The 111,789-nt window shown below is 69.8% G+C and carries 120 protein-coding genes, 3 tRNA genes and 1 pseudogene; 66 read left to right on the forward strand and 58 right to left on the reverse strand.

What is annotated here, in order from left to right; genetic code table 11:
- Positions 1–237: 237 nt before the first annotated feature.
- The 3 genes from ACTJJP_RS06260 to ACTJJP_RS06270 all read right to left on the reverse strand — a co-directional run bounded on the left by ACTJJP_RS06260 (position 238) and on the right by ACTJJP_RS06270 (position 1,782).
- Complete coding sequence (locus ACTJJP_RS06260; RefSeq protein WP_440774167.1) at positions 238–576, reverse strand: histone-like nucleoid-structuring protein Lsr2; 339 nt, start codon at positions 574–576, stop codon at positions 238–240.
- 95 nt (positions 577–671) lie between these two features.
- A complete protein-coding gene (locus ACTJJP_RS06265) occupies positions 672–1,412 on the reverse strand; it encodes an acetolactate decarboxylase (RefSeq protein ID WP_440774168.1) in 741 nt (246 codons plus the stop codon).
- A gap of 28 nt (positions 1,413–1,440) precedes the next feature.
- Positions 1,441–1,782, reverse strand: a complete 342-nt coding sequence (locus ACTJJP_RS06270) for a histone-like nucleoid-structuring protein Lsr2 (protein WP_440774169.1) — start codon at positions 1,780–1,782, stop codon at positions 1,441–1,443.
- A gap of 173 nt (positions 1,783–1,955) precedes the next feature.
- On the opposite strand from ACTJJP_RS06270, the gene ACTJJP_RS06275 reads away from it, so the two are divergent.
- From ACTJJP_RS06275 to ACTJJP_RS06295, 5 genes are all read left to right on the forward strand, one after another.
- Positions 1,956–3,446 (forward strand): amino acid permease, encoded by a 1,491-nt coding sequence (locus ACTJJP_RS06275; RefSeq protein WP_440774170.1) that lies wholly within the window; start codon positions 1,956–1,958, stop codon positions 3,444–3,446.
- Positions 3,447–3,696: 250 nt separating this feature from the next.
- Positions 3,697–4,755, forward strand: a complete 1,059-nt coding sequence (locus ACTJJP_RS06280) for a hypothetical protein (protein ID WP_440774171.1) — start codon at positions 3,697–3,699, stop codon at positions 4,753–4,755.
- Positions 4,752–5,612, forward strand: a complete 861-nt coding sequence (locus ACTJJP_RS06285) for an ABC transporter ATP-binding protein (RefSeq protein ID WP_440774172.1) — start codon at positions 4,752–4,754, stop codon at positions 5,610–5,612. The genes ACTJJP_RS06280 and ACTJJP_RS06285 overlap by 4 nt, the downstream gene beginning before the upstream one ends.
- Positions 5,612–6,910 (forward strand): FtsX-like permease family protein, encoded by a 1,299-nt coding sequence (locus ACTJJP_RS06290; RefSeq protein WP_440774173.1) that lies wholly within the window; start codon positions 5,612–5,614, stop codon positions 6,908–6,910. The genes ACTJJP_RS06285 and ACTJJP_RS06290 overlap by 1 nt, the downstream gene beginning before the upstream one ends.
- A gap of 119 nt (positions 6,911–7,029) precedes the next feature.
- Positions 7,030–7,458, forward strand: a complete 429-nt coding sequence (locus ACTJJP_RS06295) for a VOC family protein (RefSeq protein WP_440774174.1) — start codon at positions 7,030–7,032, stop codon at positions 7,456–7,458.
- Between the two features lie 75 nt (positions 7,459–7,533).
- Here ACTJJP_RS06295 and ACTJJP_RS06300 read toward each other — a convergent pair.
- The 4 genes from ACTJJP_RS06300 to galU form a co-directional block, all read right to left on the reverse strand.
- Positions 7,534–7,609 (reverse strand) — tRNA-Ala (locus tag ACTJJP_RS06300).
- A gap of 137 nt (positions 7,610–7,746) precedes the next feature.
- Positions 7,747–8,835, reverse strand: a complete 1,089-nt coding sequence (locus ACTJJP_RS06305; protein WP_440774175.1) for a large exoprotein — start codon at positions 8,833–8,835, stop codon at positions 7,747–7,749.
- An 88-nt stretch (positions 8,836–8,923) separates the two neighbouring features.
- Positions 8,924–9,547 carry a GNAT family N-acetyltransferase gene (locus ACTJJP_RS06310; RefSeq protein WP_440774176.1) on the reverse strand — a complete coding sequence of 208 codons (624 nt, stop codon included), beginning with the start codon at positions 9,545–9,547 and terminating at the stop codon, positions 8,924–8,926.
- Between the two features lie 14 nt (positions 9,548–9,561).
- Positions 9,562–10,452: a UTP--glucose-1-phosphate uridylyltransferase GalU gene (galU, locus tag ACTJJP_RS06315; RefSeq protein WP_440774177.1), complete on the reverse strand. Its 891-nt coding sequence runs from the start codon at positions 10,450–10,452 to the stop codon at positions 9,562–9,564.
- A 62-nt stretch (positions 10,453–10,514) separates the two neighbouring features.
- On the opposite strand from galU, the gene ACTJJP_RS06320 reads away from it, so the two are divergent.
- Genes ACTJJP_RS06320 through mscL form a run of 3 tightly spaced genes read left to right on the forward strand, consistent with a single transcriptional unit; the run spans position 10,515 to position 11,867 of the window.
- A complete protein-coding gene (locus ACTJJP_RS06320) occupies positions 10,515–11,111 on the forward strand; it encodes a 5-formyltetrahydrofolate cyclo-ligase (protein ID WP_440774178.1) in 597 nt (198 codons plus the stop codon).
- Between the two features lie 17 nt (positions 11,112–11,128).
- Complete coding sequence (locus tag ACTJJP_RS06325) at positions 11,129–11,410, forward strand: FmdB family zinc ribbon protein (RefSeq protein WP_440774179.1); 282 nt, start codon at positions 11,129–11,131, stop codon at positions 11,408–11,410.
- Between the two features lie 34 nt (positions 11,411–11,444).
- Positions 11,445–11,867: a large conductance mechanosensitive channel protein MscL gene (mscL, locus tag ACTJJP_RS06330; RefSeq protein WP_440774180.1), complete on the forward strand. Its 423-nt coding sequence runs from the start codon at positions 11,445–11,447 to the stop codon at positions 11,865–11,867.
- A gap of 59 nt (positions 11,868–11,926) precedes the next feature.
- Here mscL and ACTJJP_RS06335 read toward each other — a convergent pair whose 3' ends face one another.
- Positions 11,927–12,082 (reverse strand): hypothetical protein, encoded by a 156-nt coding sequence (locus tag ACTJJP_RS06335; RefSeq protein ID WP_440774181.1) that lies wholly within the window; start codon positions 12,080–12,082, stop codon positions 11,927–11,929.
- A 199-nt stretch (positions 12,083–12,281) separates the two neighbouring features.
- Positions 12,282–15,989: an AAA family ATPase gene (locus ACTJJP_RS06340; RefSeq protein WP_440774182.1), complete on the reverse strand. Its 3,708-nt coding sequence runs from the start codon at positions 15,987–15,989 to the stop codon at positions 12,282–12,284.
- A 200-nt stretch (positions 15,990–16,189) separates the two neighbouring features.
- Between ACTJJP_RS06340 and ACTJJP_RS06345 the strand changes: the two genes are divergently transcribed.
- Positions 16,190–16,723, forward strand: a complete 534-nt coding sequence (locus tag ACTJJP_RS06345) for a methylated-DNA--[protein]-cysteine S-methyltransferase (protein WP_440774183.1) — start codon at positions 16,190–16,192, stop codon at positions 16,721–16,723.
- 305 nt (positions 16,724–17,028) lie between these two features.
- Here the strand turns inward: ACTJJP_RS06345 and ACTJJP_RS06350 are convergent, their stop codons facing one another.
- Positions 17,029–18,645: a solute symporter family protein gene (locus tag ACTJJP_RS06350; RefSeq protein WP_440774184.1), complete on the reverse strand. Its 1,617-nt coding sequence runs from the start codon at positions 18,643–18,645 to the stop codon at positions 17,029–17,031.
- Complete coding sequence (locus ACTJJP_RS06355; protein WP_440774185.1) at positions 18,642–18,995, reverse strand: DUF485 domain-containing protein; 354 nt, start codon at positions 18,993–18,995, stop codon at positions 18,642–18,644. The genes ACTJJP_RS06350 and ACTJJP_RS06355 overlap by 4 nt, the downstream gene beginning before the upstream one ends.
- 179 nt (positions 18,996–19,174) lie before the next feature.
- On the opposite strand from ACTJJP_RS06355, the gene ACTJJP_RS06360 reads away from it, so the two are divergent.
- Both ACTJJP_RS06360 and ACTJJP_RS06365 read left to right on the forward strand, forming a co-directional pair.
- Positions 19,175–19,987, forward strand: a complete 813-nt coding sequence (locus ACTJJP_RS06360) for a response regulator transcription factor (RefSeq protein ID WP_440774186.1) — start codon at positions 19,175–19,177, stop codon at positions 19,985–19,987.
- 113 nt (positions 19,988–20,100) lie between these two features.
- The gene (locus ACTJJP_RS06365) at positions 20,101–20,385 is read left to right on the forward strand and encodes a Fe-S cluster assembly protein HesB (RefSeq protein ID WP_440774187.1); all 285 of its coding nucleotides are present in this window, start codon (positions 20,101–20,103) and stop codon (positions 20,383–20,385) included.
- 171 nt (positions 20,386–20,556) lie between these two features.
- Here the strand turns inward: ACTJJP_RS06365 and ACTJJP_RS06370 are convergent, their stop codons facing one another.
- The 12 genes and pseudogenes from ACTJJP_RS06370 to ACTJJP_RS06425 form a co-directional block, all read right to left on the reverse strand.
- Positions 20,557–21,309 (reverse strand): hypothetical protein, encoded by a 753-nt coding sequence (locus ACTJJP_RS06370; RefSeq protein WP_440774188.1) that lies wholly within the window; start codon positions 21,307–21,309, stop codon positions 20,557–20,559.
- Positions 21,310–21,409: 100 nt separating this feature from the next.
- Entirely contained in the window at positions 21,410–22,180 is a 771-nt protein-coding gene (locus tag ACTJJP_RS06375) for an enoyl-CoA hydratase/isomerase family protein (protein ID WP_440774189.1), read from the reverse strand.
- A gap of 8 nt (positions 22,181–22,188) precedes the next feature.
- Positions 22,189–23,328: a 1,2-phenylacetyl-CoA epoxidase subunit PaaE gene (gene paaE / locus ACTJJP_RS06380; RefSeq protein WP_440774190.1), complete on the reverse strand. Its 1,140-nt coding sequence runs from the start codon at positions 23,326–23,328 to the stop codon at positions 22,189–22,191.
- Positions 23,328–23,813 (reverse strand): 1,2-phenylacetyl-CoA epoxidase subunit PaaD, encoded by a 486-nt coding sequence (gene paaD / locus ACTJJP_RS06385; RefSeq protein WP_440774191.1) that lies wholly within the window; start codon positions 23,811–23,813, stop codon positions 23,328–23,330. The genes paaE and paaD overlap by 1 nt, the downstream gene beginning before the upstream one ends.
- Positions 23,807–24,664, reverse strand: a complete 858-nt coding sequence (paaC, locus tag ACTJJP_RS06390; RefSeq protein WP_440774192.1) for a 1,2-phenylacetyl-CoA epoxidase subunit PaaC — start codon at positions 24,662–24,664, stop codon at positions 23,807–23,809. Before paaC ends, paaD begins: the two co-directional genes overlap by 7 nt.
- A 65-nt stretch (positions 24,665–24,729) precedes the next feature.
- Positions 24,730–25,035, reverse strand: a complete 306-nt coding sequence (paaB, locus tag ACTJJP_RS06395; protein ID WP_440774193.1) for a 1,2-phenylacetyl-CoA epoxidase subunit PaaB — start codon at positions 25,033–25,035, stop codon at positions 24,730–24,732.
- Entirely contained in the window at positions 25,035–26,006 is a 972-nt protein-coding gene (gene paaA, locus ACTJJP_RS06400; protein WP_440774194.1) for a 1,2-phenylacetyl-CoA epoxidase subunit PaaA, read from the reverse strand. Before paaA ends, paaB begins: the two co-directional genes overlap by 1 nt.
- A 282-nt stretch (positions 26,007–26,288) precedes the next feature.
- Positions 26,289–28,324: pseudogene (gene paaZ / locus ACTJJP_RS06405) on the reverse strand (phenylacetic acid degradation bifunctional protein PaaZ).
- On the reverse strand, positions 28,321–29,298 hold the full coding sequence (locus tag ACTJJP_RS06410; RefSeq protein ID WP_440774195.1) for a 3-hydroxyacyl-CoA dehydrogenase family protein: 978 nt from the start codon (positions 29,296–29,298) through the stop codon (positions 28,321–28,323). Before ACTJJP_RS06410 ends, paaZ begins: the two are co-directional and overlap by 4 nt.
- Entirely contained in the window at positions 29,295–30,080 is a 786-nt protein-coding gene (locus tag ACTJJP_RS06415; RefSeq protein ID WP_440774196.1) for an enoyl-CoA hydratase/isomerase family protein, read from the reverse strand. The genes ACTJJP_RS06410 and ACTJJP_RS06415 overlap by 4 nt, the downstream gene beginning before the upstream one ends.
- A gap of 241 nt (positions 30,081–30,321) precedes the next feature.
- Positions 30,322–30,394: transfer RNA gene (locus tag ACTJJP_RS06420), tRNA-Arg, on the reverse strand.
- Between the two features lie 94 nt (positions 30,395–30,488).
- Entirely contained in the window at positions 30,489–31,229 is a 741-nt protein-coding gene (locus ACTJJP_RS06425; protein ID WP_440774197.1) for an NRDE family protein, read from the reverse strand.
- A 203-nt stretch (positions 31,230–31,432) separates the two neighbouring features.
- Here ACTJJP_RS06425 and coaBC point away from each other — a divergent pair, with 203 nt between their 5' ends.
- Positions 31,433–32,644 carry a bifunctional phosphopantothenoylcysteine decarboxylase/phosphopantothenate--cysteine ligase CoaBC gene (coaBC, locus tag ACTJJP_RS06430; RefSeq protein ID WP_440774198.1) on the forward strand — a complete coding sequence of 404 codons (1,212 nt, stop codon included), beginning with the start codon at positions 31,433–31,435 and terminating at the stop codon, positions 32,642–32,644.
- 60 nt (positions 32,645–32,704) lie between these two features.
- Here coaBC and ACTJJP_RS06435 read toward each other — a convergent pair whose 3' ends face one another.
- The 9 genes from ACTJJP_RS06435 to ACTJJP_RS06475 all read right to left on the reverse strand — a co-directional run bounded on the left by ACTJJP_RS06435 (position 32,705) and on the right by ACTJJP_RS06475 (position 45,678).
- Entirely contained in the window at positions 32,705–33,370 is a 666-nt protein-coding gene (locus tag ACTJJP_RS06435) for a peroxiredoxin-like family protein (RefSeq protein ID WP_440774199.1), read from the reverse strand.
- Between the two features lie 361 nt (positions 33,371–33,731).
- Entirely contained in the window at positions 33,732–35,129 is a 1,398-nt protein-coding gene (locus ACTJJP_RS06440; RefSeq protein WP_440774200.1) for a DUF2510 domain-containing protein, read from the reverse strand.
- Positions 35,130–35,216: 87 nt separating this feature from the next.
- Complete coding sequence (locus ACTJJP_RS06445; protein WP_440774201.1) at positions 35,217–36,788, reverse strand: LamG-like jellyroll fold domain-containing protein; 1,572 nt, start codon at positions 36,786–36,788, stop codon at positions 35,217–35,219.
- 142 nt (positions 36,789–36,930) lie between these two features.
- Complete coding sequence (locus ACTJJP_RS06450; protein ID WP_440774202.1) at positions 36,931–40,404, reverse strand: error-prone DNA polymerase; 3,474 nt, start codon at positions 40,402–40,404, stop codon at positions 36,931–36,933.
- A gap of 66 nt (positions 40,405–40,470) precedes the next feature.
- Complete coding sequence (locus ACTJJP_RS06455) at positions 40,471–42,015, reverse strand: DNA polymerase Y family protein (protein ID WP_440774203.1); 1,545 nt, start codon at positions 42,013–42,015, stop codon at positions 40,471–40,473.
- Entirely contained in the window at positions 42,015–42,758 is a 744-nt protein-coding gene (locus ACTJJP_RS06460) for a hypothetical protein (RefSeq protein ID WP_440774204.1), read from the reverse strand. Before ACTJJP_RS06460 ends, ACTJJP_RS06455 begins: the two co-directional genes overlap by 1 nt.
- A 213-nt stretch (positions 42,759–42,971) precedes the next feature.
- The gene (locus ACTJJP_RS06465) at positions 42,972–43,469 is read right to left on the reverse strand and encodes an HNH endonuclease (RefSeq protein WP_440774205.1); all 498 of its coding nucleotides are present in this window, start codon (positions 43,467–43,469) and stop codon (positions 42,972–42,974) included.
- A 340-nt stretch (positions 43,470–43,809) separates the two neighbouring features.
- Positions 43,810–44,745, reverse strand: a complete 936-nt coding sequence (locus ACTJJP_RS06470; RefSeq protein WP_440774206.1) for a M23 family metallopeptidase — start codon at positions 44,743–44,745, stop codon at positions 43,810–43,812.
- A gap of 234 nt (positions 44,746–44,979) precedes the next feature.
- Entirely contained in the window at positions 44,980–45,678 is a 699-nt protein-coding gene (locus tag ACTJJP_RS06475; protein ID WP_440774207.1) for a metal-dependent transcriptional regulator, read from the reverse strand.
- Between the two features lie 97 nt (positions 45,679–45,775).
- Here ACTJJP_RS06475 and serC point away from each other — a divergent pair, with 97 nt between their 5' ends.
- A complete protein-coding gene (serC, locus tag ACTJJP_RS06480) occupies positions 45,776–46,897 on the forward strand; it encodes a phosphoserine transaminase (RefSeq protein ID WP_440774208.1) in 1,122 nt (373 codons plus the stop codon).
- 61 nt (positions 46,898–46,958) lie between these two features.
- Here the strand turns inward: serC and ACTJJP_RS06485 are convergent, their stop codons facing one another.
- A complete protein-coding gene (locus ACTJJP_RS06485) occupies positions 46,959–47,642 on the reverse strand; it encodes a DUF3027 domain-containing protein (protein ID WP_440774209.1) in 684 nt (227 codons plus the stop codon).
- Complete coding sequence (locus ACTJJP_RS06490; protein ID WP_055957202.1) at positions 47,626–48,009, reverse strand: cold-shock protein; 384 nt, start codon at positions 48,007–48,009, stop codon at positions 47,626–47,628. Before ACTJJP_RS06490 ends, ACTJJP_RS06485 begins: the two co-directional genes overlap by 17 nt.
- Before the next feature lie 106 nt (positions 48,010–48,115).
- Here ACTJJP_RS06490 and ACTJJP_RS06495 point away from each other — a divergent pair, with 106 nt between their 5' ends.
- From ACTJJP_RS06495 to ACTJJP_RS06520, 6 genes are all read left to right on the forward strand, one after another.
- The gene (locus ACTJJP_RS06495; protein WP_055956660.1) at positions 48,116–48,397 is read left to right on the forward strand and encodes a hypothetical protein; all 282 of its coding nucleotides are present in this window, start codon (positions 48,116–48,118) and stop codon (positions 48,395–48,397) included.
- A 1-nt stretch (position 48,398) separates the two neighbouring features.
- The gene (locus ACTJJP_RS06500) at positions 48,399–50,126 is read left to right on the forward strand and encodes a helicase-associated domain-containing protein (RefSeq protein ID WP_440774210.1); all 1,728 of its coding nucleotides are present in this window, start codon (positions 48,399–48,401) and stop codon (positions 50,124–50,126) included.
- A gap of 57 nt (positions 50,127–50,183) precedes the next feature.
- Positions 50,184–51,833 (forward strand): DNA repair helicase XPB, encoded by a 1,650-nt coding sequence (locus tag ACTJJP_RS06505; RefSeq protein WP_440774211.1) that lies wholly within the window; start codon positions 50,184–50,186, stop codon positions 51,831–51,833.
- A 69-nt stretch (positions 51,834–51,902) separates the two neighbouring features.
- The gene (locus tag ACTJJP_RS06510; RefSeq protein ID WP_440774212.1) at positions 51,903–52,595 is read left to right on the forward strand and encodes a response regulator transcription factor; all 693 of its coding nucleotides are present in this window, start codon (positions 51,903–51,905) and stop codon (positions 52,593–52,595) included.
- A gap of 94 nt (positions 52,596–52,689) precedes the next feature.
- Positions 52,690–54,411 carry a sensor histidine kinase gene (locus ACTJJP_RS06515; protein ID WP_440774213.1) on the forward strand — a complete coding sequence of 574 codons (1,722 nt, stop codon included), beginning with the start codon at positions 52,690–52,692 and terminating at the stop codon, positions 54,409–54,411.
- Between the two features lie 53 nt (positions 54,412–54,464).
- Positions 54,465–55,292 carry a MerR family transcriptional regulator gene (locus ACTJJP_RS06520; protein WP_440774214.1) on the forward strand — a complete coding sequence of 276 codons (828 nt, stop codon included), beginning with the start codon at positions 54,465–54,467 and terminating at the stop codon, positions 55,290–55,292.
- A 70-nt stretch (positions 55,293–55,362) separates the two neighbouring features.
- Here the strand turns inward: ACTJJP_RS06520 and groL are convergent, their stop codons facing one another.
- From groL to ACTJJP_RS06545, 5 genes are all read right to left on the reverse strand, one after another.
- Positions 55,363–56,982, reverse strand: coding sequence for a chaperonin GroEL (gene groL / locus ACTJJP_RS06525; protein ID WP_055956647.1), 1,620 nt, complete (start codon positions 56,980–56,982; stop codon positions 55,363–55,365).
- 169 nt (positions 56,983–57,151) lie between these two features.
- A complete protein-coding gene (locus tag ACTJJP_RS06530) occupies positions 57,152–57,352 on the reverse strand; it encodes a cold-shock protein (RefSeq protein ID WP_440774215.1) in 201 nt (66 codons plus the stop codon).
- A gap of 129 nt (positions 57,353–57,481) precedes the next feature.
- Positions 57,482–58,084 (reverse strand): LytR C-terminal domain-containing protein, encoded by a 603-nt coding sequence (locus ACTJJP_RS06535; protein ID WP_440774216.1) that lies wholly within the window; start codon positions 58,082–58,084, stop codon positions 57,482–57,484.
- A 35-nt stretch (positions 58,085–58,119) separates the two neighbouring features.
- Complete coding sequence (locus ACTJJP_RS06540; RefSeq protein ID WP_314452624.1) at positions 58,120–58,374, reverse strand: DUF3263 domain-containing protein; 255 nt, start codon at positions 58,372–58,374, stop codon at positions 58,120–58,122.
- Positions 58,375–58,383: 9 nt separating this feature from the next.
- On the reverse strand, positions 58,384–59,373 hold the full coding sequence (locus ACTJJP_RS06545) for a DUF2332 family protein (protein WP_440774217.1): 990 nt from the start codon (positions 59,371–59,373) through the stop codon (positions 58,384–58,386).
- A gap of 73 nt (positions 59,374–59,446) precedes the next feature.
- Here ACTJJP_RS06545 and msrB point away from each other — a divergent pair, with 73 nt between their 5' ends.
- Entirely contained in the window at positions 59,447–59,854 is a 408-nt protein-coding gene (gene msrB, locus ACTJJP_RS06550) for a peptide-methionine (R)-S-oxide reductase MsrB (RefSeq protein WP_440774218.1), read from the forward strand.
- A 14-nt stretch (positions 59,855–59,868) separates the two neighbouring features.
- Entirely contained in the window at positions 59,869–60,420 is a 552-nt protein-coding gene (locus tag ACTJJP_RS06555; protein WP_440774704.1) for a nitroreductase family protein, read from the forward strand.
- Positions 60,421–60,489: 69 nt separating this feature from the next.
- Here ACTJJP_RS06555 and ACTJJP_RS06560 read toward each other — a convergent pair whose 3' ends face one another.
- From ACTJJP_RS06560 to ACTJJP_RS06575, 4 genes are all read right to left on the reverse strand, one after another.
- The gene (locus ACTJJP_RS06560) at positions 60,490–61,434 is read right to left on the reverse strand and encodes a DMT family transporter (protein WP_440774219.1); all 945 of its coding nucleotides are present in this window, start codon (positions 61,432–61,434) and stop codon (positions 60,490–60,492) included.
- Positions 61,435–61,547: 113 nt separating this feature from the next.
- Positions 61,548–61,913, reverse strand: a complete 366-nt coding sequence (locus ACTJJP_RS06565; RefSeq protein WP_440774220.1) for a GntR family transcriptional regulator — start codon at positions 61,911–61,913, stop codon at positions 61,548–61,550.
- Positions 61,910–62,911 (reverse strand): hypothetical protein, encoded by a 1,002-nt coding sequence (locus tag ACTJJP_RS06570; protein WP_440774221.1) that lies wholly within the window; start codon positions 62,909–62,911, stop codon positions 61,910–61,912. The genes ACTJJP_RS06565 and ACTJJP_RS06570 overlap by 4 nt, the downstream gene beginning before the upstream one ends.
- Before the next feature lie 24 nt (positions 62,912–62,935).
- Positions 62,936–63,235 carry a hypothetical protein gene (locus tag ACTJJP_RS06575; protein WP_440774222.1) on the reverse strand — a complete coding sequence of 100 codons (300 nt, stop codon included), beginning with the start codon at positions 63,233–63,235 and terminating at the stop codon, positions 62,936–62,938.
- Positions 63,236–63,378: 143 nt separating this feature from the next.
- Between ACTJJP_RS06575 and ACTJJP_RS06580 the strand changes: the two genes are divergently transcribed.
- Entirely contained in the window at positions 63,379–65,217 is a 1,839-nt protein-coding gene (locus ACTJJP_RS06580; RefSeq protein ID WP_440774705.1) for an alpha-amylase family glycosyl hydrolase, read from the forward strand.
- 81 nt (positions 65,218–65,298) lie between these two features.
- Here the strand turns inward: ACTJJP_RS06580 and ACTJJP_RS06585 are convergent, their stop codons facing one another.
- The 5 genes from ACTJJP_RS06585 to ACTJJP_RS06605 form a co-directional block, all read right to left on the reverse strand.
- Positions 65,299–66,276, reverse strand: coding sequence for a glycosyltransferase (locus ACTJJP_RS06585; protein ID WP_440774223.1), 978 nt, complete (start codon positions 66,274–66,276; stop codon positions 65,299–65,301).
- A gap of 316 nt (positions 66,277–66,592) precedes the next feature.
- Positions 66,593–68,611, reverse strand: coding sequence for a glycosyltransferase (locus ACTJJP_RS06590; RefSeq protein ID WP_440774224.1), 2,019 nt, complete (start codon positions 68,609–68,611; stop codon positions 66,593–66,595).
- Complete coding sequence (locus ACTJJP_RS06595) at positions 68,608–69,174, reverse strand: acyltransferase (RefSeq protein WP_440774225.1); 567 nt, start codon at positions 69,172–69,174, stop codon at positions 68,608–68,610. Before ACTJJP_RS06595 ends, ACTJJP_RS06590 begins: the two co-directional genes overlap by 4 nt.
- A complete protein-coding gene (locus ACTJJP_RS06600; RefSeq protein ID WP_440774226.1) occupies positions 69,171–71,369 on the reverse strand; it encodes a glycosyltransferase in 2,199 nt (732 codons plus the stop codon). The genes ACTJJP_RS06595 and ACTJJP_RS06600 overlap by 4 nt, the downstream gene beginning before the upstream one ends.
- A complete protein-coding gene (locus ACTJJP_RS06605) occupies positions 71,353–72,528 on the reverse strand; it encodes a glycosyltransferase family 4 protein (protein WP_440774227.1) in 1,176 nt (391 codons plus the stop codon). The genes ACTJJP_RS06600 and ACTJJP_RS06605 overlap by 17 nt, the downstream gene beginning before the upstream one ends.
- A 290-nt stretch (positions 72,529–72,818) precedes the next feature.
- Between ACTJJP_RS06605 and ACTJJP_RS06610 the strand changes: the two genes are divergently transcribed.
- The 5 genes from ACTJJP_RS06610 (at position 72,819) to ACTJJP_RS06630 (ending at position 78,671) form a co-directional block, all read left to right on the forward strand.
- Complete coding sequence (locus ACTJJP_RS06610) at positions 72,819–73,703, forward strand: hypothetical protein (RefSeq protein ID WP_440774228.1); 885 nt, start codon at positions 72,819–72,821, stop codon at positions 73,701–73,703.
- A gap of 99 nt (positions 73,704–73,802) precedes the next feature.
- Positions 73,803–75,329 carry a hypothetical protein gene (locus ACTJJP_RS06615; RefSeq protein ID WP_440774229.1) on the forward strand — a complete coding sequence of 509 codons (1,527 nt, stop codon included), beginning with the start codon at positions 73,803–73,805 and terminating at the stop codon, positions 75,327–75,329.
- Positions 75,330–75,337: 8 nt separating this feature from the next.
- A complete protein-coding gene (locus tag ACTJJP_RS06620) occupies positions 75,338–76,162 on the forward strand; it encodes a glycosyltransferase (protein WP_440774230.1) in 825 nt (274 codons plus the stop codon).
- Positions 76,159–77,823: a lipopolysaccharide biosynthesis protein gene (locus ACTJJP_RS06625; RefSeq protein WP_440774231.1), complete on the forward strand. Its 1,665-nt coding sequence runs from the start codon at positions 76,159–76,161 to the stop codon at positions 77,821–77,823. The genes ACTJJP_RS06620 and ACTJJP_RS06625 overlap by 4 nt, the downstream gene beginning before the upstream one ends.
- Positions 77,820–78,671, forward strand: a complete 852-nt coding sequence (locus ACTJJP_RS06630) for a GDSL-type esterase/lipase family protein (RefSeq protein WP_440774232.1) — start codon at positions 77,820–77,822, stop codon at positions 78,669–78,671. The genes ACTJJP_RS06625 and ACTJJP_RS06630 overlap by 4 nt, the downstream gene beginning before the upstream one ends.
- 62 nt (positions 78,672–78,733) lie before the next feature.
- On the opposite strand, the gene ACTJJP_RS06635 is transcribed toward ACTJJP_RS06630, so the two are convergent.
- The 8 genes from ACTJJP_RS06635 to ACTJJP_RS06670 all read right to left on the reverse strand — a co-directional run bounded on the left by ACTJJP_RS06635 (position 78,734) and on the right by ACTJJP_RS06670 (position 86,829).
- Complete coding sequence (locus ACTJJP_RS06635) at positions 78,734–79,909, reverse strand: glycosyltransferase (RefSeq protein ID WP_440774233.1); 1,176 nt, start codon at positions 79,907–79,909, stop codon at positions 78,734–78,736.
- A complete protein-coding gene (locus ACTJJP_RS06640; RefSeq protein WP_440774706.1) occupies positions 79,906–80,457 on the reverse strand; it encodes an acyltransferase in 552 nt (183 codons plus the stop codon). The genes ACTJJP_RS06635 and ACTJJP_RS06640 overlap by 4 nt, the downstream gene beginning before the upstream one ends.
- Before the next feature lie 20 nt (positions 80,458–80,477).
- Positions 80,478–81,674, reverse strand: coding sequence for a polysaccharide pyruvyl transferase family protein (locus ACTJJP_RS06645; protein WP_440774234.1), 1,197 nt, complete (start codon positions 81,672–81,674; stop codon positions 80,478–80,480).
- 52 nt (positions 81,675–81,726) lie between these two features.
- Positions 81,727–82,890, reverse strand: a complete 1,164-nt coding sequence (locus ACTJJP_RS06650) for a hypothetical protein (RefSeq protein ID WP_440774235.1) — start codon at positions 82,888–82,890, stop codon at positions 81,727–81,729.
- Between the two features lie 176 nt (positions 82,891–83,066).
- Positions 83,067–84,320 carry a hypothetical protein gene (locus ACTJJP_RS06655; protein WP_440774236.1) on the reverse strand — a complete coding sequence of 418 codons (1,254 nt, stop codon included), beginning with the start codon at positions 84,318–84,320 and terminating at the stop codon, positions 83,067–83,069.
- Positions 84,321–84,759: 439 nt separating this feature from the next.
- Positions 84,760–85,905 (reverse strand): site-specific integrase, encoded by a 1,146-nt coding sequence (locus ACTJJP_RS06660; protein WP_440774237.1) that lies wholly within the window; start codon positions 85,903–85,905, stop codon positions 84,760–84,762.
- 1 nt (position 85,906) lies between these two features.
- Entirely contained in the window at positions 85,907–86,365 is a 459-nt protein-coding gene (locus tag ACTJJP_RS06665) for an ImmA/IrrE family metallo-endopeptidase (RefSeq protein WP_440774238.1), read from the reverse strand.
- Complete coding sequence (locus ACTJJP_RS06670; protein ID WP_440774239.1) at positions 86,362–86,829, reverse strand: helix-turn-helix transcriptional regulator; 468 nt, start codon at positions 86,827–86,829, stop codon at positions 86,362–86,364. The genes ACTJJP_RS06665 and ACTJJP_RS06670 overlap by 4 nt, the downstream gene beginning before the upstream one ends.
- A gap of 114 nt (positions 86,830–86,943) precedes the next feature.
- On the opposite strand from ACTJJP_RS06670, the gene ACTJJP_RS06675 reads away from it, so the two are divergent.
- The 22 genes from ACTJJP_RS06675 to ACTJJP_RS06780 all read left to right on the forward strand — a co-directional run bounded on the left by ACTJJP_RS06675 (position 86,944) and on the right by ACTJJP_RS06780 (position 99,047).
- On the forward strand, positions 86,944–87,168 hold the full coding sequence (locus tag ACTJJP_RS06675) for a helix-turn-helix domain-containing protein (RefSeq protein WP_440774240.1): 225 nt from the start codon (positions 86,944–86,946) through the stop codon (positions 87,166–87,168).
- Complete coding sequence (locus ACTJJP_RS06680; RefSeq protein WP_440774241.1) at positions 87,165–87,377, forward strand: helix-turn-helix transcriptional regulator; 213 nt, start codon at positions 87,165–87,167, stop codon at positions 87,375–87,377. The genes ACTJJP_RS06675 and ACTJJP_RS06680 overlap by 4 nt, the downstream gene beginning before the upstream one ends.
- A gap of 65 nt (positions 87,378–87,442) precedes the next feature.
- Entirely contained in the window at positions 87,443–87,757 is a 315-nt protein-coding gene (locus ACTJJP_RS06685; protein ID WP_440774242.1) for a hypothetical protein, read from the forward strand.
- Positions 87,758–87,774: 17 nt separating this feature from the next.
- Positions 87,775–88,326, forward strand: coding sequence for a hypothetical protein (locus ACTJJP_RS06690; protein ID WP_440774243.1), 552 nt, complete (start codon positions 87,775–87,777; stop codon positions 88,324–88,326).
- A complete protein-coding gene (locus tag ACTJJP_RS06695) occupies positions 88,326–89,273 on the forward strand; it encodes a YqaJ viral recombinase family protein (RefSeq protein WP_440774244.1) in 948 nt (315 codons plus the stop codon). The genes ACTJJP_RS06690 and ACTJJP_RS06695 overlap by 1 nt, the downstream gene beginning before the upstream one ends.
- Positions 89,270–90,073 carry a recombinase RecT gene (locus tag ACTJJP_RS06700; protein ID WP_440774245.1) on the forward strand — a complete coding sequence of 268 codons (804 nt, stop codon included), beginning with the start codon at positions 89,270–89,272 and terminating at the stop codon, positions 90,071–90,073. The genes ACTJJP_RS06695 and ACTJJP_RS06700 overlap by 4 nt, the downstream gene beginning before the upstream one ends.
- On the forward strand, positions 90,070–90,477 hold the full coding sequence (locus tag ACTJJP_RS06705; RefSeq protein ID WP_440774246.1) for a hypothetical protein: 408 nt from the start codon (positions 90,070–90,072) through the stop codon (positions 90,475–90,477). Before ACTJJP_RS06700 ends, ACTJJP_RS06705 begins: the two co-directional genes overlap by 4 nt.
- A complete protein-coding gene (locus ACTJJP_RS06710) occupies positions 90,474–90,860 on the forward strand; it encodes a hypothetical protein (protein WP_440774247.1) in 387 nt (128 codons plus the stop codon). Before ACTJJP_RS06705 ends, ACTJJP_RS06710 begins: the two co-directional genes overlap by 4 nt.
- Positions 90,857–93,448 carry a DNA methyltransferase gene (locus ACTJJP_RS06715; protein WP_440774248.1) on the forward strand — a complete coding sequence of 864 codons (2,592 nt, stop codon included), beginning with the start codon at positions 90,857–90,859 and terminating at the stop codon, positions 93,446–93,448. Before ACTJJP_RS06710 ends, ACTJJP_RS06715 begins: the two co-directional genes overlap by 4 nt.
- A 131-nt stretch (positions 93,449–93,579) precedes the next feature.
- Complete coding sequence (locus tag ACTJJP_RS06720; protein ID WP_440774249.1) at positions 93,580–94,035, forward strand: hypothetical protein; 456 nt, start codon at positions 93,580–93,582, stop codon at positions 94,033–94,035.
- On the forward strand, positions 94,035–94,511 hold the full coding sequence (locus ACTJJP_RS06725; RefSeq protein ID WP_440774250.1) for a hypothetical protein: 477 nt from the start codon (positions 94,035–94,037) through the stop codon (positions 94,509–94,511). The genes ACTJJP_RS06720 and ACTJJP_RS06725 overlap by 1 nt, the downstream gene beginning before the upstream one ends.
- On the forward strand, positions 94,508–94,861 hold the full coding sequence (locus ACTJJP_RS06730) for a hypothetical protein (protein WP_440774251.1): 354 nt from the start codon (positions 94,508–94,510) through the stop codon (positions 94,859–94,861). The genes ACTJJP_RS06725 and ACTJJP_RS06730 overlap by 4 nt, the downstream gene beginning before the upstream one ends.
- Positions 94,858–95,259, forward strand: coding sequence for a hypothetical protein (locus tag ACTJJP_RS06735; protein WP_440774252.1), 402 nt, complete (start codon positions 94,858–94,860; stop codon positions 95,257–95,259). The genes ACTJJP_RS06730 and ACTJJP_RS06735 overlap by 4 nt, the downstream gene beginning before the upstream one ends.
- Positions 95,256–95,630, forward strand: coding sequence for a helix-turn-helix domain-containing protein (locus tag ACTJJP_RS06740; protein ID WP_440774253.1), 375 nt, complete (start codon positions 95,256–95,258; stop codon positions 95,628–95,630). Before ACTJJP_RS06735 ends, ACTJJP_RS06740 begins: the two co-directional genes overlap by 4 nt.
- Positions 95,627–95,926 (forward strand): hypothetical protein, encoded by a 300-nt coding sequence (locus tag ACTJJP_RS06745; protein ID WP_440774254.1) that lies wholly within the window; start codon positions 95,627–95,629, stop codon positions 95,924–95,926. The genes ACTJJP_RS06740 and ACTJJP_RS06745 overlap by 4 nt, the downstream gene beginning before the upstream one ends.
- Positions 95,926–96,423 (forward strand): single-stranded DNA-binding protein, encoded by a 498-nt coding sequence (locus tag ACTJJP_RS06750; protein WP_440774255.1) that lies wholly within the window; start codon positions 95,926–95,928, stop codon positions 96,421–96,423. Before ACTJJP_RS06745 ends, ACTJJP_RS06750 begins: the two co-directional genes overlap by 1 nt.
- Positions 96,401–96,625: a hypothetical protein gene (locus ACTJJP_RS06755; protein WP_440774256.1), complete on the forward strand. Its 225-nt coding sequence runs from the start codon at positions 96,401–96,403 to the stop codon at positions 96,623–96,625. Before ACTJJP_RS06750 ends, ACTJJP_RS06755 begins: the two co-directional genes overlap by 23 nt.
- Complete coding sequence (locus ACTJJP_RS06760) at positions 96,616–96,984, forward strand: hypothetical protein (protein ID WP_440774257.1); 369 nt, start codon at positions 96,616–96,618, stop codon at positions 96,982–96,984. Before ACTJJP_RS06755 ends, ACTJJP_RS06760 begins: the two co-directional genes overlap by 10 nt.
- A complete protein-coding gene (locus ACTJJP_RS06765) occupies positions 96,981–97,838 on the forward strand; it encodes a hypothetical protein (protein ID WP_440774258.1) in 858 nt (285 codons plus the stop codon). The genes ACTJJP_RS06760 and ACTJJP_RS06765 overlap by 4 nt, the downstream gene beginning before the upstream one ends.
- Complete coding sequence (locus ACTJJP_RS06770) at positions 97,835–98,182, forward strand: hypothetical protein (RefSeq protein WP_440774259.1); 348 nt, start codon at positions 97,835–97,837, stop codon at positions 98,180–98,182. Before ACTJJP_RS06765 ends, ACTJJP_RS06770 begins: the two co-directional genes overlap by 4 nt.
- 8 nt (positions 98,183–98,190) lie before the next feature.
- Positions 98,191–98,541 carry a hypothetical protein gene (locus tag ACTJJP_RS06775; protein ID WP_440774260.1) on the forward strand — a complete coding sequence of 117 codons (351 nt, stop codon included), beginning with the start codon at positions 98,191–98,193 and terminating at the stop codon, positions 98,539–98,541.
- Between the two features lie 290 nt (positions 98,542–98,831).
- Complete coding sequence (locus ACTJJP_RS06780; protein WP_440774261.1) at positions 98,832–99,047, forward strand: helix-turn-helix domain-containing protein; 216 nt, start codon at positions 98,832–98,834, stop codon at positions 99,045–99,047.
- Positions 99,048–99,174: 127 nt separating this feature from the next.
- On the opposite strand, the gene ACTJJP_RS06785 is transcribed toward ACTJJP_RS06780, so the two are convergent.
- Positions 99,175–99,864, reverse strand: coding sequence for a hypothetical protein (locus ACTJJP_RS06785; protein ID WP_440774262.1), 690 nt, complete (start codon positions 99,862–99,864; stop codon positions 99,175–99,177).
- Between the two features lie 71 nt (positions 99,865–99,935).
- Between ACTJJP_RS06785 and ACTJJP_RS06790 the strand changes: the two genes are divergently transcribed.
- The 5 genes from ACTJJP_RS06790 (at position 99,936) to ACTJJP_RS06810 (ending at position 104,932) form a co-directional block, all read left to right on the forward strand.
- Positions 99,936–100,448, forward strand: a complete 513-nt coding sequence (locus tag ACTJJP_RS06790; RefSeq protein ID WP_440774263.1) for a helix-turn-helix domain-containing protein — start codon at positions 99,936–99,938, stop codon at positions 100,446–100,448.
- Between the two features lie 96 nt (positions 100,449–100,544).
- The gene (locus ACTJJP_RS06795) at positions 100,545–101,831 is read left to right on the forward strand and encodes a PBSX family phage terminase large subunit (protein WP_440774264.1); all 1,287 of its coding nucleotides are present in this window, start codon (positions 100,545–100,547) and stop codon (positions 101,829–101,831) included.
- Positions 101,832–101,842: 11 nt separating this feature from the next.
- Positions 101,843–101,989 (forward strand): hypothetical protein, encoded by a 147-nt coding sequence (locus ACTJJP_RS06800; RefSeq protein WP_440774265.1) that lies wholly within the window; start codon positions 101,843–101,845, stop codon positions 101,987–101,989.
- A 26-nt stretch (positions 101,990–102,015) separates the two neighbouring features.
- Positions 102,016–103,593 (forward strand): hypothetical protein, encoded by a 1,578-nt coding sequence (locus ACTJJP_RS06805; protein WP_440774266.1) that lies wholly within the window; start codon positions 102,016–102,018, stop codon positions 103,591–103,593.
- 136 nt (positions 103,594–103,729) lie between these two features.
- Positions 103,730–104,932: a phage minor capsid protein gene (locus ACTJJP_RS06810; RefSeq protein ID WP_440774267.1), complete on the forward strand. Its 1,203-nt coding sequence runs from the start codon at positions 103,730–103,732 to the stop codon at positions 104,930–104,932.
- Here the strand turns inward: ACTJJP_RS06810 and ACTJJP_RS06815 are convergent.
- Complete coding sequence (locus ACTJJP_RS06815) at positions 104,914–105,387, reverse strand: hypothetical protein (protein ID WP_440774268.1); 474 nt, start codon at positions 105,385–105,387, stop codon at positions 104,914–104,916. The genes ACTJJP_RS06810 and ACTJJP_RS06815 overlap by 19 nt on opposite strands.
- A gap of 355 nt (positions 105,388–105,742) precedes the next feature.
- On the opposite strand from ACTJJP_RS06815, the gene ACTJJP_RS06820 reads away from it, so the two are divergent.
- From ACTJJP_RS06820 to ACTJJP_RS06875, 12 genes are all read left to right on the forward strand, one after another.
- On the forward strand, positions 105,743–106,003 hold the full coding sequence (locus ACTJJP_RS06820) for a hypothetical protein (protein WP_440774269.1): 261 nt from the start codon (positions 105,743–105,745) through the stop codon (positions 106,001–106,003).
- On the forward strand, positions 106,000–106,644 hold the full coding sequence (locus tag ACTJJP_RS06825; RefSeq protein ID WP_440774270.1) for a hypothetical protein: 645 nt from the start codon (positions 106,000–106,002) through the stop codon (positions 106,642–106,644). Before ACTJJP_RS06820 ends, ACTJJP_RS06825 begins: the two co-directional genes overlap by 4 nt.
- Before the next feature lie 20 nt (positions 106,645–106,664).
- A complete protein-coding gene (locus ACTJJP_RS06830) occupies positions 106,665–107,669 on the forward strand; it encodes a major capsid protein (protein WP_440774271.1) in 1,005 nt (334 codons plus the stop codon).
- Positions 107,670–107,674: 5 nt separating this feature from the next.
- Positions 107,675–108,082 (forward strand): hypothetical protein, encoded by a 408-nt coding sequence (locus ACTJJP_RS06835; RefSeq protein WP_440774272.1) that lies wholly within the window; start codon positions 107,675–107,677, stop codon positions 108,080–108,082.
- 53 nt (positions 108,083–108,135) lie between these two features.
- Positions 108,136–108,196 (forward strand) — tRNA-OTHER (locus ACTJJP_RS06840).
- A 15-nt stretch (positions 108,197–108,211) separates the two neighbouring features.
- On the forward strand, positions 108,212–108,664 hold the full coding sequence (locus ACTJJP_RS06845) for a hypothetical protein (protein ID WP_440774273.1): 453 nt from the start codon (positions 108,212–108,214) through the stop codon (positions 108,662–108,664).
- 1 nt (position 108,665) lies between these two features.
- Positions 108,666–109,082, forward strand: a complete 417-nt coding sequence (locus ACTJJP_RS06850) for a hypothetical protein (RefSeq protein ID WP_440774274.1) — start codon at positions 108,666–108,668, stop codon at positions 109,080–109,082.
- 9 nt (positions 109,083–109,091) lie between these two features.
- Complete coding sequence (locus ACTJJP_RS06855) at positions 109,092–109,436, forward strand: hypothetical protein (protein ID WP_440774275.1); 345 nt, start codon at positions 109,092–109,094, stop codon at positions 109,434–109,436.
- A gap of 9 nt (positions 109,437–109,445) precedes the next feature.
- Positions 109,446–109,811 (forward strand): hypothetical protein, encoded by a 366-nt coding sequence (locus ACTJJP_RS06860; protein WP_440774276.1) that lies wholly within the window; start codon positions 109,446–109,448, stop codon positions 109,809–109,811.
- Entirely contained in the window at positions 109,804–110,217 is a 414-nt protein-coding gene (locus ACTJJP_RS06865; protein ID WP_440774277.1) for a hypothetical protein, read from the forward strand. The genes ACTJJP_RS06860 and ACTJJP_RS06865 overlap by 8 nt, the downstream gene beginning before the upstream one ends.
- 47 nt (positions 110,218–110,264) lie before the next feature.
- On the forward strand, positions 110,265–111,017 hold the full coding sequence (locus tag ACTJJP_RS06870) for an IPT/TIG domain-containing protein (protein WP_440774278.1): 753 nt from the start codon (positions 110,265–110,267) through the stop codon (positions 111,015–111,017).
- A gap of 21 nt (positions 111,018–111,038) precedes the next feature.
- On the forward strand, positions 111,039–111,506 hold the full coding sequence (locus ACTJJP_RS06875; protein WP_440774279.1) for a hypothetical protein: 468 nt from the start codon (positions 111,039–111,041) through the stop codon (positions 111,504–111,506).
- Positions 111,507–111,789 lie beyond the last annotated feature (283 nt).

Genomic DNA, 111,789 nt, shown 5'->3' on the forward strand with positions numbered 1-111,789 from the left:
GACACGATCCGCCGCGTCTTCGACGAAGCGGCCGCGCGGGGCGTCACGCCTCTCGCCGCGGCCGAAGGATTGGCCGCGGAGCGGCTGGCGGTCGGCGCGCGAAGCTCCGCCCTCGTCTGACCCGCTCCGTCGCCAAGGCCGGACGACCCTGAGCCCCTCGGCTGGTCGCCCCCTGCCCTCGAGTGCGAAAAGAACCGGATGCCACGAGTTCGTGGCATCCGGTTCTGTCGGCAGGTGTCAGTGAGCGGCGTCGTAGGCGTCGAGGACGGAGGAGGAGATGCGTCCGCGCGTGTTGATCGCGTGACCGTTCCTCACGGCCCAGGACCGCACGTCGGCGAGGTCTCTCGTGGGGATCGCCCGACCGCGGGGGGTTCGCCGCGGCGCGGAGTGGGCGGAATTCGTCGCGCGACCCGCGGAAATGTAGGGCCGGAGCGCATCCCGCATCTTCTCGGCATTGTGGGGCGACAGATCGATCTCGTACGCCCGTCCTTCGAAGGAGAACTGCACGGTCGTCCCATCGTCGATCACCGAGCCGTCGAGATCGTCGATCACCTGTGTGATGTGCTTTTTCGCCATGCGCCGACCCTAAACCGCTGATCTTCCTCGTTTCAGCGAATGCATTACGAATTCACCCGCACGTTCGCCCCGATTGCGACCAATCGCCGCTTCTTTCACGATGCCGAAGTGGAGGAGCCGCGACTCTCGACGGCGACGATTCGATGGTCGTCGTCATGCGTGAGCTCGGTCGAGAGGAATTGTCCGTCACGGGGAAGCCGCAGGCTGAAGTCGGCGAATGCCGACATACGCAGTCGCCCCTCGCACAGCCGCGCGTCCAGCACATGGCCCCCGACCGACCGATCGTCGCTGAGGAAATGCAGGTGGAGGCCGGCCACAGTGATGCCCTGATAGATGCGGGGCATCCAGAAACCCACGAGCGTACCCGGACATTCGCGCGTGGTGGTCTCGATCTGCTCCGCCGCGACCTCGGCGAGGGGGCGGAACGGCGGATCCTGCCGACGCGTGACGCGGGTGAGGACGTGCGCGAGAATCCCGTCGATGCGCACCGCGTGGAAGAGGTTCCTGCTCAGCAACCGGTCCTCCACCGCCGACTGCACGCCCGTCAGATCGAGGTCGACGAGCGTCGACGGGTGCGACTCCCCCAGGGGGCAGACATCGACGAACGGGAGGCGTTCGTCGTCCCTCATCACCCGCGGGGGACCGTCGGCGGTGCACTCGAAGAGCTCGCCGTCGAGGATGACGACCTCGCCGCCCAGCCCCTCGCAGCACCCCACTCCGGTGTCGCCCGCGGCGCGCACGGCGTCGACCGACGCACCCTGCGAATACACGCCCGCCAGGAGTGCGTCGAGGACGGCGAACTGCGTCACCGCCCCCGGTGCCAGCCCCGCGGTCACGTCTGAGCTTCGCCGCCTCGACGGGGGATCAGGACGTCGCTTCGGTGTAGGCGTCGAGGATCGTCGCGGGCACGCGCCCGCGGTCGCTCACGGTGTGCCCGTTGGCGCGCGCCCATTCGCGCACGGCGCCGAGGTCGACGTCGTTCGACCGGCGTGCCGGACGCCCGCGACGCGCTGCCGTGTTGCCGCGCGACACCGAGCGGGCGGCATCAACGAAGGGGGCGATCGCCGAATAGAATTTGTCGGCATTGCGGTCGGAAAGATCGATCTCGTACGCTCGACCTTCGACCGAGAAAGTGATCTGCTTTCCCTGTCCGTCTTCGAGGACGGTACCGTCGAGATCATCGACGAGGTGCGTGATGTGCTTCATAGCCATAATGCGTAAAGATTACACCCACATGAATTGATTTACCTGACATGACAATTCCGTGTCAGCACGCTCGTCGGACGTCGGTGGACGAATAGTCAGTGGGCGCGGATGGGACTATCCTCCGTGGGTGGTGTCCGCTCCCTGGGCATCTCCTGAGACAGAGGAAGCACAGCGTGAGCCTTTTCCGAACGAAGACGGTGGAGCAGTCCATCGCCGACACCGATGAACCGGAGTTCCGACTCAAGAAGTCCCTGACCGCCGTCGACTTGACGGTGTTCGGCGTCGGTGTCGTGATCGGGGCCGGTATCTTCACGTTGACCGGCCGCGCCGCCCACGACGTCGCCGGACCCGCCGTCGTCATCAGCTTCATCATCGCGGCCATCGCGTGCGGTCTCGCCGCGATGTGTTACGCCGAATTCGCCTCGACCGTGCCCGTTTCCGGTTCGGCCTACACGTTCTCGTACGCCTCGCTCGGCGAGCTGTTCGCATGGATCATCGGATGGGACCTCATCCTCGAGATGTTCCTCGGCGCCAGCGTCGTCGCACAGGGGTGGAGCGCCTACCTCGGCACCTTCCTGCAGCAGATCGGCATCGTGCTCCCGGAGGCGATCTCGTACGGCGGCGTGGTCGACCTGCCCGCGATCCTGCTCGTCCTCGTCCTCGGCGGTCTGATGACCCTCGGCATCAAGGAATCCCTGCGCGTGAACCTGGTGCTCGTGGCGGTGAAACTCTTCATCGTCCTGTTCGTGATCATCGCCGGCATCCTGTTCATCAACCCGGCCAACTACAGCCCGTTCGTGCCCGAGTCGGTGCCGACCGAGTCGGCGTCGGGTCTCACCCAGCCGCTGCTGCAGTTCCTCTCGGGTCTCGAACCCGCCACCTTCGGCGTCGGCGGAATCCTCGCGGGCGCGGCGCTGGTGTTCTTCGCGTACATCGGCTTCGATGTCGTCGCCACCACCGCGGAGGAGACGAAGAACCCGCAGCGCGACCTGCCGATCGGCATCATCGCCTCGCTCGTGATCTGCACGATCCTCTACTGCGCCGTCGCGATCGTCGTCACCGGCATGGTCCCCTACGGCGAGCTGAACCCCTCGGCGGCCCTGGCGAACGCCTTCGCCTTCCACGGCCAGACCTGGATGGCGACCGTCATCGCCGCCGGTGCGGTCGCGGGTCTCACCACGGTGGTGCTCACCCTCATGATCGGTGCGACCCGCATCATCTTCGCGATGTCGCGCGACCGGCTGCTGCCGGGGGCCCTCGCCAAGGTGCACCCGCGACTGCGCACCCCCTGGGTCATCTCGATCCTCGTCACCGCGATCGTCGCCGTCGTCGCCGGGTTCACCCCCATCGGGGTGCTCGAAGAGATGGTCAACATCGGCACCCTCTCGGCGTTCGTGCTCGTCTCGGTGGGCGTGCTCGTGCTGCGGCGCAAGCGCCCCGACCTCAAGCGCGGCTTCCGCGTGCCGTGGAGCCCCGTGCTCCCGGTCCTCTCGGCGCTGATCTGCACCTACCTCATGCTCAACCTGTCGGTGGAGACGTGGCTGCGCTTCCTCATCTGGCTGGCCCTCGGGTTCGCGATCTACTTCGCGTACTCGCGGCGTCACTCGCGTGTCGGCACGGGTGAGTTCATCGCCCCGCGCGTGGTCGGCCCCCCGAAGGAGTAATTGCGGACACCGGATGCCACGACCCCATCGCCGCTGCGGCCGGGGCCGTGGCATCCGTCGTTCCGCACCGCCGTCACTCTCTCGCTGGCCACCGCGCGCCGGCCGCTCGAAACGGATGACTCAGCCTGTCGCGTCGGGCGAAAGACGCCGCGGGGTCGGCGATGCGGGACCACCGCGTTCGGGGACGTCGCGTGCTCCCCCCTAGGGTGGTGATCGTTCGATGACGACGATTTCCGTTCCGGGGGGTTTCATGGGGATCGCACGCACGTGGGTCTTTCCGATTCTGCGTATCCTTCTGGTCGCCCTGGTGGCGGCCGCACTCATCAAGCTGGCGTTCTTCCCTGACCGCCCGGTCGACGCCTCGCCGGCCGTGCCCACGGGCGCGATCGTCGAGCCGCGCACGGTCGCCGCTCTGGGCACCATCACCAACGACGTCGTGCTGAAGGCCACCGTCTCCGCCGACGCCGCCGTTGCGATGAAGTCGACGGCAGCGGGCACGGTGAACAAGATCTTCGTGGCCCAGGGCGCCACGGTCGACCAGGGCGACGTGGTCTTCGACGTGAAGGTGCCGATCGAGCGGGACCCCGCCGACAGCGTCGACGCCGAGGGCAAGCCCAAGCCGGCGATCTTCCGCTACGTCGAGGTCACCGCACCCGCCGCGGGCACGCTCAGCTCGCTCTCGGTGATCGCGGGTCAGGACGTCACGATCGGCGCGACCACCGGCACCGTGGCGCCGCCCACCTTCTCGGTGACGGGGACGCTCGAGCCGTCGCAGCAGTACCGTCTGCTCGATCGGCCCACCGAGGCGACGGTGACCATCACCGGCGGACCCGCCGCCTTCACGTGCGGCAACCTCCGCATCACCACGCCGCTGGCCGGCAGTACCGGCGGCGACAGCTCGGGTACCGGCGCGGCCGCCGGTTCCGGGAGCGGCACGTCCACCGGGGCGTCCGGGTCGGGCACGACCGCCACCTGCGCGGTCCCGGGCGATGTCACCGTCTTCGCCGGCCTCGCGGCCGAGATGACGATCGCCGGCGGACGCGCCGAGAACGTGCTGGTGGTCCCGACGACCGCCGTGCGCGGGGCGGCGCAGAGCGGCACCGTATGGGTCACGGCCGCCGACGGCTCCACCGAGGAGCGTGCCGTCGCCCTCGGTCTGACCGACGGCACGCAGGTACAGGTCACCGAGGGTCTCGACGACGGCGAGGAGATCCTGCAGTTCGCCCCGGGCGCGATGTCGACGCCCGACGACGGCTGCACCGTCTATCCCGATGGCTCGATGTACTGCGAACAGGCCCCCGCGTCGTGAGCCTGCTCACCCTCAGCGAGGTCACCCGCACGGTGATCCCGCCGGACCAGCCCGCCCTGACGATCCTCTCGGGCGTCGACCTCGCGATCGAGCCGGGCGACCACGTGTCGATCGTGGGCCGGTCGGGCTCGGGCAAGTCGACGCTGCTCAACATGCTGGGTCTGCTCGATCTGCCCACGAGCGGCGAGATCACCTTCGACGGTCGTCCGGTGAAGGCGTACTCCGCGGCCAAGCGCGACCGCCTGCGCGGTGCCGCCATCGGCTTCGTCTTCCAACAGTTCAACCTGCTGCCCGGGCGCACGGCCCTCGAGAACGTCACCATGCCGCTGCTGTACTCGACGGGGCGCACCTTCTGGCGCCGCAAGCGGATCGCCGCCGAGATGCTCGAACTGGTGGGTCTCGAACACCGCCTGAGCAGCATGCCCGACCGCCTGTCCGGCGGTGAGCAGCAGCGCGTCGCCATCGCGCGCTCGCTCGTGCGCGGTCCACGTCTGATCCTCGCCGACGAACCCACCGGCGCCCTCGACCTCGACACCGGTCAGAGCGTCATGGAACTCATCGACGAGGTGGCGGCCCGCACGGGGGCAGCGCAGGTGACGATCACGCACGACCCCACGATCGCCCGGCGGGCACGCCGTCACTTCCGGCTCGATCGCGGCGTGCTGACGCCCGTCGACGACCCGAGCCTCGAACCGCTCACGCGTCGCGACCGCCGCGAGATGGCCCCGGACGCCGGAGCGGTGGCCGCCCCCGACGACTCCGGGACCGACGAGACCCTCGCGCGCCTCGGCCTGCTCGACGCGACGACCGCCGCCGGATCCGCGACCCCGGCGAACACCGAGCGGACGGAATCCTGATGCGCGCCCTCACCGCCTTCGTCGGCGCCCTGCTCGAAGCCGGGCAGGAGGTCCGGGTACACCGCACCCGTGTGCTCCTGTCCCTCGTCGGCGTCGCCGTCGCCGTGTGTTCGCTCACCACGGTCGTCGCCCTGGGTGCGATCGTGCAGCAGGCCAATCAGGAACTCAGCGAGCGCAGCTCCGGGCGCCCCGCCACGTTGTTCGTTTCCGCGTTCCCCACCGGTGGCGACACCCTGGATCCCGAGCGGATGGATGCCGCGTGGGCCGAGGTCGTGACGCGGTACGACGTGACCTACGCGAGCCGCGTGCAGAACACGACGCAGCTCGTGCCGTTCCCCGACGGGGCCGTGCAGGTGGGCACGCAGGCCGTCGATCAGCCCTACGGCGAGATGCACCGTGTGCAGATGCAGGAGGGCGAGTGGTTCACGGAACTCGACACCCGGCAGCTTGCCCCGCAGCTCATCGTGAACGAGATCTTCTGGGACAGGATGGGCCGCCCGCCGCTGTCGAGCCACCCGGTCGTCGCGCTCGGCGGTCAGGGCGTGCCGAACTCGGCATCCGGGATCCCCTCCGGCGGCGTGCGCGCGGTCGTGGTGGGCGTCACCCCGTCGCCCACGTGGGATACGACACCGTCGATGTTCATGCTCGCCGATCACCTGACCGCCATGCAGGACGCGGCCGCCGGCGAGCGCGGGGCGAGCGCGGCGATCGCGACCGATCCGTACGGCGGCGGGGGCGCTCCCCAGACGCAGTACGAGATGTGGGTTCCACCGGAGCTGTCCGAGCAGCTGACCACGCTCGTCAAGCGCGACCTCGCCGGCGCCCTCGGCGATGGCGTCGAGATCAGCATCAACCGGCAGGACTGGGCCACCTACGGCGACGATCCGTTCGCGGTCACCCGGACGGTCGTCGTCGGCATCGCCGTGCTCGTGCTGCTGCTCGGAGCCCTGGGACTCGTGAACATCGCCCTCGTGACGGTCAAGCAGCGTGTGCGCGAGATCGGCATCCGCCGGAGCTTCGGTGCGACGGCGAGTCGGGTGTTCTTCGCGGTGATGATGGAGAGCGTCGTCGCCACGGTCGTCGCGGGTGTTGTGGGCGTGATCGTCTCGGTCCTCGTGGTGCAGTCTCCCGCTGTGCGCGACCTCGTCGGGCAGGGCATGATCGACGACTTCCCGCCCTTCCCCGTGGATGCCGCCATCACCGGTCTCATCGCCGCGACCGCCGTCGGCGCCGTCGCGGGCCTGCTGCCCGCGCTCGTGGCCGTGCGGGTGAAGGTCATCGACGCGATCCGCTACTGAGGTCCCCGCGCGGCCGCAAGATCGCGGAGGTCATCGAACCCGTCGGCGCCGCTCCTGTTCCCCGGAGCGGCGCCGAGGTCTATGGTGAGGTCCACGTTCTCCCGTCGAAGGATGCCTCGATGCCCACGTCACTCGTCGTGTACCTGTCGTTCGCCGGCGCCGCCCGCGAGGCGATGACGTTCTATCAGACGGTGTTCGGGGGCAAGCTCGCCCTGCACACCTTCGCCGACTTCGGCATCGCCGACGCCCCCGCGGAGGGTGTGATGCACTCCGAGCTGCGCGCCGACGGCTTCACGGTCATGGGTGCCGACGCCTTCAACGAGCCCACCGAGGGGTGGGGCACGAACCGCGTCCACGCCGCGTTCATGAGCGACGAGTTCGACCGGGTGCGAGGATTCTACGACCGGTTCGTCGAGAACGGAGCCAAGGTGGTCGCCCCTCTCGAGAAGCAGGTGTGGGACGACTTCTATGGCGAACTCGTCGACCCGTGGGGCATCGCGTGGATGTTCAACATCGCCGCCCCGGGAGGATGGGCCGAAAGCGGCTGAGCCGGCCCCCGCTTCCCCGGAGGCAGGACGTGGAATGTGCGAATGCCCCGCGACACGTGTCGCGGGGCATTTCTCTGGTGGACCTGAGGGGATTCGAACCCCTGACCTCCTCGATGCGAACGAGGCGCGCTACCAACTGCGCCACAGGCCCAGAAACCTCGTAAACACTATCACGTCACACAGCCCTCGCCGGACGCCCGCCACCCGTGGGAAGCGCGAGCGACCGCCGTATGCCGAAAACCGCATGCAGCGCGGCGGCGAGCGCCGATGAGGCCGAAGCGAGAGCGCTTACTGACCCGACGCGCGACGCTCCAGCAGGTGGCGCACGTGGTTCTCGATCTCGGTGTCGTCGACGTAGCCCATCGCCGCGTAGGGCGAGGGGGCCGCCACCGCGGCGGGACGCACCGATTCGATCGGGGTCGGGGCCTGCTCGGCGGCGAGCTCACGAGCGGCTTCCTCACGGGCGGCCGCGCGCAGCGCCTCGCGGGCGAGCTGCTCGTCGACGACGGCGGCGGCACGCGAGCCGGCCGATGCGACGAGGGGCCGGGGCAGCTCGCGCGGGGTCCAGGTGGGGCGCGGCGTGGGCGCGAGCGGCACGTCTTGCAGTTCGGGGACGACGGCCCGGGTGCCGGAGGTCTGCACGGGGTGCGCCGTACCGCGAGCGGCGATGACCGCGGCCCTCCGGAGGACGACGACGGATGCCACGACGACCGTCGCGCCCGTCACGAGCAGCAGCGGAGCAGCTCCCCCCAGGACCTGCACGGTGCCCACGGCGACCGCGATGAGTCCGGCGAGGGCGACGAGGACGGCGGCGAGGCGGAAGCGGCGGCGCGCGCGGGCGCGACGGACCTCGGGCCGAACCTCGACGGCCTGTCGTTCCGCGTGAGCGCGTTCGAGCGCGGCGACTTTCTGAGCCCGCGTCTTCTCGAGCGCGGCGGCCTGTTCGGCGCGGGCGACCTCGAGGGCAGCGGCACGTTCCGCGCGTGCGATCTCGACCGCGGCGGCACGCTCGGCGCGAGCCACCTCGACCGCCGCAGCACGTTGCTCCTTGACGAGGTCGCGCTCGCGAGCGCCCTCGAGCCGCGCGACCTCGAGACGCGCCTTCGCCGCCGCGAGTTCCGTGCGGGCCTTGTCGGCTTGCACCTGGCGGGCGAGCTTCTGCTGCTGGTGGGCGGTGCGTGCGGTCAGCTCGAGCCGCACCTCCCGCGGCGTCTCAGCGGTTTCGGCGAGCACGCGCAGAGCCTGGTTCAGGCGGACGGCGTTGCGCTCGGCGGAGGTGAAACGGTGCCGGCTCTGCCAGGACGGCAGCAGATACACCAACCACAGCGCGACCGCGACGAAGACGATCACTCCACCGCTCAGAACCTGCCCACCCATGGGTCAAAGGTAGGTCACCGACAGATCACGGAGCGGTATCCCTCCGCGTGTCGTCGGGACCATCCGGCTATAGATGCGCAAAGAACCGTCAGATGCGGTCGGAGGGAGGCACGCGCGCCGCGTCGGGGGGCACCTGGCCGCGATTCCACCGGTCGAGCACCCCATACGGCACTTCTTCGCGTACGAGCGCGAAGGAGTAGTGGTCGCGCCAGTCCCCGTCGATGTGGATGTAGCGCCGACGCAGACCCTCGTAGCGGAAGCCGAGCTTCTCGACCACGCGAAGACTCGCGTGGTTCTCGGGGCGGATGCAGATCTCGACCCGGTGCAGATTGAGGGCGGTGAAGCAGACGTCCGTCGCCATCGCGACGGAGACGGTGGTGATCCCCCGCCCGGCGTACGCCTCGGCCACCCAGTAACCGATGGTGGCCGAGGCGAGCGATCCGCGCGAGACGCCCCAGACGTTCAGCTGACCGGCGACCTCGTCTTCCCACTCCATCACGAAGGGGACGCCGAGTCCGTCCCGGTACTGCTGCAGCAGACGACGGATGCCCAGGCGCATGTCGAAGGACACCGGGCCGTCGGGGCTCGTCGCCTCCCAGCGGCGCAACCACGAGCGGTTGTCGACCAGCTGCTGCTGGAGGACACGCGCGTCGCGATTGCGGATGAGGCGTATCGACACCTCACCGTGCCGCCGTGGGACGGAGAGATCCATGGAAGCCGGCGGGGTCACAGACCCTGCGCGAACTCCTTGAACCACGGACGCAGGGCCGGACCCAGGTCGTCACGGTCGGCCGCGAGCTGGACGATCGCCTTGATGTAGTCGACGCGGTCCCCCGTGTCGTAGCGACGACCACGGAACACGACGCCGTACACGCCGCCGCCGTCACCGCCGCCCGTCGCGAGCTCTTCGAGTGCGTCGGTCAGCTGGATCTCGCCGCCCTTGCCGGGCTCCGTGTGCTCGAGCACGCCGAACACGTCGGGACCGAGCACGTATCGACCGATGATCGCGAGATTGGAGGGGGCGTCTTCGGCCTTCGGCTTCTCGACGAGCTGGGTGACCTTGACGACACCGTCTTCATCGGTGGGCTCGACCGCGGCCACACCGTAGAGGTGGATGTGCTCGGGGTCGACTTCCATGAGCGCGATCACGGTGGCGCCGCGCTTGTCGTACTCCTCCATCATCTTGGTGAGGAGGGGATCGCGTTCGTCGATGAGATCGTCGCCGAGCAGGACGGCGAACGGGTGGTCTCCCACGTGGGCGCGGGCACGGAGCACGGCGTGGCCGAGACCGCGCGGCTCGCCCTGGCGGACCAGGTGGATGTCGGCCAGATCGGACGAGTGCTCGACCTTGGCGAGCTTGTCGTCGTCGCCCTTCTCGCGCAGCTTCGCCTCGAGCTCGGGCATGGAGTCGAAGTGGTTGGCGATGTTGTTCTTGTTGCGGCCGATGATGATCAGAACGTCATCGATGCCGGCGCCGGTGGCCTCTTCGACGACGTACTGGATGGCGGGCTTGTCGACGACCGGCAGCATCTCCTTGGGCATTGCCTTCGTGGCGGGGAGGAAGCGAGTACCGAGACCGGCGGCCGGGATGACGGCCTTGAAGGGCTTATGAGGCATGGGCATACCTTAGCGGGCACCGATGACGCTGCTGTAACACGCGCGCACGTAGACTGGCGGGCATGCCGGATCGCATCGAGCAGGCCAAGCGCGCGCTGCGCGCCGACCTGCGCGAACGCCGTCAGACGATCTCCGCCCACGCGCGCGAAACGGCGGAAGCCGGCGTGAAAGCGCAGCTCGACGCCCTCGTCGACCGTCTCGGCGCCCGAAGCATCTCGTGCTTCCTCTCGACGCCGACCGAACCCGGCACGCACGCCTTCGTCGCGGGCGCGGTCGCCCGTGGCATCCGGGTCCTTCTGCCCATCACGCGCGAAGACGGTCTGCTCGACTGGAGCGTGGCCACCCCCGACACCGAGATCGCCGAAGGCCTGTTCGGTCTGCCCGAGCCCGTCGGCGACGTGCTCGGGCCCATCGCGGTCAACGACGTCGATCTGCTGGTCATCCCCGCCGCCGCCGTGGACCAGCGCGGGATGCGACTGGGCTGGGGCCGCGGCTATTTCGACAAGACCCTCGGCTCGATGGAGAAATGCCCGCCGGTCTACGCCGTGATCTTCGACTCCGAGTACATCGACGACGTGCCCCGCGACGTGCACGACCAGCCCGTGACGGGTGTGGTCACCCCCACGCGGACGCTGGCGATCGCCGCCCCCACCGCCTGAACACCCGAAGGAACCCGATGCCCACCTACTCCTACGCCTGCAAACAGTGCGGTCATCGTTTCGACACCGTGCAGTCCTTCTCGGATGCCGCGCTGACCGAGTGCCCGGAGTGCGGCGGCGAGGTGCGCAAACAATACGGATCGATCGGGGTGACCTTCAACGGGTCGGGCTTCTACCGCACCGACTCGCGCACATCGTCATCGTCGAGCTCGTCGGGCGCAAGCAGTGGCGACTCGTCGTCATCCACGACATCATCGAAGTCGGAAACGAAGACGTCCGCTCCGTCCTCGGCCTCCTGAGCCCCGGTCGGCGCGGCAGAAGGGGAGCCAGCGCATGATCAAAGGATTCAAGGAGTTCATCCTCCGCGGAAACGTCATCGACCTCGCGGTCGCGGTCGTCATCGGGGCGGCGTTCACCGCGGTGGTCAACGCGATTGTCACGGCGCTGATCAACCCGTTGATCGAGATCTTCTACGTGCCGAACGAGAACGGCGAGTTCGGACCGAGCTTCACCGGCATCTACGGCCAAGAGGTGGTGTTCCCGCTCGGCGGTCTGCTCACCGCCGTCATCAGCTTCCTCGCCGTCGCGGTGGTGGTCTACTTCGTGTTCGTCTACCCGATGAACCACTGGAAGGCCCGCGCCGCCGCACGCGCCGGTGTCGCCGCCGCCGCGGCATCCGAGGAGCCGAAGCTGCCGACCGAGCAGGAACTGCTCGTGCAGATCCGCGACCTGCTGGAGCGCCAGAACAAGGCCTGACGTTCGACGGCGTCCGCGGCCGGAGTCTCTCCGACCCGGGCGCCGTAGGTCTTGGCTGCTCAGTAGTGGGGCGGGACGTCGCCGAACATGCGCTCGTCGTTGGGGCCGGATGCCAGGGGCTTCGACCCTCGACCCCGTTCGAGGTCATCGGCGGGGGCCGGCTCGGCCGTCGTGCCCGGCGCCGGGAGCAACCGCGCGCGCCGAGAGCCGCTCACGCGGACGACGGGCTGACGCGCGGGTGAGGTCTCAGCCTCGGACGCAGCAGAGGTGCCGGAGGCTTCGACGGGCTCAGCCTCCTCTGGCGCGGCGGAGGCCACCCCTGACGCGGAAGAGGTCCCTGAGCCTGTCGAAGGGACCGGGGCGACACGTTCGACGCCGCCCCCGACGGCATCCGGAGCATCGGTCATCGCGCGCTCAGCCGGGCAGGTCGAGCGACTCGGTCGTGGCATCGGGCGCGGCGGAGTCATCGGGCGCGACGCCGAGCAGCTCGGCGATCCGCGCGGCCACTCCCGCGGGGTCGCTGTACAGGTCGAACGCGTGCACGCGGACGTAATGCCAGCCCAGGCGGCGCAGGATCTGCGGCCGCAGCCGGAGCGTCTCGCGCAGCGATTCCCCGATCGTCTCGGGATCGCTCTCAGCCACGACGGCCTTGCCCTTGTAGCGCGCGACGAGCGGCAGCAGACCGCGATAGTCGACGTCGACCTCGACGCCGAGACGACGAAGCTCGCGCGCGAGGGCGCGGGTGAGCGGGTCGGCGAGGTCTTCGAGACGGCTCTCACGACCGCGCGAGGCGACGTTGCCGAGGATGCCCATGAGGGTGGCCGCGCCGTGCTCGAGGCGGCCGTCGTCGAACGCCGACGGGCGGATCGACGACACGATCACCATCGAGCGGCGCGCGCGGGTCATGCCGACCGTGAGCAGGCGCTCTCCATCGGGGGTCGACAGGTCGCCGAAGTCGCTGAGCACGCGCCCGTGGCGGGTGAGGCCGAAGCCGAGCGAGAACACCACGCGATCACGGCTCTCGGCCACCGACTCCTCGAGGGTGAGCACGGCGAAGGGCTCGGCGGCATCCCTCGAAACGAACTCCGCGACGTCGGAGCGGCCGGCCAGCGCCGCCACGACCGAGGCGCGGACGCGCTCGGCGTGCTTGCGACTCGCGGTGACCACCATGAGCGATTCGGAGGCGCGGTTGACGGCGTGCTCGACCACGAGGGTCACCACGCGGGCGACCTCGGCGTCGGGGCTCTCGACCGCGCCGCTGATGGGGTCGGGGGCGCCGACTCCCCCCTCGACGTAGTCGACGCTCAGGCTGCCGCGGCCCAGGTACGAACCGGCCCAGGGCAGCGAGACGATCTCGCCGCCGTAGAACGCGTCGTTGACCAGCTGCGAGAGGTCCTCTCCCCCGGCGCGGTAGCTGCGGGTGAGCGTCTCGACCGGCAGCAGCTCCGCGATGCGCTCGAAGACCGAGGTCTCATCGAACGGCACCTCGTCGGCGTCATCGGGCGCGGCGGCGATGGCGGCGCTCACACGGAAGGGCGTGGGCTTCTGCACGACAGGGTCGCCGAACAGCACGACCTGACGGGCCCGGCGCAGTGCCGGCGCCGCCTCGGCGAGGCAGAGGGCCGCGGCATCCGCGATGATCACGACATCGAAAGCCAGATCCTGCGGCACGTCGGGGACTTCGTAGGGCGAGGCGAGCCACACCGGCGCGAGGGTGCGCAGCAGGATGGGCGCGGCATCCGAGATCTCCTGCGCGGTGTGCAGTCCGTCCTTGAGGGCGCGCTTGAGGGCGACGGCCTCGTCGGCGTGGTCGACGATGCCGATGCGCCACTGCGTCGCCAGCTGCGCGGCGAGGAGCGGCCCCGCGGCCGCGGCGTGCGCCTCGTCGACCAGCCGGAAATCGCGTTCGAGACGGTCGACGACACTGGTGTTCGCGCCCAGCAGCGCTCGATCGGTGCGCAGCAGGTGCTCGAGCGCCGACTGCCACCACGCGAACTCCAGCTCCGCGCCGACCCGCTCCTCGGGCACGTGCCGCACCGAGAGCTCGACGAGCAACTGCTCGAGACCGAGGCGGGCCAGCTCCGAGCGCAGCTGCGCGCGCTCGACGAGGTTGTCGAAGAACGTCGACTCGGCGGCGAGCCCCGCGAGCGTGCGCACGAGGCGCTGCACCGGCAGCGTCGTCAGGCGCTCGGAGCCCTGACGGCCGAGGATCTGATCGAGTTCGCCGAGAAGGGCGTCGGTGCGCTGCCAGGCGACGTGGACGTCGGCCAATCCCAGGGGCACCTCGGGCGCGACACCGGCTTCGACCACGCGCTGCCACTCGGTTCGCTGCTGCTGAATGCGCACGAGCGCCTCGTACATGTCGGGAACGTGCACGCCCGGGCGCACGTACTCCTTGGACAGGCGCTTGAGGCGACGGCGGTTGGGCCCGCTCATCGGCGACGCGTCACGGCGCGGAGAATGCGCGTCGATCAGCTCGCCGAGCGGACGCTCGAACACCGTGGGGCTGAAGCGGTCGAGCGACTCGCGGATGCCCTGGAGCAGTTTGAGGTAGGCGCCCAGCTCCGACACGGTCTGGAAAGGACGCATCCGCGTCTTGGCGATCAGCTCGTACCCGCGCTCGAGCAGACGCGGCACCTCGTGGGCGTGCAGCTTCCCCGCGAGGTCGTGCGCCGCGCGCGCGTCCTCTGTGCGCGTGAAGCTGACGCCGTACCAGGGCGAATCGTCGGGTCCGAACCGGAACTCCCCCAGACGGGCCGCCATCGCGAGGGCCCGGGCCGCGGCATCCCGTCGTCCGGCGAGCTTCTCGAGCGTGGCGAGATCGAACCGCGCCTCGGTCGAGGGGGCGGGAGAGACGGATGCCAGCGACGTGAGCGCGCGCAGGACCTCGAGCGCCGAGACGCCCAGGGCCAGGTGCGGTTCGGTCACGGCGGAGCGGTAATCGCGCAGGACCGTGCGCAACCGCACCAGCGCGTCGTCGATCTCGGCGACCTTCGGCGGCTCGGCCTTCTCGTTGCGGCTGATGGCGCGGATGAGATCGCGGCGCACGTGGCCCGGCGAGACGGCGAGACCGGTGAGGCCGACCCCGGCGAGGCGGTGGCGGATGCCGTCGAGCGTCGAGCGTCGAGCGCTGACGACGAGCACGCGCTTGTTGTCGCGGACCAGCTGGCCGACGGCGTTGATGACGGTCTGGGTGCCGCCCGTGCCGGGCAGGGTGTGCACGGCGAGGGAGTGGCCGGCGCCGATGCGGGCGAGCACGCGCTCCTGCTCGGCGTCGGCGTCGAGCAGCAGGGTGTCGGCCGCGGGGGTCCGCTCGTCCGGGCTCACGATCGCGGGGTCGTCGCGGCGCACCGTGATCCGAGCCCGGTCGTCGTGGTGCCCGGCGAGCGCGTTCAGCAGTGTGTCGTCGAGGTGCTGGGTGTCGCGGGCCATGCCCGACGCGACATCGGCGAAGGACGAGATGACCAGACGCGGGTGCACGACGAAGGTCGGCACGTGGGTGGTCAGACGGCGGATGTGGTCGATGACCGGCTGCGGCTTGAAAACGCCCTGGTCGTAGGCGAGGCCGGCCAGCGCCGCGCTGTCGATCTGGATGCCGAGGTGCGTGCGGAAGGCGCGCGCGAGCTCGGGGTTCATCACGAACGCGCCGTGGAGTTTCACCTCGAAGTCGCCGTGGTGGCGGCGGATGGCGAGCGGACGCAGCAGCACGGGGGCCGACCACTCCACTCCCCCGATCTTCCAGGCCGACAGGCCCACAGCCAGATGCACCGGTTCGAGACCGCGCGCGGTGCGCAGCTCGACGTTCTTCGCGGTGATGCGCTCGGCGGCCAGACGCGCCGTACGCAGCGCCACCTCATCGCGGAAGAGGTTGGACAGCATGGTTGCGCGACCCGTGATGAACTGCGGGAGGGAGCCCGGGTGCGCCTTGGTGATGTCGATCCCGGCGTCGCGCGCGTCGTCGAAACGCAGAAGGGTCGATCGTCCGCCCAGGGCCGCCGCCTCCGCGCGGATGCGGTCGCGCTCGGGGTCGGCGACGTGGCGGACCACGATGCCGGGCTCCGACAATCGCAGCTCGCCCGGATCGACGGACGAACCCGTCTCGTCTCCGTCGGTACCGCTCACGGCACCGTCCTCAGCTCGCCACACACCTGCCAGACTAAGCCGGGCACCTGTGGATCGCTTGCAGTGGGGGCGAGTTTCGCGGTAATCGGCGACACGCCGCCCCACCGGCGATTCCTCCCCAGCGGGCAGGTCAGCGGCATCCTCCACCGATCGCCCGTACACCCCGGGCGTCGGAGTTCGCGCCTCGTGAAGATGGGCCCATGAACAGAGTCACCAGCACCGAATACGACAGTCCCGTCGGACCGGTCCTCCTCACCTTCGTCGACGACGCCCTGGTGCGCCTGCACGTCGCCCACGAGGGCATCGACAGCGCCCGCGCACAGATCGCGCAGCGACTCGGGGTGCTGCCCGACCCCGACCCCTCCTGCGGCGACCATCTCGCCCGTCAACTCGACGAGTACTTCGCCGGCGCGCGTCGGTCGTTCGAGGTGCCACTCGACTGGCGTCTGGTGCGCGGGTTCACCCGGAGCGCACTCGAGGCGTCGCAGCAGATCCCCTACGGCGAGGTGGCCTCGTACGGCGAGGTCGCCGCGCTCGCCGGGGCACCTCGCGCGGCACGAGCCGTGGGCACCGCGTGCGCGTCGAGCCCGTTCTCGATCGTCGTGCCGGTGCACCGGGTCGTGCGCGCCGACGGGTCCATCGGCGAGTACGGGGGCCACCCCGAGGTGAAGGAGTACCTGCTCTCGCTCGAAGACGAAGCGGCGCGCGCGGACGGTCTGCGCGCGCGAGCGTGATCGCGGGGAGCGGGTGCGGCCGGCTCGGGTGGCGAATCAGCGCGAGCGTGATCGCGGGGAGCGGGCGCAGCCGGCTCGGGTGGCGAATCCGCGCGATAAGAAGCGCCACGGACCGCGCATCGTGAAGACGGATGCCGTCGCCCGGCGCCGCCGGGGCTGGGCGACGGCATGGCGGGCGGCACGACCACGCCCGGCCGTATGGCGGGCGGCACGACCACGCACGGCGGCATGGCGGGCGGCACGACCACGCCCGGCCGTCGCGTGCTGCGAGGGCCGGGCGTCGTCGGGGGTGCGACCGCGTCTGCTCAGTGGTTGGACGCCTTCTCGGCACCGAAGCCGGTGAGCGAGCGCACGTCCATCTCCGCGGCTTTGCGCCGGTCCTCGGCGGTGCGTGAGGTGACCGATCCCAGCCAGCCGAGGAAGAACCCGAGCGGGATCGACACGATCCCAGGGTTGTTCAACGGCCAGATCGCCACTCCCGTGTCGACGAACACGCTGGTCGGCGTTCCCCAGAACACGGGCGAGAGGAAGATCAGCACGAGGGCCGAACCGAGGCCGCCGTACATGCTCCACACCGCGCCGCGCGTGGTGAACCTGCGCCAGAAGAGCGAGAACAGGATGGTCGGCAGGTTCGCCGACGCGGCGACCGCGAAGGCGAGTGCGACCAGGAACGCCACGTTCTGCCCCTGCACGCCGATGCCGCCGAGGATCGCGAGCACGCCGATGACGATCACCGTGCGGCGGGCGACCTTGACCTCGCCGTCGGGCGGGACGTCACCCTTCTTCACCACGTTGGCGTAGATGTCGTGCGCGAACGAGGCCGCGGCCGTGATGGTGAGACCGGCGACCACCGCCAGGATGGTCGCGAAGGCCACGGCCGAGATGAATCCGAGCAGGAGCGGACCGCCCAGGGCGAAGGCGAGCAGCGGAGCGGCGGCGTTGACCCCGCCGGGGGCGGCGAGGATCGCCTCCGACCCGACGAGCGCACCGGCGCCGTAACCGAGCACGAGCGTGAGGATGTAGAACAGCCCGATCAGCCAGATCGCCCAGACGACCGAGCGACGTGCCTCCTTGGCGGTCGGCACCGTGTAGAAGCGCATGAGCACGTGCGGAAGGCCCGCGGTGCCCAGCACGAGAGCCAGCGCGAGCGAGATGAAGTCCCACGGGTTCTTGCCGTACTGCAGTCCCGGCGCGAGCACCGCGTCGCCCTTCGGCGAGGCCGCGACGGCGCTCTCGAGCAGGGTGTTCAGGCTGAAGCCGTTGATGGCGAGAACCCACACCGTCATCACGACCGCGCCGCCGATGAGCAGGAACGCCTTGACGATCTGCACCCAGGTGGTGCCTTTCATCCCGCCGATGAGCACGTAGACGATCATCAGGATGCCGACCACGGCGACGACGATCGACTGCCCGACGCGCTCGGTGATACCCAACAGCAGCGACACGAGCCCGCCGGCACCGGCCATCTGCGCGAGGAGGTAGAAGAAGCACACCGCCAGCGTCGTGATCGCGGCCGCCATGCGAACAGGTCGCTCCTTCAGACGGAACGACAGCACGTCGGCCATCGTGAACTTCCCGGTGTTGCGCATGAGCTCGGCCACCAGCAGCAGCGCGACCAGCCACGCCACGAGGAACCCGATGGAGTAGAGGAAGCCGTCGTAGCCGTTGATCGCGATCGCGCCGACGATGCCGAGGAACGATGCGGCCGAGAGGTAGTCGCCGGCGATGGCGAATCCGTTCTGGGGGCCGGTGAACGAGCGCCCGGCGGCGTAGTAGTCGGCGGCGGTCTTGCTGTTGCGGCTGGCGCGGATGACGATGAACAGCGTCACGGCGACGAACGCACCGAAGATCGAGATGTTCAGCACCGGGTTGTTCTCGACCGTCTGCGCGGCCGCGTCGAGCTGGGCGAGGACGACGTTCACGACCGACCTCCCTCGGCGCGCTCGAGCTCGGCGCGCAGGGCTTCGGCCCCGGGGTCGAGGCGGCGGTTCGCGTAGGCGACGTACCCCATGGTGATGGCGAACGTGGTCACGAACTGTCCGAGGCCGAACAGCAGCCCCACGGTGATCGCGCCCGACACCGGCTGCGCCATGAAACCCGGGGCGAAGGACGACAGCAGGACGTAGACGAAGTACCAGACGAGGAATGCCACGGCCAACGGGAAGACGAAGCTGCGCTGCCGCCTCTTCAACTCCTGGAACGGGGCGGACTCCTCGACCGCGATGTAGTCGACGCCGTCCTTGTGGATGTCGTCGAGGGGACGATCCGTCATGTGGCCTCCTTGCCTCATGAATCCGGCGCAGCACTGCGCCGGCGGGGGGTGTGTGACCGGGTTCTGAGAACGCTCCCGGTGGTAGGGTCGACGCTACGAAACGCGGCGACGAGGCCGTCACCCCCGGAAGTAGGTAGTGCGTGGGAGCACCATCCTCTCTTCGAGACGACGCGAGCCTGATGACGCACGCCGTCGCCGAACTCGCCCGTCGCACGCACTTCCCCGTCGCCTTCGGCGGTCTGGAGCACGACGGCGCGGTGCACGTCAGCTCCATCGTCGGGGCCCGCACCCGCAGCATCGAGGGTCTCGTCGTGCACGCCTCGCGCGGCCTCGGTGGCCGGGCGCTCATCGAGCGGCGTCCGCGGATGACCCTCGACTACCGCACGTCCCGGACCATCACGCACGACTACGACCGGGCGATCCTCGGCGAGGGCATCGCGACGCTGTTCGCGGTGCCCGTGCTCGTCGGCGGGTCGGCGCGGGGGGTGCTGTACTGCGGATCGTGGGCGCAGACGCCGATCGCCGAGCTGCAGGCACGTCCGGCCCTCGACGTCGCCGGGGAACTCGGCACCGAACTGCGCGTCCGCGCGGAGGTGCAGCGTCGACTCGCCACCGCCCCCGCGCCCGAGGGGGGCCTCGGCGCCGGGGCACGCGAGGAGATCCGCGAGAGCTACGCGCAGTTGCGCAGCATCGCCGCCACCGTCGGCGACACCGAGGTGCGACGCCGTCTGGAAGACATCGAGGCGCGACTCGCGGCTCTCACCGGCGACGCCCCCGCCGCGGCCGTCGACTCCGACCTGCACCTGTCGCGGCGCGAGATCGACGTGCTGGCGTGCGCGGCGGTAGGCTCCACCAACGGTGAGATCGCGGCATCCCTGGGTCTTCGCGAGACCACCGTGAAGTCGTATCTCGCCTCGGCGATGTCGAAGCTCGACGCCTCCACCCGGCACGCCGCCGTGACGCGGGCGCGCCGCGCGGGGCTGCTTCCCTGACGCCTGAACGGCCGGTGGGAGAACCCTGGCAATGGCGGCGAGAGGTTGAGGATGCCGCCGATTCTCGGCATCGTGGCTGGCTCCTGTCGTCGATCAGAGAAGGAGAGTCACCCATGCTGACGCTCACCGAAGAGGCCACGACCGCCGTCAAGACCATCACCGCGCAGTTCCCCGACGCCGCCCAGGGCGGCGTACGGATCGCCGGGGCCGGGTCGCCCGAGTCGCAGTTCGCGCTCTCGGTCGTCGGGGCCCCCGAGCCCGCCGACACGGTCGTGGAGAACGCGGGTGCGCGGGTCTTCCTCGACACCGACGCCGCCGCCGTCCTCGATGACCGCGTGCTGGACGCGCAGATCGACCCCCAGGGCTCCGTGCAGTTCGCCGTGACCAACGCCGCCTGACGCCCTCCCCGCGTGAACGATGCCCCGGCCGCGTGCCGGGGCATCGTCATGTCCCGGAAAGCGTGCGGGCCGAGGTCGTCGCGTGCCCTTCAGGTCGGAGAGACGCGGGCGGCAGCGCTGCCGCGTAGACGACGAGCTCAGCCGCGCAACCGGCGGTCGAGCCGCATCCGGTCAGCCGCGGAAGACGACGATCTCGTCGTTGGCGACGTCGTAGACGAACTGCAGCGCCGTACCCGCGGGGAAGTCGGTCTGCGCGCGCTCGGGCGAATCCTCTCGCAGGAACATCGTGGAGCTCGGCGGGAAGACCCCCGCACCGCAGATGCTCATCAAGAACGAGTCCCCGCTGTAGGAGAACCCTCCGCTCTCCGCGGATTCGAGGAGGACGGGCTGCCAGATCGTCATGCAACGGGAGGTGTTCTCCGCGCTCTGATACGGGGGCAGGGTGATCACCCGGTACCCCTCGAACTCCTCGTAGGCGGTGATCTCACCGGTGATCCCCTGCGTCAGCGCGCTCGGAACCCGGAACGACGGGTCCGGTGACAGCCGCGCGATCTGCGCCGCCCCGGTCTGCAGCGGATCCGTCTGGACGCGCTGGACGACGGTCACGACCGTGGCGAGGGTAGCGAGGACGAGGCCCGCCGCGGCCAGCAGGATCACCGTCGAACGGCGCAGGCGCGGCAGGGTGAACCGTGGCGAGGAGGGTGCGGCATCCGGGATCCGGTCCTCTGCGGGAAGGACGGCGTCCTCACCGCCCACCTCCCTGGCGGTCGAGTCCTGCTCGAGCGCTCTCGCCTCGACCGTGACCGCGCGCTCTTCGAGCTCGATCAGCCGACGCATGGCGGCGGGGTCGGCCGAGATGTCCGCCGCGGGCGAGTAGGCCCGGCGGCGCAGGTGAGCGAGTTCGGCGTCTTCGTCGATCGACATGAGGCGATTCAATCAACACCGGCGACGCGCGTCGCGCGCCGGACCGGATCGGACGCCGGAAAAACCCGGTCCGTCGACCGACATCGTGACGGTCGCGGACTCATCGGCCGGTGAAGCGCGGGGGGCGCTTGGCCTGGAACGCCGCGAAACCCTCGCGGTAGTCGGGGGTACGGGCGAGGACTGCCTGTGCACGGTTCTCGAGCGACATCGCCGCCCACAACCCGAGCTTCTCGTCGCGGATGGCCGCGACTAGGTGCTTGCTCGCGCGGAACGCCTCGGTCGGTCCCGCCGCCGCGCGACGGGCGGCGAGCGCGGTGGCATCCTGCACCTCGGATGCCGGCACCACCCGAGAGAAGAGTCCGGCGCGCACAGCTTCCTCACCGGTCAGCAGACGGCCGGTGTAGATGAGATCCAGCGTGGCGTGCGAGCCGAGGCGCTCGACGAACAGGCTGTGTCCCCCGGAGTCGAGGACCGCCCCCAGCGCGGCGAAGGGCGAACCGATCTTCGCGGTGTCGGCGACGAAGACGACGTCGGTGGCGATGAGCAGGCCGAGCCCGACGCCCAGGCACGCGCCGTGGGCGACCGCGAACGTCGGCGCCGGAAAGGCCGCCATCCGGCGCAGCAGCGGGGTGAGGGTGCCGTCGAGGTATCCGGCGACGTCGTCGGTGGCCGGGTCGACGCCCGAGATGTCGCGCCCGGCGCAGAACGACGGGCCCTCGCCGCGCAGCAGCACGGCGCGCGCCTCGTCGGCCTCGGCACGGTCGTATGCGTCGGCGAGCGCGTGCAGGTCGTCGAGACCCAGCGCGTTGCGGCGCGCGGGGGCGTCGAGGGTCACGGTGGCGAGCCCGTCGGCGAAGGCGTAGTCGATCACGGCATCCCTCAGCCGTCGTAGTCGACGCGTACAGCGTCGGACGTCGGATGGGACTGACAGGTGAGGACGAACCCGCGCTCGATCTCGTCGGGTTCGAGGGCGTAGTTCTCGGTCATCGCCACGGAGCCCTCGATCACGCGCGCGCGGCAGGTGCCGCACACGCCTCCGGCGCACGCGAACGGCACGTCGGGGCGGACGCGGAGGGCGGCGGCCAGGATCGTCTCGTTCGCCGCGACCGGGCTGTCCACGTGCGCCGCCTGCCCGTCGAGGGTGAAGAAGATCGAGCGGACGGGCTCGTCGGCGCGCACCCGCACGGCACGCGCTCCCCCCGTCTGCGCGGGAGAGTCGGCGTCACCGGCGGTGAACAGCTCGAAGCGCACGCGCTCCCCCGGCACCCCGGACTCGGCGAGCACCTGACGGCAGAGCTCGACGAGAGCGAAGGGTCCGCAGAGCAACCACTCGTCGACGGATGCCGGATCGATCAGCCGCGACAGGATCAGGCGGAGGCGCTCGTGGTCGAGACGACCCGAGAAGACGGGAGCGACGCGCTGCTCCCGCGAGAGCACGTGGTGCAACGTCACGCGCGCGGGATGCTGATCCTTGAGGTCGGCGAGCTCGTCGACGAACATCACGTCGGTCGAGGAACGGTTGACGAAGACGATCGTCACGCGCGCATCGGCGGAACTCTCGAGCACACTGGCGGCGAGCGCCATGATCGGGGTGATGCCGGACCCCGCGGCGATCGCGACGACGTGACCGCCGGCCGGCGCCCGCGAGACGAAGGTGCCCCGGGGGCTCATGACCTCGATCTCATCTCCGGGCCGGAGACTCTCGTGGACCCACCGGGAGAATCGCCCGTCGGGGTCGCGTTTGACGCCGACGCTGATGGTCCCGCGGGTGGGCGGCCGGCACAGCGAGTACGAGCGGCGGAGGTCGTGGCCGTCGACGGTGGCGCGGAGGGCGACGTACTGCCCGGGCGCGTAGGCGAAGGCGTCCGCGAGGGCGTCGGGGACCGCGAGGGTCACCTCCACGGACGTCGCGGTCAGCGGGCGCACCTCGGCGACGCGCAGGGGGTGGAAGCGGGCGCGGGAACGCGGGACGGGGTCGGCCACCGCGGGACCGGGGGTCGTGGCATCCGTGAGGCTCATCACAGGGCCTTGAAGTGGTCGAAGGGTTCGAGGCACGCGCGGCATTCCCAGAGGGACTTGCACGAAGTGGAGCCGAAGCGCGACACCTCTCGGGTGTCGAGGGAGCCGCACCGGGGGCACGCGACGCTGAGCGCGAGGCGGATGGGGCCGGCGGGGGCGCGTCCGGTGGGCGGGGCGATGCCGTACGCGGTGAGCTTGCGGCGGCCGGCTTCGCTCATCCAGTCGGTGGTCCAGGCCGGGGTCAGCGTCGTGCGCACCACGACGTGGTCGTATCCGGCCGAGGTCAGGGCGAGGAGGATGTCGTCGCGGATGGCCTCGACCGCGGGGCATCCGGAGTAGGTGGGCGTGATGGTGACGGTCACGCTGTCGTCGTCGAGGCGCACCTCGCGCAGGACGCCGAGGTCGTCGATGGTGAGCACGGGCACCTCGGGATCGACGACGGCGGCGACAATCGCCCGTGCGTGCTCGACGGTCGCGGTCACCACGTCGCCCCCGGGTGTCGGCGTGCCAGCACCTGCATCTCGGCGAGCAGCGGACCGAAGGCGGGGTGATGGATGCCGCGGCGCCCCCCGGCCGAGGAGGCGGCCACGTCGGGATGGGGCACGTCCTCCTCGGCGAGCACGGCGTCGATCACGGCATCCGCTCGCGCGCGGAGGGTCGAGGGGCGCACCGCCACGCCCTCGAGACGGTCGTGCAGAGCGTCGTCGCGGAACAGCTCGTCGAGGAAGGGCCAGGTGTCGTCGAGGGCGACGAGCAGACGCCGACGCGACTCGTCCGTGCCTCCGGCGAGGCGCAGCATCCACTGCACGGCGTGGTCGCGGTGGTAGTCGACCTCTTTCTCGGCCTTGGCGGCGACGGCTGCCAGGACCGGGTCGGCGGATGCCGTGAGGTCGCGGTACAGCTCGAGGAGGTACGTCGACGCCAGCAGCTGCCGCACGATCGTGTGCGCGAAGTCGCCGTTGGGAAGCTCGAACAGCCAGGCGCTGCGGAACTCCGCTTCGTCGCGGCCGTAGGCGAGATCGTCTTCGGAGCGGCCGTCGTGGCTGCCGGCGTACCGCAACAGGGAACGCGCGTGGCCGAGGAGGTCGAGCGCGATGTTGCCCAGGGCGACGTCCTCCTCGAGCTCGGGGGCGCGGGCGATCCACCCGCACAGGTTCTGCGCGAGGATCAGCGCGTCGTCGCCGAGGCGCAGCGCGTACGCGGCGACGTCGGGGTCGCTCGCCCGCTCGTCGCCGCCCAGCAGCTCGGCGGAGAGTTCGCGCGCGTCGACCGAGACGTCGCCGTGGGGGGCGTCGCCGCGGGGTGCGGGCCCGGGGGCTTCGACGGGCTCAGCCACCGGCGCGGCAGGCGCTCCAGGTCCCTGAGCCTGTCGATGGGACCGGGACCCGTGGACCGAGGTGCTCACAGGTGCGGCACCCCCTCGGACGCGGTGTACGAGACCGCGTGCCGGTAGTTCTTTCCCGCCGCCGATTCGAAGAAGGCGCCCTTGGCTCCCGGGTCGCTGGTGGTCACGGCATCCGAGGGGACGACCCAGATCGACACGCCCTCTCCGCGGCGCGTGTAGAGGTCGCGGGCGTTGCGCACGGCGAGCTCGGCGTCGGGCGCGTGGAGCGAGCCGACGTGCACGTGGCTCAGGCCGCGGCTCGCGCGCACGAAGACCTCCCAGAGCGCCCAGGTCTCGGCGGGGCTGCCGCCCGGCGTGGCCATCAGGCGGCCACCGTCTCAGCGCGGGCGGCGTTCTTCTTCGCCGCATAGGCGGCCGCGGCCTCGCGCACCCACGCGCCCTCCTCATGCGCGTCGCGGCGGTGCTGCAAGCGGGCCGTGTTGAGCGGTCCCCGGCCGGCGAGCACCTCGTGAAACTCGGTCCAGTCGATCTCGCCCATCTCGTAGCGCCCCGTCTCGTCGTCGAAACGCAGATCGGGATCGGGCAGCGTCACCCCCAGCACGGCCGCCTGCGGTACGAGCATCGACACGAAGCGCTGCCGGAGGTCGTCGTTGCTGAAGCGCTTGATGTTCCACGCCATCGACTGCGCCGAGTTGGGCGAGTCGTCGTCGGGCGGTCCGAACATCATCAGGCTCGGCCAGTACCAGCGGTTCACGGCGTCCTGCGCCATCTCCCGCTGGGCGTCGGTGCCCCGCATCAGCGTGAGCAGGATCTCGAACCCCTGACGTTGGTGGAACGACTCCTCCTTGCAGATGCGCACCATCGCCCGGGCGTACGGGCCGTAGGAGGCGCGGCACAGGGGCACCTGGTTGCAGATCGCGGCGCCGTCCACGAGCCAGCCGATGGCGCCGACGTCGGCCCAGGTCGGGGTGGGGTAGGTGAAGATCGACGAGTAGCGTGCCTTTCCGTCGACCAGCTGCTGCGTCATCTCGTCGCGCGTGATGCCGAGGGTCTGGGCGGCGGAGTAGAGGTAGAGGCCGTGCCCCGCCTCGTCCTGCACCTTGGCGAGCAGGATCGCTTTGCGCTGCAGGCTCGGGGCACGGGTGATCCACGCCCCCTCGGGCTGCATGCCGATGATCTCGGAGTGCGCATGCTGCGAGATCTGCCGGATGAGCGTGCGGCGGTACGCCTCCGGCATCCAGTCGCGGGGCTCGATACGGCCATCGGCCTCGATGAGGGCGTCGAACAGCGCCTCGCCGTCGTGCACATCGGGGGCGGGTGCGGTCATCGTCATCGTCGACTCCTTTTACAGACCGATCGTTCGGTAAAAGTCTAGCGGGGGCCGCTTCGACCCGCTACGTGGCGTGCGCGTGCCCTGGCTGCGCGGGACCGGCCCCGCAATCGAGGTCCCTGAGCCTGTCGAAGGGACCGGCGCCCGCGCACGCGCCGGAGGCTTCGACGAGCTCAGCCACCGGCGTCGAAGGGACCGGCACCCGCGCACGCGCCGGAGGCTTCGACGAGCTCAGCCACCGGCGTCGAAGGGACCGGCACCCGCTACACGCCGGAGGTCGCCGGATCACGCGAGCACCGCCGCCGGCTGCCACGTCTTTGCCACGAGCGTCAGCACGTCGTACTGNCGTCGCGCTGGTTGCGGATCACGGCATCCCACCGCACCTCGCCGTACTCGTCGGTCTCGCGCGGGGTGATCTGCTTCGCCGTCAGCGCGACGCGGATGCGGTCTCCCGGCGACACGGGGGTGACGAAACGCAGGTTCTCCAGGCCGGAGTTGGCCAGCACCGGCCCCGGCGCGGGGTCGACGAACAGCCCCGCCGCCCACGACACGAGCAGGTAGCCGTGCGCGACGCGCCCCGGGAAGAAAGGGTTCGCCGCGGCCGACTCCTCGTCCATGTGCGCATAGAAGGTGTCGCCGGTGAACCGCGCGAACACCTCGATGTCGTCGAGGGTGACCTCGCGCTCGGCCGACTCCACGGCATCCCCGATCCGAAGATCCGACAGAGACTTCCGGAAGGGGTGGATGCCGGTGGTGTCTGTGTCGGCTCCCGGATGCCACACCCCGGTCAACGCGGTCAGCATGCGCGGCGAGCCCTGGATCGCGGTCCGCTGCATGTGGTGGAGCACCGAGCGGATGCCGCCGAGCTCCTCGCCGCCGCCCGCGCGGCCGGGGCCGCCGTGCACGAGGTGGGGAACCGGTGCGCCGTGGCCGGTGGAGGTGCGGGCGTCGTCGCGGTCGAGGAAGAGCACGCGACCGTTCATCGCGCCCATGCGGGTGAGCAGTTCGATCGCGACGTCGGGGTCGTGGGTGGCGACGCTGGTGACGAGCGACCCGCCGCCCCGGCTGACGATGGTCGCGGCATCGGCGACGGCGGTGTATTCGACGATGCTGGCGACCGGCCCGAACGCTTCGACGTCGTTGACGGCCGGGGTCGCGGCATCCGAGAAGGCCAGCAGCATGGGCTGGAGGAAGGCGCCGTCGGCGGGCGTGCCCTCGGGCGCCTCGGCGGATCCCACCACGAAGCGCCCACCGGCGTCGGTCAGAACGCGAACCTGCCGGAGCACCTCATCGCGCTGGTCCATCGAGACCACTGGCCCCATCGTCACCCCCTCGACCCGCGGGTCGCCGATGACCACGCGCTCGGCGATCTTCGCGCGCAGGGCTGCGGCCACGGCATCCGTCATCCCCGTCGGCACGATCGCGCGACGGATCGCGGTGCACTTCTGCCCCGCTTTGGTGGTCAGCTCCACCAGCAGCTGCTTCACGTACGCGTCGAACTCCGGGGTGCCGGGCACCGCGTCGGGGCCGAGGATGGAGGCGTTGATCGAGTCGGTCTCACTCGTGAAGCGCACGCCGGGCTTCGCCTGGGCGCGCAGGCGCTCGGCAGTGGACGCACTCCCGGTGAACCCCACGGTGTCGCCGACGTCGAGCAGATCGAACAGGCCCGGGACCCCGCCGCTCACCAGCTGCAGCGCCCCCTCGGGCAGCAGCCCCGTCTCGACGACCATGCGCACCCACGCCTCGGCGATGTAGGCCGTCGGGGTCGCGGGCTTGACGATCGTGGGAAGACCCGCGAGGAAGGCCGGTGCGAACTTCTCGAGCGCGCCCCACATGGGGAAGTTGAAGGCGTTGATCTGCACCGCGATGCCCGATAGCCGCGTGTACACGTGCCGGCCCAGGAACGACCCGTCCTTCGACAGCGGCTCGACCGGACCGTCGAGCACCACCCCACTCGCGGGCAGCTCGCGACGCGCCTTCGACGAGAGGGTGAAGAGCACGCCGATGCCGCCGTCGATGTCGCTGAGCGAGTCGCGACGGGTGGAGCCGGAGCGCATCGACAGCGCGTACAGCTCCTCGCGGCGTTCGTTCAGCGCGATCGCGAGGTTCTTCAACACCATGGCGCGCTGGGGGAAGGTCAACGACCCGAGGCTTCTCCGGCCCTCGCGGCGGGCGTAGGCGACCGCGCCGACCAGATCGAGACCGCGAGTACTGACCCGCACGATCTCCTCGCCCGTGGAGGCGTCGCGCACTCCGGCGGCGTCGGGATCCTCCGCGGGCGTCCACCACGCTCCACTCACGTAGCTGGGGAGAAACGTCATCCTTCACTCCATTCGTAGAAACCTCGGCCGGTCTTGCGGCCCAGGTGCCCCTGGGCGACGAGCTCTCGCAGCAGCGCGGGCGGGGTGAAGCGCGCACCGAACGCGCGCTCGAGTTCTTCGGCGATCCCCAGCCGCACGTCGAGACCGACCACGTCGGTCGTGCGCAGGGGGCCCATCGGATGCCGATAGCCCAGCTCCATCGCCGTGTCGATGTCGCGCGCCGAGGCGACACCCTCCTCGAGCATGCGGATGGCCTCGAGGCCCAGGGCGACGCCGAGGCGGCTGGAGGCGAAGCCCGGCGTGTCGCGCACGACGACGGCGGTCTTGCCGATGGCCTCGACCCACTGCGTCGCTCGCTCGATCACCCCCGGGTGCGTGCGCGCGCCGGTCACGACCTCGACCAGCGCCGAGGACGGCACGGGGTTGAAGAAGTGCAGACCGAGGAACCGCTCGGGGTGCGCGAGCGATGCGGCGAGCGCGTCGATCGAGATCGAGGAGGTGTTGGATGCCACGACCGCGGCCTCGTCGACGACCTCCGCTATCCGCCGGAGGGCGTCGAGCTTGAGGGTTCGATCCTCGGGGACGGCCTCGACGACGAGCCCGGCACCGGCCAGCGCGGCGAGATCGGTGCCGAGGGTGAGGGTGTCGGCATCCGGAACCGTCCTCCCCCGCGCCGCGGAGCGGTCGAGAGCCGTCTCGACGCGGGAGCGCGCTTGGGCGGCGGCCGCGGCGTCGCGCTCCACGACGTGCACGCGGGCACCGGCGAGCAGGAAGGCGTGGGCGATGCCGGCTCCCATGCGACCTCCGCCGAGCACGCCGACGGTGGCGGGGAGGGATGCCGCAGCCGCGGCGCCCGTAGCCTCGCGAGCCGCGCAGGAGTCGGGAGGGCCGCTAGCCGCGGCGGAGTCGAGGCGACCGCGAGCCGCGGCGGACTCAGGACGGGGAGGGAGAGCCGGGGCGCCGTGGAGGGTCATCGCTTCTTCCTCTCGAGGAACGCGGTCATGCGGGCGCGTTTGTCGGCGGTGTCGAACAGCTCGGCCTGCAGCTCGCCGTCGATCGCAGGGTGCGCGGCTCTCGGTGCGAGCAGGGCGCGCTTGGTGAGGATGGTGGCGCGGGCGGAGTTCTGCGCGATCCGGTCGACGGTCCCGTGGGCGGCATCGAGCAGGGCGTCGGGTTCGTGCACGCTCGACAGCAGCCCCCAGGCCAGGGCCTCGTCGGCGTCGATCACGCGCGTCGTCAGCAGCAGTTCGCTCGCTCGGGCGTGGCCCACGATCTCGGGCAGACGCCAGGCGGCACCCGCGGCGGCGATGATGCCGAGACCGGGTTCGGGGTTGCCGAAGCGCGCGCGCGGCGTACCGAGACGGATGTCGGCGGCGTACGCGAGCTCCGCTCCCCCGCCCAGGGCGAACCCGTCGACGGCGGCGATCACGGGCATCGGCAGGCGGCGGATGCGGTCGAAAGCGGTGGCGTTGATGCCCCGGCGCGCGTCGTCGGCCGTGCGCTCGCGCAACTCGGCGATATCGGCGCCGGAAGCGAAGATCCCGCCCGCACCGGTGAGGATCAGCGTGCGCGGATGCCGCTCGAGCTCCGCGCAGAGCGCGTGCAGCTCGTCGATCATGGCCCGGTCGATCGCATTGCGGCGGTCGGGGCGGTCGAGGGTGGCGACGACGCGGTCGTCCGCCAGCGCGACCCGCAGACGCGGTGTTCCCTGCTCGACAGGGGTGCGCGCACCGCCGGTGCGAACCGCGTCCGACATCGCCCCTCTCTTCCCCGCCGACGTCGGCGGATCGCACGACCTCGACGTCGAGTTTCAGACCGATCGTTCAGTAATCATGCCAGGTCAAGGCGCCGGCAGCAACGCGCACCACGGCATCCCCGACCCTCCCGAGCGCACGCCGCTCGCACGCGGCGGATCACCGGCCTCATCGGACGAGCGATTCCGAGTGCGGTGAGGGGGACGACCGCTCGTCGCGACCCGACGATGATCGAAGAAACGGTGCCCCCGACAGGATTCGAACCTGCGACGCCCGCGTTAGGAGTGCGGCGCTCTATCCCCTGAGCTACGAAGGCGGGATGCGACCAGTTTAGTGCGCGGCGGTCGGCGGGTCGGGTGCGCGTTCATGGACCACTTCGGCGGGTGTGCGATGCGGGGCGGGTGAGTGTCTCAGTCGGCGGTATCCCGGGCGCCCACGCGATGACGCAGCCCCTCGATGAGCCCGTCGTCCCAGCGGCCGGGCTCGGCCGGCGTCGCCTGGCGCACGTCGACACCGTCGGGACCGACGGTCGCCACGCACAGCAACAGCGACTCCAGCACGTGACCGTCGTGCGCGTCGCGCCGCAGCACCGATGCCGACGGGTCGCTCGTCGCGTGCGCCACGACGTCGAGCCACGGCATCCACCAGTCGTCACCGTTCCCGATGCCCGCGCGACGGAACTCGTCGAGCCAGCGCCCGATCCGCGGGGTCGCCGGGTCGTCGACCGCGTGGTGGGCGACCATGTGGGTGCCGGGCGCGATCCGCGTGCGGCGGGCCTCGAGGCCGTCCCACTCCACGAGGTGGGCGCCGTCGGCATCCACCTCGACGAGGTTGAACCCCCGCGTGTCCGGACGCTCCGGGATGCCGGCTCCCACCGCATCGAGTGGGATGCTGCCGCGGCTGACGACCTCGTCATCGGAACGAGAAGACAGGTCCTGCCGGTTGAGCAGCACCGCCAGTCGTCCCGCGTCGGGGTCGACGGTCAGCCAGGCACCGCCCGCGCGGTCGTCGCGAACGCCCAGGATGCCGCCGCGCTCCGGCCACCACGGTCCGAGACCGCGCCATGGCCGGTCGCGCTCCTCATCGCGGACGGCGAGCAGGCGAACGGGCTCGCCCGCGGTCTCCGGAACGTCGATCACGACCGTGCACATTCCGTCCACGCTACCCGCGCGCGGGCGCCGCGGGCTCCCCCGACCATCGCACCCGCCACCCCGTCGGGCGGCCAGGCTTGCGACCCGAAGCACCCCGTTTCCGGCGGTGATGCACGGCGCGCTCTCGTGACACGCCCGTGCGCGTGACACGGCGCGTGCGCCGGGTCGCCCCGCCGCGACAGCCGACCTGGAAGACTGGGCCCATGTTCGTCGTGGTGGGAGTGACCGGCGGCATCGCCGCGTACAAGACCGTCAGCCTCGTGCGGTTGCTCGTGAAGGCGGGGCACGACGTGCACGTCGTCCCCACCGCCGACGCGCTCCGGTTCGTCGGTCTGCCGACGTGGGAGTCGCTCAGCCGCAACCCCGTCACGACGTCGGTGCACGACGACGTCGCGAGCGTGCGCCACGTCGCCCTCGGGCAGTCGGCCGATCTCGTCATCGTCGCCCCCGCCACCGCCAACACCCTCGCCGCGATGGCCGCGGGACTGGCATCCGATCTGCTCGGCACGACGCTGCTCGCCACGACCGCTCCGGTGGTCGTCGCCCCGGCGATGCACACCGAGATGTGGCGGCACCCGGCGACCACGCACAACATGGAAGTGCTCCGCGCCCGCGGCGTGCACGTGGTCGGTCCCGCCGACGGCGTCCTGACGGGCGGAGACTCCGGGCCCGGGCGCATGTCGGAGCCAGAGGAGATCGTCGCTGCGGCCCTCGCCCTCGTCGAGCGTCCGCGTGACCTGGCCGGCCTGTCGATCGTCGTCAGCGCCGGCGGCACACGGGAGCCGATCGATCCGGTGCGCTTCATCGGCAACCGCTCGAGCGGACGCCAGGGCGTCGCCATCGCACGCGCCGCCGCCGACCGCGGCGCCGACGTCACGCTCGTCGCCGCGCACCTCGACGCCGACGTCCGACCGGACCCGCGGGTCGAGGTGATCGTCGCGGGAACCGCAGACGATCTCGGAAGGACGATGGATGCCGTGGCCCCCGGCGCCGACGTGATCGTCATGGCCGCGGCCGTCGCCGATTACTCCGTGGCTGCGGTCGCCGACCACAAGCTCCGCAAGCAGGACTCCCCCGGCGGGCTGACACTCGAGCTCGTCGAGAACCGCGACATCGTGGCGGGCTTGGTGGCCCACCGCCGCGACGGTCAGACCATCGTCGCCTTCGCCGCCGAGACGGTGGCCGACGAGGACGAGCTGCGCGAGCGCGCCCGTGCGAAGGCCGCACGGAAGGGCGTCGACCTGCTCGCGGCGAATGCGGTCGGCTGGGCGCAGGGTTTCGAGACCGCCGACAACGCCCTCACGATCGTCGGACGCGACGGAGACGTCGTCGCCACGGCATCCGGGTCGAAGGACGACACGGCGCACGCGTTGCTCGATGCGATCGTCGCGAGCCGCCGGACGACGGCGAGCTGACGGCCGCACACACCGACCGCCGACGCGTGTTCGCCGCCGTCCGCGCACCCGTGGTGGGGCCTACCTCACCGGCAGCCGGTCCAGGGCAGCGACGATCTCCTCGGGCTCGGTGCGCGTGGTGTAGTCGACGTGCACGTCGGCGAAGCGCACGACGCCCGTCTCGTCGATGACGTAGACCGACGGGAACGGCACCCGCGCGGTGTCGTCGGCGTTGCTGTCGGCCACGTCGAAGCCGAGCTCCGTGTGCGCGGCCCGCGCGGCGGCGCTGGGTTCGGTGACGATGCCGAACTTCCCCGCGAGGACGTTGCCGGGGTCCGACAGCACCGCGAAGGAGAGGGATCCATTCGTCGCGCTCTGCGCCGACCCATCGGGCGTCTGCGGCGACACGGCGATCAGCCCCACGCCACGCTCGCCCAGAGCCGGAACCAGAGTCTCCTGGTAGGAGCGCAGAGTGATGTTGCAGTACGGGCACCACGCGCCGCGATAGAACACCACCACGGTGACGGCCCCACCACGCGCTGTCGAGAACGTCGTCGTCGACCCGTCGACCTCGATCAGGTCGGCATCGGGAGCCGGATCGCCGACGCCGAGCGCCGCGTCGGGCACGCCGGCGCTGCGCAGATCGGTCTGCTCACCGGCGAAGACCCCGGCCAGGCGGTCCCCGATCTGCGCGTCGAACCCCGTTGTGAAGTCGTCGATCTGCTGAGCGATGGACGGTACGGACATGAGCGGCCTCCCCGGCGTCGTCGGCGTCTGGCGCCGGTTCCCGCAGCGTGTGCGGGCCGGCGAGGGGCGCGGCCTATTTCGTCACGCGGCGAGATACGACGTCATCGGACGTCACCGGCACACACGGGGCGTAGCCCGTGCACCGGCTACGCCCCGCGGGCGCCCGAGCGACGTGCATCGGCTACGCCCCGCGGGCGCCGAGCGACGTGCGCCGGAGCCGCAGCGCAGCCGAAGCCGACACGGAGCCGGAGCCGGAGCCGGAGCCGGAGCGCAACTGCAGCCGAAGCCACAACGCGATCGACCGGGTCGTCACCCCGGTGTCGCGACGGGTGCGCCGCGCGACCCCCGGGGCGCCCCGACCTCAATACCCGTAGCTGTACTGCAACTCCTGAATCACCGAGAACACTTGCGTGAGCAGGATGACGAGCCAGATGCCCGCGATGATCCAGGTCAGGACGGTGACACCGATCGCTGCCCAAAGAGGAGCGAGGCCCTTCCCCGTGTGGCGGCGCACGATGACGCTGCGCCCGATGATGTAGACGAGGCCGCTGCCGATCGCGAGCACGAAGAGGCTCCACGCCCAGTGGAAGGGCCGCTCGATGCCGCGGGAGCGCAGCTGCCGCCAGTCCAGGAAGGCGAACAGCACGGTGACGCCCGCCAGCACGAGACTCAGGATCGACGACACCACCGTGAGCAGCGTGCCGGCCATCGACGGGCCCGCCAGGGACTCGGAGTACAGATCGTTGTACACCGACTCCCGCACGAACGAACCCCAGTCGAACGCGAACAGACTCAGCACGCCCACCAGCGGCAGGGCGACGAGGAGCCAGATCCACACGGTGTTCGTGTTGAGGTCACGCTGAGGGGCGGTGCCGTGGTGTACCGGCGGCGCGGACCCGTACGCCGGGGCGCCCGCGGTGGGTGCTCCGGGATACACCGGCGCGCCGGTGGAGGCTGCTCCCGGGTACGCGGGGGCACCGGTCGAGGCGGCTCCCGGGTACGCGGGGGCACCGGTCGAGGCGGCTCCCGGGTACGCGGGGGCACCGGTCGACGTCGCCGAGGCGGGGGCACCCGGATACGCCGACGGCGAGGGCGACACCGGGGCGACGGGAGGGGTGACCGACGATGCCGCGGGAGCAGCCGCGGCGGCGGCCGCTGCCACGGAGCCGGCGCCTGCTGCGGCGGCGGGAGCGATCTGCGGGTCGTGGGCGGCGGGCGAGTCCTGGGCGGCGCGCGAGTCCTGGGCGGCGCGCGAGTCCTGGGCGGCGGACGGGTCCTGAGCGGCGAACGGATCCTGAGCGGCGGACGGCTCCTGCGCAGCGGGCGAACCGAGGGTCGCGGCCGACTCACCCGGCGTCGACGAGGTGACCGCGGGGGTGTCGTCGTGCCCGAGGGGATCGTCGTCGTTCGCGCGATGACCTTCGTGCGCGGCGGAGGCGTCGGCAGCAGACGCTGACGATCCGCCCTCTCCACCGAAGGATTGGTTCGTCATCTCATCCTCGGCACGGTGGTCGTCAGACGGCTCGGTCACCGAGGTGACCGCGTCGCGGTCGGTGGCATCGATCCGCGAGGCGTCGACCCGCGAGGCGTCGTCATCGGTCGACACCGTGACATCGTCCTCCTCGCGAGAGGAGAACGGTGCGCTCCCGTCCGTCGCGCGCACCTCGTCGGTCCACGACGTGCCGTTCCATCGGCGGAGGCCACCACCCCCGGCGGGATCGGGGTACCAGCCATCGGGCGGAGTGGGTGTGTCGGTCATGGCGCTCCCTGTCTGATGCGGAACGGGCGGGATGGGCCCGAGTCTAGTGAGGGCACGACGACGCCGTCGGACGCGCGGACGTCACCGTCAGGGCACGACGGGGCGCTCTTCCTCGTAGAGGGCTCTGACCTGTTCGGCCGTGAGAGCGCGGTCCCACACACGAACGCGGGCGAAGGTGCCTTCGGCGTAGTTGCCGACGGTCGAGGCCATCTGCACCGCGCCGACCGTGAACTCGGCGGGGCTCGGGTTCAGACCGTCGGGGTAGGGGTACGGGTTCTTCATGGAGATGTTGCCGAACTTGTCCTTCAGCGGCCCCAGGGGAACCGAGAGTCCATCGAGATACGAAACGGCTTCCCGACCGTCGTACGTGCCGACGTGCAGTTGCCAGACGCGGCGGGTGAAGGTCTGTCCGGACGCCGAATAGTCGATCGAGAACGGGTGACCAGCCGTGGGCCCTCCCGTCCGCGATACGTGGAAGTTTCCGCGTTCGTCTCCGCCATACGTGGAGAGGTCGTAGAAGAGTCCGTACGACCTGCGCGGATCGCCACTCGACTCCGACCACATGCCGGCGATGAACCCGGCGTTGTCGTCGGTCATCAGCACCCAGGCCGCGACGGTGACCGCTCCCCCACCCGCTCCGACGTTCAAGCGCCCGACGGAGTCCCGGTGCAGTCGCAGGAAGCTCTTGCCGGGCAGGTTCACTCCCCGCCCGAACGGCGTCGCGACGGTGGTCGCGCGCACGTTGCCCGCGTGTTGAAGCGGAAGGTCTCCGGCGGTCGTGCGGAACGGAGCGGCGGCCTCCTCGAACCGCCATTCGGCGATCGGGGCGGGCACGTCGACGGGACCGGACGTTGTCGGAGTCGGTGCGGGCGTCGGACTCGAAGTGGGTGCAAGGCTCGCCGTCGGTGCCGCGGTCGGCGTCGGGCTCGGGCTCGATGTGGGTGTCGGGGTCGGGGTGGGGGTCGCCGTCGGAGTCGATGAGGGTGCCGCGGTCGCGGTCGGCGAGGGGCTCGGCGAGGGCGCTTCGGTGTCGCTCGGAGTCGGCCCGGGCGTCGGCACCACGGTCGGCGAGGGCGAGGCGCTCGGTGTGGGCGTCGGCGCCACGGTCGGGCTCGGCGTCGACGTGACGGAAGGACTCGGCGTCGGGCCTGCGTCGGCACCGGCGGAGGTCACGGTGAGGGCGTCCAATGTCACGTTCGAGTTCTGCGCCGCGGCGGACTTCTGGCCCGTCGCGGTCACGGTGAGCGTGTGCGCGCCGGGAGCGAGGTCGGCTCGCTCGTACAGAACCGTGTTGAACACGTTCGACGGCGCGTAGGCGTCGATGCGGGCGGAGAGAACCCCGTCGATTCGGACCTCGCTGATACCGCTCAGGGGAGTCTTGCGCCCGTGGATGCGGATGCCCGTGCCCTCGAAGTCGTACGAGTAAGAGGCGGCCGCGGCGTTCGCGTATTGCACGGAGCCGTTGTGATCGGCTTTGTTCGAGGTCTTACGCCACGAACCGCTGTAGGCGATGGTCGCGTCGAGCCCGTCGATGATGCGCACGGTCGGTGTGGAGGTCGCCGCGAACGACGGCGCACTGGCGGCCAGGGCGGGTGCGATGATCGCCAGGGCGGTGAGGACCGCCAGTCCGCGCGGCCGAGACCTCGTCGTGGGTGACATCGAGCGACTCCTTCGGCGCTGGTGAGGCAGGACCGAAGGTCGCCGAAGGCGCCCCCGTGCCCTGTCGCCCATCATGCCCCACCGTGTCATCGGAGGCGAGGAGTGATCGCCGACCGCCGCTCGCGCCGAGGTCGAGACGCCCTCACCGGAAATCCCGCGACGCGTGGGCGACACCGACGCGCAGATCGGTGAAGCCGTCGGCGACGACGTTCGTCACGCCCTCGATCGAACGCTCGAGCATGCCGCGCACGATCAACGCGGGCGATTCGCGGGCGACCCGGCGATATCTGTTCCACACCCCGACGGAGCAGATGATGTTCATGAGCCCGTGCTCGTCTTCGAGATTGAGGAACGTGATGCCGGATGCCGTGGCCGGTCGCTGCCGGTGGGTGACGAGCCCCGCCACCTCGATGCGCCGGTCGGTCTCGAACGTGCGGAGCTCGCGCGAGGTGATGACGCCGCGCGCATCGAGCGCCGACCGGAAGTGGGTGAGCGGGTGGTCGTCGGCCGAGAGACCCGTCGCCCAGAGGTCGGATGCGAGGATCTCGTAGCTCGAGGGGTCGGTGAACAACGGCGGCTGCACGGCGACGAGCGAGTCGGGAAGGAACTCGGCGCGATCCAGCGCCGCCGAACCCGACAACCAGATCGCCTCGCGCCGCGTGTGCCCGAAGCACTCGAATGCCCCCGCGGTCGCGAGCGCCTCGAGCTGCGCCGTGACCAGTCCGGTGCGGCGTACGAGGTCGCGGAGGTCGCGGTAGGCGCCGCCGCGCTCACGTTCGGAGATGATGCGCGCAGCCACTTTCGCACCGATACCGGTGACCCCGGCGAGGCCGAGGCGCACGGCGAACCCGCCGTCACGACGGTGTGCCAGGGTCTCGTCGGGCTCCGACGGGTCGAAGTCGCCGGTCGGAGGCTGCCGTGCGTGCGCGCACGCGTCGAGCCCGGTCGGCGCCCCCTTGCCTCGTCGCTGCTCCGCTGCGGGCGTGGCCCCGCCGGCATCCGTCCGTCCCCCCTCGGGCGCCCCCGCGTCGACCGCCTCGAGCGTGGCCTCGACCCCCGACCGCGACAGGTCGGGCCGGCGCACCACCACGCCGTGCCGGCGCGCGTCGGCGGTCAGGGTCGCGGGCGAGTAGAACCCCATGGGCTGTGCGCGCAGCAACCCTGCGAGGAACGCCGCCGGATAGTGCAGCTTGATCCACGAGCTCGCGTAGACCAGCAGCGCGAACGACAGCGAGTGCGACTCGGCGAAACCGAAGTTCGCGAACGCCTGGATCTTGGCGTACAGCTCGTCGGCGACCTGGCCGACGAGACCGTTCTCGGCCATGCCGGCGTACAGCGTCTCGCGGAGTGAGTCGATGCGCTCCAGGCCCCTCTTGGACCCCATCGCCCGGCGCAGCAGGTCGGCGTCTTCGGCGGAGCAGTTGCCGATGGCGACGGCCATCTGCATGAGCTGCTCCTGGAACACCGGCACCCCCATCGTCCGCGCCAGGACCGGCTCGAGCTTGGGGTGCACGTAGGTCACCTTCTCTTGCCCGAGCTTGCGGCGGACGAACGGATGCACCGCCCCGCCCTGGATCGGTCCCGGACGGATGAGCGCGATCTGCACCACGAGGTCGTAGAACTTCCGCGGCTGCAGCCGGGGCAGCAGTCCCATCTGCGCGCGCGACTCCACCTGGAAAACCCCGATCGAGTCGGCCCGGCACAGCATGTCGTACACGGCCTTCTCTTCTTTCGGCAGGGTCGACAGCTCCCACTCCTCGCCCGTGGCATCCCGGATCAGGTCGAAGCAGTACTGCAGCGCGGCCAGCATGCCGAGTCCCAGCAGATCGAACTTCACCAGCCCCATCCACGCGGCGTCGTCTTTGTCCCACTGGATGACCGTGCGGTCCTCCATGCGCGCGTGCTCGATGGGAACGACCTCGCCCACCGGCCGATCGGTGAGCACCATCCCCCCGGAATGGATGCCGAGGTGCCGCGGCGCCTTCAGCAGCTCCGACGCGAACTCGATGACCTGATCGGGGATGTCGTGATCGCCCCCGGTCTCGAGCGTGGCCCCCCAGCGCTCGACCTGCTTCGACCAGGCATCTTGCTGACCGGGCGAATGTCCGAGCGCCCGTGCCATGTCGCGCACGGCGTTCTTGGGACGGTACTGGATGACGTTGGCCACCTGCGCCGCCCGCTCGCGCCCGTACTCCTGGTAGACCCACTGGATGATCTCTTCACGGCGGTCGGAGTCGAAATCGACGTCGATGTCGGGCTCCTCGTCGCGCAGGCTCGACAGGAACCGCTCGAACGGCAGCTTGTAGAAGATGGAGTCGACCGCAGTGATGTCGAGCAGGTAGCAGACCGCACTGTTGGCGGCCGAGCCGCGCCCCTGGCACAGGATGCCACGACGGCGGGCCTCCGCCACGATGCCGTAGACGATGAGGAAGTACCCCGGGAAGTCCTTCATCTCGATGACGCCGAGCTCGCGTTCGATGCGGCGGCGGTCGTCGTCGGAGAGATCCGGGTACTTGCGGGGCACGGCCTCCCAGACCAGGTGTCGGAGCCACGACATGGGCGTGTGCCCCTCGGGGACCTTCTGCTTCGGAAGGGCGGGCTTGGCGCGACGCAGCGGAAAGGCGATCTCGTCGGCCAGCGTCACGGTGCGCGCGACTGCGCCCGGATAACGCGCGAACCGGGCCGACATCTCGACGCCCGAGCGCAGGTGCGCGCCGGCATGGGCGGGCAGCCACCCGTCGAGCTCGTCGAGACCCCGGTTCGCCCGCACCGCGGCCACAGCGGCCGCGAGCAGTTCCTTCTGCGGAGCGGCGTAGTGCACGTTGTTGGTGGCGAGGGTCGGCAGCCCCCGCTCTGCGGCGAGAGCCGCCAGCACGTCGTTGCGACGGGAATCGAGCGGGTCACCCTGATCCATCAGCTCGACGTAGACGGCCTCGGCACCGAACAGGTCGACGAGGGTGTCGAGTTCACGGGCGGCGCCCGCCGGTCCCTCGGATGCCAGCGCCTGCCGCACCGCTCCTTTGCGGCATCCGGTGAGCACGGCCCAGTGCGGATCGCGGGGACCGCCCGCTCGCGCGGCGAGGTCGGCGAGGTCGTAGACGGGGCGCCCCTTCTCGGCGCCGGTGAGCTGTGCGTGGGTGATCGCGGCGGCGAGACGGTGGTATCCCTCTTCTCGCCGCGCGAGGACGAGCAGGTGCGAACCCTCGGGGTCGGCCGCGCCGTTCTGCGGACCGCTGAGCCCCAGTGACAACTCCGCGCCGAACACGGTCTTCACCGTGCGGGCCTCGGCCGCCTCGGCGAAACGCACGATTCCGTAGAAGCCGTCGTGGTCGGTGAGGGCGAGGGCGTGAAGGCCCAGGCGTTCGGCTTCTTCGACGAGCTCTTCGGGAGAGGAGGCGCCGTCGAGGAACGAGTACGACGAGTGCGCGTGCAGTTCGGCGTACGGGATCGTGTCGTCGGGGCGCTCGATCGACGGCGGCACATATGCGCCGCGCTTGTGCGACCAGGCCGGGCTGTCGCCGCCGTCGCCGTTGGGCGGTGTGCCGGTCGGCCGACGCGCGTCGCTGAGCAGACGCTCCAGCTCGGACCACTTCACCGGGGGGTTGGTCCATCCCATCAGCGCACCCCCGACGCGCTGCGGGGCTCACGCATCGGCAGACGCCCCGCCACCGGCACCGCGCACTCAGTCATACCGACCCTCCGCACGCCACTCGCCCTCTTCGACCAGCAGCAGCCACGCGCCGCCGTCGGCGTCGATCACCTGGAATCGGTGCGCCCGGCGTGCCCGCAACGGGTCCCAGCCGCGCTCGCTGATCGGCCAGGGTCCCGCCCACTCGTGGATGCGACGACGCTGCCCCGCCGTCTCGAGCACGGCGGGTGGGGCGCTCAGCACGTCGCGCTCCCCCACCGTCACGGGGGCGCCCGCGATGTCGGTCACGCCGACCAGGCGTGGTTCGGGGTAGACCGTGGCCGGCAGGGGGTCGGGAAGGCTGCCGGGCCAGGGACGCGCCCGATCTTTCGCCGTGACGGCTCGATCGCCCCACGGCACGTTGACCTGGCGTTCGGCGAGCCATCGCCCGCCGCCGACGACCGGCGTCACCACGGCGCGGTGACCGAGCATGGCCTGCACACGCGATAACGCGTGGTGCACGCGTTCGTCGGGGCCGGCGCCGAAGAGCCCCTTGGCGTGATGGGCGGCGGCATCGACCGCTTCTGGTTCGATGTGCACGCCGGCCACTCCGCTGCCGAAGATGCCCTGCGCGTCTTCGGCGAGTTGCCACCGCACCCGGTCGACCACGGCAGCGGCGTCGAAAGACCCCGGATGCAACCAGACGCGCTCACTGCGTTCGGCTCGTTCGCCGGTGAGGACGACGCGCAGTTCGGTGCACACGAGGTCGTGCGCGCCCAACCCGGCGATGAACTCCTCGGCCGCCACGCGCATGCCGAAAGCGATCTGATCGGCGAGTTCGAGCGGGGGTTCGAAGGCGACGTCGCGGTGCAGTTCGGGCGGAGGCGTCCGCGGCTGCACCGGCTGCGAGTCGAGCCCTCCCGACAGGGCGTGCAGCCGCACCCCGCGTCCGCCGAAGCGCTCCCGGACCCGCTCGACCGGGAGGGCGGCCAGATCACCGAGCGTGTGCACGCCCAGGCGCGAGAGCAGGCTGCCGAACTCGTCGTCGTCGAGCGTCGCCACGGACAGGGGTGCCAGGAACACGCCGGCCTCTCCCGGTGCGACGATCCGGACCGGGTCGTCGACGCGCGCTGATCGCGCCGCCTGCTCGGCGGTGAAGACGCCGTCGGCGACACTCGCCCGCACGTCGCGGAAACCGATGTCGTCGAGCAGCCGGATGAGCGTGCGTGCCGCCTCGTGTTCGCCGCCGTAGTACCGGGACGGTCCTCGTGCTTTCAGCGCGCACAGCCCGGGTCGCACGACCTGAACTCCGGGGGCGTGCTCCTCGACGCGCGCGACGACGGGGGTGAAGGCGCGCGCGTCGCGCACGGGGTCGGCGGGCACGACCTGCAGCGCCGGACACAGGGCCTGCGCATCGCGGCGCTTCTGGCCCCGACGCACTCCCTGCGCCCGGGCCGCCCACGAGCACGCCACGACGATGTTGTTCGCGAACACCGCGACGGCGGCGTCCGGCTTCGGGGGCGAGACGGCCTCGTGAGCGAACGCCGTGATCGGCCAGTCGGGGAACCACAGCACGAGGCTGCGCGTAGGCGCCTGCATCAGCCCACCGCCCGTACGGGGTAAGCCGGCGCCGAGTGAGCGTCGTGACCGCGCGGCACGAGGCGTTCGGCGGGTGCGCCCAACAGCTCGATCGATCCGTCGGCGGCCGGCAGCAGCATGCGCGCACGGCGGGCGTTCGGCGAACGCCGGCTGCTGACCGAGACCGTCAGTTCACGACCGGCGAGATATCCGTCGCCCTGACCGAGCCCCGACCACTGCGGATCGGCTATGTCGATCACCGCTTCGGCCTGCGGCCAGGCGCCCTGCACGAGCAGCACCGACCCGCGATCGCGCAAGCGGGCCGCCAGGCGCGTGATCTCGGCTCCCCCGCGGGCCGCCGTGGAACCCACGGGCGGGCGAACGGCCACGACCGGCAGCACCTCGGTGATCGTCGCCGTCACCGCGAGCCACCGCGGTCCCGGATCGGGAATGAAGACGAGCCGGTCGAGATCGAGACCGTACTTCTCCGCGGCCTCGGCGCCCAGTTCGGGCATGCCGATCACTCCGCACCACGCCCCGTCCTGCGAGGGGCGGGCCATGAGGGCCAGCAGCAGCGAGGACGAGCGGGCGAGAGCGTAGGCCGAGCCCGGGCGCAAACCCCCTCCGGGCAGCAACGGCGAGAATGCGGGATGCGTCGGGAGCACCGGGGCCTCCATCCGACGCCCCTGCATGCGCTCGAGACGATCGCGCAGGGCGTGGATGTCGGGCACGGCCTGTACCTGGTCTCGCATGATCGCCCTCACTCCCACAGGTTAGAACATCTGTTCTATTCCCTCAATCCCTGTGGGTCGAAGATACGATCGACCTCCGACATCGGCGGCGGAGGCCGGCGGCGGCGCCCCGAGACACCACGTCGTTGCCCCGAACAGACCTCGGCAGGGCGCGACGACGAGCCCGGCGAACCGGGCAGGCGGAGCTGCGTCAGCTCCCCGCGAACCGGGGCCTGCGGAGCAGCGTCACGCCGCGAGCGCCAGGTACGGCTCCCACCGCGGGTCGCTCTTGTCGACGCCGCGGACCGTCCAGGACGAGCCGTGCGGCGGCGCGGGAACGATCCGCAGCTCCCACCGCATCTCCTGCGGCGTGCGGTCGCCCTTGATGTTGTTGCACGCGAGACAGCACGCCACGAGGTTCTCCCACGTATCCTTGCCGCCACGCGAACGCGGCATCACGTGGTCGATCGTCGAAGCCGCCTTGCCGCAGTACCCGCAGCGGTGGCCGTCGCGGCGGAGGACGCCGCGACGCGTCACCGGCACCCGCCGGGCGCCCGGCACGCGCACGTAGCGGGTCAGGATGATCACCGCCGGGCGATCGTACGCGCCGACGGAGGCCCAGACGGGATCCTCCTCGACGCGTTCGATGACCACGGCCTTCTCGTTCATCACGAGCACGAGCGCCCGCTTGAACGACACGACGGCGAGGGGCTCGTAGCCCGCGTTGAGCACCAGTGTGCGCATGTACGTCTCCTCTCGAATGGCCGAGACGGCTTCTCGGATGTTCGACTCGCGACGACGGCAGGCGCGGGTGGGTATGAAAAAGGCGCTGTCTAGACAGACAGCGCCTTCGGACGCGCGGCGAAGCCGCGGCATCCGAACTCACGATGCCGAAGAACGAGCAGCCCGAGCGCATCCATGGTGCGGATGTGCGGACTGATGTTCATCGGCGTTCCCTCCGGTTCTTCCGACGTCGAGGAAAGGCTAACCCACCACGACACGCCCGGGGTCGGGCGGGAGGGCAAACGGAAGACGGCGTGTCGGAGAACGATGGTCTCCGGCACGCCGTCTGGCGGAGGAAGGATCAGCCGGCGTTCTGCTGCAGCCAGGCGTAGGGGTCGACCACCGAGTTGTTGATGTGCACCTCGAAGTGCAGGTGGTTGGCGGTCGAGCTGCCGGTCGAACCGACGAGGCCGATGAGCTGACCGGCGGCGACCGAATCGCCCGCCTGCACCTGACGGCTGCCGTAGGTCATGTGGCCGTAGGTGGTGCGCACCTTCTGGCCGTTGATGACGTGCTCGATCTCGATACCGACGCCGTACCCGCCGTAGCTCTCCTGCGAGACGCTCACGACACCGGCGGCTGCGGCGAAGATCGGCTGCCCGCCGGGGGCGAGGAGATCGACGCCCTGGTGGTATCCGGAGTCCCACAGGCCGCGTCCGAGGACGTAGCTGGTGAGCGGCCACCGAACCTCGCCCGATCCGGGCGCGGTCATCGACAGGTCGACCGACGAGACGGAGGCGTTCGCGGTGGATGCCGTCAGACGGGCGCGCTCGGCCGCGGCCGCGGCAGCAGCGGCGGCCGCCTCTTCGTCCTTCTTCTTCTTGATCTCGTCCGCTGTCGTGGCGGAGTAGCTGCTGCGGTCGAGCGACTCGGCCGTGGCGTCGGAGGCGACGACCAGCGACTGGTTGTCGGGCGCCGACATCTGCTGCAGCGTCATCGTCTCGGCCGCGGGCATGGTGGCCGCGTACGCCGGGATCGCGACCGTGGCGACGAGGCCCGCCACCATCGACAGGATGACCGCGCTGCGCAACGGCTTGCCGATGGCGCGCGTCGACGAGGGACGGGGAGCGGGAAGGGCGCGCACGGCCGGTGCGGCCGCGGCGCGGGCGACCGGGACGGCCGCGATGCGAGCGGGACGCTTCGTCGTTCGGGCGACGGCTGCGCGTGTGCTCTTTCGGGTGGGGCCCGTTACGGGGACCTCGGGTAGGTCCGCAGCGGGATCGTTGTGTTCAGCCAAAGTTCCTCCGGCGCCTCTGCGTCTTCGGGGACGCTGGCTCGTCAGCACTCGATCATTGGGGGCACGATGTGCGGGCTTAGCCCTCTGCAGACGACGAACCGATGAGGCAAACTGCGAGGGGTCCGACGGCGGGCTTCCAGCCTGTGGACCCTCTGAGGCTACCTGAAGATAACGAACAAGTCACGCTTCGGTCGGACAGCCCCGGCGAATGCCCGGGTGTCGTGGCGCCGACGCTCAGTCGCCGGCGACCAGGAAGATGTGCGAAGCCACCTCGACGGGCAGCTCCAGCCCCTCGTCGACGCCCTCCATCTGCAGCAGGACGTAGCCCTCGTTGAAGCGGTAGTCGCCGCGCTTGCCGGGCAGGACGCCGGCGGCCTTGAGCTGCTGGAGAAGTTCCGGATCGACCTGCGCGGGTTCGGCGAGGCGCCGGATCGTGCCGGTGATGGGGGCCCCGGCATCGGTCAGCTTTCGCACGAGACCCACCACGCCGTCGTCGAAGGTGGCGCTGGCGGCGTCGCCGAGCTGGTCGAGACCGGGGATCGGGTTGCCGTACGGGGACTCGGTCGGGTGCCCGAGCAGCTCGACCAGACGTCGCTCGACCTGCTCGCTCATGACGTGCTCCCACCGGCACGCCTCGTCGTGCACGTAGGCCCAATCGAGCCCGATGACGTCGCTCAGCAGGCGCTCGGCGAGACGGTGCTTGCGCATCACGTCGACGGCCTTCTGTCGTCCGTCGTCGGTCAGCTCGAGGCGGCGGTCCTCCGAGACGACGACGAGACCGTCGCGTTCCATGCGGCCCACGGTCTGCGAGACCGTCGGACCCGAGTGGCCGAGGCGCTCGGAGATACGCGCGCGCAGCGGCACGATCTTCTCCTCTTCGAGCTCGAGGATCGTGCGCAGGTACATCTCGGTGGTGTCGATCAGGTCGGTCATTCAGGGTCCTCGATGTCTCGCGGCAAGTCCTCCCAGCCTACCGACCCCCTCCGACATGAGCGCGGGCGGGGCGAGGCGAGGACTCTAGAATCGGTCCATGCCGCACGTGGAACTCCCCAGCGAACTCCTGCCCGCCGACGGCCGCTTCGGGTGCGGCCCCTCGAAGGTGCGCGGCGCGCAGCTCGAGGCCCTCGTCACCCGCGGAGCGTCGATCCTCGGCACCTCCCACCGCCAGGCCCCCGTCAAGAACCTCGTCGCCAGCACCCGCGAGCGTCTGTCGCAGCTGCTGCGCCTCCCCGAGGGCTACGAGATCATCCTGGGCAACGGCGGATCGACCGCCTTCTGGGATGCCGCGGCCTTCGGCCTCATCGACACCCGCAGCCAGAACCTGGTCTTCGGAGAGTTCGGCGGCAAGTTCGCGTCCGCGGCCGCAGCTCCCTGGCTTCAGGCGCCCGACGTGCGCAAGGCCGCACCGGGCACGCGCACCGTGGCCGAGGCCGTGGAGGGCGTCGACGTCTACGCCTGGCCGCACAACGAGACCTCCACCGGCGTGTCCGCTCCGATCGAGCGCGTCCGTGCGGATGCCGGTGCGCTCACCGTCATCGACGCGACCAGCGCCGCGGGTGGCATCGACTTCGATGTCGCGCAGGCCGACGTGTACTACTTCGCGCCGCAGAAGAACCTCGGCTCCGACGGTGGGCTCTGGTACGCCGCCGTATCGCCGGCCGCCATCGAGCGCATCGAGCGGATCGCTGCATCCGACCGGTACATCCCCGAGTTCCTGAGCCTCAAGAACGCCCTCGACAACTCCCGCCTGCAGCAGACCCTCAACACCCCCGCCTTGGCGACCCTGCTGCTGCTCGACGAGCAGCTCGGCTGGATCCTCGACAACGGCGGTCTGTCGTGGGCCGCCGCCCGCACGGCCGAATCGTCGTCGGCGTTGTACGAGTGGGCCGACGCGAGCGCCGTGGCGACCCCCTTCGTGGCCGACCCCGCCGACCGCTCCCCCGTCGTCGTCACCATCGACTTCGACGACAGCATCGATGCGGCCGCGATCGCGCAGAGCCTGCGCGCGAACGGCATCGTCGACACCGAGCCCTATCGCAAGCTCGGGCGCAACCAGCTGCGGGTCGCGACGTTCGTCTCGATCGAGCCTGCCGACGTCCGTCGCCTCATCGGCGCGATCGACTACACGATCGAGAACCTGCCCCGCGCCTGACGCCCCATCGAACGACGAAGGCCGTCCCGCATCGCGCGGGACGGCCTTCGTCGTGTCGTGCTCAGTAGCTTCGATCGCCCTCGTCGTCGTCCTCGTCGAAGCGGTCGGACTCGTCGTCGTCCTCGTCGGAGCGGTCGGACTCGTCGTCGTCCGTCTCGCCGAGGTCGCCGTCGGTCCCGTCGGGGTCGTCGTCCGCCTCGTCGGGGTCGTCGTCCGCCTCGTCGGGGTGGTCGGCGTCGAGTTCGTCGATGTCCACGCCGTCGAGATCACCGGCGTGGAAGCGCGCCTTCGGCTCGTCTTCGTCGTCGTCCACCTCGTCGTCGTCGACATCGTCGGTGTCGTCTTCGTCATCGTCGTCGTCGTCGTCGTCGTCGTCGTCGTCGTCGAGATCTTCGTCGTCGTCGATCGTGGCGGCGGCCACCTGCGCCGCCTGGTACTCGGCCAGGCGCGTCGCCCACGGCACCCAGTCGGGTGCGAGGAGGGCTCCCTCCCCCGGCAGCAGTTCGACCTCGAGCACCGTGGGATCGGATCCGTCGACCACGGCGACGCTCACCGTCCAGAACCAGCCCGGGTACCCGGACAGTCGCGTGTGGAATCGAAGCGACACCGCCCCGTCGTCTTCCGCCGTGTATCCGGCCGCGGGACCGACGGTGTCGGCGGACGTGATCTCGTGCAGGGCGGCGAGCGCCAGATCGCGGGCGCCGGTCAGACGCTCGTCGACCGATTGCTCAGGCTTCGAAGTCATCGGCGACCTTGCGCAGCACGGCCGCGATCTTCTGCGCGTGGGGCCCGTTGGGGTACCGGCCACGGCGCAGGTCGCCGCCGATGCCGTCGAGGAGCTTGACGAGGTCTTCGACGATGATCGCCATGTCGTCGGCGGGCTTGCGGGAGCGCTTGGACAAGCTCACCGGGGCGTCGAGGACGCGCACGGACAGAGCCTGGGGGCCGCGTTTGCCGTCGGCGACGCCGAACTCCAGTCGAGTCCCGGCCTTGGGCCCGGGGGTTCCGGCGGGCAGAGCCGTGGCGTGCAGGAACACGTCCTGGCCGTCATCGGTGCTGATGAAGCCGAAGCCCTTCTCGTCGTCGTAGAACCTGACCTTGCCGGTGGGCATGGACACCTCGCTGAGTATGTGCGCGATCGCGCGGCGGAACGCGGGAGCCGATCGGATCCCGGTCTTCCAGCCTACGGCACCGCTGCCAGGCAGTAGGCTGAGGCCGATGAGCACCCGCACCTCCGGCGGCAGCACGCCGGGCGACGACGTTCCCGTCCGCCGCATCGACCGCATTCTGGCGTTCATGTCGCTCGGGTTGCTCGTGCTGGCGCTCGTGTGCTTCTTCGCCATCATCATCGGTTCCACCGCCGGCGCCGATCTGGCCTCGGGAGTCTGGCCTGTGGTGAGCCTGCTCGTCCTCGTCACACCCCCGATCGCGTTCGGATGCCTGCTGGCCGTGCTCATCATGAGCTTCGTCCGAAGGGCCCGGGCCAACAAGGCTCGTTGACGTGGCCGAGACCTCCGCTCAACGCGCACTGGCGGTCTCTTTGGGCGCGCGCTCCGATGACGAGCTGGCGCGCTTGTTCGCTGATCGGCACGTCTCGCCGTCGTCGACGTGGCGCGACATGTTCGACGCGGCCGAGGCCCTGCTCGATCCCTCCTCGGTCGCCCGCGCGCTGCCGGCCCTGACCCGTCGGGAGGCCGACGCCCTCTTCGCCGCCCTCGCCGGCACCCCCGCGACCGGCGACGTGCGCGACGATCTGGTCTCGCGGGCGCTGGTCGCAGGCGACGGCCGCCCCTTCCCGACCGTGGTCGATGCGGTCCGCGAAGCCTTGCCGGAGGGCGTTCCCGCCCCCGTCACCCCGACGCGCACCCCGTCCGCGGCCGAGACCGCCGCGGCATCCGAAGCCGCCTTCACCTACGCCGCGTCCGTGGCCGACATCCTCTTGCAGACCCTCGAGGCACCGCTCGGACGCATCGGATCGGGATCCCTGGGGGCCACGGAACGCCGCCGGCTCGTCGACGCCGGAGCCGTCTCGACGCCCGCCGACGCGGATCTGCTCGTCGGCCTCGCCGCCGACGTCGGCCTGCTGGGCGCGAACGATCGCGCGTGGCTCGTCTCATCGGCCGGCCGGGAATGGCTGCGCCTGCCCACCCTCGAACGCTGGCGGCACACGGCGGTCGCGCTGCGTGACGCCCTCCCCCGCGCATACCGCTCGGCCGACGGCGGGTGGATCCCCGTCGACGAGTGGGCCGGAGCAACCCCGTTCGACCCCGAGGGCGCGGACCGCGCGACATTGTGGGCCCGCCGCTTGCGGCGGTGGGGACTCGTGGATGCCGCGGGGCGCACCGCCCCCTGGGCGGAACCCCTCGCGCGGGGCGGCGACGTCGACACGTCGGCCCTGCGCGAACTGCTCCCGCCCGAGGTCGACCGCGTCTACCTGCAGAACGACCTCACCGCGATCGCTCCCGGGCCCCTCGCCCCGCATCTCGACGTGCGGTTGCGGTCGATGGCCGTGCGGGAGTCGCGGGCGCAGGCCTCGAGCTACCGTTTCAGCGCCGCCTCGATCGGCGCCGCGATCACGGCCGGCGAGACGGCCGACTCGCTGCGCGAGTTCCTCAGCGGCATCTCGTTGACCGGGCTCCCGCAACCGCTCGCGTACGTCATCGAGCGCACGTCGGCCGAGCACGGGCGGGTGCGCGTGATGAGCGACCCTGCCACCCGGATGACGCGCGTGGTCACCGATGACGAGACGCTGCTGCGCTCGATGGAGATCGACCAGTCGTTGCGCTCGATCGCGCTGTCGCGCACCGACGACGACGAACTGGTGTCGCACGTGTCGAGCGACGTCGTGTTCTGGGCACTCACCGACGCGCACTACCCCGCCGTCGCCGTCGATGCCGACGGGCGGCCCCGGGCCCTGGAGCGCGCGAGGTTGGCCCCCGGCGCCCAGCCCGACGCCGAGCCCACCGACGTCTACGCCGATCTGCTGCGGCGCCTGCGCGAAGGGGTGGGCGATTCGGATGCCGCGTGGCTCGAACGCGAGCTCGACCAGGCCGTCCGTGCCCGCGCCGTCATCGACGTGACCGTGCGGCTCCCCGACGGTTCCGCCCGGGTGTTCCGGCTGGAGGCGACCGGGTTGGGCGGCGGGCGACTCCGCGGTCGCGACCGCGGTGCCGACGTGGAACGCACCCTGCCGCTGTCGCACATCGACGGCGTCGTCCCCGTCGAGTGACGTCTCGCGTCGGCGTGGTCGGTCCCCGCCGCCGCGACCCCGGTAGAATCGAACGCTATGGCTGACGGCCCCCTCATCGTGCAGAGCGACCGCACCGTCCTCCTCGAGGTCGCACACCCTCAGGCGGAGACGGCGCGGCACGAGCTCGCCATCTTCGCCGAGCTCGAGCGCGCACCCGAGCACATCCACACGTACCGCATCACGCGTCTGGGGCTGTGGAACGCCCGCGCGGCAGGCCACGACGCCGACGCGATGCTCGATACCCTCGACCGCTGGTCGCGCTTCCCGGTGCCGGCGTCGGTCAGCACCGACATCCGCGAGACGGTCAACCGCTACGGCCGCCTCGTCATCGAGCGCAATGACGACAAAGAGCTCGTCCTGCGCTCCACCGATGCCGCCGTGCTCAGCGAGGTGTCGCGCAACAAGCGCATCGCGCCGCTCCTGATCGGCCACCCCACCCCCGACAGCTTCCTGGTCGACGCGTGGGCCCGTGGCCACATCAAGCAGGAACTGCTCAAGATCGGCTGGCCGGCCGAGGACCTCGCGGGGTACACGCCCGGCACACCGCATCCCATCGATCTCGCCGAGGACGGCTGGAGCCTCCGGCCCTACCAGCGACAAGCGGTGGACTCCTTCTCCGAGGGCGGCTCCGGTGTCGTGGTGCTCCCCTGCGGTGCCGGCAAGACCCTCGTGGGCGCGGGCGCGATGGCCGACACCCGCACCACGACGCTCATCCTCGTCACCAACACCGTGAGCGCGCGACAGTGGCGCGACGAGCTGCTTCGACGCACCACCCTCACGCCCGAGGAGATCGGGGAGTACTCGGGCCAGGTCAAAGAGATCAAGCCCGTCACCATCGCGACGTATCAGATCCTCACCGCCAAGCGGAAAGGACAGTACGCCCACCTCGCGCTGCTCGACGCCCTCGACTGGGGCCTGGTGCTCTACGACGAGGTGCATCTGCTGCCCGCCCCCGTCTTCAAGCTCACCGCCGACCTGCAGGCTCGGCGCCGATTGGGCCTGACCGCGACGCTGGTGCGCGAGGACGGCCGCGAGGGCGACGTGTTCAGCCTCATCGGCCCGAAGCGCTTCGACGCGCCGTGGAAGGAGATCGAGGCCCAGGGCTTCATCTCCCCCGCCGCCTGCTACGAGGTCCGCATCGACCTTCCCGCGGGCGAGCGACTCGAGTACGCGGCCGCCGCCGACGAGGACCGCTACCGTCTCGCCGCGACCGCGCCCGCGAAGATCGACGTCGCGCGCCGCATCGTCGAACGGCATCCGGGTGAGCGCGTCCTCGTCATCGGGCAGTACCTCGACCAGATCGACGAGCTCGCGGAAGCACTCGGCGCCCCCCAGATCACCGGGGCGACGCCCATCCCCGAGCGCGAGGAGCTGTTCCAGGGTTTCCGTGACGGCAGCATCCCCCTGCTGGTGGTGTCGAAGGTCGCCAACTTCTCGGTCGATCTGCCGGAGGCGTCGGTCGCCATCCAGGTGTCGGGCTCGTTCGGGTCGCGTCAAGAAGAGGCGCAGCGGCTCGGTCGACTCCTTCGACCGAAGCAGTCCAACCACACCGCGAGCTTCTACACGCTCATCGCGCGCGACACGGTCGACCAGGATTTCGCTCAGAACCGTCAGCGGTTCCTCGCCGAACAGGGGTACGCGTACACGATCCTGGATGCCGACGGAATCGACGCCGCGGCGGCCTGACGCATAGCAGGGCGCGCCCATCGGTTCCATATCCAGCGGATTGCTGGGTCTGGTCACGATAATGAGGTCATGACAGCACCTCGCATCCTCGTCGTCGACGACGAACCGAACATCCGCGACCTGCTCATCACGAGCCTGCGTTTCGCCGGGTTCCAGGTGCGTGCCGTCTCGAACGGCGCGCAGACGATCTCGGCCGTGCTCGAGGAGGAACCCGACCTCATCGTGCTCGACGTGATGCTCCCCGATATGAACGGCTTCAGTGTCACCAAGCGTCTTCGCGGCGCAGGTTACACCGCGCCCATCCTGTTCCTGACGGCGAAGGACGAGACCGAAGACAAGATCGAGGGTCTGAACGCCGGAGGCGACGACTACGTCACCAAGCCCTTCAGCCTCGATGAGATCGTCGCCCGCATCCAGGCGATCCTCCGTCGCACCATGCAGGCCGACGAGGAGTCGATCATCCGCACGGGCGAACTCACGATGGATCAGGACACGCACGACGTCAGCGTCGGCGACGTGTCGATCGACCTGAGTCCCACCGAGTTCAAGCTCCTGCGCTACCTCATGCTCAACCCGAACCGCGTGCTGTCGAAGGCGCAGATCCTCGACCACGTCTGGGAGTACGACTTCAACGGCGACGCGGGCATCGTCGAGAGCTACATCTCGTACCTCCGCCGCAAGATCGACCCGCACTCCTCCGAGCCGCTGATCCAGACCAAACGAGGCTTCGGCTACATGCTGAAATCCGGCAAGACCGCCTGACGGGAAGGCATCCGCCCTGTCGCATCCTGACGATTCCCTCACGCGCTGGTGGCGCGGCCTGAGCCTGCGCACCAAGGTCACCGGCGTCACGGTCATGCTCTTGGCGATCGGGCTGTTCACGGCGGGCATCGGCACCATGGTGTTCCTGCGGACGACCCTGGTGAACAACCTCGACGAGCAGCTCGCCCAGCAGGCGGCGGGCAACATCGCCGACAGCGTGTTCACCATGACACCCATCGACGGCCAGATCGTGTTCTCGCAGATCGAGAACGCGCCGCAGATCGGCTCGATGGTCGTCGTCTACGGCCCCGACGGAGAGCGCAAGGCGTTCTACAACGGCACGGCATCCCAGACGCTGCCGGAGTTGCCGTCGACGTTCACGGTCGAGCAGACCTACAGCCAGATCGATCGACGCATCGAGCTGCACGACGCCGACTCCGGCCAGCATTTCCTGGCGAGAGTCGGCGTGCTGCAGGTCAACGGCAGCTCGGGTGTCTACACGCAGATGGTGATCCAGCCGCTCGCGCAGACCGATCGCATCGTCGCGGCCTACATCGGCATCTACGCCTTCGTCGCCCTGCTCATCCTCATCGCGACCGCCCTGCTCACGCGATGGCTCGTGACGCTGGCGTTCCGGAACCTCCGCCAGGTCGAGACCACCGCGATGGACATCGCCGCCGGCGACTTCAGCCAGCGCCTCACCGACATCGTCCCCGACACCGAGGTGGGCCGGCTCAAGACCGCCATCAACGCGATGCTCGCACGGATCGACGGCGCCCTCGGCCAACGGGATGCCACCGTGCGACAGATGCGCCGCTTCATCGGCGACGCCAGCCACGAACTGCGCACCCCCCTGGTCACGATGCGCGGGTACGCGGAGCTGTACCGGATGGGCGCGATCCGCTCGGACGAGGATGTCGCACAGTCGATGGAACGCATCGAGAAGGAAGCCATCCGCATGGGTGCGCTCGTGGAGGACCTTCTCGCCCTCGCGCGTCTCGACGAGCGCCGCGACGTGACCATCATCCCGCTCGACCTGCGCCCGATCGCCCGCGACGCGGCCCTCGATCTGCGGGTCACCTCGCCCCAGCGCGAGGTGACGGTCGACGACACCACCTCACGCGACGAGATCGTGCTGCCCACCATCACGCTCGACCCCCTGCTCGACGCCGGCGGGGACTCCGCGACGGTCGCGAGCCGCCGACGCGCGGCCCCGACCACGTCTGCGATGGCGATCGCGGGTGCGACGCTGTCACGGCTTCGGCGCAAGCCCCGGGATGCCGCCGAGTCGCCGGCCACGCACGCCGATGCCGCTCCGACCGCGGCGCCCACCTCTCCGATCGGTGTGGTCCGCGCGCCCGCGCGCATCGCGCCGATCGTGCTGGGAGACGAGAACAAGGTGCGCCAGGTGGTGGCGAACCTCCTCGGGAACGCCCGCCGTTTCACCGGCGACGACTCCCCCATCGGTCTTCGCGTGGGTGTCGACGTCGACAGCGACATGGGCTGGATCGAGATCATCGATCACGGCGAGGGGGTGCCCGAGCAGATCCGCGACCAGATCTTCCAGCGGTTCTGGCGCGCCGACACCTCCCGCACGCGCGAGACGGGAGGCTCCGGCCTGGGCCTGTCGATCGTGGCATCCATCGTCGATCTGCTGCACGGAACGGTCGAGGTCGTCGACACCCCAGGGGGCGGGGCGACCTTCCGCGTGTCCCTCCCCCTCGCGGATCGTCGCGACGCCCGGGAGCACGCCCTCATCGAGACGCAGCCCCTCGAGCGTCTCCCCGAGGGCTATCGCCCCGACGCGCAGACGTGAGCGGGGGCGGCGACGCTTGACCCTCACACGATGTGAGAGGACACGATGTCTCCATGGCCGAGACCCCGAACCTGATGAGCATCGGTCGGTTCAGCGCGCTCACACGCCTGTCGGTGCGGATGCTCCGCCACTACGACAGCCACGGCGTGCTGGTCCCCGCTGACATCGACCCCTGGACCGGATACCGTCGCTACGTCCCGCACCAGCTGGTCGACGCGGCCGACGTCCGCAACCTCCGCGACGTGGGCTTCGGCGTCTCCGCCATCGGCGCCCTTCTCGACGCCCGTGGCACTCCGGCATGGACACGCGCACTGCAGATGCAGAGGGCGGAACTCCACGACGAGGCACGCGCGGCTACCGAGAGGGTGTCGCTGATCACCCGCCTTCTCACGAACGGAGACCATCCCATGTCCATCACGCTCACGCGCACCACCGTCCCCGCCCTCACCGCGGTGGCCCTTCGCGGCACCGTGGCCACGTACACCCACGAGGGGGAACTCTGGGGCCGGCTCATGCCCCTGCTCCCCGCGCAGTCGATCGCGCCCATCGGCCCCGGCGGCGTCATCGAGCACGACGATCAGTACGTCGAGCACGACGTCGATCTGTCGATCTTCCTGCCCGTCGCCCCCGGAACGACGGTCGAGGCCCCTCTGACACTCATCGAGCTGCCGGCCCGGGACTGCCTCGTCGCGCGCGTGACCGGGCCGTACGAGCAGATCGCCCAGGCGCACGACATGATCAACGCCCGGCTTCTGGAGGAGGGTCTGAGCCCCCGCAGCGACGGAACGCTCGCCTCGCGCGTGTTCAACGTCTACCTCACCACACCCGACCGGGTGCCGGCTGACGCGCTGCTCACGGATGTCTGCCGCCCGCTCAGCTGACGACGATCGCGTCCGCACAGCAGAACGCCCCCTCCCGAGGGAGGGGGCGTTCCGATGCGTCAGGCGTGGATCAGAAGTCCATGCCACCCGTCGGGTCGCCTGCCGGAGCGGCGTTCTTCTCGGGCTTGTCGGCGACGACGACCTCGGTGGTGAGGAAGAGGCCGGCGATGGATGCCGCGTTCTGCAGCGCCGAACGCGTCACCTTGGCGGGGTCGATGATGCCCTGTGCGAACAGGTCACCGTACTCGCCGGTCGCGGCGTTCAGACCGTGACCCACGGGGAGCTCCGCGACCTTGTTGGCCACGACGCCGGGCTCGAGACCGGCGTTGAGCGCGATCTGCTTGAGCGGTGCCTCGATGGCGACGCGGACGATGTTGGCGCCCGTCGCCTCGTCACCGACGAGGTTCAGGTTGCCCAGGGCGTTCTTGCCGGCCTGGATGAGCGCGACGCCACCACCGGCGACGACACCCTCTTCCACGGCGGCCTTGGCGTTGCGCACGGCGTCTTCGATGCGGTGCTTGCGCTCCTTGAGCTCGACCTCGGTCGCGGCTCCGGCCTTGATGACGGCGACGCCACCGGCGAGCTTCGCGAGGCGCTCCTGGAGCTTCTCGCGGTCGTAGTCGCTGTCGGTGTTCTCGATCTCGCGGCGGATCTGGGTCACGCGACCCTCGATCAGCTCCGACTCACCGGCACCCTCGACGATCGTGGTCTCGTCCTTGGTGATGATGACCTTGCGGGCGCGGCCGAGCAGGTCGACGGTCGCGTTCTCGAGCTTGAGGCCCACCTCTTCGGTGATGACCTGGCCGCCGGTGAGGATCGCGATGTCCTGCAGCTGCGCCTTGCGGCGGTCGCCGAAGCCGGGAGCCTTGACGGCGACCGACTTGAAGATGCCGCGGATCTTGTTGAGCACGAGCGTTGCGAGAGCCTCGCCCTCGACGTCCTCAGCGATGATGAGGAGCTCTTTGCCCTCCTGGATCACCTTGTCGACGATGGGCAGAAGGTCCTTGATGTTCGAGATCTTCTGGTTCGCGATGAGGATGTACGGGTCTTCGAAGACCGCTTCCTGACGCTCGGGGTCGGTGACGAAGTAGGGGTTGATGTAGCCCTTGTCGAAGCGCATACCCTCGGTGAGCTCGAGCTCGGTGCCGAAAGTGTTGCTCTCCTCGACGGTGACGACGCCTTCCTTGCCCACCTTGTCGATGGCCTCGGCGATCAGCGCGCCGATCGCGGGGTCGGCGGCGGAGATCGACGCGGTGGCGGCGATCTGCTCCTTGGACTCGACCTCCTTGGCGGAGGCGAGCAGCTCGTCGGTGACGGCCTTGACGGCCTTCTCGATGCCCTTCTTGAGCGAGATGGGGTCGGCGCCGGCGGCGACGTTGCGCAGGCCCTCGCGCACGAGCGCCTGGGCGAGAACGGTGGCGGTGGTGGTGCCGTCACCCGCGACGTCGTCGGTCTTCTTGGCGACCTCCTTGACCAGCTCAGCGCCGATCTTCTCGTACGGGTCGTCGAGCTCGATCTCCTTGGCGATCGAGACGCCGTCGTTCGTGATCGTGGGGGCTCCCCACTTCTTCTCGAGCACGACGTTGCGACCGCGGGGGCCCAGGGTCACCTTGACGGCGTCGGCCAGCGTGTTGAGGCCGCGCTCGAGGCCGCGCCGTGCCTCTTCGTCGAAAGCGATGATCTTTGCCATAAGTGTGTCGTCCCTCCCGGACGGGTGACTTGCAGAATTGGCACTCGACGAAAGCGAGTGCTAATTCATTCTGGCACTCGACCCTGGGGAGTGCAAGCCACCGGATGCCGGTGAAACGACGAACGCCGCGGCATCCGGGACTCGGATGCCGCGGCGTTCGAATCAGCACTCAGGCCAAGCGCACCGACTCCGCCTGCGGTCCCTTCTGACCGCTGCCGACGGTGAACTCGACGACCTGACCCTCTTCGAGGACGCGGAAGCCCGACATCTCGATGCTCGAGTAGTGGACGAAGACGTCCTGCCCGTCGGCGACGGTGATGAAGCCGAAACCCTTCTCGGCGTTGAACCATTTGACAGTGCCCTGGGTCATGCGAATCTCCTGTTGCTGAACGACGAGGTCATCGTAAGCACGGAGCGCATCTCGGGATCAGGGTTCGGACGCATTGTTGACGCGCGTGCCGTCAAGTTGTTACTCCGCGGAAACACGCGGCCAGACGGGTCAGGAGGCGGGCGACTCCGACGCTTGACCGGCGGCGCGATCGAGGCCGATCACGACGATCAGCCGCTTGACCGCGCTCTCGTCGTCGGGGGTGCCGGGATCGTCGGTCGGCTGCAGGAAATCGCTCTGCGCGACGTCCGCTCCGCCGATCGTCTGGGCCAGGCCTTCCGCGGCCGACTGGTCGCTCTCGCGGAGGTAGAACACCGTGGTCCGGGCGAAGTCGGTGCTGTCGGAATCGCCCGTCTCCACGCCGTCGCCCGGCCACCCTGCCGCGACGATCTGATCCCGGAGCGCACCCGCGAGTCCCTCGTCGGCCGTGCCGTTGAGCACCACGACCGAATACGACGTGTCGACGACGGCGGGAGTCGTCGCCTCGACCGTCGGCACGGGGGTCGCGGCGTCGTCGGGACCGAGCGAGATGCGCCCCGACACGACGAGGGTTCCGAAGATGCCCGCGATGATCAGCACGAGCGTGGCGATGGCCGCCCACAGGAACACGATCCATCCGCGCAGCCGGGGGTTCTCGGCCCGGTGAGCGCCGATGCGACCGGAGGGATCGGGCAGGTCGTCGAAGCGATCCCGAGGGAAGGTCGATCTGGCCATTGGACGATGCTATCGGTCGGAGCCCGGCCGCTCCGTCAGCGCGACGCCGCCCGGCCGAGCCGTGAGCGGTGCCGGTCCGCGGCCTCGTCGCGACGACGACGGAGACGGCGCACGAGCATGGGATCGTGGGCGAGAGCGTCAGGGGTGTCGATCAGTCGGCCGAGCACCTGGTAGTACCGTGCGGGCGTCAGGCCGAACTCAGCACGGATGGCCTCTTCTTTCGCCCCCGCGTGGCGTCGCCATTCACCCTCGAAAGCGAGGAAGGCGAGTTCACGGTCCGACAGGGTCACGCCACCACGTTAACGGCGGCCCGCCTCGGATCCGGGATGCCACGCCACCCACGCGCCCAGCGGATCCACCTCCGCGATCACATCGCCGTCGAGTGCCAGAGAGAAACCTCCCCGCACCGATTCGACGGGCCGCGTCCAGCCGTCGTGGAGCCCCGGCGCATCGAAGGTGATCCATCGCCCCGCCGCACGGGCGGCCGAGATCAGCGCCGCGCGACGGGTGCGCGGAACGTGCGCGAGGACGCCGGGGGTCGTCACGACCAGCGTCGCGTCACGCGGCGCACGGGCGGCGAGGGCCGGCAGGGCGTCGGCTCCGTCACCGGTGACGAGCAGGGGCGGATCGGCCGCCGCGATGTCGAGGGCGCCCGCGATGCGTTCCCGCCGGCCCTCCTCCCCCGGCCACACGAGGCCCGTGAGCCACGCCCGGTCATCGGCTCGACCGGCGTCGAGCGGGTTCAGATCGATGCCCGCCCGCCAGACCACCTGCGGCATCCGCACCTCCGGCATCCCGTGGAGCGCACTGTCGAGCACCACCGGGCTCACGCCGTCGAGGGGGTCCAGCGCGAGGGTGTCCGCGCCGCTCCGATAGCGATACGAGTAGCGGTCGGGGAAGAGGCACAACCCGGCGCTCGCCCCCACCTCGAGCAGGGCGATGGGCCCCTCGATCAGCGACAGCACCGGCAGCAGGGCGGCGCAGCGCAGCGGCTCGTTCGTCTGCACGCTCCGCCGCCCGCACTCTTCCGCGATCGCCTCGGCGTGCGAGACGACCCACGACGCCCACGCGTCGAGGTCGCCCATCGGGGCACCGAGCACGCGCACGACGGCGAAGACGAGGGGAGGCTGACGTCGTGTCTCGGCGATGCCCGCGAACGCGGTCGCCACCGCGGGGTCGTCGATCACCCGGCGCGCCCACGCCTCGTACACGGCGGATCGGCCGGGCGCCTCGTCGCGGGCGAAGCGCTCGAACCTCTCGATGACGGCGGTCACGGCATCCTGATCCATCCCGCAGATTATGCCGGGCCGACCTGACCGCTCCCGGGCACGACAGAATGGATGCCGGAGAAGGGAAGTTTCCATGACTTACGCCGTCGACAAGTCCGACGACCAGTGGCGCGAAGAGTTGACGCCCGAGCAGTACGCGGTGCTCCGCCAGGCGGGAACGGAGCGCGCCTGGACGGGTGAGCTGCTCGACGAGAGCCGCGCCGGTTTCTACACCTGTGCCGCGTGCGGTGCGGAGCTGTTCCAGAGCGGGACCAAGTTCGACTCGCACTGCGGGTGGCCGAGCTTCTACGAATCGGTGCGCCCCGAGGCCGTCGAGCTCATCGACGACAACAGCCACGGCATGCAGCGCACCGAGGTGCGCTGCGCGAACTGCGGTTCGCACCTGGGGCACGTGTTCCCCGACGGATTCGGCACGCCCACCGGCGACCGTTACTGCATGAACTCGCTCTCGCTGAACTTCACCCCGGAAGACCAGGCGTGAGCGCACTCGAGGCGATGCGCGACCGCCGGTCGTGGTCGAAGGTCACCGACCTCGCCCCCACCGGCCCCGAGCTCGAGGCCTTCGTCGCCGCGGCCGGTCGCGTCGCCGACCACAAGACGCTGCGTCCGTGGCGCATCATCGAGATCCGCGGGAGCGATCGCGACCTGCTCGCCCGCGCCTTGAACAAGGCCGACGGCAAGCGCGGGTACTCCTCGAAGCCGCGTCGTGCACCCCTGATCATCGCGCTGGTGGCCGACGTGTCGTCGAAGAAGGTCCCCGCGTGGGAGCAGGAGGCCACGGCATCCGGGGTCGCCCACATGCTCAGCCTCGTGCTGGATGAGGCGGGTTTCGGCGTGTTCTGGCGCACCGACGACAACACCCGCAGCAAAGTGCTCGCGAAGGCGCACGGCCTGAAAAAGGGCGAGGTGCTGCTCGGGTGGTTGTACGTGGGCGGCAAGCCGCAGCGTTCGCGTCCGGTGCGCCGCAAGACCGTGGATGCCGCGAAGCACATCTCGCGCATGCCCGGGGGCAAGAAGGGCCGCAAGGTCGACGACGTCTCCCTCTGATCCACAGGAGCGTGTGACGCCGCCCGGGGGTTTTCCTCGGGCGGCGTCGTCGTTCGTGCGGCGCGACCTTCAGCGGCGTCGACGCCGCCACGGCACGGCTGCGACGACCACTCCGGCGAGGGCGACCGCCGCCGCGAGCACCGCGACCGCGGGCGACGGCGCGGCGGGAGCGGGCCAGGCCGCGTCGAGCAGCACCGAGGTGGTGAGCAGCCCGACGACCGACCCGAGGCCCAGCAGCAGCACGCCCGTGCGCCGCACGACCACCGACGACAGGAAGATGTAGATCACGCCCACCGCACCGCCGCTGTACAGCCACGGCTCGGTCGGCACGACTCGGGGGGCCCCGACGACGGCGATGTACACGGCCGCCGCGAACAGCAGCACGACGGTCCCGCCGATGAAGTTCACCAGCGTCGCTGTCAGGGGGCTCTCGACCCGAACGCGCAGACGCCCGTTCGTCCCCTGCTGCCACGAGACGGCTGCTCCGGCGACCGCGGGCACGATGAGCATCCACAGGGGCACGCCCGCGAGGGCGTCGCCCGACAGGCAGACGACGACACCCGCGATGGCGAGGGCCGCTCCCACGGCACGGCGCACGGTGACGGGGACGACGCCGGCCGGACCGTAACCGATTCGATCGAGCACGAGACCACCGGTGGTCTGACCGGCGACGAAGCCGACCGTGAACAGGGCGACGCCGATCGTGGCGACCGTCAGCCCCTGGCTCGCCACGGTGAAGGCGCCGACGAGGCCGCCCAGGAGCATCCACGGGGGAATGGAACGGGTCCGGATGCCGCCGACCAGCCGCCCGAACCCGCGCCGCCCCTCGGGGAGCAGCGCGGACAGCGCGACGAGGATGAGCAGCCCCGAAGTGAACGACACCGCCGCGGCGACGATGCCGTCACCGAACTCGGCGCCGAGGGTGCCGTTGATGCGCGCCTGCAGGGCCGTGAGCGCGCCGATGAGCACCGCTCCCCCCACGGCGAGGCCGACCGCACCGCGCTCCGACACCATGCTCCCCTCGTGCCCGAGGCTCGGGCCACCGTCGATCGTACGACGCCCCGTCGTGCACGCCCGGCGCGCTTCCCCGTCGCGGTGTCCGCCGTCGCTGCTTCCGGCGTCGCAGATCACGCCGACCGCGCGTCGTCCCCGTACACGCGCAGGACATCGGTCAAAGCCTCGACCTCGACCCCCTCCGCGACCGCCGCGTCGACAAGCGCACGGAGTTGTCGCATGAGGCCCGCGGAGAGAGGAGCGACACCGGGGGCGACGCGGGTTCCCGAGCCGACACGGCTGACGATCAGGCCGTCCATCTCGAGCGCACGGTACGCCTTCTGCACGGTGCCTGGAGCGACACCGAAGTCAGCCGCTGCCTGCCGCACGGTGGGAAGCTTCTCGCCGCCACCCAGCCGACCGGAGACGATCATTCCGCGGTAGAAGCGATGCAGATCGACGGTCGGACTCGCCGCGTCCACCGACACGCTGTCCTTCATGCGCGGCTCTCTGCAGTCGCCCGCATCGGGGCCCGTGCAACGCGGATGGACCGAACGACGAGCAGAGCGAGCATCGCCACTCCCCCGATCTCGAGCAGCGGCGCGACGACGCCTCCGCTGAGAACCAGGTCGGCGTGGGGCAGCAACACGTCGAATCGCCTTCCTCCACCGGACACCGACGTCGTCGTGATCGTCGTGGTCACCGCGGAGCGCGCCATGCGCAGCACGCCCCCGAGCACGATCGACGTCGCGGCGATGCCGATGCCGACGACGCCGCGAGCGATCTCGGCCCGCCGAGCGCGCTCGACATCGAGAGAGACGGAAGCGGGGAAAGGCCGGACGGCGTTGCGCCGCAGAGCACAGAAGACAGTGGCCGCCAGGACGGACACCGAGACGATCAGAGGGATGCCGTAGGCCCAGCCCGGAAAGATCGTCACAACCGGTGGAACATCCGTGTTCGGCACCTCCAGGGTGAGATGCGCGGCGATGCCCGGACCATACGACGTCGACATGCGCCCGAAGACGACCGCGACCACGATGGTGACACCTACGACGGTGGCGTACAGCGGAGTACCACGGAGAGGACCGAAGGTGCTCCACGTGCGCCGACTCACGGAGACCGCGTCGACCGTGCGGCGCTGCCCTCGGGCGCGCATCGCGAACAGCAGCATCGCCAGCCCCAGGGCTGCTGCGATCGGGGCGACGGCGAAGCGCCACCATGCCACCGTGGCCGACATGTCGAAGGCATGACCGCGGAGGACGACGTCAGCGATCCACACGGCGCCTACGGCGGCGGCGATTCCCCCCGACACGATGCGCTCGTCGCGCGGGGCACGACCCGGCGCCACCGTCCCGCGCCGCACGCGTGCCACGAGGAGGGCCGCCGCGACACCCAGCACCGCGCACACCACCGACGAGGACAGGAGCCCCCAGACGACTTCCCCGGGAGATGCCTGAAGAAGCCGATTCCCCACGTTCAAGAGATACTGCGCGCTCACGTGACCACCTTTCGTGCTACTTTCCTAGCACACTTTGTACCACGATTGAGATACAAAAGGTCCTGCCGTAGCGAGTGCACGCCGTCCACGCCGGTGTCGGACGAGCGCACCGACGAAGATTGCGAAGAGTCCGATCATCGCGAGGACGCTCACCCCGTAAAGGAGCACACCGCCGAGGGCGTAGTCACCTCCGCCCGGCACCGCCGCTTCAGGGTTCCACACGAGGATCTGCATCAGGGCGACACCCGCATAGAGGGTGACGGCGACCACCCCCGTCACGGCGACCAGCACGGCGGCGAGACCTCTTATATGCACCGGACTCATGCGCCCATGATCGCGCAGGCGTGCGCGAGACACGACCATCCCGCGCACGTCGCTGCCGCACCGAACCGATTCCATGCGCCAGGCTGTCACCCGTGACACAGCTCAACCCCGGCCCCCACGATGTCTCGCGCATCCTCGGCGACCTGAACACCGCGGGCGCCGACCGCGAGTTCCTCGCCCACGCCGAACTGCACCTGCCCCGCCTGCACGAGCTCTTCGTCCGCCTCTACGGCGAGCGCACCGACGGCCTCGAGCGTCTGGCATCCGTGGTCGACCTCGCGCGACGCTCCTGGACCGAGCGTCCTCGGGCACTGAAGGCCCTCGACCGCGAGCGCGACAGCACCCCCGACTGGTTCGAGAGCGAGCGGATGCTCGGCGGTGTCTGCTACGTCGACCGGTACGCGGGTGGGCTCAGCGGCATCCGGGATCGAATCCCCTACTTCCGCGAACTGGGGCTGACCTACCTCCACCTCATGCCGCTGTTCGAGAGCCCCGCGGGAAACAGCGACGGCGGCTACGCGGTGTCGAGCTATCGTCGCGTCGACCCCGCGCTGGGGACGATGGAGGAGCTCGCATCCCTTGCCGCCGACCTCCGACGCGCCGGGATCTCGCTGGTGGTCGATTTCATCTTCAACCACACCAGCAACGAGCACGACTGGGCGCGGAAGGCCGTCTCGGGCGAGCCGGGATTCGAGGACTTCTACCTCATCTACCCCGACCGCGAGATGCCCGACGCCTACGAGCAGACGACGCGTGAGATCTTCCCCGACGACCACCCGGGCTCGTTCGTGCAGCTCGACGACGGGCGCTGGATCTGGGCGACGTTCTACCACTTCCAGTGGGACCTGAACTACGCCAACCCCGCGGTCTTCGAGGCGATGGCCGGCGAGATGCTGTTCCTGGCGAACCAGGGCGTGGAGATCCTGCGGATGGATGCCGTGGCCTTCATCTGGAAGCGACTGGGCACGACATGCGAGTCACTGCCCGAGGCGCACCTGCTGCTGCAGGCGTTCAACGCGGTGCTGCGGATGGCCGCTCCGGGGCTGCTGTTCAAGTCGGAGGCGATCGTGCACCCCGACGAGGTCGTGTCGTACATCTCGCCCGACGAGTGCCAGATCTCCTACAACCCGCTGCAGATGGCCCTCACCTGGGAGGCGCTGGCGACCCGCGACGGTCGCCTCCTGCAACAGGCGCTCGAGCGGCGGCATGCACTCCCCGCCGGCACGGCGTGGGTCAACTACGTGCGCAGTCACGACGACATCGGGTGGACCTTCGCCGACGAGGATGCCGCCGAGCTCGGCATCGACGGCTACCCGCACCGCCGCTTCCTCAACGACTTCTACGTCGGTCGGGCCGACGGCACCTTCGCCCGCGGCGTTCCCTTCCAGGAGAACCCGCGGACGGGCGATGCCCGGGTCACCGGCACCACGGCATCCCTCGCCGGTGTCGAGGCGGGTGATGCGGGCGGTGAGGACCGCGTCGTGCTGGCCCACGCGCTGGCGCTGTCGACCGGTGGGATTCCCCTGCTGTACCTCGGCGACGAGGTCGCCCAGCTCAACGACTACGGCTACGCCGACCGCGCCGCGGAGGCCGGCGACAGCAGGTGGGTGCACCGCCCCTTCCGCCCGGAGCAGAACTACGCCGACCGCGCGGATGCCGGAACCCCCGCGGGTCGCGTCTTCTCACGGCTGTCGCGTCTGCTCGCCGTCCGCCGCGTGACGCCCGAGTTCGCGGGGAACGACCTGTACGCCTTCGACGCGCGCGTGAGGTCGGTGGTGGCGTTCCTGCGCCCGGGCGAGGGCGGGTTCTCGGTGCTGGTCGCCGCGAACGTCGCCGATTCCGCGGTGGAGATCGACGCGGTGACCCTGTCGGGGCTCGCTCCCGAGGCCCTCGACCTGGTCACCGGTGCCCCCGTCTGGCTCGGTGCCGGTGTCACGCTCGCCGCGCACGACGTGCGTTGGCTCCGCGTGCGGACGCGCTGATCGGGCGTCCCGGTGCGGTTCTCGTCGCGCCGGGACGTCAGCGGTGTTGCCGCGCGGCTCTCGCCGCGCCGGAGGACGAGATCAGCGGCGTTCCGGCGCCGGCTGCCCGTCGGTGGTCGCGATGCGTCTCGCGGCCGCCTCGAGCAGCACCTCGGCCGTGATGTCCTCGATCTCGAGGGCTGTTCCGATCCGACTGTCGTTCATGAGGCCGGCGATCTGCGCCTGGTGGTCGTCGACGTGCTCGTTGCGGCTCGCGCGGCGGACGACGGCCACGGGGTACACGCCGGCCTCGAGCAGGCCGAGGATGGTGCCGACACCGGCGTGCGTGACCACCACGTCCGCTTCGTGGATGGCGCGATCGAAGGACGCGGCATCCATGTCCTGCACGACCCGGCCGGGCAGATCGTCACGCGTGGTGTAACCGAGCTGCCAGGTGGTGTCCTCGCCCATCAGGCCCGTCGCCAACAGGGCGTCCACCAGGGTGTCGAAGCGGTAGCCCTGGATGGTCCCGAGCGTCACGAAGATCTTCAGCGGTCGCCCCTCGGGCGCGACGCGATCCTCGATCGAGAAGGTCTCCAGCACGCTCGGGTGCAGGCCCCACCGACCTCCGGCCCACGAGCGATGCTGCGTCCGCATCTCGGCGAGACGGCTGTGGTACAGCATGCGCCCCGTCAGCGAGGGCCCGAGGACGCGCGAGACGCTCTCGATGTACAGGGCCGGAATGCCGCGTCGACGTGCCACCGGCAGCGCGGCCGTGGCGAGCGCGGCGCCGGTGCTGACGGCGGCGTCGAAGTCCTCGCCCGCGAGGGCCTTGTCGATCTGACCGACGGCCTTGAGCGTGCCGCGCCAGTCGCGCGGCTTGATGTAGGGCACGAGGAGCGTGCGCTTGCCCCGCAGGAGCGAGCGCGTCTGCGGGGAGTCGAAGCTGACCCACAGCGAGTCGTCGGTGGCGCCGAGACCCGGTGCCAGACGCACGAGCTGGGCGATGTGCCCGCCGGTCGACGCCGCGAGCAGCATCTTGCGCGGGTTGTCGGGGTTCAGGTCCAGGCGGTCGGACATGTCACGCGCCGCGATCATCGGGCCCCATCCGTTTCGAGGCGAAGAATGAAGACCGCCGAGGTTCGCCGGCGCTCTCTCATCACCACCCTCCCGGACGACGCATTGTCGGACGCACGCGTAAGAATCACTGATCTCCCCCAGATCTCGTGTCGGAACGGACTACCGCCAGAACCGACGTCACAGTGAATTGTACGGCAGGCGCATTACAGGGCCGTGTCCGGCAAAGCAACGGAGACGAACAGGAATAGAATGCGCGACGCCGGTCGCAGTGCGAACCGGACGCAACCGCCGGAATTCCGGAACCCCTCCCCGAGGTCTAGACCCGAGCTCGGCCGAGGATGTTGCGGTAGGCGTTCATGGTCTGCGCCGCGATGACATCCCAGTCCAGCGCGCGCAGGTCCGCCCTCTCCGGCCTCCCCGACGTCGTGGACCACTCGAGCGCGCCCGACAGGGCGGCGGAAGTCAGATCGCCGTCGAACAAGCGCACCCAGTCGTCGCCGAGCTGCTGCTGCAGCTCCTGCATCGCCCCCAGCTGCGGAACGAGCACCGGGCGATCAGCCGAGACGGCCAGGATCGCCGAACCCGAGTTCTGGATCCGCGAGTACGGGAGGACGACGAGATCCGCCGCGGCGAGAGCGGTGGCGATGTCGTGGTCGGGGAGGAAGCGCGCATCGATCACGATCCGCTCGTCGCCGCGTGCGGCCTCGCGGATCTCGGCCTCGAGCTCGGGCGGCGAGATCTTCCCGGCGATGAGCAGGGTGGCATCCACGTCGCTCTCGCGGAACACCCGGATCAGGTGAGGGACGTTCTTGTAGCGACGGATCTGTCCCACGCTGACGATCACCGGACGACGGGGGTCGAGCCCCAGCCGCTCACGGGCCTCGGCGCGGCCGACACCGAAGTCGTACGAGTCGCGGTAGTGGCCGTGCGGGATGACCTCCGCGGGGACGGCGGCGAGTTCGGGATAGGCCGTCCGCGCGCTCACGACGCCCTGCGCCGTGAGCGAGATGATGCCGTCGACGTTCTTCAGCAGGAGCCTGTCGGACAGGGCCCTCAGGCGGGCCGTCGAGCGCTCCTCGTGCGCGGCGACGTTGTGGACGGTCCACACCAGGACGGTCCCCCGGCGCCGCGAGAGCGCGAGGCTGCCGTAGAACAGCGCGAGCCGGCAGACGTGCCGGTACAGCCGGGGTCCCGACAGGAACGACAGGTCGGGCCAGTGCAGGTGGATGACGTCGGTGCGCTCGAGGAGCAGGCGTCCGTAGTGGAGGTCGCGCACGACCGCGCCTCGCCGCTGCAGGGCACGGGCCAGGTCGGCGGTGTACGGGTTCGCCTTCTCGGTGCGGAAGGCCGGTTCGGCCTGGACGACCAACGGATGCCGCGCCGTCGTCGACGGCTCCCGCCCGAAGAGGGTGCGTTCGGCGGCGGGGAACCCCCGACGCCACGAACGACGGTGCGCCCACGCCTGCCGGTATGCGTCGCGCGAACTGCGACGCACAGCCTCGAGGACCGCGCGCAGGGCCACACCGGCCTGAAGCAGGAGCACCGCGAGCAGGGCGACCGGAGCGGACCAGACGGTGGTGAAATAGGTGACCTTGCCGGCGAGGACCATCGCCAGACGGCGCCCGCTGGAGCTGCTCGAGCCGCCGACATCGTGACGGATGACGGCCTCGGGCACGATGATCGGACGGAAGCCGCGGCGCCACGCCCTCGTCGAGAATTCCGCGTCCTCGCCGTACAGGAAGAACCGCTCGTCCATGCCTCCGATGCGGTGCCACACGTCGCGGCGCGTCATCAGGAGGCAGCCCGTGACGATCGGGACCTCGCGGACCGTGTCGCGCTTCCACCGGCCCAGGGACTCGGGGTCGAACAGGGCGGACTTCTTCGCGACGGCCGACGCCCCCGTGGCGTAACACAGCAGCGACCACAGGCTCGGCGCGCCCCAGCACGACGACGGGTCCAGCGCGCCGGTCTCGTCGACCGTGCGACCGCCGTAGATCCCGTGTTCGGGATGGGCTTCGGCGAAGCTCACCAGTGCCTCCAGCGAACCGGGGAAGGCGGACGCGTCGGGGTTGAACAGCATGACGTAGTCGGCCGTCGACGCCTCGACGCCCCGGTTCACCGCTCGCGCGAAACCGAGGTTCTCGCCCGCGTCGATCAGGGTCACCGCGGGGTGCGCGGCACGGATCGCCTCGAGGGAGCCGTCGGTGGAGCCGTTGTCGATCAGCACGATCCCGAGCCAGTCGAGGTCGAGATCGACCAGGGAGTCGATGGCTTCGAGGGTGCGATCGCGCGTGTTGTAGTTGACGATGATCGCGTCGACGGTGGGCGCGCTCACGCGGTGACCCGGTCGGTCGTCGACGCGGGCTCGGCGTCCCGCCGGTAGGCGATGACCTTGGCCGGCACACCGCCGGCGATCGCATTCTCGGGGACGTCCTTGGTCACGACGGCTCCGGCGGCGATGATCGCGCCGTCTCCGATGGTGACCCCGGCGAGGACGACGACGTCGGCCCCGAGCCAGGTACCTGCCCCGATGACGATGTCATCCTCCTGCTTGGGCTGGTCCATCGGGGCGACGCCTTTCGCGATGCCGTAGTTCGATGCCGTCAGCGTCACGCGGGGAGCGAGGAGCGCCTTCTCGCCGAACGTGATCCGCCCGGTCGAGTTGCCCGCCCAGATCGTGGAGTACTCGCCGATCCGGGTGCCGGAGCCGATGGTGATGCGCTCGGCGTTGCGGAAGGAGACGTTGGGCGCGAAGCTCACATCGGTACCGCGAGTGAGCCTGCGCACCTGCGAGACGTGCGAGTACCCGTAGAAGTGCAGCACGCGCAATCCGTGCAGGTACACCCGCGGGTCGAGCAGCGAGGCGACCGCCACGAGCGTCTTGCGGATCTTGTTCATTCTTCCACCCCTTCGAGCATCGAGCGGAGCCGACGGGCGATGCCCTCGGTGTCCAACTCCGCGCGGGTCGTCACGGTCAAGGTGATCTTGTCGCCGTAGACCGCGGCGAACACCGCGAGCTCGTCCCGCCGATCCGACGCCGGCAGCACGATGAAGGCCTCCACGACATCCCCGGAGAAGAACCTCGGCTCGCGCGACCACGGCACCAGCGTCACGTATCCGATCGAGCGACCGCGCGGCTGCTCCTCCACGGCCAGACCGCGCGCGAACGCCGCGACCTGGGAACGCACCGACGCGACGACCTCGGGCAGGCCCGCCGACGGCGTCCCGTGCGCACGGAGCATCTCCACGTGATTGCGGATGGCGCGCTCGCCCTTCTTGCGGCGCGACACCGGCACCATCACGTCGATGCCGTCGCGGTCGTCGTCGACCGCGCACATGGCGGCCGCGACGATCAGGTCGTTCAACGACCCGCGCAGCTTCGCCGCCCGACGCGTGGTGGCCGAGGCGTCGATCTCGAAGAAGGTGTCGGTGAACGGCGGGATGAAGCTCGCGCGGAGGTTCCGGCGGGTCGCGTAGACCTCCTTGAGCGGGCGGATGTTGCGCCCGACCACTCGTTTCGCCCGCTTCACGACGGGTTTGCGCCAGTACTCCCGCCACGCGGCGGACACGTTCGGCTGCAGCCGCCACCAGGTGCGGACGGCGTACAGCGGCACGAGCGCGCGCGATGCGGGCGGGCGGGCCATGACGGGCAGCGGTGACTCTTCAGAGACCTCGGAGGCCTCGGTGAGCTCGGTGAGACGTTCCATCGCCCACTTGGCATCCCCGTTGGCATGGTGCATGCGGGCGCCGAAAGCGACCTGACCGGTGGTCAGCGACGTGAACGTGAAGTCCCAGAGCGGGCGGTCGCGCGGCAGGAGGCCGCGGTCACCGTCGATGAACCACCGCAGGCGCTGCGTCTCGAGATCGTGCGTCCCCTCGGGGAAGTGCACGTGTTGGCGCAGGTCGAAATCCTCGGCCGGAACCCACGCGGGCGCCGTGACCCCCAGCGGGGAGTCGATGACGCGCAGACGGAACTCCGGAACCCGTCGCACGAGCCGGTCGACTCCCGCGAGGATCTTCTCCCGGTCCAGCGACCCGTCGTCCCGGCGCAGGCTCCCCCCGCTCAAGACCAGGATGCATCCGGTGTGCATGGTCTCGTACTGGATGTTCGAGGCAAGGTGCGTCTCGTCGAGGATGCGGAGCAGCTCGACCGAGACACCGGGGTCGGTCGAGGCGTCCCCGTCGTGCGACGGCGCCCGCGCGACGCTCGCCGACGAGGAGGCGGAGGCGAACCTCTCGCCGATCACCGGCGAGCTCCACGCCTGGCGGGCTCCGGTGACGATGCCGTCGAACATGGCGTGCTCATGCGCCGCGGGCTTCTTGCGCGCGAAGGCCCGCACGATGCGGACCACCGAACGCCCCACCAGACGCCACGCGAGGCGGGTGCCCAGCACCGGGTCGATGTGGATCCACTTCGCGATCATCGCGCCCAGCCCCAGGCCGTAGCCGCGGTGCAGGTTGACGTAATCCTGACCCTCGCGGGTGTTGTTGTGCCACACGATGCACGTGGCGTCGTGCACGATGGTCGACCCGGCACGCACGATGCGGACGAAGATGTCGAGGTCCTCGGCACCGGCCCACGGCTTGCCTGCGCCCAGGGCGTCGTCGAAGCCGCCCATCCGCAGGAGCATCTCGCGGCGGAAGGCCATGACGGCGCCGTGGCCGGCATCCAGGCCCTGCACGGGCGTGCGGTAGAGGCGCTGCCGGCGGTACGGAGCCTTGGCGGCGGATTCGGATCGGTGCAGCATGCGGCCCGTGACCGCCCCGACCGTCGAGTCCTCGAAGTGCGGGAGGACGACGTCGATCCACCCCTCCTCGGGCAGGCAGTCGTCGTCGGTGAAGATGACGAACGGACGCGCGGAGGCATGGATGCCGGCGTTGCGCGCGACGGACAGTCCGGCGCCGGCGAGCACATACACGACCCCGGCCTCCTCCGCGATCTGTCGCGTCTCGTCGGTGTCGGAGGCGCTGTCGACGACGACGACCTCGGTCTCGGCGGGGGTGTTCCTCCGGATGGCCGCGAGCGCCTCCCGGAGGTATCCGGGGCGGTTCCGGGTGCAGACGATGATCGAGATGTCAGACGGCGTGAGCATGCGCACCTCCCGCCGTGGCGCGGTCGCGCGCGGCGTCGTAGCAGCGGACGAGGGTGTGGGCTGCGGCATCCCAGGTGAGCTCGGGGGCGTGGGCGATCGCCGCGGCGCTCATCCGCGCTAGCTCCGTGCGCTCGCGCGAGAGCAGGTCGAGGTGCGAGACGAGCGCATCGACATCGCGGGGCGCGTGGAACAGACCCTGCACGCCGTCCTGCATGAGCGCTCCGGATGCGGTCGACACGAGGGGGACGCACCCCATCGCCTGCGCTTCGTACGTCACGAGGGCCGACCCTTCCTCGATGGTGGGGAGGAGCAGCACATCGGATGCCGCCAGCGCCGCCTCCACCTGATGGGTGAAGCCGACGACCCGCACGCTCGGGTGCGCCAGTCTGTCGGCGAGGAGTGCCTCGTACGCCGGGAGCATCCGGCCGACCACCGTCAGGGTGCCGTCCGTGCTCGCTTCCGACCTCAGCCACGCGTCGAGGGCGTGGTGCAGCCCCTTGCGGGGTTCGCCGAGTCCGACGTAGACGGCGCGAAGCGGCGCCGGGGTCGCGGTGCGTGGCCGGGCGACCCGCGTCCCGGGACGGAAACCGTATTGATGACGGAGGATGCGGTCGTCGGCGAACCCGGCGTCGCGGAAGGTCTGCGCGACGAAATCCGACGGGGCGAGAACGGCGGTCGCGCGCGACCAGTCCGCGCGCTCCATGTCCAGGCGGCGGTCGTTCGCGGTGTGCGCGGTGTCGACCTCGCCCTGCAGGCCCAGTCTCGCGACTTCCTCGGCGACCACCCGCCACGCGAATTCCGTGTGGGTGTTCGGGGCCTCCCGCACGACGGCCGTGCCGCGCTCGCGGGCCGCTGCCGCGGTGCGGCCGGGGCCGGTGGGCCACAGGTGCACGATGTCGTACCCGCCGCGCGCGGCGAATCGTGCCGCCCGGGCGTCGTGCCACGCGAAGGCACGGTCGCGCCCGACGGCGCGGTGCGGGATCCTCTTGCCCCGCAGGGCGAGCGTCTGCGTCACGCGCACGTTCGACGGCATCGGCCGCGCGACGCTCGCCGCCACGACGTGCACGTCGTGACCGAGCCGGGCCAGTCCGTCGACCTGGTTCCACGCCGTCCAGCCGATACCTGGCGCCCCGAGTGCATGAGGAAACGAAAAAAGCACTCGCATAGACATTGCCCCCGTTTCGAGCGGACATCGAATGCAGAGATCGACACCCGCCGGTCTCCTACTGTGGACACGGGGCGGCAGCATTGCAAGTTGAGTACTCGATGTACACCCGAAAGACGCGACGTTGTAACACGTACGAATCGCCAATACCAGAGGTTGCCCGCATACTGTCAAAGTGAGGTCGATCGGTTCGCCGATTTGCGGGGTGTCTCCGGAGATCCTCTCATTCGCCATCGGTGGCTCAAGTTACATCGTCGCCCGGGGGGGCGACTGGAGGGGAAACAATGGAAATTCCTACGTATTTGCGAGTCCTGTGGAGGAGCAAGTGGCTGCTCGTGGTGGGCGCCATCGTCGCGGCCGTCGCCGCGTTCTTCGCCGGCTTCACCATCAATAACGGTCAGGTCGAGCCGCGGGCCGAGCAGTCGTACCGTGCCGGCACGACCCTGCTGCTCAACGGTCCCGACCAGCCGCTCTATCAGGCCGTGATCCCCGGCCAGGAGCTGCAGGAGGGTCAGACCCAGCCGCAGACGGTCGACCTGACCTCGCGCGCCATCCTGTACGCCTACCTCATCAGCGGCCAGGACATGCGGGCCACCGTGGAGTCGCAGATCGGCACCTTCGCCGAGGAGGAGACGCTGACCGCTCTCCGTCGCACCACGCAGCCCGCCGGTGACGAATCGTTCGCCGGACGCTACGTGCTGCCCATCCTCGAAGTCGTCGGTACGGCCTCGACGCCCGAGCGGGCCGAGCAGATCTCGCGCACCGCCGCCCAGACCTTCGAGGCCCAGGTCGTGGCCGACCAGACAGCCGCAGAGATCCCCGAAGGCAACCGCGTGCTGATCACGACCATCGATGAGAAGCCCGGCACCGCCCTCGAAGGCTCCAACCCGGCCATCCCGGTCGTGGTCACCTTCCTCGGCGTCTTCCTGCTCTTCGTGGCAGCGGCCTACATCATCGCCGGCTCCAAGGCCTCCCGTGAGCGCAAGCGTGCCGCGAAGGCTGCTCGCGAGGACGACGCCCCGTCGTCGGCGAAGCTCGACGACGACGCCGACTTCTCCATCGACGACCTCCTGCCGGGCCAGCGCTCGGAATCCGAGGCGGAGGCCGTCCGCTCGCGGGCGCGCAACCGTGCACGCGTCGAGTCGACGACTCTTCGCAGCGACCTCTGAACCCCGAGGCCACTCCCGTGTCACTGCACACAACGCAGTCGCGGGGGNGCTGCCCCCGCGACGCCTCCTCCCTCACCGGCGACGGTGACGGAGGACGAGGTGACCCTGCCCGTGGGCAGGGCGATCCTGGCCGTGGTGATCCTCATCGCCGTGGCCGCCGTGTCCGTCATCTTCCTGCCCCCGGTCGCAGCCGGCGGCGCGATGATCGTCGTCGCCCTGGCGGTCCTGGCACGGAGGATCCTCACCTCGTGGGTCGGTTGGCTCGGCATCCTCGTCGCCGTGGTGATGTTCATCCCCATCCGGCGCTACGCGTTGCCCATCCCGCTGCCCTTCCAGCTCGAGGCCTACCGCCTCGTGTTGTTCGTGATGTTCGCGGGAATGGTCGCGGCCCTGCTGCTGGACCGCAACCGTAAGTGGAAGCCGGTCGGTTTCGGATGGCCGATCGGGATCTTCTTCGTGTCGCTGTTCGTCTCCATCCCGCCGAACGGCACGCGGCTCGTCGAGGAGGGCCTCGCCACGAGCGCCGTCGGTACCCTGGTCAACTGGGTCGTGCTGCTGTCGGTCTTCTACATCGTCCGGCAGATCATCGACACCGAGACCATCGCGATGGGCCTGCTCACCGCTCTCGTGTGGTGCGGCACGGTCGTGTCGGTCTTCGCCGTCTTCGAGCGCGTGACGCGTATCAACGTCTTCCACCGGCTCGAGACCTTCCTCCCGCTGAACCTGATCGCCGCTGACGGTGAATCCTTCCGCGCCGGCGGCTACCGCTCGTTCGGATCGTCGCAGCATCCCATCGCCCTGTCGGTGATGTTCTGCATCCTGATCCCGATCGCGATCTACCTCTCGCGCTACGGCCGGTGGCCGAAGAACGAGTGGACGCGTCGGCTCGTGTACTCCTTCGTCGCTCTCATCCTGCTGATGGGCGTGCTGGTCGCGGTCTCCCGCACCGCGGTGATCGTGCTGGGCATCATGTTCCTGCTCACGCTCCTCCTGCGGCCGTGGCTGGGCATCACGCTGTTGGCGTTGGGCGTGCCCCTGCTGGCCGTCGGCATGGCGGCCCTCCCGAAGGTCGTCGGCACGCTCGTGCTCTCGTTCCTGGATATCGACGCCCTGATCGCCTCGCAGCAGACGTCGCCGGGTTTCCGCGGCGCCGGTCGATTGGCCGACCTCGGTCCGTCTCTGATCGAGGCGGCGCAGTCTCCGTTCTTCGGAACCGGCTTGGGAAGCCGCATCGTCGTGGGCGAGGAGCAGAACGCCTACATCCTCGACAATCAGGTGCTCGGTTCGCTCCTCGAAGTCGGAGCCGTCGGCGTTCTCGGTCTCGCGGTGTTCATCCTCGTTCCGATCCTGATGATGGGCGCCTGGGCGTTCACCACGGCGCGCGACGAACCCCGCTACGCGATGCTCGCTTTCGCGCTGTTCCTCAGCGGAGCCGGCTACGCCGCCGCCCTGTTCTTCTACGACGCGTTCGGTTTCATGCAGACCTTCTTCGTGTATTCCATGCTGCTCGCCGTCGCCGGGTGGCTGCTCACATCGAGCCCGCCCGCCCTCAGGGCGCGCGCGGCCGGCGAGGGGATGTTCGTCCGGTGGCCCCGCGCGACGGTGTCCTCCGGGGTCGCCCTATGACACCGCGGATGTCGATCGTCATCCCGGCCCACGACGAGGGCCCCCTGGTGCGCCGCAGCCTGGAGCAGATGCTCCGGGGTGCGGCGCCCGGGGAGTTCGACGTCGTCGTGGTGGCCAACGGGTGCGCGGACGACACCGCGGAACAGGCGCGCGCTGTGCCCGGCGTGACCGTCCACGAGATCGCCGAGGGTTCCAAGATCGCGGCGTTGAACGCCGGCGACGCGATCGCTCGGGTGTTCCCCCGCGCCTACATCGATGCCGACGTCGCCCTGTCGGTGTCGGCTCTGCGCGCAATGGCCGACGAGCTGTCCGTCTCCTCGGCGCCGCGCGCAGCCGCTCCCCGCCTCGTCGTCGACACCTCGCGGTCGAGCCTGCCCGTAAGATGCCACTCGCGCGTGTGGGCGGCATCGGCCTATCGATCCCGCGGCCACGTCGGCTCCGGGGTCTACGCGGTCAACGCCGCGGGTCGTCAGCGCTGGGAGTCCTTCCCCGACGTCATCGCCGACGACCGGTTCGTGCAGCTGCGCTTCGCACCCGACGAGCGCACGACCCTCGCCGACGAGACCTTCACGGTCCACGCTCCGAAGAACATGCGAGCGCTCGTGCGACGAGGGGTCCGCATCGAGCTGGGCAACCGGCAGCTGCCGGACGACGGCGTCGAGCGCGACCGCGGCGGGCTCCTGCGGCGCGTGGCCCGCTCCCCCCGCCTCTGGCTCTCCTTCCCCTTCTACGCGTGGGGATACGCGATGCCCAAGCTCATCGCCCGTCGCCGATCGGCAGGTCCCATCGCGTGGGACCGCGACACATCCCTCAGAGAGGCATCACGCCGATGACTAGCGACCTCAAACACAAAGCATCCCGAGGCGCCGCGGTCACCGCGGGCGGCCTGTGGATCAAGACGGCGCTGCAGCTCATCTCGACGATGCTGCTCGCCCGCCTGCTCGACCAGTCGGACTTCGGTCTCGTCGCGATGATCATGGCCATCGTCGGCGTCGCCGACCTGGTGCGCGACTTCGGCATGACCGGTGCCATCCTGCAGGCCAAGAAGCTGACCGAGGATCAGTGGCGATCGCTGCTGTGGTTCTCGGCGTTGCTCGGCACGGCGCTCATGATCGGCATCGCCGCCTGCGCTCCGCTGATCGCCCTGCTCTACGGCGAACCCCGACTGACGATCCTCACCCTCGCCATCGCACCGACGCTCCTGATCAACGGCCTCTGCATGCCGCTGCAGGCCTCCGTGCAACGCGACCTGCGGTTCGGCACCCTCGCTCTCATCGACATCGTCGCGATGGCGGTCGGAGTGGCGTTGTCGGTCGTGGCCGCCCTCGTGGGCTTCGGCGTCTGGTCGCTGGTCGTGTTCGCCGGCGCCGGCCAGGTGTACCGTCTGATCGCCCTGTGGGTCTCCGCCAAGCCCCGCTGGGGTCGCCCCCGTGTCGGTCGCGACATCCGCCCGCTGCTCTCGACGGGCGGAAGTCTCTTCGGGGTGCAGCTGCTCAACTACGCCTCGCGCAACCTCGACAACGTGGTGATCGGTCAGCAGCTCGGCGCCGCGGCGCTGGGCCAGTACTCCCGCGCGTACGGTCTGTTCCTCCTCCCGCAACAGCAGCTGACGGCCCCGCTCGGCCGGGTCGCCCTGCCCGTTCTGAGCCGCCTGCAGGATGACGGCGACCGCTACCGGCGCTATATCAGCAACGCCATGGTGGTCATCGGCTACCTCGCGCTCCCGGTGTACGCGATCGCGGCAGCCGTCGCCCACCCGCTCATCCTGCTCCTCCTGGGCCCGGGATGGGATACCGCGGCGGACGCCTTCGCGCTCCTCGCCCTGGCCGGTGTGGCCCAGGCCGTCGGCAACGTCAACGGGTGGATCTACATCACCCTCGGCCGCGCGCATCGCCAGCTGGTCTATTACGCCATCACGCGTCCCATCGTGATCGCCGCGTTCTTCGTCGGCGTGGCGTGGAACGGCGTGAACGGACTCGCACTGCTCTACGGCCTGGTGACCCTGGCGCTCCTCGTCCCGGGATTCCTCGTGGCGACCCAGGGCACGTTCCTGCGCAGCGGTCGCGACATCGCCCTCCCCCTCATCCGCCCCGCGATCGCCGCCGGCCTCGCCTTCGGCGCGTCCTGGACCACCGCGCAGCTGCTGGTCGACTGGCTCGCGATCCTCCAGGTCATCGGGGGCGGTCTCGCAGGCCTGGTCGTGCTCGGCATCCTGTACCTCGTCCCCGGTTACCGGCGCGACTACCGGATGATGCTCGACTTCGTGAAGCAGGCGCGAAAGCCCGCTCCGCGCAAGCCCGTCGCCGACAAGACGGCGGCTGCCGCGCCGAACGAAGACGACGCGGTCTCGCAGCCCACGGCGGCCGAGATCGACCTCGAGGCGACGCCCGTGGACGCCCCGGCCACCATGCTCGGCGCCGACGAGCCGTCGGCCGGCGAACTCGAAAGCGAGATCGAGCAGGAGAATGCTCGACGGAAGGACAGACGACGATGAGGACCAAGATCTCCGCGGTCGCGATCGGACTCGCCCTCGTCGCCGTCCTGGCCGGGTGCACCCCGCCCGAGGCTGCGCCGACGACCCCCACGGAGACGTCCGACTCCCAGATGCGCGGCGTCTCGTCGATCGCGGTGGTCGGTGACTCGATGTCGGTCGGGATGGCCGCCTGCGGATCGCGGGACGCCTGCCCCGAGGCTTCGTGGGCACTGGGGACCGATCCCGAGGTGGAATCCATCCGCGCACGCCTCGGCGGCGACTCGATCGCTCCCCTCTCGTTGGCTCGTCCGGGCGCGGTCGTGGCCGACCGGATCACGGCCGTCGAGAAGGCCGAGGGAAAATCGGCCGATCTCGTCCTCGTCGCCATCGGCACCAACGACGTGTGCACCAGCAGCATGGACAAGATCACGCCCGTGGACGAGTTCGGCCGAACGTATGCCGACTTGCTCGCGACGATCCGCGCCGGCGTACCCGAGGCGCCCATCGTGGCCCTGTCGCTCCCCGACATCAGCCAGCTGTGGGAAGCGGGTCGGAGCGACTCGAAGATCGTGGGCCTGTGGAACCAGAGCCCGTCCTGCCGCACCCTGCTCGGTGACGCCGATTCGGATGCCGCCGCGGACGAGGAGCGGCGAGCCTCGGTCATGGAGACCCTCGCCGGCTACAACGCCTCGATCATCGAAGCGTGCGCGGCCGTGACCGAGTGCACGACCGACGACGGAGCCGTCAACCAGATCACGTTCTCGTTGGATGACATCTCGACGGCCGATCACTTCCACCCCTCGGCCTCCGGCCAGGCGAAGGTGGCGGCCGCGGCGTGGCCCGCAGTGCAGAAGGCCCTCGGCGGCTGACCGTCCGCAGACCCCTTCGTCGCATCCCGACCGGCCCACCGGTCCGGACGCGACGAAGGGGGTCAGACGTTCGCCGGTGCTGCCGTGCGGTGGCGGGCGGAGGAGCGCAGCACGAGGTCCAGCACCGCACGGTGCCGTGAACTCCACCCGTTGTCCTCGATGAACGCGGCGCGCTGCGCATCGGTGAGGGGACCGCGCTCGAGAGCCTCGTCGACCTGGGGACCCATCTCGGCCGTGCTGGCGGAGAAGGTCACCCGTTCGTGGATCCCCCGCACGGGCGGGAGGTCGACGGAGACCACGGGCAGACCCGCGGCGAGGTATTCGTAGACCTTGAGCGGGCTCATCGCCTCGGTGAGTGCCGTGCGCCGGTGCGACAGGAGCGACACGTCGCAATTGCGCAGTGCCGCCACGAGCTCCGACCGACCGACCCCGGAGTGCTGATGCACGTTCGCGATGTCGCGCAGCGCGCGGGTGTAGCCGGGCTCGGGGGCGGGCCCGAGCAGCACGATGTGCAGGTCGGGTCGAAGGACCGCCAGGTGCGCGATGCCCTCGACGTCGAGTCGGTTGTCGATCGTGCCGACGTAGATCGCGCGCGGACCGGGTATGGCGGCCAGCCAGTCCGGCGCCGCGGGGCGGGGACCCATCCACTCACGGGGGTCGACACCGTTCGGAACGACGACCGCCGGTCCGCGCGGGTCGATCCGGTCGATGATCTGCTGCGAGACCGCGGCGACGCCGACCTCGCTCTCGCTGATCTGGCGGTAGGCCGCGGCGTACGCCGGCCAGTAGGCCCGACGCGCTTCGGAGCTCAGCCAGTCGTCGCGCCCGAAGTATGTGACGGTGTCGGCCCAGCCGAAGGGGCAGAACGCCGCCACGAGCGGGTTGGTCGTCACGACCGCGGTGCGGCTCATTCCGGCCCGGGCGGCCGCCGTACGCAGTTGTTCGTCGTACGAACGGTAGGTGCGCACGATCGCGGGCACGTTGACCGGATCGCGGCGAGCGAGACGGGTCGGGGTGATGAGCCGCCGGTCCGCGCGGGCGGGGAAGGGCTCGGCCGGCCGGATCCCCCGGGCCGCCACGCTGGCGAGCGAGCGGAACGGGTTCGCCACGAGGAGGTTGCCGACGTCGTCCGACGACATGAGGGTCTGCAGGATGCGGTCGGGCGGACGCATCATGCCGCGGGCCGCGGCATCGGCGTAGGTCTCGTACGAGAACGTGAAGACGACGTCGCGTTTCACGAGACGATCTCCCGGAGCACGCGGGCCGGAGCGCCCACCGCGACGCAGCGCGGCGGCAGGTCGGAGGTCACGACGGCGTTCGCACCCACGACCGTACCGGCCCCGATGGTCACGCCGGGCATGACCACGACGTTCTGGCCGAGCCAGGCACCGCGGCCGATCCGAACGGGTGCCACGCGTGAGAGGGGCTGATCGCGGATGGGGATGTCGGGATCGTCGAACCCGTGCGTGTGGTCGGAGATGTAGACACCGCGGGCCAGAGCCACGGCATCCTCGACGATCACCTCTTCGACGGCGGTGATCGAGGTCTGGTTCATCCGCACGCGGTCGCCGATGTGGATGACGGGACCGGCGGCGTCGAGCCGCGGCACCATGAACCACGACGACGGCCCGATGAGCACGTCGCGGCCGACGACGACCTTCTGGGGGTTGCCGGCGCGGAACGGCAGCATGATCCGCGATCCGCTCCCGAACTCGGCGAACCCGGTGGCCGCGATCTTGGTGTACGCCGCGTCCCGCGCGCGGGTGGCGTACTCCATGAGCGTCATCGGGTTCACGGCCCGTCCCTTCATGACAGGCCCTCGACGTTGCGCCGCGCGAGATCCGTCACGGTCTCGCGGGCGCCGAGGATCCGCGAACGCAGCTCGGCGCGCTGCTCGACGGCGGTCGACACCGCGGAGAAGAGGTCGCCGTCGAACGACGACCCCGGAGCGACGCAGAGCTCCGGCGCTCCGAACAGGTCCATCAGTCCCTCGACCTTCCCCTGCGTCGCGACAGTCACCGGGGGCGTCCCGGCCATCAGCGACATCACCGCGAGGTGCATGCGCCCGGTGACCGTGACCGCGGCGCGCGCGGCGAGGCCGCGGATCTCGGCGGGGGCGAGCAGGCGCGGAACCAAGTGCACGTCGACGTCGTCTCCGGCAGCGTCCACGAGGGCCTGGCACAGCGGCAGGTCGTCGGCGCCGTGACGCGACACGTGCGGAACCACGAGCACCACGAAGCCCGCGGCGCGCAGGGTCTTCACGACCCGTACGTAAGCGGGCAGCCTGTCGCCGACCAACCCCGACGCGTTCACGAGCGCGAGTTCGCGGTCGCCGAGCTCGGGCAGAAGTCGCTGCACGATCGTGTCGTCGCGCGATGTCGCCGCGAAGACGATGTCGGCGCTGTCCCGCACCGAAAGACCATCGGCGCGTGCCCGGGCGGCGGAGCGCGGATCGCGCAGGTACAGGCGTACCCCCGCGTCGCCGGCGCGGCGCAGAGCCGCCACGGACCGCTCGTGAGGCGACGCGTTCCAGCTGAAGCCCACGATGCGGGTGGGCCACCCGAGGCGGGCGAGCCGCTCGGCGAGTCCCGCTCGGTTCACCGATGCCCGCAGAACGTAGGCGCCGTCCATGATGTCGGCGCCGATGACGGAGAACGACCGCGCCGAGCGGAGTTCTCTGCTCAGGGCGCGCACGTCGCGCGCATGACCGACCGCGGAGCCGTAGACGAGGGCGGGAAGGGGGACGATGCGCATCCGCTCGCGCAGCGCGTCCGGCACGTCGAAATCCTGGACGGACCGGGTCACGACGACCACCGGCCCGTCGACGGTCTCCACGAAGGCTTCCACGAGAGCCTGATCGCCGATGTTGCCGCGACCCGGAGGGGCCAGCAGGACGTGGTTGCGAGCCCCCTTCTGCGGTCGTGCGTGCAGCAGCACCCGGTCGACGAGGCGGATGAGTCCCTGGGACTGCAGGGGCTTCGCCAGGCGTCGGAGCGCGCTCACAGGGCGCTCTTCGGGACGACGTCAGCGGGGCTCCGGCGAGCCGAGGGAATGATCAAAGTTTCCAAATGGCCCTCAGGTATTCATCGGTAGGTGTAGGTGTGCGCTGCTCGAGCCACGCGGAATCTACGGTTGAAAGCGTCGGATCACTCGTCCATCCTCCGGAGTTGGAGTAGGTCGTCGTCGCCGGTGTGAAGGAATTCTCTACGGATGCCCAGACGCCCGGGACGCTTCCGATCATAATCGAATCGCGCGCCGCCATAACGCCGTTCGTCCCCGACCCGTTGGCTGCCTGAGGCGCGCCCGTCGTCGACGATTTGGCGCCCGTGGGGAGCGGATAACGCTGCAGCATGCGGGTCCCCGCGACGACCAGGCAATGCTCGAAACGGACGCCGCTCGCGAGCTCGGTGGGGATGAATGCCGCATTGGTCGAGGCGAAGATGACGGTGTCCTTCATCACGACGTTGCGCAGGGGGTGCGTACCCGACAGCTGGTAGGTGTCGAGGTGCGCCGATGAGCCCGACGGCTTGTACATCGATGCGATGTAGCAGCCGGTGATCGACAGGTCCGTGACCGTGCTGCCCGCCGTCCGCGTCGCCCACGCGTCGGATTCGGTGAGCTGCGACTCGGGAGTGACGCACTCGACGAACTCCACGCCGGACACCGCCGCCGTCTCATTGCTCGAGACGTTGAACGCCCGGCCTTTCGACCACGCCCAGGCGAAATCGGAGACGCCCGTGAGCACCAGCGAACCGGGGAAGGTCCAGAAGCCGACGAAGCTCACGCCCATGACGCGGTCGAGCCGGATCGACGCGTCGAAGCTCACACTGGCGGAACCGTCTCGCGGCATGATCAGGATGCGACGGCCTCGGCCGGTCTGGCCGACGCCCTGGAGAACGGGTTTCGACGACGAACCGGCACCGTTGCCGGCCAGGGTGCCGGGGCGCACGAGGATGCGCACATTGCCGTTCGGAGCGACCGTACGAAGCGACGAGATGGCGTTGGCGATGGCCGCCCAGGTGCAGTCGCATTCGATGGTCCTGTCGAACGCGTCCGTCGGGCGGGGAGTCCGAGACGGCCAGTGCGAACCGTCCGGCCCGAATCTGGTGGACATGACGGTGGCGGCGGAAGCGGACTGGGGCACGAGGAACGCGGAGGCGGCGACCAGGGGCGTGGCCGAGAGCAATCCGACGAAAGCACGGCGACTGATGTCGTTCATGGCGCAAATATATGAGCACACAGAATGCACCGGTGACGATTTCGGAAAATACCCGAAAAACGTAATCTCTTCGTCTTTTTTCGGACGGTGAACAGCCGCCGAGTCGTTTCGGAGCCGACGGATGCGCGCGCTCGGAACATCCGCCGAGTCGTCTCGGCGCCGACGGATGCGCGCGCTCAGCGCAGCTGCCAGATCTCCCGCAGCCGGTCGTCGGTCGGCATCGGTGCCCGCGCCTCCAACCACTCGGCGTCGATGTCCGACAGCGAGGGGTCCGACTCGAACGCCCCGCCCGAGGCTGCGGGCGGATCCGCCGCCGAGACCGTGGAGTTCTCGACGTTCGCGAACGTCCCCCGCACACGGCCGATGAAGATGGAGTCCTTCGCGCTCATCTCGTCGATGGACTTCGCCGCGTTCACCACGGACGGCGCCCCGGACGTGAAGGCATTCGCACCGTCGGGCAGCGGGTAGCGCTCGAGCATGCGGTCGCCTCCCACGAGGAGGCTCCGATCGAAGACGATGTCGCGGGCCTCCGCTGCCGGGATGAACCCGGCGTTGGTGGAGGAGAACAGCACGGTCCCCTCGATCAGCAGCCCTTCCTTCTCGGCGTTGCCCGACAGTTGAAGAGTGTCGCAGTGCGACGAGGAGCCGTCATCCTTATAGGTCGGGGCGATGTAGCAGCCCCGCACGGAGATGTCGCGGAAGGCGTTCGCCCCCGTCCGGAACGCCCACGTGTCGGCATCGCCTGAAACCGCGTCCGGGGTGACGCACTCCACGAACTCCGTGTTCTCGGTGGGGCCGCTGTCGCCCGACGTGATGTTGAACGCCTGGCCCTTCGACCAGGCCCAGGCCACGTCACGTGTCGAGGTGAGCACGAGACTCTTGGGGAACGTCGAGAACCCGGCGAAGGCCACGCCCATGACGCCGTCGAGCCGGAGCGATCCGTCGATGGTCACCGACTCCGTCCCGTCGCGCGGGATCACGAGGATTCGGGAGGACCGCCCCTCGCGCCCGACGTCGGCCAGCACGGGTTCGGACGTGGAACCCGCTCCGTTTCCGGGCAGGACCCCCGGTTGCACCAGCACCCGCGCCGAGCCGTCCGGCGCCGCGACGTCGACCGCGGTGATCGCGGCGGCGATGGCCTCCCACGTGCACGCGCACTCGACGCTCGCGTCGAACGCGTCGTAGGCGCGCGGCGTCCGCGTCGGCCAGGTGTGGCCGGTGGGGCCGAAGACGTCGCCCGCGGGCGGGATCTCCGGGGCCGTGGATGCCGCCGCGGGGCCGACGACACCGAGAGCCTCGCCCGAGGAGTCCGGCGCGGACGGCGACTCGGTCGGCGTCACGGGTTCCCTCTCGGGGGCGCACGCGGCCACGACGGCCACCGGCGCCAACAGCAGGAGGGACATCGCGGTCCGTCGAGAAAGATCAGTCATTCTTCATTCCGAACACTCCGTAACGATCCCCACCAGCGTCCGACCAACCCTACGCACACGGGAGGTCGGGGACGTTACGGAAGGACGATCTCCCCGCGTCTTCGGGGCGAGTCCACGGGTGAGGAGGAAACGCTCCCCCGCTCCGTCGCCGCACACCGCGATCGGAGCCGCTGCTCGACCCCGGCGACGGCTCCCGGCGCCGACAACGCTCGGGGCCGCCGAGATCTGCCGGGAGGCGCGACCGGCCGAAGGGACGCGAACGCGGGGAGGGATGAGGTGCCGGCTACAGGACTTGAACCTGCAACCCCCGTTTGGGCGACGACGCCTACCGTGGGTTACCTATTTCTCCTGCTGATCGGGTGATACGTCTCCGCCTGTTTACCCTGGGCAACCGTGGGTTCCCGTCTTTTCCCAGCGAAAGCGATGGGTAAGCGATGGATCAGGACGCGAACAGCTCCAGGATCGATCGCACATCGGGCCCCTCGTGGAGGCGCCTGATGTAATGCCGCTTCGTGATCTTCGGCGACTCGTGCCCCAGCTGACCGGCGGCCGTCTCGTCATCGGCCTCGGTCGCGACGAGAGTCGCCACCGCCTTGCGGAACGTCTTCGGCGTCACCCATTCTTCGTAGCCGTGCGCGGCGCGGAACTTCCGCCACTGGGTGCGGAAGTTGTTCGGGCTGCGCAGCGTGCCCGTGACCGAGGGGAAGACGAACTCGCTGTCGCGCGTGCGCTCCGTGAGCGCTTCGACGAGGAACGGAGGGAGGATCAGCCGGCGGTGCGACATCTCCGTCTTCGCGTAGTCCTGCCGGTAGAGGCCCTTCCCCGTGATCTCCTTCACAGTGCCGGTGATCTCGATGTAGGGGATGTCGACGAGGTGCACGTCGTCGGCCCATCGGAGGGCGAACACCTCGCCGGTTCGGATGCCGGTGCCGAGGATCATGTCGACGGGGTCGGCGATGTCGGTGCGACGGAGTGCTCCCCCGTTCGTGAGGCGCGCGTCCCACTCGGCGAGCTGCGCCCTCGCGCGGACGACCTCGGCGACGTCGAGGGTGCGCGGCTCGGCCGCCTTGCGCGGGATGGAGACGGCGTCGCGCACGGGGTTGAGGGGCATGGCACCCTTCCGCACGCCGAGACCGCAGATGCCTCGGAGGACGACGCGGCAGAGGCGCGCGGTCTCGGGCCCGCTGTTCACCATGAGCGCTTCGAGGAACCGGTCGACGGCTGGCACGGTGACCTCGCGCATCTGCAGGCCGCCCATACCGCGGACGATATGCCTGAGATTGCGACGATAGAGGTCCTTCGTTCCTTCGCTGACATCGCGGCGCTCGAGTTCCTTCGCCCACTCCTCGGCGACGCGGCTGAGGCGGGTCTCGGGGGTGAGGTCCTCGGCGGGGAGGCGCGCGCGGTCGCGGAGCGCTTCCTTGAGCGCGTTCTCAGCCTTCTGGCCGGAGGTGCCGCCCCGCTCGACGATCCGGGTGACGCCGTCGTAGTCCCGGAAGCGTGCGCGCGCGACCCATTGGCCGGGGCCGAGCTGCACGCGGTTGATCGTGCCCCACGTGCCGACGGGCATCGGCGGGCGGGCCATGTCAGGCGACCTCGATGCGGTGCGTCCAGGATCCGGCGCCCATCTTCGGTTGCACGTATACGGAGTCGCCGAGGCGCAGAAGTACGGATTGGAATGCCTCGAGGGTCGTGCGCATGACGCCGAGCTCGAGGGCCATGGCGCCGGCGTGACCGTCGCGGAGCTCTTCGACGTGGCGGTAGTCGTCAAGGGTGATGAGGCGCAGCGCGCCCCACTCTTCGGCGGCGCGTTCCTGCTTCGCATGGACCGGGCCGAAGCGCGTGGGCGTGTGGGCGAGAGCGTGGTGGCCGAGCTCGTGCGCGAGGACGCAGCGGTGGAGGCGGGCATGCATGCCGGGGCGGAGGCGGGTGATCTTTCGGTCTGTCCAGGACTGGCCGTCGCGGCCGTCGGGGAGCCGTTCATGCTCGATGTGGATGCCGCCCTGTCGGGCGAGGTCCTCGAGGTACTCGTCGATGGGGGTCATTGCTCGTCGGTGGGCTCCGGGTCGGTGGGGCGGGCTACGGCGTCCAGGTCATCTTCGGTTGGGGCTCCGACATCGGCGCCGAAACGGCCGCGGATCACGTTGCCTGGGGCGTTGATTTCGTGCGTGATGGCACGCATGGCGCCGTCGACGGCGCGAGGCCGGCGATCCGCTGGCACGGCCTCGATCAGCGTGCCGAGGATTCCAAGCCAGATGTCTGTCTGCTCTTCGAAGGAGACGGGCTCGATGTCGATGCCGAGAACTTGATAGATCCGCTGCAGCACCTTCGCCTGCGGGGTGGTGTTGCCGTTCTCGATGTCGCTGAGCGTCTGGCGGGAAACGTTTGCGTTCTCGGCGAGCTCTTCCTGCTTCATGCCCTGCTCAAGTCGTAGCGACTTGACGCGACGCGCCAACGTTGCGCGCATCTCGGCTGTCAGTTTCGCAGGTGAGTTTCTTGACATGGCCATGAACGTATCATGCCCAGAAATCATGGCACAAGCACTTCATTTCTTGACATGAGGTCCAGCCTTGTCCCCCAAATGGGTTGCTTTTGTGTCCAGAAGTTGTCTACAGTCCTGGACATGACCCACCAAAGAACGGCCGGAGAGGCCCTCCGAACACTCCGAGGGATAGCCGGTCTCACTCTCGACAGGGCTGCCGAGATCGCCGACACCGCTCCCGCGTACCTGTCCAAGGTCGAGAACGGTCGACTCGTCCCCACGGTCGGCTACGTCGCGAATGTGACTGCGGCTATCGCGGGGCACATGAAGGAGACCGGCTCGCTGACGAACAAGGTCGCGTCGTGACTTCGTCGGACGAGGTCCTCACGATCCAGCAGGTCGCCGAGGTCACCGGTCTCGCAGTGCAGACGCACTACAACATGCGCTCCAAAGGCGAGGGGCCGCGCATGTGGCTGCTCCGCGGGCGCGTGCGCTGCTACCGCAGCGACCTAGATGCCTGGATGCGCGAGCAGTCCGGCGCCGACAACGTGGCCCCGCTCAAGCGGACCGCCTGACCAACCGAAGTGAGACGCCCCCGGCGGCAACCAGGGGCGAATCGAAAGAGAGGAGGGCACCACAGATGCCCACCACCGCCACCGTAGCACCGCCCCCCGCGTACACCGGAGCGGACATTGCGTCCGGTCTCCGCAAGCTCGCGGACCTCATCGAGACGAAGCCGTGGATCGCCGCTGGCGTCCGCCTTCCGTCCGTCCCCCAGCACATCAGCCTCGGCGTCACCGACCGCGACATCGTCGGCTCCCTCGCTGTCTCCTTCGAGGAGGAGGTAACCGAGTCGGAAGCGGACGGCGTCACCTTCGTCAGCACGTCGACCCAGTTCGACGGTCTCCGAGTCTCCGTGTACGCCATCGTCCCCGCCGCGGAATTGCCGTCGTGAATGTCTACGGCCGCCTCGTGACCGTGTTCTTCGCGTCCGGTCTCGTCTTCCTCGCCCTCGCGCTCATCCGCGGCCGTCTCGACGGCGCCGCCGTCATCGCCGCGACTCTCATCCTCCTCGCCCTGTTCACGACCGTCTGGACGTGGACCCGCCGGAAGCAGAACCACCTCGTGACCACGACCGCCCCCGTCCATTACCCCACCGTCCCCAGTCCCCTCCCCCACGACCACCAGATCCTCGACGATCACTGGCGCGCGATGCAGGACATTGAGGACCGCATCGTCGACGCGATCGGTGACCGCTACGGCACGAAGTCCGCGCGGCAGGCGATCCGGAAGGCGTTCAAGCTGACCGTCCCATGGGTGCTGAACACGCAGCAGACCATCGACGACCTCACCGATGGTCAGCTGCTCGCCGAGATCCGCAAGGAGGAGAAGTCGATCTTCTGGCCCCTCCTGTGCGCCGACCCGAAGTTCCCGACGCAGTGCCCGCGCTGCGGCCAGAACGTCGTCATCGACAAAGAGGGTCTGTGCACGGCGTGCGCCTACGAGTTCTCGGAGGTCGACTGATGCTGCGCACGCTCCCGTTCGTCACGATCGACGTCACGCCCGACACTCCCGCGTGGGAGAACGAGCGCCGCGGCTCCGTAGGCGCGTCCGAAGTCGCCGCCGTCATGGGCCTCTCTTCCTACGGCAACACCGCCCTCGACGTCTACAAGCACAAGCAGGGCGTCGACCGTGACTTCGACCCGCTGCTCGCCTGGATCGGCCACCAGTCCGAGCCGATCATCGAAGCCTGGGTGCACCAGTTCGCAGGCCTCGACGTGACGCTCTCCCCGGGCTTCATGGCCCGCTCCGCCGCCCACCCGTTCCTGCACGCCTCGTTCGACCGCGTGTCCTCCTACCCGTTCATCACGTGGCAGTTCAAGACCGCCCACCACTACTCCGGGCACCACTGGGACGAGGGCATCCCGACAGACATCCGCGTGCAGGTTCAGGCGGAGATGGCCGTCGCCGGCACCACCCGTGCCGCCGTCGTCGTCTGGATCGGTGGGCGCGAGTTCCGCCTGTTCTGGGAGCCCCGCGACGACCGTTTCATCAACGAGCACCTCATCCCCTCAGTCGAGGCGTTCTGGGAGGGGAACGTGCGTGCGGGCATCCCCCCGATGCCGTCGACCATCGCCGAGCTGAACGAGGTCCCCGTCGACGCGGGCACGTCCCTCGAGGCCGACGACACGGTCATGGAGGCGATCGAGCGCCGCGCGATCTTGCTCGCCGACATGCAGGCGCAGAAGGCCGAAGCTGACGCCCTTCAGGTTGCGATCGGGCAGTGGCTCGGCGGCGCCGACACCATCACCCGCAACGGGAAGAACGTCCTCACCTACCGCTACCAGAAGGGGCGCATGGGACTCGACACGTCCGCGCTCCGCCAGGTGCACCCCGACATCGTCCGCGAGTTCACCACCCAGGGCCAGCCCTACCGGGTGATGCGCACCAACCTCAAGGAGAAGAAGTGACCGACCTCTCTACCGCCGCCGCCGCGGCGAAGCAGAACCCCACCATGAAAGACCTCGTCGAGGCACAGCTGCCAGCGATCGAGCGGCAGCTCGGCGGGGCGATGAACAGCGAAGCGTTCGTCCGCGCCGTGCTGTCGGAGATCATGAAGTCGCCGCAGCTGATGCAGGCCGACCCGAAGACCCTCCTCGGCGGTGTCATGCTCGCCGCACAGCTGCGCCTTGAGATCGGGTCCGGGCTGGGCGAGTTCTACCTCACCCCGCGGAAGGACCGCGGGCAGCAAATCTGCCTCCCGATCATCGGCTACCAGGGCCTGATCAAGCTCGCTCTCCGGTCGGAGTTCGTGATGAACGTGCAGGCGTTCCTCGTCCGCCGCGGGGACCAGTTCACGTACGGCGCGAATGCCGAGCGCGGCATGTTCTACGACTGGGTGCCGCAGGACTTCGAGGAGACCCGCGACTGGATCGGCGTCGTCGCCACCGCGCGCATGCGCTCCGGCGGGACGACGTGGGTCTACCTCACCCGAACCCAGGTCATGGAACGCCGCCCGTCGTACTGGGCGTCGACGCCGTGGAAGACGAACGAGGACGAGATGGTCAAGAAGACCGCCGTCCGCGCCCTGGCGAAGTATCTTCCGAAGTCGACCGACCTGGGCCGCGCGCTCGAGGCCGACGAGGCGAAGGTGCAGACCCTCCGCGGTCTCGACGAGGTCGAGGTCACCCGCATCGACGACGAGCCCGAGACGGTCGTCGTCAACGAGAACACGGCCGCGGACTGGAACACCGCCGAGGTGCCCTCGTGAACGCTTCGAGCGTCTGGACGGACGACCGCATTCGCGAAGCCTTCCTCGACGACGGCGGTCAGGCCGCCTACCACGACCCCATCAACGGCGAGAAGGAGCAGCGTCGCATCGCAGGCGACATCTTCGACGGCTGGCTCGCCAGCCACGACGAGGCGGTGCGCTCATCGGTCGACTGGCGTGTCCTCGGCGGCCTCGTCCCCGGTGTCATCCACGCCGCCTGGCTGCGTGACGGCGACCGCATCTGCATCAACACGATGGATGGCGTCGTGCACCTCCATACCGTCGACGAGGCGGAAGGTCTCGCGCACTTCATCTTCATCACCGACGCCGGCCAGGTCAGGGTCACCCGATCCCTCGACTCGGAGATCCGTGTGATCGCTGCGACTACGGGAGCGGACCAGTGACCGACATCGCGAAGCCCCGACGGTCCCGCGCGTCAGCGAAGGACGCCGGCACCCGCTTTGAGCGCTCCGTCGCCGACTTCCTCGCGAAGCGCCTCGGCGACGACCGCATCGACCGCCGCGCGAAGACCGGGGCGAAGGACCGCGGTGACATCGGCGGCGTCCGCACCCCGCTCGGTGGCCGCGTCGTCATCGAGTGCAAAGACACCGCACGCGCCGACCTGCCCGGGTGGCTCCGTCAGGCCGAGGCCGAGCGCGGGAACGACGACGCGGTCGTCGGGGTGGTCGTGCACAAGAAGCGCGGCACAACGGACCCCGCGGAGCAGTACGTGACCATGAGCCTCGAAACGCTTGCGGTGTTCCTCGAAGGCGGTGCCCGCGCATGAGCGCTCTCCTGACCCTCAGCACCGGCAACGACGGCCGTGACTACGAATCGTTCCTGCGCGACAAGGTCGCGTTCGACCGATCGTTCGGGTTCGACGTCGACGACGCCGACCTGTCGCCCATCTTCCGGCCCGGTCACGACCTCTACAAGCCGCACCAGGCAGACGTCGTGAAGTGGGCCGTCGCCGGCGGCCGGCGTGCGATCTTCGCCCGATACGGCATGGGCAAGTCCGTCATGCAGCTCGAAGTACTCCGGCTCATCATCGAGCGGGTCGGCGGCCGCGGGCTCGTCGTAGCCCCGCTCGGCGTCCGCTTCGACATCGCGCGAGACGGCCGCGAGCTGCTCGACGTCGAGGTGCGTTTCGTCCGCACCACGGCCGAGGTCGACCCCACCTGGTCGGGCCTGTACGTCACGAACTACGAGTCCGTGCGCGACGGGAAGCTCGACGTCGACCTGTTCACCGCCGTCTCGCTCGACGAGGCCGCAGTACTCCGCTCGTTCGGCTCCGAGACCTACCAGCGGTTCCTCGTCCTCTTCGCCAACACCCCATTCCGTTTCGTCGCCACCGCCACCCCGTCGCCGAACCGGCATAAGGAGCTGATCCACTATGCCGGGTTCCTCGGCATCATGGACACCGGCGCCGCCCTCACCCGGTTCTTCCAGCGCGACTCGTCGAAGGCCGGCAACCTCACGCTGTACCCGCACAAGCGCCGCGAGTTCTGGCTGTGGCTCAACACCTGGGCCTGCTTCCTCCAGCGGCCCTCCGACCTCGGATACTCCGACGCTGGCTACGCCCTCCCCGAGCTGCGGGTGCACTGGGACGAGGTTCAGGTCGGCATCCTCTCCGACCAGGTCGACCGCGACGGCCAGGGCGTCCTCGTCCGCGGCGGCGCCATGTCACTCGTGGATGCCGCGCGCGAGAAGCGACGCACCCTCGACGCCCGCGTGGACCGTGCGATGTCGATCGTGCGCGAGCACTTCGGACACCCGCTGCCCGGCCAGATCCTCCTGTGGTGCGACCTGAACGACGAACAGACCGCGCTCGAGCGAGCGCTCGACACCGAGGGCCTCACGTACTCGTCCGTGCACGGCGGGCTCACCGACGAACAGATCGAGCAGCAGCTCGGCGCCTGGCTCGCCGGCGAGACATACGCGCTCATCGGAAAGCCCGTCCAGCTCGGCCGCGGCCTCAATCTGCAGCAGTGCAGCACGGCCGTCTTCGTCGGCATCACCCACAAGTACGAGCAGGTCGTCCAGGCTGTGCACCGCATTCACCGGTTCGGGCAGATGCAGGAGTGCGACGTACACCTGATCTACGCCGAGACGGAGTCCGAGGTGCGCGCCGTGCTCGAGACGAAATGGGCCGAGGACGAACGCCTTACCGACACCATGTCCGACGTCCTCCGCGAATTCGGGCTCTCGGCATCCGCGATCTCCGCCGAGCTCACCCGCGCGATGGGCGTCGAGCGAGAGGTGCACACCGGCGAGGCATGGACTATCGCGCTGAACGACTCGGTCGTGGAGGCGCGCAATCACCTCGAGTCGGACTCCGTCGGGCTGATGGTGACGAGCATCCCGTTCGGCAACCATTACGAGTACTCCCCGAACTACGCCGACTTCGGTCACACCGACGACAACGCGCACTTCTGGTGGCAGATGGACTACCTGACGCCGTCGCTCTACCGCGCGCTCATGCCGGGCAGAATCCTCGCCGTACACGTGAAGGACCGTCAGCTCTTTGGCTCCGTCACGGGTGCCGGCGTCTACACCGTCAGCGAGCTGCACGCCGAAGCGATCGCGCACTACCGCCAGCACGGATTCGACTACTACGGCGCAATCACCGTCACGACCGACGTCGTGCGCGAGAACAATCAGACGTACCGGCTGTCGTACTCGAAGATGCTCCGCGACCACACTCCGATGGGCGTCGGCTCACCGGAGTACGTGCTGCTTTTCCACAAGCCGCAGAGCGACCGCTCGAAGGGCTGGGCCGACGAGCGTGTCGTGAAGGCTCGCGACGAATACTCAGTCGGCCGGTGGCAGATTGACGCGGCCGCGGACTGGCGAGCCTCCGGCGACCGTCTGCTCGCCCTCGACGAGCTCGCAGTACTCGACCCGGGCGCGCGATCAAAGCTGTTCACGGATCAGTCTCTCCGCTCGGTCTACGACTACGAGCGGCACGTTGCCCTTGCTGAGCGACTCGCGGCCGCCAACGCGCTCCCGGGCACGTTCGCGTCGCTCGTCCCGGGGTCGTGGGCGCCAAACGTGTGGCACGACGTCCTGCGCATCGAGACGCTGAACAGCGAGCAGAAGCGCCGCGCCGTCGAGAACCACATCTGCCCCTTCCCGCTCGAGATCCCGCGGCGCCTCATCGCGGCCTACTCCAACCCCGGCGACCTCGTCTACGACCCGTTCAGCGGTCTCGGCTCGACGGTGCTCGAAGCGGTGCGGCAGGGCCGCCGTGGGTACGGGTCCGAGCTCAACCCGGCGTCGGTCGCCGACTCTCTCGTCTACCTGCGCCGGCACGACGACGAGCAGGGCGTCCCAACCCTGTTCGACCTGCTCGACACCGAATGGGCCGCTGCGTGAACTGGGCGCCCGACACCCTCCCCCGGCTCCGCCGCGCGTGCGGCGCGTGCCCGGGATGCCACCCCGGCCGCCAGTTCGGCGGCGACGAGTCCTGCCGACGCTCCACCTGCCCCTGCCACGAAGGAGACACCGTGTCCGATCGACGCGTCCCCCGCCGCCAGCTCGAAGCGCTGTCCCGGCGCGATGGGTTCGTGTGCGTGTGGACGGCGACCACCGGGGAGCGTCTTGTCCCGCAGCACCGTCAGGGCGGAATGGGGGGCCGGCCGGATAAGCACCGCGCCGAGAACCTGCTGTGGCTCGACTCGCTGCTGAACGGGGGCATCGAGGCGGACGCCGACCTCGCGGAGATCGCGAAGGCGTACGGCATCAAGGTCCCGATCTGGGTACCCGACGTCGCCGCGGTGCCGGTGTTCTTCGCGCACGAGCACGCCTGGTTCCTCCTGGAGGGTGACGAGCGTCGCGAGATCAGCGCCGTCGAGGCGCTCGACCGGATGCACCAGATCTACGGGGACGAGTACTTCGCGTGGAAAGCACGCGCGGACCAGACGCCCCGGGCCGCACTGCTCGCGCTGAGGGGGTCCCGCTGATGCGCATCCGCAGCACGAAGCCCGAGTTCTGGAAGAGCGAGCGTGTGGCGCTCCTGACGTGGGAGGACCGCCTCCTCCTCAAGGGGTTGGAGTCGTACGTCGACGACAACGGCGTGGGGCGCGACGACGTGGCGCTGATCGTTGGCGACCTGTTCGCGCGCGACATGTTCGCGAATCCTCGCGAGACCGTCGCGAGGGTTTCCGAAGGTCTTTCCCGCATCGAAACCGTCGGACTTATCCACAGGTACGAGGCCGACGGGACCCGACTGCTGTTCGTGTCGTTCTGGGAAAGCATTCAGCGCATCGACAAGCCGGGTAAGGGAAGAATGCCCAGGCCAGACGGCACAACCGAGTTCGGCGACTCCGACATTCGCGAGAGTGTCGCGAAGCCTCGCGAGACCGTCGCTCCTGGAACAGGGGAACAGAGGAACAGAGGAACAGAGGAACAGGGGAACAGAGTGTTCTCGCGCGCGTGACCCCGACCGCTGAACTCGAAGCCGCGTTCGTTCACGCCTACGCCGCCTGGCCGAAGAAGACCGAGCGGAAGCAGGCGTTCGACCGCTTCAAGATCGCCGCCCGCCGCCGCCCCCTCGCGGAGCTCGTCGCCGACATCGTCCGCTTCGGCACCGCGTACGCCGAGACGACGGAGACGAAATTCGTCCCCGCGCTGGGCGTGTGGATCGGCCACGAACGGTGGACCGACGACCTCCCCGCAGCCCGCGCGCCCCGACCGGCCCCCGCTGCGCGTCCGACGCGCGGTCAAGAGCACCTCGCCTACATCGCCTCTCTCGGCGAACCCACTCACCAGCAGGAGATCGAACGATGAACACCCAAGAAGCGGCGAAGCTCCTCGCGGTCGCCGCGGGCTTCGACAACCGCCGCCCCGACGACCTCGCGACCGCCGCGTGGCTCGAGCTGCTCGGCGACTTCACCTACGACCAGTGCCGCACCGCGATCGTCGCCCACTACCGCGACCCCGCGACTCGGCACCAGTACCTCACCGCGGCGCACGTGCTCGACCGTGTCGAGGCCGGCGCCCGCACGAAGACCGCCGACGTCGAGACCGACGTGCGGTCGGCGAAGGCGCGCGGCATCGTCCCCGCCGACTGGCCGCGCCGGCAACCGCTCGACCCGGAGGCCGCGTACCGGCTGCAGGCTGCGCGGGAGCGGGACCGCCAGGAGTCCATCCGTTACACGACCGGCGCGATCGAGGCCGGGGCATGAGCACCGCACTCATCCCGATCACCGTGCACATCGACGGCGGCACGTTCCGTTTCCTCGACGCTGCCGCGCGGCGGGCGTCCGCAGCAGCGGGGCGCGAGGTGCCGGTGGCCGAGTTGATCGAGCGGAAGCTCGCGAACGGTGCCGCCCAGCCCGCGAACTCCGTCGAGCCCGACCGAGACGCGCGGTCCTACCAGTCGCGGCGCACGCTCACCGATGCCAACCGCCAGACCATTCGGCAGATGACCGCCGATGGCGCCACGGCCAAGGCGATCGCGGCCGTCGTCGGCTGCCATCCCGGCACCGTCAAGAACTACCGGAGCATCCTGCGCCAGCAGACGAGCCAGAACCACGAAGAGACGAGGACAGCATGACGAACAACGACACCGTGCGCGCCGAGGTGTACCTGCAGGTGGCGCCCGAATACAGCAGGTGGGTGCGCGACCGCGCGTCGGTGGAGGCCATCGATGGGGCGAAGGTCGTGGCGTCGACGCAGAACCGGTCGTCGAGCCCGCGCGCGGGGACGGTCGAGGTGAAGCTCACCGTCGAGATCCCGAAGGCCGCGTTCGTGCCCCTGCGGCCCGAGGCTGTGGTCATCGTGCCCGAGAGCATGACGACGCCGCACCCGGTCGAAGTTGAGGCACAGAACGCCAACGAGGCGGACGTCTGATGGCGGGCGAGACGATCATCACCGTCGTGGGCAACTTGACCGCCGATCCCGAGCTGCGGTACACGCAAAACGGTCTCCCGGTCGCGAACTTCACCATCGCGAGCACACCGCGCACGTTCGACCGTCAGGCGAACGAGTGGAAGGACGGGGATGCCCTGTTCCTCCGCGCGTCGGTGTGGCGGGAGTTCGCTGAGCACGTCGCCGGGTCGCTGACGAAGGGCTCCCGCGTCATCGCGACCGGGCGACTCAAGCAGCAGAGCTACCAGGACAAGGAGGGCAACAACCGCACGTCGATCGTGCTCGAGGTCGACGAGATCGGCCCGTCCCTGCGGTACGCGACGGCGCAGGTCACGCGCGCCACGGGCGGCACGGGCTCGACTGGCGGCCAATCGGGCGCTCCGGTGGGTGACGAGCCCTGGGCAACGCCGGGAGCGGCTCAGGCTGGCGCAGCGGACGCATGGGGAGGTGGCGGTCATGGAGACGACACCCCGTTCTAAGCCGTTCACGGCTCGCTACCCCGGCCGCTGTCACGCCGACTGCGGCGACAGTATCGAGCCCGGCGACGACGTCGTGTACGTCGGCGACCAGCTCGTGCACGACGGTTGCACCCCGGCCGCTGAGGTCGAGCGCGCCCCGCGCCCGGTCTGCCCCGACTGCTTCACCGAGATCGCCCCGAACGGAGCCTGCTCATGCCAGTGAAACGCCGCCCGCCGATCGGAACTCGCGTCATGTGGGTCTACGGCCGCAAGGACTACGCCTCGTACGGCGAGGTAGGGACCATCACGGCGCACGACGCGGACTCGCGGCACACGTTCACCGTCACAACAGACGACTATCAGCCGTTCCATCGGGTCGCCTTCGGTTCGAAGTCCAAGCCCACCGGGCACTCGCGGGAGCTCACCCGCGTCACGGTTCGCGAGTGCCCGCGGCTGGCGGAGGTCTATCGAGAGACCGCTCGCCGTCTCCGCGACGTGGCGCGCTACTGGGACGAGGCCGCACGCGGAGTGATGACCGCCGCGACGTCGGAGCAGGACACCACGAACGGAGAACCGACATGACCCTCGTATGCGCCACGAACGACGGCCTCCCCGGCATCCGCGCGTGCACGACGCTCGGGGAGCACCGCGTCACCTGCCTCGACCACCCCGGCTGGGCCGAGAGCACCCGCCCCGGCACCTGCCGCGGCTGCCTCCCCCTCGCCGCCGAGGTCGGGTTCCTCTGCCGCCACTGCTGGGACCTCGTCGAGACCGCTTTCGCCGGGTGGCACCGATGGTCGACGCTCATCGTCGCGGCCGGCGGACGCGCCGTCGCCGCCACGGGAGGCGGCGGGTCCACCGCGCTCGGGTACTCGAACCTGTCACTCGCCATGCTCGAGCTCGACGCCTGCAACCGGCACCTCGCCACCCGCGGAGACCTCACCCTGCTCATGTGGGTGAACACGCCCGCCGGCGCCGCGCACGCGATCCAGTTCGCGCACGCCGCGCTGAACGCGTACCGCACGCTCGAGGTCGAGGAACGGGCGAAGGTCACCCCGCCGCCCGCGCGGTGCCCCGAGTGCGGCCTCCTCACGGCGACACGGAACCGGGAGCGGGTCGTCGGCGCGTTCACTGTCGTCGAGTGCCAGCACTGCGGCCACCGGCTCGACAAGATCCGCACCGGCCCCGCGTCGTGGGGCGGGTCGACCGCGTGCGAGTCGGACGACGCGATCCAGCACGTCGAATGTCCGGACGTCGACTGCGACTGCTGGTGCCACCTCATCGGCGTGCAGTCCCGCCATGCGGGCATTCCCGCCCTGTGGGACGCCGACCTCGCTACCGCCGCCCCCGGCTCCGCACCCCGCGACGCCTGGACCATCGACGACGCGCACACGATCACCCGGCGCACCGCCGACGCAGGAAGGAAGACCGCATGAGCACCTTCGACGAGAGAGAGCCGTTCAAGAAGCGCGTGGTGACGGCGAGTCTGACCGGCGAGCAGCGTCAGGAGTTCGACCAGATCAAAACGGCGCTGGGGATAACGTCCGACGGCGCCCTCATCAAGCGCGCACTGGCCGACCTTTCCCGGACCGTCCTCGTCGACGGCGGGCGAGCCGACGTCGACCACAGCGTGCAGGCGATCGGGGCCGAGGATCAGTTCGCCGTGCACCAGAGGGACCGCGAAGCGCGTTGCGACGACTGGAAGCAGCATCCGCTCATGGATCGGTGCCGCTGCGGCTACCGGCGGACACCCAACCACACGAACGGGAGCACACCGTGAAGATCCACATGCTGACTGAGGGTCAGACGGCCGTGCGCCTCGACTACCGCGACCTCCCCGACCTCGACATGCTCATGCTCGATATCTGGAAGGAGCACGACGACGAGACGGGCTACCGCTACGGCGATCCAGTAGACAGCGACGATGATCCCACTCGCTTCGCCGCTCAGCGTGAGCCGGAGTGGCAGTGGGTCAAGATCAGCCCGTGCCACTGTGGCGAGCACGGCTGGCACTGGGACTCGCGATCCGCGGTCGAGTGGCCGAGGCGGCAGCTTGATGCGGGCCTCGTCGAGGGCGAGCCCGACATGCTGATCGACCGCCCGCGCGGAAGGTTCGTCGCGATGGAGTGGTCGCAGTGACCGGATCGAGTGTGCAGGGGCCCGAGCACGGCCCGGATTGGTCCGACTGGGGCATCGACCACCCCGAAGAGGGCCCGTCGTGCCGATGCGGGTTCAACGGGACGCCCGAAGAATGCCAGGCGACCAGATCGAATGGATCGTCGTCGTGAGGGTGTGGTGTTGCGTCCGATGTGGGCGCTGGGGCGTCCGGGGCTTCACGTACGCACCGAACGACGACAAGTCTCGGGTGTGCGCGAATGACGCAGCGTGCGCACGGCGTGCGGCTCCCGGATCGAGTGAACGGGAGTCCGATGGCTGACGTACAGCTCCCCGCCTGGATCACGGTGAAGGTGGCTGCCGCCGTCGTTGGGAAGGCCGAGCGCACCGTGTACCGGTGGATCGACCGTGGCCTCCTCGCCACCGACACGGACGGTGAAGGCCGCACCGTCGTCCCGTCGAAAGCAGTCGGGCGTGTGGCCCTCACCCAGAAGCGCGGGCGGCCCCGCGGCATCCCGACACGCCGCTGAGGTAGACCCGCCGCAAAAAGGTGCAAATGTGTCAAAACAGGCAGGATAAGAACTAGATGGTGGATCACTCCGCCCACGACGAAGCCCCGGCCCACACCACGTGGATACCGGGGCTTCGACACTGCAATCAGGCTTCAATGCCGAGCATCTTCTTCCCCACCTCGATACCCAGCGCCACCCCCGTGCCCGTGATGATCTGACTCGCCATGTTCCGCCAGCCGGTCTTCTCCTCGGGTGTCCGCGCAGACTCCGCAGCCGCCATGAACGCGACTCTCAGTTGCTCAACGGCAGAGACGTAGTCGAACGCGAAACCCGCACTATCGTCGTCCAGCGCGTTCCGGATGGACGCAAGCAACCGGCGAATATACGAAGCAAGCATCGGATCCATAGTCGAGTTCGACGCGAGCAGCGCCTCCGCTTCCCGGACAAGGTCCCGTAGGTCCGGCAGGCGCTCATCGTCTATGTCGAAAACCTTCCCGTCCAGGAACGAGCTGAGAGATTCGATCTGGTCGAGCGTCTCCTCCGTGACGACGTAGTCCGGCGAGCTCACATTCGCCGACCAGCCAACCTGGGGCATAAGGGGCACGCGCATCCACCGCCGCAGGTTGCGCTGATGAACCTTCACTCGCGCATTGTGATCACCCAAGTACCGGAGCTGATCCTCGAGCACATGCATCAGTGCGAACGCAGTCGAAATTTCGTCCAAGGCCAACCCGTCAAGATCCATCAGCGCACCCATCGTCGCGCCGGGACGCTGCGCGACCCGTGATCGCCAGAGGTTAAACAGCGAGTGCAGGTTGTCTGCCGAATTAGCCATGTCCAGATGCTATCTATTCGCTCTCAACCTTCATCCCACAGGGCAAGAGGCCCGCGAAGAGGTGACCCCCAATGGCAGCCAGTGGAACATTCGACGCCGAACGCGCTCGTGACCTGTACGCCGGCGGGCTGTCCTGCAACGCGATCGCGAAGGAGATGGGCTGCTCGCCGTCGACGGTGTCTCGGTGGGCTAAGGGTGAGGGCCTGACCTTCGACCGGTCGCAGACTGCTGCGGCTGTCGCGGCGCACACTGTGGACCTGGCCGCGGGACGTGTTCGTCTGGCTGAGAAGATGCTCGCCGCGTCGGAGGCGATGCTCGACAAGATCGACGAGCCGTACCTGGTGTACAACTTCGGCGGCAAGGACAACGACTACAACTCCCGCGTGCTGGATTCGGCACCGGTGGAGGTGCGTCGGAATATCGTTACGACGGCGGGGATCACGTTCGACAAGCTGACCCGCATCGTGGAGAAGTCGGACACGGGCCTTGATCAGGCCGTCGGCGTGCTGGACACGATCGCCCGCGGCTTCAAGGCTGCGGCTCATCGGCTCCGTGCGGAGACTGAGACGGGGGTCGACGAATGATCCTGTGCTTCCTGGGCCTGCACCGGTGGGTGTGGCAGTTCGTCGGATCGTCGTGGCAGCCTAACGACTACGTTCGCTGCTGCGCGCGCTGTGGCCGTGAACCTCGCTGATCTCGAACGCCTCGTCTCCCGTGCGCAGCTGCTGTCCCTCGTCGACGCGGCGAAGTTCAAGCTGGCCCTGTGGTTCGGTGCTGTCTCCTCCGGGAAGACGGTGATCAGCCTGTGGGCGTTCCTGCTCGCGGTGCGTGTGGCCCCGAAGACGGGGATCATCGTGATCGTCGGTCGGACGATGACGACGGTGTATCAGAACATCTTCGTGCTGTTCCAGAACACGTCGATCTTCGGCACCGTCATCGCGTCGCAGATCGTCTACACGCCCGGCGCTTCCTCGGCCCGCATCCTGGGCCGTGAGGTCATGGTCATCGGTGCGCATAACGCTGAGGCTGTCGGCCGCATCCAGGGTTCGACGGTGGCGCTCGCGTACGTCGACGAGGCCGCGCTCATGCCGGAACCTTTCTGGAACATGCTCGTCTCCCGCCTCCGCGTCGACGGCGCCCGTCTCCTCGCGACGATGAACCCAGCCTCCCGGAACCACTGGATCCGGAAGAACTGGATCGTCCCCGGCGCGGCGAAGAACCTCATCAGCTTCCACTTCACGATGCGCGACAACCCGAACCTCCCGGCGGACTACATCGCCGACATGGAGGCGTCGTTCTCCGGCGTGTTTTACGACCGGATGATCAAGGGCGAGTGGACGAACGCTGAGGGCGCTGTCTACCCGATGTGGGACCCCGCCCGTCACGTCATCCCCTTCGCGGACATGCCGCGGCTGCGGGACGTCATGGGCATCGGGATGGACTACGGCACGACGAACACGACCGCGGCGCTCATGCTCGGCGTGTCCGACGAACCGCGCCCCCGCCTGATCCTGATGGACGAGTGGCGGTACAACCCGAAGGACCACAACGACCTCCGCCTCACCGACGCCGCCCTCTCCGCAAAGTTCCGGGCGTGGCTCCCCCAGGACCACACCCCGTACCCGCTGACCGTGCAGCCGCGGTTCCTGATGCTCGACCCGGCCGCCGCGTCGATGCACATGCAGATGCAGCAGGACCTCCGTGGCACCGGCCTCACCCCGTGGCCGGCGGTGAACGACGTGCTCCCCGGTATCCAGACGATCGCGAACGCCCTCGACGCGGGGCAGCTCGTCGTCACCGACCGGTGCACCGGCTTCACCGAAGAGGTCACGGAGTACCGGTGGGATGCGAAGGCCACCGACGCCGGTGAGGACCAGGTCGTGAAAGAGAACGACCACAGCCTCGACGCGGGCCGGTACATCGCCCATTCGACGACGAACTACTGGAAGCCGCAGCTCGCGGCGTGATGGAGGTGCGCGTGAACCACTTCTGCTACCACGGCAATGCTGGCCCCGTCGATGTGCACCGCTGTCACTGCGGCATCGAGAAGAACCATACGACCGAAGAGTTCAAGACCTGGCACGCCGAACGCGGCATCCCCATCCTCGCCAGCCAGATCGCCTGACCAGTTCCACCCGAAGGGGGTCCCGCATGCCGATCCCCGAGCAGAACACCGCCTGGCCGCCCGCCCCGTGGGATGAGGCGTACAAGGCGTACGCGCTGAACGAGGCATGGCAGCTGGGCGACACCGCGCAGCTGGAGCGTCTCTACTCGTCCGACCGTCAGGCCGCCGCCACGCACACCCACCGCGGGCGGGCCATGCGTGGCGGGCTCGTCGGCGCCGCGTCGAAGATGTTCTGGGGCCGCCCGGTCCCCGCGAACGAGAACCGCACCCGCATCCACGTCCCCGCACCCGCCGACCTCGCGACGCTGTCGTCGGACCTGGTGTTCGCGGAACCTCCGGAGGTGTCCCTCGGCACCGACGGGAACGACACGGCGAAGAAGCGTCTCGACCTCATCGCGAACAGCGAAGCCGCGCACGCCACCTGGAACACCATGGGCGAACTGAAGGCATCGCTCGGCGCGACGGTCATCACCTCCGCGTGGGACGTCGACGTCGCCGATCACGTGTGGCTCGAGGTCGCCGCCGCTGACGTCGTCATCCCCGTCTTCCGGCGCGGCGTCATGGTCGAGTGCACCATGTGGACCGAGTACCGCGAGGGCCGGACGCAGGTCGTCTACCGCCACCTGGAGCACCACGAGGTCGGCGCGATCGAGCACGCCCTGTTCCGTGGCACGGAGACGAACCTCGGCAAGCGGGTCCCGCTGCAGGACCGACCCGAGACCGCCGGTCTCGCCGGGCTCGTGAACGCGGACTCCCGCATCCTCACCGGCATCGACCGCCTCACCTGCTCGTACAACCCAAACATGCCGACCCGCGCGTGGCGGAAGAAGGGCGTGCTCGCGAACACGGGCCGCTCCGATTACGCAGGCCTGCACGGCCTGTTCGATGCGCTCGACGAGACGTTCTCGTCGTGGATGCGTGACCTCCGCCAGGGCGCGGGCCGCATCCTCGTCCCGGACGCGATGCTCGACTACCTCGGCCCCGGTATGGGTGCCGCGTTCGACATGGGCCGCGAGGTCTTCGCCGGTCTCAACTCCCCCGGGAAGCCGGGCGAGCTGATGATCGACAAGGTCCAGTTCGAGATCCGGGTCGAGCAGCACGAGCGCACCGCGTTCGCCCTCTACCGGGAGATTCTCCGCGCCGCCGGCTACTCGCAGTCGGCGTGGGGCGACTACTCCGGCGGCGGGCAGGGCGGCACGCAGACCGCGACGGAGGTCGACGACCGGAACAAAGCGTCGGAACGCACCCGCGACAAGAAAATCCTGTACGACCGCGCCGCGATCAGCCGTCAGGCGTCGGTTGCGCTCGAGCTCGACGGGAAGCTGTTCCCCGGGAAGGGTGGCGGGCGGTTCGAGCAGCCGACCGTGATCTTCCCCGACGTGTCGCAGGAGGACCCGGAGAAGCTCGCACGGACCCTGTCGCTCCTGGATGCTGCCGGGGCGATCAGCCTGTGGGAGAAGGTTGCTCGCGCGAACCCCGACTGGGGTGAGGACGAGATCAAGATCGAGGTCGGCCGCATCCGTGAGGACCGCGGGACCGCGCCGGATCCGGCGACATTCACCGGCGACGACGAGGAAGAAGGGGAAGGTCCCGAGCCAGAATGACCCGGGACCCCCAAACCTAGGCGGGATTCGAACCCGCGACCTCGGACATCGTCAGAGCCGCGCTCTATCCACTGAGCTACTAGGGACCTTCCGCCACCGCTCAACGCGAGGCATGGTGCGAGCTTAGGGGGCGACGGTGGCGCTGTTCAAGCCGGACCCCGACCGCAGCATCGAGGACATCGTCGAGGACCTCGGCCGGGAGATCGCCGTCCGCTTCCGTGACGCGGAGGACGAAGCGATTGCCGAGGTCGCCGCTCGCGCACGCCGCGACATGGACCTCTCCGCCCGCCTGCCCGAAGCGGCGGCCGGCGCGGGGCTCACGGCCGCGGAACGTCGGGAGCAGAACCGCATCCTCGCCGACCTCGCCGCCCAGCGCGCGCGGGCACTGAGCGAGCTGGCTCGCATCGGTGAGCGCCTCGCTGACGGTCTCGCCCCTGGCGACCTCGCGGCGCGCCTCGTCGCGCTCGCGGCGCTCGAGGGGGAAGCTGCCGCCGCCGCGTCTCTCGGGATCGGCAGCAGGGGGCTCCGGCCTGTGCCGTTCACGTCGACCGCTGCTCAGGCTGCGTCGATGGTGGCGGTGTCGCTGGAGAACCGGCTGACGAACCTGCGGGAGCGGATCACCAGGTACCCGCGCGACGCGTACCAGCGCATCGTCGCCATGATGACGCCGTCCACGCTCCTCGGCATCACGACGTCGCAGGTGCAGCAGGCGCGGATCGTGCAACGGTTCCTCGCCGAGGGCATCACCGGCTTCGTCGACCGGTCCGGCCGCCGGTGGACGATCGGCGCGTACGCGGAGATGGCCGGGCGCACCAGCGTCGCCCGCGCGTACAACGACGCCGGTGTGTGGCGGATGCAGCAGAACGGCATCGAGCTCGGCACGATCAGCGGCGGCGCCGACGCGTGCCGGGAGTGCGCACCGTGGATCGGGAAGATCGTGTCGTTCGATGGCACGACAGGAGACGTCGTCCTCCCCCACGCGACCCGCGACGAACCGGTCACCGTGCACATCGACGGGACGCTCGCTCAGGCGCGCGCTGCCGGGTGGGGTCACCCGAACGACCGGTGCAAGGTCAACGCCTATTCCCCCGGCCTCGCGATCCCGCAGCGCGACTTCGAGTACGACAAGCAGGCCGAGCACGAACGCGCCGAGCAGCGCCGCCTCGAGCGGGAGATCCGGTCAGCGAAACGCGACCAGGCCGCCGCGATGACGGACACGGACGCGCGCCGCGCCGCACGTGACGTCGCGAAGGCTCAGGCCGATATGCGCGCGTTCCTGAAGGAGACAGGCCGAAAGAGATCCTCGTACCGCGAGCAGCTTCACTTTTCAGACGGATAGCTCAGGTCGTCGCTGATCGCGCCAGCGGCGCGTTGTCGCCGCCGTATCCATTTTTCTCTAAGCCCCACAGGTAGCCCGAGGAGCATCCCGGCAACGCTCGACCACCCGATCGAGACGTATCCCTGCCATCCGACGAGACCATCCTGGGCGTGTCTGATTCCTGCGTAGCCGAAGCAGAACGCGAGGAAGAGAACGAAGGCGCCGAGCGAGCTCAATAATCCGTACTTGGGTGCTGCGGATCGAAGCGCGTATCGCAGGGCGACGAGATCGCGGGACCTCTCGACGAGTACCTTCGTGCCGCCATCTGGCATGGTTGCGGCGACGCCCGTGAGTCTCTCCGCGCGCTTCAGCGCGTCTGATCTGCTCCCCAGTATCGCGACAGTGAGCGCGGAAATCGCGGCCACGAGAGCGACCCCGAGCGGTATGTACGTCGCCAGAGAGTTCACGTCTTCCAAGCGCTCACCTTCCCTCGTGCCGGAGGACCTCAGCATCTCATGTCACTCGACAGACCCGGGAGGGGCGTCAACGCGGTCCCCGCTGTGAAGCCGCGAAGGACGCTCACGACGCTCTCCTTACAAGCGAGGCGTACCTGCGCCCCTCCCCACCCTCGAGCCGCGGTGCACAGCGGCCCTGGCCCCCGCCCTTGGGGCAAACGTTCCGGCCGGGTCCGGACGCCAGGCAGTCCCGCCCTCTGTCGAACGGGCTCCCCACACTCCGCGGCCGTCGTCGGCCCTGCACTTCGACGGCCGCGGTCCCCTTCACTTCGCTCACCGCAGGGGTGCAGCGAACCCACGAGCAGGAGGCTCACCCATGACCACCACACCCACCACGTACCGGAAGAAGCCGGTCGAGATCCAGGCCATGCACTTCGAGACCGTCCTCGACGGCGCGCTGATCGCCGAATGGGCGGGCGGAAGCAACGAGGCCAGCCCCCACGAGGTGCAGATCAAGACGCTCGAAGGGACGATGACCGCCTCCCTCGGCGACTACGTCATCCGCGGCGTCCAGGGCGAGTTCTACCCGTGCAAGCCCGACATCTTCGCCGCGACGTACGAGGAGGTGACCGCGTGAGCACTCTGACCCGTACCCTCGGCCCGCAGTTCCGCCCCGCGTTCGACCGCCCGTTCCTGCGGTACTTCGACGGCGAGAACGGCGCGCCCGGCGGCACCCCGCCCGCGGCCCCGGCTGAGCCGGCGGCACCCGCGGCCCCGGCCACGCCGCCCGTCCCGACTTCCCCGCCGGCGCAGCCCGCGGCCCCGGCCACGCCCCCGGCGCAGCCCGAGCCGGTGAACTACCGCGGCAACCCGGACGAGTATGTTCGCGAACTTCGCGGCGAGGCGCGCACTCACCGTGAGGCGTTCGAGAAGGAGCAGGGCGAGCACACCGCGACGAAGGCCGAACGCGACGCCGCGATCGCCGAGCGCGACACCCTGGCACGCGAGCGGGCCGTGCTCCTCGCCGCACCCCGCCTCGGCGCGCACGCCGACCTGCTGCTCGATTCCTCGAGCTTCACCACAGCCCTCGCCGCTGTCGACCTGGCCGACCAGGCCGCCGTCGACAAGGCGATCACAGACGCGCTCGAGAGGAACTCGGCGTTCAAGGCAGGACCCACCCTCCCCGGAGCAAGCGGCCCCGGTCACCAGGGCGGTCGGCCGACCCCCACCACCACCCCTACCCTCGACGGCGCCGTGAAGGCGCACTTCGGGGGCTGACTCCACTGAGGAGATGAACCATGCCCGTTACCATCGCCGAGGGTAAGTCCAACGCGACTACCGACCTCGACGTGGCAGTCATCGACGAGTTCCGCAAGCTCGACGCGGTGCTCGACACGATGATCTTCGACGACGCCGTCAACCCCGCCGGCGGCGGCGCCACGCTCGACTACGGCTACCGCCGTCTCGCCACGCAGCGCAACGCGGCCTTCCGCCCGCTGAACACCGAGTACACCCCCGAGCACGTCACCACGGTGAAGGTCGGCGTCACGCTGGCCCCGCTCGGTGGCTCGTTCGAGGTGGACCGCGTCATCGCGAAGATCGGCCCGGCCGCGTCCGGATCCGTCGCGCTGAACCTGTCCCAGGCCATCAAGGCCACCCGCACGAAGTTCCAGGACGCCGTCATCAACGGTGACACCGCCGTCGATGCGAACGGCTTCGACGGTCTCGACAAGGCCCTCACCGGCTCCACCACGGAGACCGGCGTCGGCGTCGTGACCGACTGGTCCGACTTCGACACCAACCCCCGCGCCGAGCACCGCGCGCTCGACAAGATCGACGAGTTCCTCGGCCTGCTCGACGGCGCTCCGACCGTCATCCTCGGAAACTCGTCGGCGCTCGCTCGCGTTCGTGCCGCCGCTCGCCGCGCCGGCCAGTACACGAAGGACCCCGTCGAGGGGCTCATCGGCGCCAACGGCCGCCCGATCGAGCGCGAGACGTACGGCGGCGTCATCTTCGCCGACCCGGGCAACAAGCCCGGCACGAACAACCCGATCATCCCGATCCGTTCGGCGACGGTCGGCGGCTCCGCGCAGACCGGTCTCACCGACCTGTACGCGTACCGTGTCGGCCTCGACGGCTTCCACGGAGTGTCCATCGTCGGCGGCCAGCTCGTGCAGACCTGGATGCCGGACTTCTCGTCGGCCGGCGCCGTCAAGAAGGGCGAGGTCGAGCTCGGCCCGATCGCCGTCGCCCTCAAGGCCACCAAGGCAGCCGCCGTGCTGCGCAACGTGAAGGTGCGGTGATCCACATGGCGAAGAAGACCATCGAGACGCCCGTCGAGGGATTCGACGGCATCGTCGCGGGCGTGCGGTTCGTCGACGGCAAGGGCTCCACGGACGACGAGGGCGCGATCGCGTACTTCGAGCGTCAGGGGTACAAGGTCAGCGGCCACGTGGACGACGAGGTCCAGCGGGAGTTCCCCCTCGGCGACCCGTCCGACAAGTGGACGAAGCCGCAGCTCCTCGCGTTCGCGAAGGCGAACGGCATCCAGATCGAAGCCGACGTGAAGACGAAGGACGACATCTGGGCGGCGATCAAGCCCGGCGGCACCCCCTACAAGGGCGTCACCACCTCCGACGGGAAGGCGCTCGTCAACGACAGCACCGACCCGAAGGACGACGAGATCAAGGACCGGGGAGACCTCCCGGTCAAGTAACCGTCACCGCTCCCCGCACGGCGCGCACACGCTCCGCCGTGTGGGGAGCACCACGACACGTAGCTCAGATGGAAGAGCCACGGTGCGCAGGTTCGAGTCCTGCCGTGTCGACCACCCAGAGGAGGCATCATGCGCATCATCCACCCCCAGGCTGTCGCCGGCCGCCAGACGCAGTTCGACGTCGAGTTCATCGACGGTGTCGCGACGGTCGAGGCGCTGCACCCCGAGCGGGAGCTCGCGCTCCGCCAGCACGGGTTCCGCTTCGAGGAGGACCCTGAGGTCGTCGCGCCCTATCACGGTGGTCTCGGCGAGCCGATCGTCGACCTGACCACCATGACGATCGCGCAGCTGCGCGAGATCGCCGAGATGGACGGCATCGACCTCCCGTCTAAGGCGAAGCACGCGGAGATCGTCGAGATCCTGTCGCACGTCCCGGCGAAGCCCATCCCGGGCAGCGTCGAGAGCGGTGACGGGTCGCTGGTCGGTCCCGCCGTCGGCGAGTTCGCCACGGTCGAGCTGCCCGACGGCACCGTACTCGGCGACGGCACCAGCATCGTCACCCTGAGCGCCACGGAGGACTGAGATGCCGCAGCGCGTGTTCGCCACCCCCTCGGACTACCGCGAGTACGCCGAGGAGGACTACGCGGACGAGACGCTGCTCACGAAGCGGCTGCGGTCCGCGTCCGTCGAGGTGGAGAAGCTGATCCGCGGCGCCGTGTACGACGTCGACGAAGACGGCTACCCCACCGACGCTGACACCGCCGAGGACCTCGCCGAGGCGACGTGCGCGATCGTCGAGCACTGGGCCGACACCGACGACCCCCGCGGCATCGACGCAGTCCAGGGGGCCGTGAAGATCGGCTCCGTGTCTCTCGGAACGACGTCGTCCGGCTCGGACAACCTGACCGCCAGTGAGAAGCTCGCGCGCCGCATCGGCGACAAGGCCGTCGACATCCTCACGACCGCGGGTCTCATCGGCTCATCCATCGCTCACACGTAGGAGGTCGCCGTGGCCCGACTGCGGAAGAAGCACCTCCCCCACCGTGTCGCCGTGCAGCCGTTCGACGGTGACGGCGCCGAGGGCGACATCTGGGGCGACGAGCGCACGGACCGGCCCGCGTACGTCGAGCAGAAAACCCGCCTCCGCGTCGACCGCCGCTCCACCTCCCCCACCTCGGGCCAGGAGATCACCTCGACCACGTTCGTCGTGATGCTGCCCGACGACGACACTGCACCCCGATCCCGCGTGACCGTCTGGGCAGGCACCCCGCGCGAGCGCACCGCCGAGGTCATCGACACCGCGTTCTTCGACTACCGCGGCACCCCGTCCCACGTGGAGCTGTACCTCGAGTAGGGAGCACCCATGGCCGTCCGCGTGCAGGTGACGATGACGAACCGCCTCGGCGAGCTGACCGACGAGATCGCCGCGCGCCTCATCTCCGGGGAGAACAAGGCCGCCGAGCGCGGCCTCACTCTCTCCCGCCAGATGGTGCCCTTCGACACCGGGAACCTTTCCGGGTCCGGAACCGTCGAGCCCGCCGTCACCGCCGAAGAAGGCGCGGGCATCGTCTACGACACCCCGTACGCGGCCCGCCTCCACGAGCACCCGGAGTACGACTTCTCGAAGGACTCGAACCCGAACGCTCAGGGCAAGTGGCTGGAGAACGCCGTCGTGCAGAACAAGAAGGAGCTCGGCGACATCATCCGGAACGAGGTGCAGGGTGGCTGACGCCCCAGAGATGGTCCTAAACCGCGCGCTCGCTCAGCTGCTCCATGCTTCCGGTCTCGCGGTGTACCAGCCGACCGGCAAGGCCTCCGAGCTCGGCATCCGCCTCGACGGCGTCATGCCGACCAGCATCAACGAGTTCACGCTCCTCACCCCGCTCCGCCCCGTCCCCGAGGGCCGCGCGGATATGGTCTGGCGCACCCAGATCTACACCCGACGCAAGGGCGGCGTCGCCGCCGCGCGCGCCTGGGGCGCCGACCTCCGCGCCGTGCTCGACCAGAAGGAGTACGTCCCGAACGTGCTCGGCATCGGCTGGGCGTGGGAGTTCTCCGCCACCGACTTCGACCCCGACTCGCAGGGACGCGCAGCCGTCGCCGCGACCTACTACTTCCGCGGCCGCCGGCCGTAGGAACCCCCGCCGGAAGCGCCGGCACACCACCCACGAAGGAGGCGGCCATGGCCGACACCACCCTCTACGACACGATGGCGCCCTCCGCGGGGTCCGTCGCGCTCGCGCACCAGCGCCTGATCCGCATGCGGCAGAACGGCGTGTTCCAGAACATCACGGGCGACATCAACAACCTCGCCCTCAACCCGACGAAGATCAGCGTCCCCCGCGAGGTGTACGGCCAGAAGGGCCGCACCCGCGAGGACATCATCGGCTACAACTACGCCCCCACCTTCGACGTCGAGGTCGTCCGCGACCCCGTTACGAAGCAGATCGTCGCCGCTCAGGCGTGGTTCAAGGACCTCGTGAGCGCCGCGTTCTCCGAGGGCGAGGCGAACAAGCGCGAGTTCCAGCTGTTCACTGACGCGCTCGACGAGGACATGCCCGTCGTGCAGGGCAAGTTCTCCGTCGCGTACGCCGAGGGGAACACTGGCTTCGCCGACAAGGGCATCGTCCGCATCACCCTGCAGTCCGACGGCATCGTCCCGCGCATCACGTCCCCGATCGCGGGCAACGGGTCGCCGATCCTCGAGTCCGCCACCCCCGCCGGTCTCGCTCCCGGCGACCTGCTCAAGGTCCGCGGGTACAAGCTCGGCACGGTCGTCAGCGCGACGATCGACGGACAGACGGTCACGAAGATCCTCAAGGTCGACGAGTACACCGTCGCCCTGCTGATCCCGGCGACCGTGTCGGGCTCCGCGCCGATCACCGTCACCAACGACGCCGGCGTGTCCAACACGCTGCCGTACACCGCGGCGTAAGTCAGGGAGGGCAGGGACTCCATGACTGTGCACGCCGAGAAGGTCGGCCGCGACCTTCACCTCACGTTCGACGGCATCGACCAGCCGTTCATAATCCACCCGCTTCCCGGCCGCGCCGGGGTGCAGATCACCGACACCTACCTCGCCGTCTCCGCCGGGCAACAGAACCGCGCTCAGGAGATGACCGAGGCGCTGCAGATCGCCGCTGACGGTGGGCGTCAGAATGCCATCACCGGCCGGTGGGAGCCGCGCCCGGACGCGGAGCAGGTGAACTTCAACCGCATCGGTCTCGAGCTCTCGCAGGACGAGGCCGAGTCGATCCTCATGCCCGCGTTCTTCTGGCAGACCGTGCTCGGCCTCGACGGCGTGAAGGTGTACATCGAGGGCGGTGAGGGTCTCGCGGGCACCCTAAAAGCAACGGGGGCGCTGTCCCGGCGTTTGGGTCTCTTGGCCCCGCGGACATCGCCCGCGGCATCCGCGACGGCCTGATCATCGGCGTCGGCAGGCCCGACGCGAACGGGATCTACCCCGAGCTGATCTACACCCCCGAGTGGCAGGCGCAGCGCGCCGCGTCCGCCGCACGGCACACCCGCACCGACGACGGCCCCGGTCTGACGACCTCCGAATTCTGGGGGCTCGTCTGGCCGGAGCTGTTCGGCGAGGTGGAACTCGATCTCGCCACCGCGGGGCTCGTCACCGACTTCGACAGGGCGCTCGACACGCGTCCCTGGCACACCGTCCGCGGCGCGATCTACCGCCTCCCCGACATCGA

This window comes from Microbacterium sp. 22296 (assembly GCF_052045385.1).
Lineage (GTDB): Bacteria > Actinomycetota > Actinomycetes > Actinomycetales > Microbacteriaceae > Microbacterium.

Bases quoted from the DNA above. Each gene is read 5' to 3' on its own strand.
- ACTJJP_RS06260 (WP_440774167.1), bottom strand. From the start codon at position 576: ATGGCGAAAAAGCACATCACACAGGTGATCGACGATCTCGACGGCTCG.
- ACTJJP_RS06270 (WP_440774169.1), bottom strand. From the start codon at position 1,782: ATGAAGCACATCACGCACCTCGTCGATGATCTCGACGGTACCGTCCTC.
- ACTJJP_RS06280 (WP_440774171.1), top strand. From the start codon at position 3,697: ATGGGGATCGCACGCACGTGGGTCTTTCCGATTCTGCGTATCCTTCTG.
- ACTJJP_RS06290 (WP_440774173.1), top strand. From the start codon at position 5,612: ATGCGCGCCCTCACCGCCTTCGTCGGCGCCCTGCTCGAAGCCGGGCAG.
- ACTJJP_RS06295 (WP_440774174.1), top strand. From the start codon at position 7,030: ATGCCCACGTCACTCGTCGTGTACCTGTCGTTCGCCGGCGCCGCCCGC.
- ACTJJP_RS06305 (WP_440774175.1), bottom strand. From the start codon at position 8,835: ATGGGTGGGCAGGTTCTGAGCGGTGGAGTGATCGTCTTCGTCGCGGTC.
- ACTJJP_RS06310 (WP_440774176.1), bottom strand. From the start codon at position 9,547: ATGGATCTCTCCGTCCCACGGCGGCACGGTGAGGTGTCGATACGCCTC.
- galU (WP_440774177.1), bottom strand. From the start codon at position 10,452: ATGCCTCATAAGCCCTTCAAGGCCGTCATCCCGGCCGCCGGTCTCGGT.
- ACTJJP_RS06320 (WP_440774178.1), top strand. From the start codon at position 10,515: ATGCCGGATCGCATCGAGCAGGCCAAGCGCGCGCTGCGCGCCGACCTG.
- ACTJJP_RS06325 (WP_440774179.1), top strand. From the start codon at position 11,129: ATGCCCACCTACTCCTACGCCTGCAAACAGTGCGGTCATCGTTTCGAC.
- mscL (WP_440774180.1), top strand. From the start codon at position 11,445: ATGATCAAAGGATTCAAGGAGTTCATCCTCCGCGGAAACGTCATCGAC.
- ACTJJP_RS06345 (WP_440774183.1), top strand. From the start codon at position 16,190: ATGAACAGAGTCACCAGCACCGAATACGACAGTCCCGTCGGACCGGTC.
- ACTJJP_RS06355 (WP_440774185.1), bottom strand. From the start codon at position 18,995: ATGACGGATCGTCCCCTCGACGACATCCACAAGGACGGCGTCGACTAC.
- ACTJJP_RS06360 (WP_440774186.1), top strand. From the start codon at position 19,175: ATGACGCACGCCGTCGCCGAACTCGCCCGTCGCACGCACTTCCCCGTC.
- ACTJJP_RS06365 (WP_440774187.1), top strand. From the start codon at position 20,101: ATGCTGACGCTCACCGAAGAGGCCACGACCGCCGTCAAGACCATCACC.
- ACTJJP_RS06370 (WP_440774188.1), bottom strand. From the start codon at position 21,309: ATGTCGATCGACGAAGACGCCGAACTCGCTCACCTGCGCCGCCGGGCC.
- paaE (WP_440774190.1), bottom strand. From the start codon at position 23,328: ATGAGCCTCACGGATGCCACGACCCCCGGTCCCGCGGTGGCCGACCCC.
- paaB (WP_440774193.1), bottom strand. From the start codon at position 25,035: ATGGCCACGCCGGGCGGCAGCCCCGCCGAGACCTGGGCGCTCTGGGAG.
- paaA (WP_440774194.1), bottom strand. From the start codon at position 26,006: ATGACGATGACCGCACCCGCCCCCGATGTGCACGACGGCGAGGCGCTG.
- ACTJJP_RS06410 (WP_440774195.1), bottom strand. From the start codon at position 29,298: ATGACCCTCCACGGCGCCCCGGCTCTCCCTCCCCGTCCTGAGTCCGCC.
- ACTJJP_RS06415 (WP_440774196.1), bottom strand. From the start codon at position 30,080: ATGTCGGACGCGGTTCGCACCGGCGGTGCGCGCACCCCTGTCGAGCAG.
- ACTJJP_RS06425 (WP_440774197.1), bottom strand. From the start codon at position 31,229: ATGTGCACGGTCGTGATCGACGTTCCGGAGACCGCGGGCGAGCCCGTT.
- coaBC (WP_440774198.1), top strand. From the start codon at position 31,433: ATGTTCGTCGTGGTGGGAGTGACCGGCGGCATCGCCGCGTACAAGACC.
- ACTJJP_RS06435 (WP_440774199.1), bottom strand. From the start codon at position 33,370: ATGTCCGTACCGTCCATCGCTCAGCAGATCGACGACTTCACAACGGGG.
- ACTJJP_RS06440 (WP_440774200.1), bottom strand. From the start codon at position 35,129: ATGACCGACACACCCACTCCGCCCGATGGCTGGTACCCCGATCCCGCC.
- ACTJJP_RS06445 (WP_440774201.1), bottom strand. From the start codon at position 36,788: ATGTCACCCACGACGAGGTCTCGGCCGCGCGGACTGGCGGTCCTCACC.
- ACTJJP_RS06450 (WP_440774202.1), bottom strand. From the start codon at position 40,404: ATGGGATGGACCAACCCCCCGGTGAAGTGGTCCGAGCTGGAGCGTCTG.
- ACTJJP_RS06455 (WP_440774203.1), bottom strand. From the start codon at position 42,015: ATGCAGGCGCCTACGCGCAGCCTCGTGCTGTGGTTCCCCGACTGGCCG.
- ACTJJP_RS06465 (WP_440774205.1), bottom strand. From the start codon at position 43,469: ATGCGCACACTGGTGCTCAACGCGGGCTACGAGCCCCTCGCCGTCGTG.
- ACTJJP_RS06475 (WP_440774207.1), bottom strand. From the start codon at position 45,678: ATGACCGACCTGATCGACACCACCGAGATGTACCTGCGCACGATCCTC.
- serC (WP_440774208.1), top strand. From the start codon at position 45,776: ATGCCGCACGTGGAACTCCCCAGCGAACTCCTGCCCGCCGACGGCCGC.
- ACTJJP_RS06485 (WP_440774209.1), bottom strand. From the start codon at position 47,642: ATGACTTCGAAGCCTGAGCAATCGGTCGACGAGCGTCTGACCGGCGCC.
- ACTJJP_RS06490 (WP_055957202.1), bottom strand. From the start codon at position 48,009: ATGCCCACCGGCAAGGTCAGGTTCTACGACGACGAGAAGGGCTTCGGC.
- ACTJJP_RS06495 (WP_055956660.1), top strand. From the start codon at position 48,116: ATGAGCACCCGCACCTCCGGCGGCAGCACGCCGGGCGACGACGTTCCC.
- ACTJJP_RS06505 (WP_440774211.1), top strand. From the start codon at position 50,184: ATGGCTGACGGCCCCCTCATCGTGCAGAGCGACCGCACCGTCCTCCTC.
- ACTJJP_RS06510 (WP_440774212.1), top strand. From the start codon at position 51,903: ATGACAGCACCTCGCATCCTCGTCGTCGACGACGAACCGAACATCCGC.
- ACTJJP_RS06515 (WP_440774213.1), top strand. From the start codon at position 52,690: ATGCTCTTGGCGATCGGGCTGTTCACGGCGGGCATCGGCACCATGGTG.
- ACTJJP_RS06520 (WP_440774214.1), top strand. From the start codon at position 54,465: ATGGCCGAGACCCCGAACCTGATGAGCATCGGTCGGTTCAGCGCGCTC.
- groL (WP_055956647.1), bottom strand. From the start codon at position 56,982: ATGGCAAAGATCATCGCTTTCGACGAAGAGGCACGGCGCGGCCTCGAG.
- ACTJJP_RS06530 (WP_440774215.1), bottom strand. From the start codon at position 57,352: ATGACCCAGGGCACTGTCAAATGGTTCAACGCCGAGAAGGGTTTCGGC.
- ACTJJP_RS06535 (WP_440774216.1), bottom strand. From the start codon at position 58,084: ATGGCCAGATCGACCTTCCCTCGGGATCGCTTCGACGACCTGCCCGAT.
- ACTJJP_RS06545 (WP_440774217.1), bottom strand. From the start codon at position 59,373: ATGGATCAGGATGCCGTGACCGCCGTCATCGAGAGGTTCGAGCGCTTC.
- msrB (WP_440774218.1), top strand. From the start codon at position 59,447: ATGACTTACGCCGTCGACAAGTCCGACGACCAGTGGCGCGAAGAGTTG.
- ACTJJP_RS06555 (WP_440774704.1), top strand. From the start codon at position 59,869: ATGCGCGACCGCCGGTCGTGGTCGAAGGTCACCGACCTCGCCCCCACC.
- ACTJJP_RS06560 (WP_440774219.1), bottom strand. From the start codon at position 61,434: ATGGTGTCGGAGCGCGGTGCGGTCGGCCTCGCCGTGGGGGGAGCGGTG.
- ACTJJP_RS06565 (WP_440774220.1), bottom strand. From the start codon at position 61,913: ATGAAGGACAGCGTGTCGGTGGACGCGGCGAGTCCGACCGTCGATCTG.
- ACTJJP_RS06575 (WP_440774222.1), bottom strand. From the start codon at position 63,235: ATGAGTCCGGTGCATATAAGAGGTCTCGCCGCCGTGCTGGTCGCCGTG.
- ACTJJP_RS06585 (WP_440774223.1), bottom strand. From the start codon at position 66,276: ATGTCCGACCGCCTGGACCTGAACCCCGACAACCCGCGCAAGATGCTG.
- ACTJJP_RS06595 (WP_440774225.1), bottom strand. From the start codon at position 69,174: ATGAACAAGATCCGCAAGACGCTCGTGGCGGTCGCCTCGCTGCTCGAC.
- ACTJJP_RS06600 (WP_440774226.1), bottom strand. From the start codon at position 71,369: ATGCTCACGCCGTCTGACATCTCGATCATCGTCTGCACCCGGAACCGC.
- ACTJJP_RS06610 (WP_440774228.1), top strand. From the start codon at position 72,819: ATGGAAATTCCTACGTATTTGCGAGTCCTGTGGAGGAGCAAGTGGCTG.
- ACTJJP_RS06620 (WP_440774230.1), top strand. From the start codon at position 75,338: ATGTCGATCGTCATCCCGGCCCACGACGAGGGCCCCCTGGTGCGCCGC.
- ACTJJP_RS06625 (WP_440774231.1), top strand. From the start codon at position 76,159: ATGACTAGCGACCTCAAACACAAAGCATCCCGAGGCGCCGCGGTCACC.
- ACTJJP_RS06630 (WP_440774232.1), top strand. From the start codon at position 77,820: ATGAGGACCAAGATCTCCGCGGTCGCGATCGGACTCGCCCTCGTCGCC.
- ACTJJP_RS06640 (WP_440774706.1), bottom strand. From the start codon at position 80,457: ATGACGCTCATGGAGTACGCCACCCGCGCGCGGGACGCGGCGTACACC.
- ACTJJP_RS06650 (WP_440774235.1), bottom strand. From the start codon at position 82,890: ATGAACGACATCAGTCGCCGTGCTTTCGTCGGATTGCTCTCGGCCACG.
- ACTJJP_RS06655 (WP_440774236.1), bottom strand. From the start codon at position 84,320: ATGACTGATCTTTCTCGACGGACCGCGATGTCCCTCCTGCTGTTGGCG.
- ACTJJP_RS06660 (WP_440774237.1), bottom strand. From the start codon at position 85,905: ATGGCCCGCCCGCCGATGCCCGTCGGCACGTGGGGCACGATCAACCGC.
- ACTJJP_RS06665 (WP_440774238.1), bottom strand. From the start codon at position 86,365: ATGACCCCCATCGACGAGTACCTCGAGGACCTCGCCCGACAGGGCGGC.
- ACTJJP_RS06670 (WP_440774239.1), bottom strand. From the start codon at position 86,829: ATGGCCATGTCAAGAAACTCACCTGCGAAACTGACAGCCGAGATGCGC.
- ACTJJP_RS06675 (WP_440774240.1), top strand. From the start codon at position 86,944: ATGACCCACCAAAGAACGGCCGGAGAGGCCCTCCGAACACTCCGAGGG.
- ACTJJP_RS06685 (WP_440774242.1), top strand. From the start codon at position 87,443: ATGCCCACCACCGCCACCGTAGCACCGCCCCCCGCGTACACCGGAGCG.
- ACTJJP_RS06695 (WP_440774244.1), top strand. From the start codon at position 88,326: ATGCTGCGCACGCTCCCGTTCGTCACGATCGACGTCACGCCCGACACT.
- ACTJJP_RS06715 (WP_440774248.1), top strand. From the start codon at position 90,857: ATGAGCGCTCTCCTGACCCTCAGCACCGGCAACGACGGCCGTGACTAC.
- ACTJJP_RS06725 (WP_440774250.1), top strand. From the start codon at position 94,035: ATGCGCATCCGCAGCACGAAGCCCGAGTTCTGGAAGAGCGAGCGTGTG.
- ACTJJP_RS06735 (WP_440774252.1), top strand. From the start codon at position 94,858: ATGAACACCCAAGAAGCGGCGAAGCTCCTCGCGGTCGCCGCGGGCTTC.
- ACTJJP_RS06740 (WP_440774253.1), top strand. From the start codon at position 95,256: ATGAGCACCGCACTCATCCCGATCACCGTGCACATCGACGGCGGCACG.
- ACTJJP_RS06745 (WP_440774254.1), top strand. From the start codon at position 95,627: ATGACGAACAACGACACCGTGCGCGCCGAGGTGTACCTGCAGGTGGCG.
- ACTJJP_RS06750 (WP_440774255.1), top strand. From the start codon at position 95,926: ATGGCGGGCGAGACGATCATCACCGTCGTGGGCAACTTGACCGCCGAT.
- ACTJJP_RS06755 (WP_440774256.1), top strand. From the start codon at position 96,401: ATGGAGACGACACCCCGTTCTAAGCCGTTCACGGCTCGCTACCCCGGC.
- ACTJJP_RS06760 (WP_440774257.1), top strand. From the start codon at position 96,616: ATGCCAGTGAAACGCCGCCCGCCGATCGGAACTCGCGTCATGTGGGTC.
- ACTJJP_RS06765 (WP_440774258.1), top strand. From the start codon at position 96,981: ATGACCCTCGTATGCGCCACGAACGACGGCCTCCCCGGCATCCGCGCG.
- ACTJJP_RS06770 (WP_440774259.1), top strand. From the start codon at position 97,835: ATGAGCACCTTCGACGAGAGAGAGCCGTTCAAGAAGCGCGTGGTGACG.
- ACTJJP_RS06775 (WP_440774260.1), top strand. From the start codon at position 98,191: ATGCTGACTGAGGGTCAGACGGCCGTGCGCCTCGACTACCGCGACCTC.
- ACTJJP_RS06780 (WP_440774261.1), top strand. From the start codon at position 98,832: ATGGCTGACGTACAGCTCCCCGCCTGGATCACGGTGAAGGTGGCTGCC.
- ACTJJP_RS06785 (WP_440774262.1), bottom strand. From the start codon at position 99,864: ATGGCTAATTCGGCAGACAACCTGCACTCGCTGTTTAACCTCTGGCGA.
- ACTJJP_RS06790 (WP_440774263.1), top strand. From the start codon at position 99,936: ATGGCAGCCAGTGGAACATTCGACGCCGAACGCGCTCGTGACCTGTAC.
- ACTJJP_RS06805 (WP_440774266.1), top strand. From the start codon at position 102,016: ATGCCGATCCCCGAGCAGAACACCGCCTGGCCGCCCGCCCCGTGGGAT.
- ACTJJP_RS06820 (WP_440774269.1), top strand. From the start codon at position 105,743: ATGACCACCACACCCACCACGTACCGGAAGAAGCCGGTCGAGATCCAG.
- ACTJJP_RS06830 (WP_440774271.1), top strand. From the start codon at position 106,665: ATGCCCGTTACCATCGCCGAGGGTAAGTCCAACGCGACTACCGACCTC.
- ACTJJP_RS06835 (WP_440774272.1), top strand. From the start codon at position 107,675: ATGGCGAAGAAGACCATCGAGACGCCCGTCGAGGGATTCGACGGCATC.
- ACTJJP_RS06845 (WP_440774273.1), top strand. From the start codon at position 108,212: ATGCGCATCATCCACCCCCAGGCTGTCGCCGGCCGCCAGACGCAGTTC.
- ACTJJP_RS06850 (WP_440774274.1), top strand. From the start codon at position 108,666: ATGCCGCAGCGCGTGTTCGCCACCCCCTCGGACTACCGCGAGTACGCC.
- ACTJJP_RS06860 (WP_440774276.1), top strand. From the start codon at position 109,446: ATGGCCGTCCGCGTGCAGGTGACGATGACGAACCGCCTCGGCGAGCTG.
- ACTJJP_RS06870 (WP_440774278.1), top strand. From the start codon at position 110,265: ATGGCCGACACCACCCTCTACGACACGATGGCGCCCTCCGCGGGGTCC.
- ACTJJP_RS06875 (WP_440774279.1), top strand. From the start codon at position 111,039: ATGACTGTGCACGCCGAGAAGGTCGGCCGCGACCTTCACCTCACGTTC.